Consider the following 115,343-nt stretch of genomic DNA (forward strand, 5'->3'; position numbering starts at 1 on the left):
TTTATGCAAAAAAACTTTCGAAACCTTGATATATAAAGATTTAAAAAGAAAAGTAGTGTAAAAAACTTTACACTAACTATATAACGAAGGGGGAAGATATATGAGTAACATTAAAGTAATTATTATGGATGTTGATGGTACATTAACTAACAGCAAAAAAGAAATTTCAAAAAAAACTAAAAACGCTTTAATTAAAGCCCAAGAGCTAGGAGCTATCCTAATATTAGCATCTGGAAGACCTACATCTGGATTAATGGATTTTGCAAAGGAATTAAAAATGAATGAAAATCATGGCCTTTTAGTTTCTTTTAATGGTTCAAAGGTAGTTGACTGTGAAACTAATAAAGTTTTATTTAATGAAACTATGACCATAGAACAAGGACAAGCTGTTCTTGAACACATGAAGAAATTTAAAGTGAAACCTATGATTGATAAAGATGACTACATGTATGTTAATAATGTTTTTGATAATGAAATCCAATTTAATGGAGCACCTTTTAATGTAATTAAATATGAGTCTCGTGGTGGTAAGTTTAAACTATGTGAAATTGATGATTTAGCTGCTTTTGCAGACTATCCACTAAATAAAATTTTAACTGCTGGTGATCCTGAATATTTACAAGAGCATTATAAAGAAATGATGGAGCCTTTTAAGGATACATTAAACTGTATGTTTACAGGAGCTTTCTATTTTGAATTTACTGCAAAAGGCATTGATAAAGCAAAAGCATTAGACACTGTGCTTATTCCTATGGGATATAAAAAAGATGAAATGATTGCTTTTGGAGATGGCCACAATGATGCTTCAATGGTTAAATATGCTGGTATTGGAGTTGCTATGGAGAATGCTGTAGATGATTTAAAAGCTATAGCTAATGAAATTACATTATCTAATGAAGAAGATGGTATTGCTTATACCCTAAGCAAATATATAAAAGGATTAGAAAGTTAAATAATATGTTGTATAATGTTCATGAGGTGATCTTCATGAACATTTTTAGTAAACTAGATAAATTAACAGATTTAACTCAAAATGAAAAAACATTGGTATGCTATATGCAGGATAATCCTGAAAACTTTATAAAAATGAGTGCTTCTGAAATTAGCAAAGCTTGTTTCATTTCAACATCAAGCATTTATAGGCTATGTAAAAAGGTAGGTTTAGCTGGCTTGGCTGAATTAAAAGTACAAATCTCCTTATCAATTAATGAGTATTTAAAGGAGCAAAATTCATTAAATTTCGATTATCCCTTTAAACAAAATGAAACACAAAATCAAGTTGTATTAAAAATGAAAGAACTATATGAGCAAACTATACAGTCTTCTTTGAATTTAATAGATTTAAATGTATTAAAATTGGTAGCAAGTATTCTAAAAAAAGCTAAATATATTGATTTTTATACTTCTGCTGGAAACATATATTTTGCAGAAAACTTTAAGTTTCAAATGCAAGAAATAGGCACTTTTATAAATGTTCCTATAGAAGAATATCATCAACTTTTAACTGTTTCTACTAGTGATGAAAAACATGTTGCAATAATTGTTTCTTTTGAAGGTAGAGGGCTAATAGCAGAAAACTTAGCTAATATTTAAAAAAAGAATAATACCCCAATTATTTTAATTTCCTCTACAAATGAGAATCCAATTACTAAATATGCTGACTATCATTTGTATTTAAGTTCAAATGAAAATCACTTTAATAAAATTTCATCCTTTTCAACAAGACTATCTTTATTATATCTTTTAGATTGTATCTATACTTGTTATTTTAAATTTGACTATGAAAAAAACGTTAACTATAAATTAAGCACATACAAAAAATTATCCAGTAAGGTATAAAAAAGGGTGGATATTCATTTTGCTGTTCACCCTCAAAACAAATATCCACCCACTTATACTAAATATAAAAAATATTTAATTTAATTCTCTTACATTCCACTTAACAAATGCAATAAGGCCAATATTAACTATAGCTGTTATTATCAATATAACTCCTATATGTATTCCCATATCTATTACTTGTCCAAACAACAACTGTCCAGGTGCAACACTTATAGTTGCTACTGCTGTAGAAAAGGCTGATACACGTCCTAGCATATCTGAAGGCACCTCTTGTTGAATGAAAGTTAATGTTAGCACATTTGATAAAGATAAGGATAGCATAATTGCCATACCACTAATTCCAAAGAGTCCAGCTAATACATAATTATTTAATCTAATAAATCCTAATGTAGCCATTAAAGTAACCCCTACTATCATAGGAATGTATGTATAATGTACTTTCTTCATAGAAAACATCTTTGGTTTTATACTTATCCAAAAACCACCTAAAATCATACCTAAAACACATATTCCTTCTACTACTCCATAAACTTGTGAAGGTAGTGCAAGTAGTATATTTATAAAGTATGGTGCTACTATTGATAATATAGGTACTAAGAATATATTACATAAAGCATATGAAGCTATAATTCCTAATATTATCTTCTTTTCTTTCTTTAAATATACAAAGCTATGCCCCATATCTATAAAGGATTTCTTTATAAAGTCTATAGATAACACCTTGCCATTATCTGTAGCCTCATCCGCCCTAGCTACATCTGGAATATCTAAGAATAACTCCATAATTGCTGATACTAAAAAGCTTATGGCATTTATTATTACTATTAATTTTATACCTACTAACCCATAAAGAACTCCTGCAAGTATTGGTCCAAGGAAGTTAACAACAGATCCTACTTGATTAATTATTCCATTTGCTGATGTTAGCTTATCTTCTTCAACTATTTGTGGAATTGAAGACACTACTGCTGGGCCATATAGTGTATAACATACAGATAACATAAACATTACTATGGCTACTATTAATTCACTATCTCTTCCTCTAAGCAATATAAGGGCATATACCCCTATTAAAATTGAACAGAATAAGTCTAAATAAACCATTACCTTTTTTCTATTTATCTTATCTGAAAGTCTTCCTGCAATTGGTGCAAATAGTATATAAGGTATTGTTGATATTGCTAATATATTGGCAAAGGCAGCTGTGCTACCTGTAAATTCTAATAAGTATAGGGACATACTAAATCTTTGAATAGCATTTCCAAACAGTGAAATAATCTGCCCTATAACTATTATTATAAAGTTTTTATTTCTCATGCACCCTCCCTAAAAAGCTCGTACTCTGTACATATTGGATATTCACCATTTTCACTTTCTTTAAGGTTGGCATCTATCCCGTAAATTTCTTTTAATGTTTCTTTATTAATTACATTCATAGGCTTTCCTTGGCATATTACTTTACCTTTTTTAAGTCCAATAATGTTATCTGCAAATCTACATGCATTATTAAGCTCATGTAAAACTATAACTACTGTAATATTCTTTTCTTTATTAAGCCTTTGAAGCACCTCTAACACTTCAAGTTGATAAGACATATCTAAATAAGTAGTAGGTTCATCAAGCATTATAATTTCTGTTTCTTGTGCTAAAGTCATAGCAATCCAAGCTCTCTGTCTTTGACCACCAGAAAGATTTTCAACTTCTCTGTCAGCAAATTCACTAAGACCTGTTTCTTTTATAGCCCAATCAATAACTTCCTTATCATGGCTATTAAGTCCTCCTATCATTTTTTGATGTGGAAATCTTCCAAAGGCTACAAGTTCTCTTACAGTAAGACCACTTGGACAAACTGGTCCTTGAGGAAGAAAGGCAACTTCCTTTGCTATATTCTTTTCCTTTATCTTCTTTATATTTTTATTATTTATAAAGATATCTCCTGCTTTAGGCTTATTAATTCTAGATATGGTCTTAAGCAAAGTTGATTTTCCACATCCATTTGCTCCAATTATTATACTTATTTTTCCCTTTGGGAAACTTAAATCCATATTTTCAATTATCGTATTATTTTCATATGATACTGATAAGTTCCTTACACTAATAGCTTCCATAATTATTTCTCCTTCATCATTAAATAAATAAAATATGGTACTCCAAATATAGACACTGTAATTCCCACTGGAATTTCTATTGGAGAAAATAGATTTCTTGAAACTGAATCCGCAAGAAGAACTATTATTACACTAATCATTGCTGATATTACAACGAAGTTCTTATGATATGGCCCAACTAACTTTTTAGCTATATGAGGAGATATAAGTCCTAAAAATCCAATATTTCCTGCAAAAGCTGTTGCTGTACCTGCTAATATAACTGCATAGCTTAAGAACTTCTTTCTTTCCCTTTCTAAATTTAGCCCTAAAGATAAGGCAAGTTCATCAGAAAGATTTAAAACATCTAGCTTCTTATGATTTAACATAACTAACCCAAACATAAGTGTAACTATTGGAATAATTACTTTAGCATAGCTCCATCCTGACCCCCAAAGGCTTCCTGAAGTCCATACTAATACTCTATTATAATCTCCAACTCCTCCTCTAAAAGTAAAGAAGGTTATAAATGCATTTAAGCCAGCGTTTAGCCCTATACCTATTAATAAAAGTCTTTTAGGTCTTATTCCATGTCTACTAGATAGCATGTATATTACAAAAGAAGTTAAGGCTGCACCTATAATAGCCATAAGTGGCAATACAAAAATTGAAAGTTGACCAAGCTCACTATAATAATTAGATGTTTGATATGTAATAAATAAAACTGCTGCTACTGCTGCACCAGCATTTATACCTATTATTCCTGTATCTGCTAAATCATTTTTAGTTATAGTTTGAAGAATTGCACCTGCTGTTGATAAGGCAATTGCTACAAAAGCACCAACTAAAAGTCTAGGTAATCTAATATTTAATATTGCTGTATTTTGAAGTCTTGTACCATTACCAAGTAAGGTATTTATGACTTCTCCTACAGAAACCTTATAAGTTCCCCAACATAAGGTAACTACAAAAGAGAGAACTAATAAGGCTAATAAAACTATTAAAGCAATTTTAAATCTTTTTTTCTTCATTATCCCCTCTCCTTTCTAGCTACTGATATAAAGAATGGTATTCCTATTAAGGCTGTAAACACACCAATTGGAGTTTCATAAGGAGCAAATAACATTCTTGCTGCAATATCTGCATAAGTTAAAAGAACTGCTCCTAGTAAAAAGGCACAAGGTATGTTTCTTCTATAATCTTCACCAAGTAATTTTCTAACTATTTGAGGAACTATAAGTCCAACAAAGGCTATATTTTTCCCTACTGCAACTGCTGCTGCACACATTGGTATCATAACCATAAGAGTTAAGAATCTTATCTTTTCAGGATTTTCACCAAGCCCTATAGCAACATCGTCTCCAAGATTTAAAATATTTATTTTTGGGGATAATAAAATTGCTATAATAAGTCCAATTGTTCCTACAATAAATACAAGTTTAAAGTCAGACCAGCTTGCATTTCTAAAGCCTCCTGATACCCAAAAACCTATCATTTGAGATTGATTTGATAATAATCCTATTACTGTTGTTAATGAAAGAAAAAATGTACTCATAGCTGTTCCTGCTAGAAGTATCTTTGCAATAGAATTATTATTTGCTTTCTTAGATATAAATCCTAAAACTATGATTCCTGTTATTAATGCTCCTATAAAAGAAGCTATCATTACATTTTGAGTATTGATAGCAATACCCATTGCATAAAAAATAGCTATTACTAAAGTTGCCCCTTGGCTTACACCTAATATAGATGGTTCAGCTATTGGATTTCTAGTAATGCCTTGAATCATGGCACCTGTTACTCCTAAAATACCTCCTGTTAACAATACAGAAAGTGCTCTTGGAATTCGTACATCCCTAATAAGCATAAGTTCTAATGTTTCACTATAATTAAAGATACTATTCCAAATGTCTGAAAAATTAATATGGACGGATCCTAGCCTTATAGCCAGAATCAGTCCTCCTATTAAAAGTAACAAACTACCAATTACAAAAATTGTTGTATGTTTCTTACTTTGTTTCATTTAACATTTCACCTATTTCATCTACTAATAATTGTCTACCTATTGAGCTATATCCTTGGTTAAAGTAAGGTGATGATTCTAATACTACAACCTTACCTTCTTTTAATGCAGGTAAGCTATTCCATATAGCATTACTTTCAAGTTGCTTTAAATCTTCTGGTGTTGAAATTAAGAAGATATAATCTGATTTAATTGAAGCTAACCCTTCATAAGTTACAACTGGTAAGCTAATATCGCTTTGTTCTGGCATTCCTTCAGGTTTAGCTAGACCCATATCTTCATATAATACGCTACCAAATCCTGCTCCATCAAATATAAAGAATTGTCCACCACTTGCTAAGAATGAAAGATAAGTTGTATTTTCACCATATTCTGCTTTAATCTTATCTCCAGCTTTCTTAGCCTTTGCTTCATAATCTGCTAACCACTTATTAGCAACATCTTCTTTATTAAATACCTTTGCAAAAGCTTTAACATCATCTTTCCAGTTTAATGCTTCTAATTGAATCATAACTGTTGGAGCAATTTCACTTAATTGATCATACATCTTTTCTTGAACTGTTGATATAACAATTAAATCTGGATTTAAGTTCATAACTGCTTCTACATCCATAGTATCTTGCATGCTATAGCCTAGAATTTCTGCTCCCTTTAAAGTTTCTTCTAAATATGTTGGGAACTTAGTGTAATCATAAGCATCACTATTTGCAGTTCCTACAACCTTATATCCTAAAATTGATAATATATCACTATTACCACTTAAATCTACTATTCTTTCAGGGTTTGCAGGTATTTCAACTTCCCCTCTTACATCAGTAACAGTAACCTTCTTTTCTGATGATTTATCGTTATTTGACCCACTATTAGTTCCACATCCTACTAACATCATAGCAGCTAAACATGAAACAACTAATGTCTTTAATATATTCTTCTTCATATCATACCTCCGTATTAATCTATAACTAAATTCTATCTTTATTTTACTGGTCTAATTGTATGTGAGATTGATTCTCATTTCAATCTCTTCACCTAATTTAATAATTTTATCATCTAATTTAATTATTTTCTGCTATAATAATCTAAGTTATTAACAATATTATAACCAAGAGCTAAATAAATATTTTAACAAAGGAATAAGCTATGATTTGCAAAACAACTAAAGAATTTCAAAATAGAGTTTTAGAATATATGACTTTTACTCCATATCCTATGGGACATTACACCATATACAAAAATAAGGAGAAACCTGAGCTTGGATTTTTTATTAAATATTCAAGGGAGGGATATTATGACTTTGGAATTGGAGATTATACAATCCCCTCTAACTTTTCACTTTCCTTTGAGCATAAGGAAGAACTTATACGTTTTGGAACAGTATATAAAGGTGAAACTAATTTTCAAATTGAAGACAGCCCCCTTTCCTCTTTTTCTCCATCTTCCTTCTTTGTGGCAGAGAGAGGTTTAAAGGGAAAACAGGCTTGGAAGAAAGGTCAGCACTTCCACGGAGCAGAAATAACCATATATAAAAAGTATTTTGATGAAATAATTAAGCCAAACTTTCCAAGTAGCATGAGTTTTGATAACTTTATCATAAACTATACTTATCACTATCTTCCTCTTGAAATAGCTACAATTATTCAAAACTTAAGAAACTTGGCAGAAATTAATGAACTTAGTCTACTATATTTAGAAAGTAAGATATTAGAATGTATCGCATTAATTAATAAAGAAATAGATTCCTCTTCTAAAAATGTTTTTACAAATCAATTAAATTATGGAGAGATAAAAATAGGAAAAGATAGATATGTAACCTTAACAGCTTCAGATGCAAGTGCAATACAAAAAGCTCATGAGATTTTAACTAAGGAGGCATGCAATCCCCCTACTATAAAAAGCTTAAGTAAGATGGTTTTTCTAAATGAACAAAAACTAAAGGCAGGTTTTTCTGCTAAATATCATATGTCCATTAGCCAATATACCACTTCTATAAGAATGACTATTGCAGAAAATCTACTATCTACTACTCAATTAAGTATAGATGAAATAGCCAAATTAGTTGGATATAACTATAGTGGAAACTTTATAAAAATGTTCAAAAAAGTTCACGGAAAGACCCCCTTAGAATTTAGAAAAATAAAAACTTAATATAATAATGCTGCTTAACTAACTTGTTAAGCAGAATTATTATGAAATGTTTATTGTATACTATAAATATCTGAAAATTCTATTCTACACTTATCTACTCTAGTAGAATCATCTAAAATATCCATTGCTTCATCTGTTTGATTATTTACTAACTGTTTAGGAATCGTAAATATAAACTTACTGCCTTTTCCTTCTTGGCTTTCAACCCATATTTCTCCACCATGCATTTCTACTAGATGCTTAGTAAGAGAAAGACCAATTCCACAACCTTCTCTTTTCTTAACAAGTGATGGGTCAACTTGTTCAAATCTATTAAACACTTTCTCAACCTTATCCTTTGGAATTCCTGTTCCTGTATCTTCTACTGATATTTCAACTACACTTTCTTTAGATGCTACATTCACAAATATTTTTCCATTTTCATTAGTATATTTTATAGCATTAGATAATAGGTTTAATACTATTCTTTCAATTTTATCTGGATCACAAGCCACTATTTCTTCTTCTGTTTCGGTATCAAATATAAACTGAATTTTTTTAGCTGCCATATAGGGTTCAACAGACTGACCTATATTTTCTACAACACTAACTATATTAGTATTTATAGGCTCTATCTCATAAAAACCTGCTCCCATTTTACTTATATCTAAGAAATTGCCTACTAATTTTAATAACCTATAGGAATTTTGCTTTGTTAAATTAATAGAATTCTTAAGCTTTTCATCTGTTATATTATGATTTTTATAGTTTAATTCCATCAACTGATTACTTCCAAGAATTATATTGATAGGAGTTTTAAGCTCATGTGATATATTTGTAAAGAAATCATTTTTCTTGCTTTCAAATTCTATAGCCTTTTTCATTTCTTCTAACTTGTTTTTAACGTCTACATCCTGAGTTATATCCTTTCCTGTAATAATATACTCTTTCTTACTTTGAACATATTTACTTTTTAAAATTAGATACTTATATGTATTATCTTTTGCCAAGTATCTATCAGTAAAATCTACTAAATCATCATTATTGCCCAGATTATTTTTATAAAAATGGTGCCTATTTATACTATCTTGATCAACTAAATCATAAAAACTCATCCCTAGCATTTCCTCAGCACTCCATCCTAAGATGTTAGTCCATTGATCGTTAACCTTTATAAATTTTCCATTACAGTCGAGAGTCGCTATTAAATCTGTTGATATTTCTACATAATCTTCTAATTCTTTTTCTTTATAAACTCTTTTTTCTGATTCATCTACTATACATCTTTGTATTTTGCATTTATTAACCATGAGAGCTATTTCTGAACAAATGGATTTTAAATAATCATGTTGGAAATTCATAAAACTATCGTTATCCTTAAACTTCACACATAAAATACCTATTAATTCTTCCTTTAATACAATTTTATATACAGCAACATTACCTTCAACTGCAATGATTCCTGCTTTTCTTTGTAAATTAAGTTTATCGCTCTTACTTAAAAGCCCCTCCTTTAAAGAGTACAATTCTTTATACTTTATATTTATATCATCATATTCAATGCTATCTATATCATAAACATTGCCACATTTTGCGAACCTTTCCATGAAATCGTTTTTATAGTTATGTAACCAGATACTCAATCCTTCACAATCTATGTAATTCTGGATTCTTGAGGCTATAAAATTAAGAGACCTCATTAAATCAGTCTTATTTGATAAATGCTTTGTATCTAGTTTATTATCATTAATCATTTTTACTATTTCTCGTCTAATATTTATCTCCACGGGCAATAATTGCAACATCCCTATAATGCCAATTATATTTTGTTCCTTATCTTTAATACTATTTTTAATAACACTCATTTGTATCTCTTTACCATCTTTAATTATGGTAATTTCACGCCTAATGTTTTCATCATAATGGACGACTCCAAAATCTTCTTTTTCTATTATCTCTTTATGTCTTTCTGCTTCCATATACAAATTGCTATCATTAAGTAATTCTTCTACAAATTTATTTAAATAAACCAATTCTCCATCCAACTTTTTTATATAAACACCACATGTTAAATTATCAAATATATTTTGTGAGTCTATTAATTCATTTATTGGTTCATTATTTATCATAAAATTTCTGTTATATTTCATTGTATTATTATTCATATCTGCCCCCTTCTCCCATACAATATTATACAGTTTATGTCTTATATTGTAAATATATATAATTTTTCCTTATATTGTATATAAATTCGCACTTTCTTAAAATATAAGTACGAATTTTCCCTATCCATTAGTTTTAAAGCACCTTTTTTACTTATATATCAACTTTGTAAGAATAATTCACATTCCCTATCTATTTTTTAAATTTATGTTAAATAAAACACGGGGGTTTAGGATGTATAGGTAACTTCATCACCAAAGATTATCTGATAATATTTAGATTTACCTTTCAAATATCATAGAATCCCTTTTATAGTATATATTTATTTCCGTTGGACCAAACAAAAAAGCATCCTTATAATAAATTATAACTTGATTATTTGTTTCACTAATAATTGATAACAACTAAGTAAAGCATTTCCTTGCTTTATTTTACTATATTAATATGATGACTTTAAAAAAACAGATACCTAAAATAAAGGTATCTGCTATTTCTTAATTACATATTTAATTATCATAGGAGTTATTACACTTGTTATTATTGATGCTAGTGCTATCTGAGACATTGCAACATCCATAAAAGGAGCATATACTTTACTCATTTCAGCAGCTAAAGAAGGTACTGAAATAGATAAACCTGCTACAGATGACATTGCAATAGCTGCATAGCCAGGGCGTTTACCAACTTTTCTATCTAATATTAATAGAGGAAATAAACATACTAAATAGAATATTGCTGTAAGAACTATTCCTGATACTCCTGATTTTAAAGCTACCATAATATTTATACTGCTACCAAAGCATATTCCCATAAAAGGTAGTAGTATTACTGTAGCAGGTGCATAAAGCTTCTTAAAATCATTATCTAAATTTCCTAAAATCATTCCAAATATAAATGGAAATAGGTTTGCTATTATTGTTTTTGCATCTATTCCTTGACCACTAGCTGAACTTAAAATCATTATTGGAACTGCAGGTACCACTATTAGATTTAAAAATCCAAAAGCTGCTGCATCTATCTCATCTCCATAATCATTAACTAAAGCTAGATATAGTCCTGGATTACAGCTTGTTATTGTAGCAATAATAGCAACTGCTGATATTCCAAACATCCCTTCTATTCCAAAGGCCTTAATTACTAATATTCCAATAAAATATGATATTATTAACTTTCCAATACATAACAATCCAGTTCTTTTTATAACATCCACTATATTTCTTATATTAAATTGCGTACCAGATGCAAATAGCATAAGACCTACTAAAACCATAGTACTTTTATTAGTAAAAAGTGCTGTAGTTGGATTCCCTATTTGAAAGATATTAGGAAAGAAAGTGTTAATTATTGCTGAAAGTATCATGGGAACTATAAGCAGTCCCCCTGGTACTTTCCTAATACTCTTTAGTATTTTCATCTACTATAGCTCTTCTCCATTTGTAGCTATAACATTTTTATACCAATAGAATGAATCCTTCTTGTAGCGCTTCATTGTTCCATTGCCATAGTCATCTTGGTCTACATATATAAATCCATAACGTTTTGACATTTCTGAAGTTCCTGATGAAATCATGTCAATTGGTCCCCACATTGTGTAACCAATAACTTCTACTCCATCTTCAATAGCAAGCTTTAATTGTTCAATATGCTTACGTAAGAAATCTACTCTATATGGGTCGTGAACCTTATTATCCTCTGTTAATTCATCAAAGAATCCAGAGCTATTTTCAAGTATAAAGACTGGTAATCCAAATCTATCATATACATGATTTAATGTATACCTTAATCCTATTGGGTCAATTTGCCATCCCCATTCATTTGCATCAAGGTGTGGATTCTTATAAACGCTGTGAACATTACCAGCAGTAAGTTCTAATTGATCTCCATCATTACTTGATATCATAGAATTGTAGTATGACATTCCTACAAAATCAGCTGTATGCTCCTTTATAACTTCTAAATCTCCCTCTTTAATATCTAGGTTAATGTTATGTTCTTTAAAATATGTCTTTGAATAATAAGGGTACTTACCACCATTTAGAATATCTAAATAGAATAGGTTTTTCATTTGGTCATCTTTTTGCATTGCTAAAGCATCTGCAGGCTTACATGTATAAGGGTAAGTAGTAAAGTAAGCCACCATGCTACCTATCTTATTTTCTTTATCTATTTCATGAGCAAGTTTTGTAGCCTTTGCAGCTGCAACAAATTGATGATGTAAAGCTTGGAATAACATCTCTTCATAGTTTTCTTGTCCTTCATCAATTACTCCCATTGTTTTAGGGCCAGCTTTAATACTCATGTTTATTTCATTAAATGTTACCCAATACTTAACTTTCCCTTTATATCTATTAAATATTACTTCACAATATCTTAGATATAAATCTATTAATTCTCTGTTATACCATCCACCAAATTTTTCAACAAGAACAATTGGGAAATCAAAATGTGATATTGTTATTAATGGTTCCATTCCATTTTTTAAGCATTCATCTATTACACTATCATAGAACTTTAATCCTAATTCATTTGGCTCTTTATCATCACCATTTGGGAATAAACGTGCCCAAGAAATTGAATATCTAAATACCTTAAATCCCATTTCTTTAAATAAGGCCATGTCTTCCTTATATGTATGATAAAAATCTATTCCTCTTCTCTTTGGATACTTAACTGTATCTGGATCATTTTTAGCTTCCTCTATCATTTCTCTTGTAATTTTAAGCTGTTTAGTTACTTTTCTGTCGTTCTTAGCGTTAAATTGCATTACTTCTGGAATAGTAAGTGTCTTACCATCTACATTGTAGGCACCTTCAGCTTGACAAGCTGATAAGGCACCTCCCCATAAAAAGTTTTCTGGAAATACTGTTTTCATATTAATCTACCTCTTTTACTACTTATATTAATTTTAATAAATCATCTTTATTTGTTACTTCACCATTCTTTACTGCCATAACATCCTTATAATTATCAGAGTTTGTAATTATAACTGGAGTTATAACATCATATCCTTCTTTCTTAATTGCATCTATATCAAATTCTACTAATAGGTCTCCTGCTTTTATAGTTTGACCTTTTTCTATATGACTCTTAAAATGTTTACCTTCTAAATTTACAGTATCTAATCCAATATGAATTAAAACTTCTGCACCATCATTAGATTTTAAACCAATAGCATGATTCGTTTTAAAAATAGCTTCTACTATTCCATCAAATGGAGCTACAACTTTACCAACCTTAGGTTCAATTGCAATTCCTTTTCCCATTAAACCTTCTGCAAATACATTATCATTAACTTCTGCTAAATCTTTAACTGTTCCTTCAACTGGGCTCTTTACAGTAATACCTTCATGAGAAACTACAGTTTCTTCTTTAGCTTCTACTTTCTTATCTTCACCCATTACAGAATCGTCAACCCCTGCAATAAGAGTAAATACACATCCTAGAACAAATGCTGCTACAACTCCAATTATGATGTAAATATATTTATCAGCATTATAAGTTGATAGTGATAAAATACCAGGAAGAGCAATAGCATTTGCATTTGCATTTACTAATCCAAAGAATCCACTTACTAAACCTGCTGCTAAACATCCAGCAAAGAAAGGTTTCTTAAATCTTAAAGTAACACCATAAATAGCTGGTTCTGTAATACCAAAAAGAGCTGTTAATGAACTTGAACCTGCTGCTGCCTTCATAGTCTTATTTCTAGTCTTTAAGAATACACCAAATGCTGCACCTGCTTGTGCAAGATTAGCTGCTAAAGCACTTGCAGTTAATACAGTAACTCCAGTTTCTGCAACTTGTTGAATTTGCATTGGCATAATTGAATAGTGCATACCAAACATAACAAGTATAGGTCTAAAGAATCCTAATAAAGCACCTGCAACAATTCCACTTTTTGCAAACAATATGTTTAATCCTTCGGCTATCCATGTACCTACATATGAACCAAAAGGTCCTATTGCTATTAATTGAACTGGAACCATAATTAATAAAGTTATCATTGGAACAAGTAATACCTTAAGTAAATCTGGAACTATCTTTTCAACAAACTTATAAACATAACTTAAAAGCCATACTGATAATATTATTGGGATTACTGTTGAAGTATACTTAACTAATAAAATAGGTAATCCTAAAAAGTCTATTTTATCAATACCAGTTTCAGCAATTTTACCTGCAGCATTTAAAATTGTTGGATGTAATAAACATCCTGCCAAAGCTATTGCTAAATATTCATTAGTTTTAAATTTTCTTGCTGCACTTACAGCTAAGAAGAATGGCATAAAATAGAACACACAGTCAGCTATCATATTAAATATTGTAATAAAACCAGTAGAAGGATCTACCATACCTGTTGATGTCATTAAAGACGATAAACACTTCATCATACCACATCCAACAAGTGCTGGAAGTATTGGAGTAAAAATTCCTGAAATAGTTTCAATAAAGGCATTGATTGGGTTTTTCTTTACCTTTGGCATATCTGATTCATTATCATTTGTAAAATTTCCAAGCTTAGTGAATTCATCATAAATCTTGTTAACCTTAGCTCCAATTACAACTTGTAATTGACCACCACTATGTTGTGCTTTTAAAACACCTTCTAAACTATCTATTGCTTTTAAATTTACTTCTGCTTCAGATTTCACTACAAGTCTTAATCTAGTAGCACAATGAGTAACATATGTAATATTTTTTTCTCCACCACTTAACTCAAGAATCTTTTGAGCTAATTCTTTATTATTCATGTATCTCTCCACCTTTGTTTAAAATATATATTTAAAACCTTTAAATCTTAGCTAGCATTGATTTATTAGTTATTAAACTAAAATAAAAATGACCAAAGACTAACATAATTGTAGTTATAGCTATACAATCACATTAATTTTTGGTCATGCCTGATCGAATCAGTAACAGTCCTAGTTATTTTGTTTTCTTATTCTTTGAATATGAAGCATCAAATATAATTTTTCATCATTTGTACACTTCCATCCATAGTTTTTATTTAAATGTTTCTCTATCATCTCAACACACTCTAACTCTTCAGTTAGCTTATCTTGCATAAGAGTCAACATATCACTATTTTCATTTTCTAATGGTTTATTATTTACCTGCCTCATTATAAAGTATCTTATATGAGTTACAAACCTTGTAAATTCAAATGAATCTTCATCAAACTCTATTTTGAATTTATACTTTATTAAATTAAGGATTTCTCCCATTATACTTGTTATCTTAGTTGTTTCAGTCATATCATGCTTACCCAATTGAGCATTTATAAAATGTAGTGCTATAAAAGCAGCTTCATTTTTATGAAGTCTAATACCTAATTCTTTTTCAATAATATCTAAAGAATTATTTCCTATACTATACTCTTTAGGATAAAGATGTTTTATTTCCCACTGAAGTGGATTTCTCATTTCTATCCCTTCATTATTTCTTTGAATAGCAAAATTAATATGATCTGATAAGGCTAATAAGATATCTGGACTAAATCCTATATTAAGTTCTTTATATCCATATCTCATAATCATTTCTGTTACTTTGATCACTTCATTAGGGATAGAATCTAATATATCAAAAGCCTTTGTGTTTTCAGGAATTACATACTTCTTTTCAATTAATGATAAATCCTCTAAAACGTATGGCGTCTTACGGAAACCCAATCCCTTTCCAACAACAATGATTTCTTCATCTTTATCATTTAAAGCTAACACAACATTATTATTTAACTTTTTAACTATCTTCATCTTTATTATCTCCATCCCTTGTTATATTTGAAAATAAAAAATGACCAAAGATTAATATAATCACCCATAGATAATCACATTAATTTTTGGTCATGCCTGATCGAATCAGTAACAGTCCTTACAATGTATACGATAACAAGTTTTTGATGGCTTGTCAATACTTTTATTAAAATATTTTTCAAACTCATACAATAGTCCTAAATTCAATTTACAGCACATATAAGATTATGATACCATTTGTGTGGAATATATTACACATTTAACATAGATTTATAAATAAATTATTTATTAACATCCTATGGATTATTTTATTGGAGGAGAAAATATGAGTACTATAACGGAATATAATTGTCCTAATTGTAATGCAGGATTAGAATTTAATCCTGAAACTCAAAAATGGAAATGTAATTACTGCTTTAGTGAATTTAATGAAGATGAAGTTGATGCTATGACTAAGGAAAATACCAGTCATACTGAAGAACATATAGGTGATTTAGATAGTTATACTTGTACAAATTGTGGTGCTGAATTAATAGCTGATGATACAACAGCAGCAACATTTTGTATTTATTGCAGAAGTCACTCTATAATTAAAACTAGGTTTTCTGGAAAATTCGCACCCAAAAGTGTTATTCCATTTAAAATAGGTAAAGAAAAGGCTCAAGAGATCTATAGAGATTGGATTAAGAAAAAGAAATTTGCTCCTAAAGGGTTTAAGGAAAAGAAAAGTATTGAAAAAATCACTGGTATATATGTGCCTTTTTGGTTATTTGATAATAACGTAAGAGGAGAACTTAGTGGTGAAGGTACAAAAGTTCACACTTGGTCAGATGGTGATTACAATTATACACAAACCAAGTACTACAGTATTATAAGGGAATGTACTTCTAAATATAACGGGATCCCTGTAGATGGATTAAAAAAATTAGATGATTCCTTAATGGAGGAAATAGAGCCATATAATTATGGTGAACTAACAGATTTCTCTATAAAATATATGTCTGGATTTATGGCTGAAAAATATAATGTAGATGCAACAGAAGCAAAAGATGTTGCAAGCAAGAGAGTTGAAAAATATCTAAGCTCTAGATTAGCTGAAACAGTATCTGGTTATAGCACTTTTAAACAAAACTCTAATAGAGTTACCATAACTAAAACTGATCATAGTTATGCTATGTTACCAATTTATTTACTAGTTAATGAGTACAAAGGTAAAAAATACGAATTTATTATAAATGGACAAACCGGGAAAGTTATAGGTGAAGCTCCTACTGATCATGGCAGTCAGATTAAATATGCATCTATTTTATTTATAATAACTTGGTTAATTATTGTGTTTGGAGGTGCTGCAATTGTCTAGAAAATTTAAATCACTTATTTGTTTATTTATATTTTTAATAACTTTATCACCCATTAATGTTAAGGCAGCTGAAACTAAAAATATAAAGGACTATTTAAATTATTTATCAGAACCTGAAGTTCAACAATTACAAAGTAGTATTGATGAAATTGCAAATAAATATAATTTAGATACAGTAATAGTTATCACTGATAATACAGAGGGTAAAACTTCAATGGAATATGCAGATGATTTTTATGATTATAATAATTATGGTTTTGATTCAGAAAAATCAGGTATTTTACTATTAGTAAATATGGATGCTAGAGAAATTTGGATTTCTACAACAGGAAAGGCAATTAATATATTTAGTGATACTAGAATAGATACTATGGTAAATGATATAACACCTTATTTATCAGATGGAGATTATGAAGGTGCTAGTAGAAAATTCCTAGAAAGAGTTGATTACTATGGTACTAAAGGAGTAGTTACTGATGATGAGGATTTAAGTACTGAAGAGGACTCTACTCCACCTCCTTTTTCTAGTAGATTAAAAGAGAAAGTTACATCTCCAGCTACTTATGTTATTGCTTTAATAATATCACTATTAGTTACATTAGTGGTTACATTAAGGTCTAAGAAAAATGTTACTGTTAACAATAGAACTTACGAAGATAAAGGATCTTTCTCCTTAACTAATAAGCAAGATATATTTGTTGGAGAAAATACTACTAGAAGAAAGATTCAAAAGCAATCTAATAATTCAAGTCATAGTACAACTCATACTAGTAGCAGTGGAAGTACTCATGGTGGAGGCGGCGGCAGCTTCTAATATTAATTTTCTAAATACTATATGGAAAGTAGATAGTTGTATAAACTTACTCTATCTACTTTCCTTTTTTATTTTTATAAATTTACAATTAATGGTGTATAATATAATCAAATAGTATTTTAGATTGGAGAATACATATGAAAATTATAGATATATTAAGAGAGCCTTATGAAGAATATAATAGGTTACCTAAAAAAGAAAAAAGCAAATGGACTGCTCTTTTACTTTGCCTATTCTTTGGTTTCTTAGGAGCACATAAATTTTATGAAGGCAAACCTGCCATAGCTGTTCTTTATGCTTGTACTGCTGGTTTGTTTGGATTCGGCTGGCTCAAAGATACTATAACTTATATTTTATTTACTCCATATGTATACACTCCTTAATTATAAAAAAGGTGTAGCGGATATTTATTTTGCTTGTTCTGTCGCAAGCTCCAAGTCACAGAAAAATAAATATCTATTCCATTTGTACTGAAAGTAAGAGGATAGCTAATTGCTATCCTCTATTTTTGTATCTTAATTTAAAATTTAAATTCTCTAACCATAACTCCTAATTTGATTTTTAAAAAATAAATTTTAAATAGTTAAATGAATTTTAGGACTCCTCTCAAAAAAGTCTTGCAAAGCCTCATTTTAACTATATATTTATATATTTATATATTTATATATTTATGTATTTATAACAATATATAAATATTTATTTAATTAACGATTTATTGAGCGTGCAATCATGGATACAGTATGACGAACACCACGAATAGCCTTGCTCATAGCAAAAATATTTTCATAAGGTGCAACTCCACCATAGCCTGCATCTCCAATATGTTGAATATCTACTCCACAAATCTTATTACGAATAGCAATTTGTTTAATAGTATCTTCATCAGAGCTTTCTTGGCTAGTTCCAATTGCACTTAATACAAGTGCACCTTTACTATGTGCTAATTTAACTACTTCTTTTAATTCACTTTCATCAAAACCAGGTACTGTTCCAACTGCTGGAACCAAAATAACATCTGCACCTGCCTCAATAAAGGACTCAATAGCTTTCATATCAGCAACTGGTTCATCAACACCAGCACCATGCATCTTACCTGCAATAATTAACCCAGAGAAATATTTTTTTGCCAACTTAATTGTCTTTTCAATCTCTGTATTTGTTACACCTGTACCGGGATTTCCAGTAAAGCAAACAAAATTCATTCCAAGTCTTTCAATCTCTTTAATTGTCTCAAGATTAGCTTGTCTACCCTTACTGATTGTTAAACGATCCTCAGCCATATTTGCCTCTAAATCTACTGGTTCTAAGTTTACTCCTATAGGACGTCCTACTAAATTTTGTAGTTCCTTTACAAAGGATTCTTCCTTAACTTCTAGCCCAAATATATATGGCTTTAAAACATCTACTCCATTAAGAAGAATTAAATCAGCTCCAAAAGCTCTAGCAATTTCTGAATTAGTAATATCTCCTATAAATGATTCCCTTGTTGCTACATTTTCTGAAAGAATAACCCTTCCTTCACTTGCTTTAATACTTTGTTTTAACTCTTCTGCGTTCATTCCTAATATTTCTGAAGCATTTGCACTAATTAATCTTTTACCCATAACTATTCCTCCAAAACTTTATCTATATCAACTGCATTTATTTTAACTTAATTTGTTTCAGCTGCTTCTAATTCTAAATTCTTCTTTTCAACACTTTGATAGAAGAACCAATAAATTGCTATATCAACAAGTATTAATACTATTTGTAAAATAGAACCACTTATATGCCCTCCAGTTGTAAGGAACCCACTAATGATTGGTGGCATTGTCCATGAAACAGCAATACCTGTGGTAGTAGCAACTAATCCCGAAGCCATTGCTGTATATGAAATTACTGCATTAGCTATTGGTGCTAAAACAAATGGTATTAATAAAGAGAAATTCATTACTATTGGTAATCCAAACATAGCTGGCTCATTAATATTGAAGATACCAGGTGTTAATGTTAAAGGTGCCATCATCTTACTAATTTGGCTCGCTCTCTTACGTCTTGCTACAATAGCAATAACTATTACTAATCCTAATGTAGCTCCCCCACCACCGATATATACAAAGTTATCCATAAATGGCTCTGTAATAATATTAGGTAATTTTGCAGTAGCATCAGCTTGGAATATTAGACGGTTTGCATCTGAATTCATAAGCCAAATTGGCTTAAGAATACTATTTACAATATTACCACCATGAATACCAACCATCCAGAATAAACTATTTAAGAATACTGCGATAATTGTTCCAAAAATATTGTTACCAAGTAATCCTAACGGACCTCCTAGAACCTTTAAAAGTAAATCATGTATATTTCCAATGCTAGCTTTATCCATAACTCCAAGAACAACTAACCATAATGTTATAATAACTGCACCTGGAATTAAGGCACTAAAACTTCTTGCAACTGCAGGTGGAACTGCATCTGGTAACTTTATTTGTATATCCTTTTTAATGAACCACTTAAAAATTAAAGATGAAATAATACCGACAATCATAGCTACAAATAAACCTTTACTTCCCATAAATCCTACTGGGATTCCTGCTCCTGCTTCACCACTTACAAAAGGTGTTACAACAACAAAAGAAGAAAGAGATATAATTCCTGCTGAAACACCATCAACATCATATTGACGTGCTAAACTATTAGCAATACCAAAACTTGCAACTAACCCCATTAATCCAAAACTACTATCAACGCCCTTCCATAAATAAGCATCAACACCTACAGCTGTTAACCAATCAGTCCAAGCCTTTACTGGAAAACTTGCTATAATCATAAATAAAGAACCAATGATAATTAAAGGCATGCTTAATGTAATACCATCACGTATTGAGATAAGCACTTTGTTTGAGCCTAATTTTGATGCTATAGGCATCAACTTTTCTTCTAAAAATTCACTAAAATTTTTCATATTAACCTCTCCCTCTTTTAATTAATTATAAAATATAATTTACTAATTATATTTAAACATTTTCATAAGGTGTATTAATAATAAATAATTATTTATTAACTAAATAATATATTATACGTTATAATTTGTCAACAATATTTTCAAGTTTATAGACATAGTTGTTTATAAATTATAATTAATATATACTTATATTAATAGAAATATTAATATTGAAAGGAAGTCAATTATGAAAATTACTAAAACACAAAGAAACATAAGATTTAAAATTTTAGATAAAATTTATTCTAAAGGACCTATATCTAGAATAGATATTTCAAAAGAAACTAACATAACTCCTGCAACTGTTAGCGAAATTACTGGAGAAATGATCAATCAAAAGCTTATTCACGAAATTGGAGAAGCTATTCCTGAACAGAGTAAATCTGGGAGAAAAAAAATACTACTAGACATTTCTCCTAATCATAGTTTTTATATAGGAAGTGAATTATCTCAAAAATATATATCTTTCTGTCTAACAGACAATACTGGTAAAATTATCAAAGAAAATTCCTTTGTATTAAGCCACTATGATTTAAACAACACTTTAAGCGAATATTTTTATATTAATAAACTACAAGAATTCATAGAATCTTGCACAGAATATAGCCCAAAAGGGATTGGAATAGCAATTCCAGGTCACTTCAACGATGAAAGTAAATCCATTATTACTAATAATCCATTTTGGAAAAACTTTAATATTAAAATCTTACTAGATAATATTCAACTACCAATATTTTTTGAAAACAACGTTAAATGCATGACTTTAGCAGAAAGATTACTATTCAATAATGGTAATGATGATAATTTTATATTTTTCCATGTAGGTAGAGGAATGTTTTGTTCATACATGTATAATGGTGAACTATATGCTAAAAATAATTATCTTGTTGGAGAAATCGGACATATAGTTGTTCATCCTGATGGAGAACTATGTGAATGTGGTAAGAGAGGCTGTCTTCAAACTTATGCAAGTGAAGCTTGGATAATAAAAAAAGCTCAGATTATTTTTGACAACTCAGAAAGTACATATCTGAGACAATTGGTTAGTGAAAAAGATAAGATAACAATAGACACTATATTAAAAGCTTATCTATTAGGTGATGAAGGTATAATACATATACTTCATTCTGCAATTAAATATCTTGCAATTACACTTAATAATTTATATATGATGATTGATTCAAATAAAATTATTATTCATGGAGAGTTATTTAAAGAACCTTTATTATCAAATTTATTAAAAGAATACTTAGATAAAGAATTAAATTTACTAGGATTACAGAATAATAAAGATGTTATACTTAAGAACTATTATAATTACACTGGTGCTTTAGCTGCTTCTGCTCTTTGTATAAATGAACTACTTGTTAAATAATTAGACCCACCCGTAAAACGGGTGGGCTTCTCTGTATTTATAAGACCACTTATAACTTATTAATTAGATACAGCTTCTTCTAAAATATTATCTGATATATCCATAAAATATAATCCTTGTTTAGTTCCTATAGGTGGTGAGAAATATTTATTTTCTCCATTAATGCTATACTTTAATATAGGTTTATAATAATAATTAACAAATTCTTTATCTAAAGGCTCAACACTTAATGCCCATATTGTACTTAAATCTTCTTCTGAAGAAGGCTTGACTTTTATTTTAGAAAAATTACTATTCATAGTAAAAAATTTATCATTAACAAATAATTCTTCTGCTATAATTTCATATTCTGATAAATTTACAATACCGTAGGTTGAATTATCGCCTTTTGATGTTACTATTGAATTTGGTAAATCTAATTCTTCCTTACCATCATTAAGGCTATTAAATTCAAGTGGTTCATTTACTAACTTCCCATAGTTAATTTCTAACTTATCACCATTGTTTAATTCAATTGTAACATTTTCCGATACTACGTTATCATCTATAAATTTTCCAACTATACTTATAGATGATAATATATAACTTTCAGTTTCAATACGATTCATAGTCTTGCAACTATCTACTTCTATTTTATTATTATCAAATACAACTTCATTATATTAACTTCATTAAAATTCCAAAGTCCTTCCCCTTCTACCCTCTTCCATTAAAAACATAATCACTTAATAAAATTAACTTTGTTCTACTTTTATGAATTAAACATTAACAGTGTCACAAAATATTCCACAGAAAATACCTTAGTATAAGAAGTAATTTTCTTTATAAAAGGAGTGCTTAATGATAAAAGAAAGAATGGACTGTATAGATTGTGGCACTGAATATTGCCCTTGTCATCTGGCAGAGTCAGGGGAATGTATTATGTGTTCACAACTTCAAGGCGAATGCTTTTGTGACTGTGTAAATTGGAAAGGTGTCTGTGTTTATCAAGAACTTTTTAATAATGGAATGAAGGCTAAAGAAGGAAGAAAAACATACAATTGTGAAGTGACATTTGCAGAAGAAATCGACGAAGGAGTAATTATGATTAAATTTATAGCACCTCATAAACTAGCAATAGATCTAGTTAAACCTGGTAGCTATATTTTTATTAGGACAGATGAGAACAACTTCTTCGATGTTCCAATATCCATTATGGAATCCAATGTAGAAACAGATATTATTACAATTGTAATTGAAGTCAGAGGAATTAAAACAAAGAAAATAAAAGAAACAAAAGTTGGACAAGAAATAGTAATTAGAGGACCTTATTGGAATGGAGTTTTTGGTTTAGATAATATTTTAAAACAGAAAGAACAAAATTGCTTAGTTTTAGCAAGGGGTATTGGAATGGCTCCAATGATGCCTGTCATAAGAAAGCTTGTAACCTCAAATAATGAAGTTGATGTCTTTATTGATAAAGCTCCTTTCAAGGATATTTTTGCTAGTGAATATTTAGATAAGTTTAATATCTTTCCTAAGGAAACCAACTTACTTAACAAAGGTAAATTATCAGATGAAGGTAAATTTATCATTTCTCAATCTATTCAAGATAAGAATATAAGTCATATTCACTTAGCTGGTGCAGATATTTTAACTTATTCAGTTATCGAATATTTAGATGAACTTGATAGAGCTGATATTACACTTTCATGCTGTAATAATTTTAAGATGTGTTGTGGTGAAGGAATCTGTGGTGCTTGTACTGCTAGATTTTCAGGACATAGAGTTAAGAGGTTCTGTAAATTACAATCAGATCCAAGAAATATTTTTGAGGGGAGAAGGTTTATATGAAGATTATCATTATTGGCGGTGGCTGGGCAGGATGTGCAGCTGCTATTAGTGCAAAAAAAGCAGGAGCAGAAGTTCATATATATGAAAAAACAGATTTATTACTTGGACTTGGAAATGTTGGCGGCATAATGAGAAACAACGGAAGGTATACTGCATCTGAAGAACTTATTGCTTTAGGTGGCGGAGATTTAATTAATATTACTGATGCAAACTCAAGACACAAGGGCATAGATTTTCCAGGGCATAAACATGCCAACCTTTATGACGTCAATAGAATTGAAGGTGCTGTAAGAGATCATATCAAATCTTTAGGAATAACAATTCACATGGAGAAAAGAGTTAGAGATGTTGAATTTGATGGACATAAGATAAAAGGTTTATACTTAGCTGATGATAGCTTTGTGGACGGGGATATTTTTATTGAAACAACAGGAACTACAGGCCCTATGGGAAACTGCTTAAGATACGGAAATGGATGTTCAATGTGTATTTTAAGATGCCCTTCATTTGGACCTAGAATTTCAATAAGTGAAAGATGTGGTGTTCCTGATATACAAGGAGAAAGAGCTGAAGATGCTTTAGGTGCTATGTCAGGTTCTTGTAAATTAGCAAAAGAAAGTCTTTCTGATGAAATTAACAAAGAATTAAATGAAAAAGGTGTTGTTGTTTTAAAGGTTCCTACTGAAGATGTTAACTATGGTAAATTAGATACAAAGGTTTGCCAACAATACGCCTTAAAAGAATTCGCTGAAAATGTAGTACTTTTAGATACTGGACATGCTAAATTAATGACAACCTATTATCCTTTAGAAAAATTAAGAAAGATACCAGGACTAGAACATGCTAAGTATGTTGATCCATATGCAGGAAGTAAAGGTAACTCAATGAGATATCTATCTGTTGCTCCTAGAACTAATGACATGAAGGTTCAAGGAGTGGATAATTTATTCTGCGCTGGAGAAAAAAGTGGCCTTTTTGTTGGACATACCGAAGCTCGTCATTCCAAATTGCGATGAATATTAATAATTTACTATACGATGACATGCCAATAGATACCTTATCAGATAGAATAAAAAAAGCTAAATTAGTAGCTGGAATAACTCAAAAAGAATTGGTTAAATTAACAGGATTAAGTCGATCAACTATTAATGAATTAGAAGCTGGATATAGAGATAATATTACTCGAGAAACTTTACTTAAACTTATATCTGTATTAGATAAAGATATTATATGTGATGATTATTTGTCATACATATTAAATCAAGAAAGAAATATAAATTTATTAATTAATACTTATGGAATTGAAAAACTCTCTGCTATATTAAAATGTCATCATTCCTCTATATATAGATGGAAAGTTTTTAAATATCAACTACCAAAAGATAAATATATATTAATAAAAAAATTAGACCATAAATAACTTTTGGTCTTTTGCTACAAATAAATAAAGTTAACAATTAAGCTTATGCGGCAAAATTTAAGACTAGGATTTAATTTATCCTAGTCTTTAACATAATTTATTATTTCCCCTTTTTAACGCTTCTGCTCTCTCTTCCATTAAAACTTTTAATTCTTCTATATCTTCTAATGTAGCTTTATTCCTTATAAAACATCTTGCACTAGTTCTATTCTTTAAGTAATTAGCGTGATCTCTATTTTTTTCTCTCCATCTTTTATCTGCATTCCTTTGTGCTTCACTTGTTTTCCTCATTTTAACCCTCCTACTTTACTAAAAAGATTAACTATTATTGTTACAAAAACTAAAAGCTTTGTTGCTTTTTTTAATTTTTTATAAAAATTATTATATGAATGTAAACCTTGGTCAATACTTTTTATATATTTTTAACATTTTTTTAATAAAAAAATACCTAGTAAGTAGAAATTAATCTACCTACTAGCTTTCTGGGACTCTACAAATTTAAAATTAATATAATTTCAGGAGGTACCCTAATTATTATATGTTATTCAAGAGCAATATATTTTGTTATATTCATTGTAAAATTCCCCCTATACAATCACTATTGATTTTGCATACTATTGATGAAATACATACTTCCCTAGTGGAGGAATTGTCTACATTTTTTTCATAAACAAAAATGGACTAGGTCAACCTTATGGTTAATCTAGTCTCTTTTTATTTAAGTATATATATTCCTTCTGAGAAAAAATTCAGTATCTTTGTTATATAGACTTTTTTCAACTTATCTTTTTCAAGCAACTCTTTTGTCAAGTTTTCTAACTTTTTTTCATTTTTACTTAAAATAATAGCATTACCATCACACGTTTTAATCAAATAAATATTATACCCGAAGAAACTTAACATTGGATTTATATAAAACATATTTCCTTTGCAATACAAATATCCTAATAGCAATTGAATTAATATTGATGTAATTAGGATTTTGTAATCACTATTGGTTAATTGTGCGAAATCTGTAGTTATAAATGAAACTATATATGCCAAAATATAATCCAATACCTTATCATTACAATTTTCAATACTTACTATATTAACAGGTTCAGTATATTTATTGGAAACACTAATCAAAAAAAACAATATTATATTAGATAAAAATATCAATAATATTAATATATATAATATTATATCATTTTTCCCGATTTCATTAATCTTAAAACTAATTATTTTACTAATAGATATTATTATATCATTAATTCTATAATTTAATGTGATGATAAAAATATAAAGAGGTGAATATGATGATAAAAACATAAATATTTTACTTATTATACTCATCATACCACCTCCAAATATTATAACTATTCACTCTATTATTTTAGCATTTTTTAATCTTAGTTTTTTTGTCAGTAACGTAGTCATCTCCTGATAAGTTAGATTTCAAATAATCATCTTGAATTAAATGTATTAGTTCAGAGGTATCATTTGAAATTATTTCCCCATTTTCAATCTTCATATCTAACCCAACACTACTTATTATATTTTGAATATCATTAAGTGAATTATTAACCTTATCTTTAAACCAGTTGATATCAGAATCCTTTATTTTTGCCAACTTCTTTTTAATTGTTACTTTCTCTGATTCTTTTTCTATATCTTCAATATTTTTTATTATATTTAGCTGCCTTATTTTATTAATATTTTCGTTACATTTTTTAGTATATTCATCCTGATAATTAAATATTTGTTCAAAATATAATTGAGTAAATATAGCCATATAATTTTCATACATAACACAATCAAATTTATCATCTATAGAAATTATATCCTCTTTTATTTGCTTTAATCGTCCTTCATTAAACAAAACTTTTAATTTACTTTTTAAATAAAGACTAGAAAATATTTTTTTAAAAAAGAAATATCTCTTATTATCATCTACATTAGTCATTATAATTACATATGCTCTACTATTTTCTATTTCTTTAAAATTGTTAACTAATTGTATACTGTCTATATTATCTAATGAACTTTTAATTTCTTTTAATTTCGGTACTTCTTCTATATCAATATTATCAATTAAATCATCTAACTTTACAATAGGATCATATTCAGTCATCTCTTTATTATTAGTTAAATATATAAATTTCTTTATAATATTTTCCTTCATTTCTTCTCTCAATGAATTTTCTATCAATACTTTTCTTAGACTAAAATCCTCCAAAATAAAAACACAACTTAAAGCAACTTGTGTATTTTTTTTGGCTTTTTCCAACTCTTCTCTTACTAATTTTAATTTAAACATATACTCCTCCTAATAAACTTTATATTCCAAAGAATATATGCTATAATAAAAATACATTCAATGAAATATATTATACTTTTAGAACTCGGTAGATTGGTAGTCGTTTCGAGTTCTTTTTTCTTTTATATTAATGCTTGTCTACATTTTCTTCAATACATTCGACAAAACATCTTATATTATTACAGGCAATACATAATAAAAAAGGCAGCAGATAAGGATAACTCCCTACCTACTGCCTTTATTAGTACTGTAATATTATTAATTATAGCCAATTAATTGAATTCCTTAAAATAAAATGGTAAAATTAAACAAAGTAATTAATAAAGATATCTTTCATATAATAGTAAAAATCACATAAATATTTATAGTGAAAAAAGATTTTTATTACGTGGCACAATAGAGGTGATTATTATGAATAAAATTTATAAACTCATTATTTATATTCTATTAGGATTGGCAATAAGTATAACGCTTTATTCTATATACTTAGTAAATATAGAATTTATATTAAGAGGTTTTATTCATATAATATTCTTAACTTCGTTGCTATTACTAGGCAAATTAGATGGTAAAAATAAAAAAATAGTAGAAATAACTTTTTGGATTTCTTCTATGATAATAATTATTTCAGATTTTTATAAAATATTTTTGTAAAATAAAAAAAGGTAGCAGATAAGGATTGATTCCTCAACTGCTACCTTTTTATAAGTATAGTACAATGCTATTAATAAGTATAACCAAGTATTCAAATAAATATAATTATTAAATTTTTATTATAAATTAAACAGTTTTATTGATTTTATTCCCTTGATATTATATATTACTGTTAAATCTCACCGTAGTATTAATAACTACAAAAAGAAAAAAGAGTGATTAGTCCCCCTTATTGATTGGTCGCTCTTTTTCTTCTTGAAACAATAACAATACTATTAGTGAGAGCTCCTAGATATACATTTCGTTATTTAAAACACAATAAAAAGGACTAGTTTAATCTTAGTGTTAATCTAGTCCTTTTTATTTATTTATATATTTATTACATTATTAAAAAGCTAGTAAATAAGTTCTATCTTACTTACTAGCTTTCTAGGATTCTATAAATTTAATATATAATTTTAAGAGGCATCCTACTTATTATACGTTATTCAAGATCACTATATTTTGTTATTTAATTCTAAAACAAAAGACTAGGATAATAATTATATCCTAGTCTAATCTATCACTTAATTTCATATTCAGCAAAGTTCCCATCTTTAGTCTTGTACGGCATTACTCTCAAATACTTTCCTTTGTTTATATCATTTCCTTCTATATATAGAATTGCATTTCCTTCATTATTTGTAACAACAACTGATAAATCAGAGTATTCTTTCCCTTCTTCATCAATTATTGATACAGATAAATGCTCTTTATTAGCATAAATAACATTTTCAATAGGACTTTCTGTTTTAACCTCAATGATATCTTCTTTTTTTGTTACTCCCTTTATATTTAAATTATCTCTCACTCCATATTGGTTTGTATACTTTTCATCAGCATTAACCATTCCCATCTCAGCTAAATTAGGTTCATATTTTTTTGAACCACCACATCCAACTAGTATCAATACCAAAAATCCACTTAATAACATACTTAATTTTCTCTTCATATATATCCCCCTTTCGATACATCTTATTTTTATTATATTTCACTGGATTTATTTGTCAACAATGTAAAATAGACCAATTATATGAAAGAGAGTTTTATTAAGATAGATTTGTCTATACAGCTATTAATTACTGCTATAGTTTTATTTTTAATACCAATTATATTATAAATAAAAAGCCAGCAAACAAGGTTTTATCCCTATCTACTGGCTTTTATCTATAAGTATAGTACAGAACTATTATATATTATAACCTATTATTTAGATAGATATAACACCCTATTTCGTCATAGTTAGAGTAAATTTATTGACTATCTTCCATTTTTATGCTATTTTGTAATTGATATAATAAACCAGTATTAGTTTTAATTAAATTAATACTCCTGAACCTATATATAAATATAAAGAGCGATTAATCCACCCCACAAGTAAGATTAATCGCTCTTTATTGTTTTCTTATTTTGTAAGTATAGCGTTTTTTATTATAACCAATTATTTAGTTAAAATACTAGTCCAAGTTGCTGGCCCGCAAGAACCATCTACAGATAATCCATTATCTCTTTGATATGCTTTAATAGCAGCTACACATCCATTACCACAATGACCATCTATTCCATTTACATTATAACCTAGCATTGTTAAGCTAGATTGAAGCATCCTAACGTGATTTCCTTCAATACCTAGTTTAACAACCTTATTCTTCATTACCTTTAACAATCTTGACTCCCCCTTATTTTCACATAGTTCATTTAGCTTGGCTGTTGTTGCAGGTCCACAATACCCATCTGGATTTAATCCATTATCTTTTTGGAACTTAAGTAAAGCATTATAACTATACTCACCCCATATACCATTAGCACCCCAGCTTCCTAGATCATACCCTAGACTTATAAGTTTAGCTTGTACATCTTTTGCTCTATTTCCTATAAAGTTTTTAGATTGTTCTATAGTTGCAACATAAATAGGTTTGTTATGATCTACCTCTATAGAAGTATCACCAGTATTAATCCACTGTATGAACTCTTTCCATAGATTGGGGTTTTGAATCATCTTTCTGGGGCATGTCTTATAAGTAGCATCATAATGCCTTTTTACTCTGTCCATTCCCCAGCCATATTTGTCTAATAAGTACCTATTTAATTCAGCTGCATTCTTTCTAGCTGTATTGTAATCTGAATCAGGATTAACACATATTTCTATGCTGATATTATTCCAATTTGTAATTACTCCGTAATTTGCATCTCCTACGGACCATGGACCATCACTTAACTCTAAACATTGATAGATTTCTTTATCATCTACATAAAAATGAACAGAAGCATTTCCTAAATTCCCATTAAATTGAGCTTTAGCATGATTTCTTGCTCCTGCTCCTTCACTATAGTTATCTGTTTCATGGTTAACTATATATTTAGGATTATTTTTTCCCTTATAGCACTTATAGGATTTTAAAAATTCTTTATTGATTGTAAGCATCTTTTTTCCTCCTTATAATAGGTAAAGTAAAAGAGTAGCCTATTTGACTACTCTACTTTACTAGATTGTTTTACTACTTGGTTTGTTAATACTGTGGCACCAACTACCAATATACCTTGAATAACAGATTCTGCACTAAGCCCCATTACTGCAACTGCTCCAGCTACACCTATAGGTAATAAGATTACTGGTATATACTTATCTACAACACTCTCTGTTTTCTTTAAAATGAACCCTATAACATATAGTGCAGGTATTAAGACTAAAGCATTCTCCATTATAAAGTTTGTAAATTCCATTTTACATCTCTCCTCTTAAATTTGATTTTATTTCTTCAACATCTTCTTTGATGTCTTCAACTACATTAAATTTTTCAGCTAGCTCTGAAATTACTTCTTGATTCTTATTGATAACCATCTGCAATTTTTCCTCTCTAACCTTACTCTCTTTTCTGGTGTCTATTAGTAGCCATACAAAAAGAACTGCCCATGCTCCTTGATTTAATATAACTTTAAACAAGTCATTTTCCATACATTATTACCACCTCTCTTCTAATTTTTTTGTATAAAAAAGAGACTAGAATTTCTTCTAATCTCTTTTAAATCTTTTATTCAATTACTTAATCACTTTTTATTAAAATTTGATTAAATACATTTTACTGAATCTTGCTTAATCTTTCCTCACGATCTATTAACTTCAATTTCAAACGCAACTCACTCATCTTACTGAGTATATCATTTATCTTCCTGGTCTCTGTTAGCTCACAGCTCTCTAATTCCTGCATAATTTCTTTAAGAGAATTTTCAATATTATTATACCCAACATTTTTTGTTATAGAATATTTATAAGATATTCTATGTATTAATCCATTTAAATAATTTGTTTTTGATACAATTTCCAATACCTTCACAATATCCCTCCGTATTTTTAATTACTTCTGTGAATTTAATGTTTCATTAGTACATATATATCTATTTAAATCTCTTAAATTGCAGCAATTATTTTTTATAATTTCACACTATATATTTTAAATCAAACAGAAAAAAATATCAAATTTTGCATATTAAACAACTTTTATTTTATTTGTTGGTATTTTTTATCTAAAAATAGTTATTCTTAGCAAATACTATATATACTTAAATTTAAGTATGCCTGAACTCAAGTTATTTTCCTCATAGACTCCATTCCTCCGTATTTACAAGGTTACAAATATATTTGATAGCTATAAATTTCAGTAATAATTCTTTTTTCTAATAGGTTATACTCCTGTCAGTTCCAACATTTCCAAACCTTTTTATGTCAAGCTTTCTATTAGCCCTATCTAAGCAAAATACATCAAATGTAGTTTTGGTTGGATCTATATTCTCCCTACCTAATCCTGTGTTATCTCCCATTGCTTGTGTTACTGTTATAACTTTAATATTGTTAAAGTTATTGATAGCATCCGAATGAGTATGACCACTTATCCATCCAACTATATCTACATCATATTCCTTTGAATAATCAACTTTAAACTCCCAAGAGAAGTCTGTATTTGAGTTAGTTTTAGTAAAAGTCTTTGATGTTTTATTTTTTCTTGCATTTATTAAATCTGCAATAGCTTGGCTATTTTGAGTTTGAGCTCTTAAAGGTACATGAGACATAAATATTATAGCCCACCCTTCATCTGGCGTTCTTAAAGCTTCACTCAACCATTTACCCTGTTCGTTTCCTACCACATGAATTGTTTCATCATCATTTCCATTTGGTACTCTAGGATATTTAGTTGTTCCATCTGATAACAATATGTAATTATCATCAGTGTTTAAGAATATTAGTCTAACCTTCTGTTGAGGAAAATCTTTATAGTAATACATAGTATTACTTACTGCTCTTCCAAGCAAAATATTAAGTTGCGCTGGAGATAATACTGCATCTTTTCCAGTTTTCTTATAGTTATATGCATCACCAAAGTCGTGGTTACCAGCTAAGAAATAGACAGGAGAATTAGCCCTTTGTGCCCTATTTGATACATCTTGAATAAGTGGCTTAAATATAGACATAGTAGTCCAATCATAACTCATATCTCCACCTATTACAGAGAAGTCTATAGGGAATTTATTACTTAACTCTATTAACCCTTGTAAATGATCTATATTGTTATTCTTAACATTCCCACTCCATTTTAAGTCATCTGTAGGAAAATGATGTATATCCGTAATAAAAGGGAATATTAGGTCATATCCATTCGTGTTAGCATTCAATTTGTTTACCATAGCAGTAGTAGTACTAGAATAAATTTCATCATAGAAACTTAAAACTAATCTGCTCTTTTCAGCTTCAGATAGTTCTCTGCCTGTATTATGTTTAAATAACAGAGCTTGATAACCAGGTTCAAAATGATGTGTAGGCCCACCAGCATATAATTTATCCCAAGAAGCCCCATTACCTGAAGCATCTGAACACTTAGCAGAACACCACTCATAACCAGGAAAATCAAAAGTTACATCCATAGCTTTGGTTATTTTAATTATAGGAGTCTTTACTCTTGTCTTATCACTAGCACCTACCTTTAAAACTCCATTATCTATCCAATATCCATCATATGAATTTTTACTTGGATCATTAACATTAGTTAATTTCAAACCGCCTTTATTTAGATAGGAGTTTAATATCCTTTGCTTTACAAGAAGGTCTTCAGTTTGTGTATGTGTTAGTTTGGAATTTATATCAGATAATTCATTATTAACTGAACTTCCTCTCTTATTAAAAACAACACTTGAATCAGTATGTGGATAATATATATCTCCGTTTTCATCTTGTATTTCTATTTTATTTACAGCCATATTCTCCACCACCTTAAACTATTTTAAAGAAAAGTTTCTTCTGTGTAGCATTACTTAAACTTGTTCCAACCTTTACTGTATCTCCTGGATCTCCTTTATCTCCCTTAGGTCCCTGAGAGCCTGTTGCCCCCTTAGGCCCTGTTGCTCCTTGTGGCCCAGCTGCACCAGTATCTCCTTTGGGACCTTGAGTACCTTGTGCTCCAGTTGCTCCTTTTTGTGCTATTAAAGTCCAGTAAGTTGTATTTGTAGGAGTTTGACCTGTATTAGAAGTTTTACAAGCATAAGTATTACCACTATATGTAACAATATCTATATACGCTGAATTATTTACATAAGCAGTAGAATTTGACCATTCACCTAATAATCTCATTGAAACACCTTTTGCTCCTGCTTCACCAGCTGCTCCAGTTGCACCTCTCTCTCCTGTTTCGCCTTTAGGACCTTGTATTCCTTGTGGCCCTTGAGCCCCAGTTGCTCCTTTAGGTCCTGTTAATTTACCTGCTGCTAACTTTTGTTCAAATGTTTCGCCATCAGCAAAAGTAACGCACTCTGCAGATGTTAAAACATTTACCTCTTCTTCAACAGCACCTGTACTTTCATTTAATAATTGAACTCTTACTTTTCTTAACCCAGCCACTTTTCATCTTCCTTTCTTAAACTATTTTTATCCCCATATTAGGTGATACTTTTATGTTCTGATTTCCACCAATTGCACTCTGCTTCTCAGTAACTTTAAAATAAAATGTATTTTCCTTCTTTACTGATGGAATCTCTTCACAAACAATTATGTTAGATTTTTCTCCTAAAGATATTTCAATATTATTTAGTCTTTCTGTATATTTTTCCTCAATTTTTCCGCTTTCTTCTTCAAAGTATTTCTCCCACTCTTGTACACTTTTCAATGCTAAAGTTAAAGCAGAAAATTCGTTTGTACTTTCTATAGCTGCATCATCTCTTAAAGATGCTATTACATCTATATCAAATTTAATAGTCGATAATATATCCGTAGCTTCATAGATTACTAACTCTAATTTAAGCCATCCACTTTTGGCTAACATCTGTGAAGTAAGTTGCAACTCTACCAAGCCACCTTGTGCGTTAACTATAGTTAGATTATTAAATACTTTTGTTCCATCTGGTTTAACTCCATATACCCTTACTGTTTTATTTTCCAATGAAAAAGGTACTCTATTATCTAATAAATTAAATAATAAGTACCTTGCTGTATCATTTTGTTTAACTTTTATAGGATCGTATAGATCTTTATTAATCTCTAAATTAATTTTTCTTAGAAACTTCATGATTACCTCCCTACATATTATATGTAATCTATAGTTTCAGGAATTACCTTAAGAACTGCTCTACCATCTTCAACCTTAAATAAATGTATATTATTAAATATATACTCATCCTTATCTATAACTAAATAATCATATATTATTTTAAAGTCGATTTTATCTTCTCCAAAGTAATCCATATCTTGTATGCCAGTTGCTACGCATTTTATCTCTTTACTCTGTTTACTATAAAATAAAGTCATTTTACTTCGCATCTCTTCTATATTAGGCATTAATACCCCTCCTATGCTATTACTGTATAACTTATTACTAAATTTTCATTTGCATATGCTATTTTATCTTCTAGAACAGAGACAAAATTTAAAGAACCTCTTACCACTATTTTATTATCTTTTCTTTGTTCACCTTGGCAGTAAAATTCTCTTACAGCCCAATTGCTATTTTCACCTTCATGATATAATCTAACTTCTCTAACATTAGTAGAAACGCTTACGGTTTTACCTTCAAATTCAGCTGGTAACTGAACTATAACTCCTGTTAAACCACCTGTATTAGGAGGTAACGCAGGCAAAGTAACATAACCACTATATTGTAAGTGATGGTATTGTCTTTTACTATCACCAAACTTATTATAAAAGCCTTCTTCTGGACTTATAACTATTTTACTACCATCAGGTAATTCACTTTCAAATGTACCAGTTTCCATCCATATTTTTGTCATTCCATTCTTAGAAGAAAATAATCTTCCGACAATCTTATCAGCTATTATACCCTCTGCTGTAAATGCACTTGTAAAATCCCAATCCTTTCCGTCTGGAGTCCTCTGTTGACTAATTTGTATTCCAGCACTTCCTCCAATCATACAGCCATATGTAGGTGAATTAGGATCTAAGTCTTCCCATATAAATGCTCTTACATCTTGTAATTGTCCTATCTCTTTTTGAGCTTTCAATTTAGCTTTTGTAGCATCTAAAAATCCTTGTATTTCATTTGCTTTTACGCTACCATCACCATTTAAAATACTTTCTACTTTACTTCTAACATCACTCTGCTTATTAAAAAAATTTTCTTTAAATGCTCCCACATCTACAGACTCATATTTCCTTGTTAGTATGTTCCAGGTATATCCTACACACCTTGATGCAAAATCAATGTCTAACTTCTCATGATATATTGATATTGTATCACCTAGTCCAATATTAACTAATCCTTTGACATACTTATATTTAGTAGTGTTCTCTAAAGGAGCAACTTTTGTAGTACCTGTTACAGTTGGCTTGTCAAGTCCACCATCATACAACTCTTTCATTCTAATTCTCATTGATTTATATAATTCTTCAACTGTATCAAATCCTTCACCATCACTAGAATCTTCTTTTAGCTTTAAATCGGACATTTCTACAAAATCCTCTTTAATTTCTCTGTACTTATTTATTAGTGGGCTATCTATGTATTTTTCCGGAAGCATTCTTCCATTAAAGGCTACAGGATAACCTCTTGTTATTACATTATCCTCATTATCTTCTAAACCTAGCTCTAGCATATTATTGCCATAGTTTATATAAGCCCCATAATCACCACCGATATGATCATTTACAGTTATATTATAATTGTCTAAGAATATCTCGCCACCCCACCTAGAAATAAGTGTATTATCAGCATTTCCATTAATAGCAGCAACTCTATTCATTTTTACAAAATATGCTGTTGCTAATTTTTTTATATTAGATTTACCACTAAATTTTGTTCCATTAAGTATTATATCTAATGCTTCTTGACATGTTTTATTCTCAGCTCTATTATCTAAAATAAGACTTTTATTTAAATCAAAGAATATATGCCTGGCCTTTATATTTAAGCCACCTACCATATTCTTTTTAATACTATAAACATGAAATAACTGACCAGTAGAATAAGGAGTTGGAGCTTTAATAATTCCATCATTTTTTATAAACTTCCATCTACCTTCTTTATCACATGGATGTGATAACTCTATTTCACAAATTCCATTTAGCTTAATTTTAAATAATGCTTTATTAGGACTTAATGTGACGTTACCATCAGATTCAAAGTCATTGTTCTCTGGACTATAAAACTCTATAGACATTACAAACACCTCCAGTTTGGAATAACTGTAATAGAAAAATTACCATTCCAATTAAATTTATTTTCCCCAGGCTTAAGATATAAATCTTCCCACTTACCAGTTTTTCTATTATTCTCAATAGATCCTTCTCTATAAATGAGTTCTAGATCTGTATCAATTATTATCTCTTGTCCTATATTTAATTTAATTAGATTATCATTAACATATAGATTAAGCATACCTTCACCTTTTATACGGTAAATAGGTTTAGATACGTCTCCATAATTACATAATGTTGGAGGTAAGGAAATTTCATGTACACCATCTATATCATAAGTGTATGGATCACATATAAAATTTATATTGGCTTCACCTAATCCATTAAATACAGTCTTAAAATTATTAGGTACTTCAACTTTTTTGACCTTATAAAAATAACCCAAGTCAGTAGAAAACATTAATTTATTATCCTCTATCTGATTGAGCCATCTTTTAATACTTCTATATCTGTTTTTTATTATTTTCTCATCTAGAATATCTAAATTTACCGGAATAACTATATCGTCATAACCACCTAAATCTTCATACAAATCACCATCAGCACCATCTATACTTATAGGATTCATACGTTTATTAGGGAAAGGAATTATAACTTCATTTAGTAACTTAATTTTAAAATCTTTATAACTATTCTTATTATTGAATACAATAAATTCCGCCATCTAATTTCCTCCCCTTGATACACTATAACTATTCTGATCCTCACTTATATTTTCTATAACCATTGGAGTTGTTACCTCTGCAATGACTTCACTATCTAATGGTACAGAAACTTTAGCTATAATATTAAAACTTGGATTATAATTTTTACTAGCACTATTAGTATTTTCTACATTAACATTATTCTCTGCGACTACTCTAGCTGTAGTTCTAGCAGTTTCATAATCTACTGTGCCTTTCATTTTAGCAAATAAATCCTTCATGTTTGCATCAATATCTTTTTCTAAATTAGGAGTCTCTATATCAATACCTACACCAATACCTTTTACTATGTTAGTACCTATCAAATCTCTCATTACACGAGAAGGTGAATGTATCCCAAAGAAATCTTTAATTCCTCCAATTATATTACTAGCAAAGCCTCCTATTTTATCCATTATCCAGCCACCCATATTAGAAATACCATTCCAGAGACCTTGTATAAGATTCTTACCTATACTAGCTGCGTTATCCCAACTAAGAATATTCTTTAATCCTTGAATTGCACTTATTGCAACATTTTTTGCAGCTTGTACCAAATTCCCTACTGAACTACTTATACCATTAGTAACCCAACTTATTAAGTTCCTACCAATACTTCCTCCTGAGGTAAATATCCCTTTTATTCCATTTACAACACTTTCAGCCGTAAACTTAGCAACTGTACCTATATTAGATACCATAGATTTAATTCCATTACCAATACCAGTTATTAAATTCTTACCAATACTAGCCCAATTCATTAAGGTAAATACATTTACTATAGCCATTATTATTTGTGGAATATTAGCAACTAGTGTTGGTATAGATTGAATCAATCCTTTAATAAGCATTCCTATAATTTGAACACCTGCCATAAGTATTTGAGGTAACGCATTGTATATAGCATTTGCAAAACTATTTATTATCCTAGGAACCTCTGCAATTAACGTAGGCAAAGCACTAACTAATCCTTGTACTAAAGCTAGTATAATATCTATTGCTACATCTAATATCAAAGGTAAATTTTCAATTATCATGTCACACATTGAAACCATTAAGTTAACTATAGTTGGTATTAAGGTAGGTAAATTCTTTGCTAAACCTTTCCCTAATGTTGTCAAGGCTTGTAACCCTATCTCTAAGAGCATTGGTAATGACTCAACAATACCATTTACAAGTGAAGAAGTTACATTAATTCCCGCTTGTACCATTCCAGGTAATATAGAACTTATTAATTCCGGTATTTTATTAATAATTGATGGAAGTAATTTATCAATTAATTTTCCAATACCATTTATAGCAATTTCTATTCTTGGCAATAAATTTTCCCCTAAAGTCCCCACACTATTAACTAAATTATCTACTAGCTTATCAAAATCAGCATTATCATCAGCCATACCAGTTAATAAATTATTCCAAGCTGATTTAGTCATGCTCAAACTACCTTCAATCGTAGAAGCAGCTTCTTTCGCTGTAGTTCCAGTTATACCCATTTCATTTTGTATAACATGAATGGCTTCTATTATGTCGCTAAAATTACTAATATCATACTTAATACCGCTAATTTTACTAGCTTCTTGGAGTAACCTCTGCATTTCTTCTTTAGTTCCTCCAAAACCTAGTTTAAGGTTATCTAACATGGTATAATTTTGCTTTGCAAATCCCTGATATGCATTTTGAATATTTTCAATTGCTGTCCCCATTTTATTAGCATTATCAGCCATGTCCTCAACAGCCATATTACCTATTTTAGCAGCTTTTTCAGTGTCTCCACCAAGTCCTTGTAATAATGAAGCTGCAAATCCTGTAATAGTATTCATATACTCGTTTGCAGACATTCCTGCTGCCTTATATGCATTATTTGCATACTCCATTACTTTATCGCTACTGTTCTTAAATAATGTTTCAACCCCACCAGTCAATTGTTCATATTCAGCATATTGTTTTACCGACAAACCGGCCAAAGTTGCTACTGCAGTTGTAGCAGCAGCAACCATCCCAGCTACTGCTGTTGCACTAGTTTTAGCCATACTACCAATTTTTCTACTAAGACTTTTTATATCTTTTTCTGCACCTGAATTATCAACCGTAGTATCAATAATTATTTTTCCATCAGCCAAGTTGTTCACCTACTTTCTTTATAAAATAAAAAAAGCAGGCATTGGCTCACTACTCTATGGTGTGGCTCTAAGCTCTGTCTTTTGGATCTTCTAATTTAATTATCTTTTTGCATCTAGGGCATTTAATTTCACCTTTAACAAAATCAGCTTTTAAGAGTAGCTGATTGCAATTTGCACATCTTATATCTTTAATTCTCATCACCTCGTTATCTATAAAAGCACTAATTTTAATTTAAGATAATTAGAATATTTACAACACTTTACTTAAATCCTCGCTGCTTAATAAAGCTATAGTTATATCATCAAGTTTATTCTGCTCATCCTTAGAAATTGGTATTTCATATAACTTCTGCATCCGCTTATAATAAGCCTTTTGTTCTTTATCCTTAACTTTAGATAAATCCATGCTTCTATATCCCATAATCTTAACTATCATATTATCATCTTTAAGGGACTTGAACATAGCTTTAAACTTCCACCAATGCAAATACTCTATATCTTGCAAATCTACTCCATATTGATCTAAGAAAGCACTATAAATATAATCATCATCATATTCAAAGCTGTAAATTTGAGTAACGCCCTTACTTTTACCATTTCCTTTTGATGAAGATACATCTTTACCACATCTATAAAACCACAGCATTTGTTCTATAGCTTCTTTAATATTTTCAGGTATATCTGGATAATAAAGTTGTAATGCCATAAGAATTTTATCATCTTCATCTATAATTCCATCTTGCATTAATAATTCAAATAAAATAGAAGTACGAAAATCACTATTAATCTCGTACTCCTTATTATCAATGTTAACTGTAGTTGGAACTAAGTCGACCAAAATATTCATTATTTCTTACTTCTTCTAGTAGCTCTATTAGGGGAGTATTTATTCATTAGCCTGTCAAGTTCTTTCTTTTGCTCATTCATTTTTAGAACAAATTCCTCTAAAGCCTTTATACAAACCATCAGATTAACTTTATTTCCAAAAACTTTTTTATCTGTTCCTTCTCCAAACATAGTATTAAATACTTCGAATATAGCTGTACATAATGTTCTTATACCTTCAACGTTATTCATCCCTTGAACTTCTTCTTTTACAAGTTGTAAATTATTCAACACTTCATCAAACTTTTCAGCAACTTCAAGATCATATACATCTAAATCCTCTAATTCAACTCCGTTAATTATCATTTAACGTTCCTCCATTTCTATTTTATAGTCCAACTACTTCCTAATGTAGCAGTCTTTAAAGCTCCATTATCTTTAAATGTGAATTTTTCCAAATCAAAAGGTACTCCTTTAAATTTATCTTCACTATCATTAAATGTTATTCCTGACACAGAAATTTCAGTTACAGAACCAGTATTAGAATACGCTACATCAACAACCTTCTTAGTAAATCCTTCTTCAAATGTCTTTGTAGAAGTATCAAAAGTCCCTTCAATTGGATCACTTTGTCCTAAAAAAGTACCTGAAATTCCTAATTCCCCATCATTATCATCAAAGCTATCTACAGCAATAGCAACTTTAAATTTTCTAGCTCTAAATTTATTTTCTTCAGATGCCTTCTTATCTAAATCAACTATTATATACTCTGTTTCTGTATCAGCACCAGTTAATAACATTTCTCCAATATTTCTTATATACTCAATTGCTTTATCAGAAGCTATTTGATCTGTATTAAATGATATTGACCACTCATAACCAGTAATACTTTGAGTAGCACTTACTTGATTTATATATCTCTTTGAAGTAGTTTGAGCACTTGGACTTTCATTAAGTTCAGTAAAACCAGTTCCTAAAAGTTCAAACATATCATTTACTTTTAAATAATTAGCTTGTATACTTCTCTTTCTAATTCCCATTCTATCTTCCTCCTTTTTGAAAATAAGTAATTCTCATTTGAATTTGATATCTAGCTTTATCAACATCTGTTTGAAATGCATAACCAGTAGTTAAACACTCTATTGTTCTACACTCTTTATCATTTAAATCAGGTAAATTGCCTTTTATATTTTCTTCTTCTATCCAATTTGCAAAATCTTCATAAAAACCACAATTACTTATATTTTGCAATACATCAGGTCCATATGACTCCCTACTACAAAATATAAACTCAAACTTTCTTATGCTAGATCCATCTACATATTTTTTTATTATTGGATCACATGGAGTTTCTTCAATACTGTACATAGTTGATTCCTCACCAAGATAATCAACATTTACTTTTACTGCTCCATTAAATTCCTGCAGATAAGGGCATGTTCTTATAAATTTTCTAATACTATCTATAATCACTTAGCTCTACCTCCTACAAAATCAGCTATTGTTTTAACTACACTATTCCCTTTATCGGCCCAAGCTCTTTTATCCCATCTCTTACCTCTTAAGCCTCCAAAGCTAGTACCTTGTTTACCATTTCCGGCATTCTTATAAAATTGTTCAGCTGCATATGGAGCGTTATACTCAATATTAGTAGGATTAACTTGAACCATCATATCCTTCAATCTACCAGTTAAGAAAGGTGTATAAGGATTCATAATTTTGTAGCATTCCTTAGTAAATCTAACTTGAGCTTTTCCATTCTTATTAAGATACCTCTTAAGTAATATTTTTTCTGTTTTATCCATTTCAATTCTTACAGTTGTAGCCATTACTTACACTCAACCTCCCAATGACCTGACCATTCCTGAACACCAAGAATATTAACAACATCATCAAAATTATTTTCCAAGTCAGTTATTGAGTTAGGTTTAAGTCCTGTAATTTCAAAATCAATTTCACCTTTAACAATTATGTCATTAACTCCAAAAGTAAAATAATTAGGTCTTTCTTCATTGGTTAACTTAGCAAATCTTTTAGGACTAATATATCCTGGTATTTTATCAATAAAAATAATAATGCTATCATCACGATTTAATCCTTTATCGCCAACAGTAGCATTCCTTTTACCTTGCCAATTAACTTCCCTTATAACAACTCTTTGATACCTATCAACATCATTTTCTTTATCATAATACTTATTATAAAGAGTGATATCAGCATTCTTAAATAATACCCCCATAATATCACCCCATTAACTTAACAAATGGAGCTGGTAATAAGTCTTTAATATCATCAGTTATGGTCCATTTTCCTTCATCAGAGAAAGTCATGCTTTGACCACCCTCACTAAATGATTTCACTCCTGGCATTACTTTATAACTTTCAGCTTTTTCAACTAAGAGTTGAACAGCTATTCCATAATTGGATAAAACATATTCTTTAGTCCACTTATGATTACCAGTAACATTTAAATAGCCTTTAATCTTTTCTATTGCAATATCCTCATTAGAGTACATTTAACCCCTCCTTAATAGAAAGTAAAAGAGAGTAACTAAGTACTCTCTCTCTATGCTTCATTCATAAATCCTTTTGCTTTTAGATCTGCAATTAAATTATTAAATGCTGTTACTACTACTGCAACTTCTGCCCCACCATCTAACGCATCTACTTTATTTAATTTATTAATTACTGCATCTGCTCCTTTGGGACCAGCTGGTCCCGGATCCCCTTTTTCGCCTTTTTGTCCAGCTGCTCCTGCAGGTCCGGTTTCTCCTCTTTCTCCTTTTGGTCCAATAGGTCCAGGAGTAAGTTCTATGTTTGCAATCCCTTCTTCTATATGATCTAATTTTGCTTTTGTTATTGTTTCACCATCAACCCATGTTTGCTTTTCATATGCTGCCATCCTTCATTACTCCTTTCCTACTTTTGCCTTACCAACTTTGGCTTTTCCTACCCTAGATGTCTCTAGGGCTTGATTAGGGTAAAGTGATAGTTCCTATTCCTAATTCTTCTCCATGAGGTAATGTTGGTAATGCAGTAGCAACAGCTTTAGTAAATTCTCCAACTGGATCTATAGATGTATAAGTTCCAACGAAAATCTTATTATCTAACATAGAAGCTTCTTCCATCTTTCCATCACCAATAAGTTTAACCTCTTCAGCTGTTAACCCATAAATAGTCTCCCCTAATGTTTCATCTCCAAACATAGATATTACATTTTCAGGGAAATATCTAGCAGTCGTATATCCTTTAGTACTTTCTTTCTTGTATTTTCCTTCATAAATTACTATTTGAGGTAAATCTATTTGTGCTAATAGTTCATTTAATGCAGCTAAAGTAACAATCTTGTCTGAATTAACTCCATAAATAGCTTTTCTTACACTTACACAATTGCAAATAGTTTTAACAACTTTTCTAGAAGTTAGTGCTCTTGTTGGTCTTGAACCACTTTCAGTTTCAACTGCATCAGCTAATGCTGCTAAATCATCTAATGGAGTATCACTTTCAGGTGCTTGCCATGTAAATACCTTTTTGTTTCCATTTGGAACTTTATAATCCATAGTTACTTTAATCTTGTTTTCATTAATAGCAATTTTACCTGTAGATAATAACTCCATTCTCATAGCTTCAACTCTAACCCTAACTGAATCTGTCATTTTTTCAGCATCATTGTAAAGTAAAGATAAGACAAAAGCTAATTCTGAGTCTGTTCTTGGATTATTTATCTTAATAATTTCTTTTTCTGCAATTTTAATCTTTCTCTTAATAAGAGCTAGGCTTGCAACACCTTTTTCAATTGCTTCTCTTGAAGCTAACTGAGTTTCTGTATCAAAAGCATGCACTTCTGCACTTACAGGAAGTCCCCCTGTTCCTAAGATCATGTCAAATTCAATGTCTTGAATTTTACGCTCTGGGAAAAGTGATTCCCCTAACATTGGAGTAACTTTTCTTTCTTTAAAATAATTAACTAATTCATTTGTATTAAAAACTTCTTCTAATCTTGGCATTTATTATTCACCTTCCTATCTAAATTTTATATTTGGTACTTTTGCTTTAGCAGCAGTTTTAGCACCTTCGTCAAAACCATCGAATACTCTATCTTCTCTCAAGTAACCTTCAACTATTATTGAAGCTGGCGCATCTCCGTTTGTTACATCTACTGTTTTATAAAGAATCCCTATAGGATTACCTTCGAAACTTGATCCACTTGGTTTTATAACTACACCTGTAACATCAATGAAAGAACCAGCTTTTACATACTTTCTCCCATTCTCATCAGCTTGAGTAACATTTGAAGCTAATACAGTTCCTGAAAAAGTAACTAAATTCTTTTCAGTAACTAAAATCTCCATATCATTTTCATAATTTGATCTTTTAAAATACATATTCTACTCCTCACTTTCACAATAAACTTTATCAATATTAAATTTTGATATACAAGGCCATAAGTGTTCAATTGTAACAATTACTTCACCATCGTTATTCTCATTAATTCCTTTTAAAACCCCTTTTATTTCACTTCCGTCGCTACCTCTAGCTATTACTTCTTTATTCATTTGAAATTCAGTAATATTCACTTTATCATCCTCCTTATTTATCACCCCAAGGATTACTTGGAGCACTTGATCTTGAATTGTTTTGAGCTGCAATAGAAGCCCCAATACTAATTGGTTTTCCATCTGATCCATTACCAGGTACATAACTAGACTGTTTCATTTTTTCAGTAACTATTGCCTCAAGTCCTTTTGACCAATCTTCAGCTATAGAGTCTATGACTTCCTTAGTCTTATCAAAATCTTCACCTAAGCATTTCTCAACTACACTAGCTGGCAGCTTCTTATCCTTTGCATATTTCATAGCTTCAGCTAAAAGATCTTTTCTTGCATTAGCTGCTTTTTCATCAGCTAGTTGCTTCTCTAAATCAGCTAATTTCTTAGCCATAGGATCAGTAACTATATCAGGATACTTTTCCTTAATAAAAGGCTCAAGCTCCTTCTCTAAATTATTCTCCTTCCAAGTCTTTAAAGCTTTATTGTGATATTTATCATTTTCACTCTCCATATAAGCTTTAAAGTCTTTATCATTTTTCATTTTTTCCTTAAAGGCCTCTAAGGTAAGTCCACTTTCTTTTAGTGACTTAGCTAAATCACTATCTTTTACTAATTCATCAATATCTTGATCATCAGTAGCTTTTTCAATTAGTTTTAATAAATCTTTCTTTAACATATATCCTCCTTATCCCACAAACCTCTTTATGAGCCTTGTGACACAAAATTATTTAACTTAGTTAGTATTTATATCCCCTTGTACAAGAAAGCTTCCACAAGACGATTACAGGCAAAATAAAAAGCCTTAGTTTCCTAAGACTTAAATACTTAACACACTACTACAAGCTAATGTCTGTCTTTGCATTTTGTTAATTGTATCAATTACAGCTTTAGCAGTTTCAATAACCTCTTTATTCGCTGGTTCATAAGTTTTCTCAAATATATCAGGCTTACATGGATACCTCTCTCCATTAACTCCTGTTATTATATAACTACCTTTGTGTATATAATGTTTTCCTTCTAATGTTCTAATATACGGATATTTCTTACCATAATCTGTATCAAAATATTCCAACTCATCTAAATTTAAATCTTGTCCTTCACTTTCAATAATTTCTATGGTATCAAATCCATCTTCTAATCCAGATTTAAAAACTTCAGCATCAATAACTATCGGTTTCTTTCTGTACTTAGCCATATTATTACCTCCATTTATTCATATTAAATTTTCTACACCTGCGCCTATGCCGATTAGTTGTTAAATAATCCATAGTCCAATTTGCGAATAATCTCTTTAACATTTTTCCTCCTTAATTTTAGGCATAATAAAAGCACCTACCATTTAACTTAGTAAGTACTTTTATAAAACCTTTTTTAATACTTCTTTATACAATTCTCTTAATGTCACATCTTTAAGCTCTAAATCTAATTCATCATCTTTATAATCTAAAAGTCCAACATCAGGTAAACATTCTTCTTTGTCTATGTTTTTATAAACCTTTTTTAAATCTAATATCTCAATACTAGCTAAATCATCAGTTTCTCCTACATAATGAAGAAGAACCTCATAATCTGGTGTTTCATATCCATCAGTAGTTATATTGTTACAATCATTTATAAAACAACATTTAGATATAATTTCATCATTTATTTCATTTAAGCTCAATGATTTTACTACTTTCGCCATAACAACACCTTCTTTTTTATATTATTATTTAAATACCTTTTATTAGGGTAATATGCTGTAATTATATCACTATTAACTATCACTATCAAATCTTTTCCTTTTATATTTTTAATATATACATTTTTACCAAATGATAGTCTTATCTCATCTGGATTTTTTAAACTTTCTACTATTTCATCTATATTAGATGGGTTTAAAAATTCCTTATGGTCCTCTAAGATATGCCAGTATTGATCTATACTTTTTCTACTTTTATTTATAACTTCTATAGGTGTTACTATTTCTTTTTTTATAGCTTTTTTCCAATACTTCATTCCATTTTTAGCTTCATTTTCATCCAAAATACCTGAATTAATTTGTGATCTTAATATCCCCCAATTACTTTTCTTAGCAAACAATTGTAAACTTATCACTAAATGTTTTTCATCATCTTCCTGGACATAAAAGCATTGACAATTTGGATGTCTAGGTAAACTCGGCCTATTAGAATCATAAACATTAAATACCTTATTATGATCATTCATGCATTTATCACAAGTATTACACAAACAAGCATTATACCTAACTTTTTTAATTCCATATTCCTTGAAATAATTTTCTGTAACTTTACTTTCTATTCTAGCTATCTCTGTGTCAACTAATCTTTTCACATTATACTTATTAACATCAAATTGTTTTTCAATATGAGACTTAATTTGATTTGCATTTATTTTACCATTGAGAAAATCCTTAATCTCCTTATGAAGCATTTTGGAAATATCATTACCATTATTCCAAACTCTATCTGAGAATTTTAACCCTCTATAGTGTTCATTAACTAACTTTTCAATAAACCTTTTATTATCCTTTAATCCATAATATTTAAGATTCTTCTCTGCTGCATCAATTAATATATTATTAATAGTTTCAGTAGAGTTCTTAATCTCAGCACCAAACATGCTTAAAATCAATTTCGATAGTTTATTGTAACAACTATCTTTTTCTTTTTTATTTAGACTCAACACATTATCAACAATAGTGTAAGTAAGCAAAATCATAGCTATCTCTTTTAAAATATTTTCCTTATTTTCTTCCTGCTCCCTGTATACTTCCTTTAAATCTTCTTCAGATGACTTATAAATATCTTCTAAAAATTTCTCTCTATCCATTATTCATCACCATGTTCTAAATCAGGAATACTTTTCATTTCTTCTTGATTTTCTTCATAAACCTTTTTTCCTTCAGCAACCTTATTATTTACAAAACTCAACAAGCCTCTTCCAGTATCTTTTGAAACAACTCCTTCTGGTAATTGAGCTAACATTTGAGCTGTTGCCAAATCATCACTAGGTATATTAGGAGTATATAAGAACTTAACATCTTTATAATCAAATTTCTTATTCTTTTTGATATCTAAATACTTAAATAGAAATCTAATTCTATTTTTAACCATGTTTTTATGTGCTTTTATTTCAAGTGAACACTTATTTTCCAATACGATTAATCTAGATCTTAAAGCTATACCACTCAAATTACTTTGCAATTTCTCATTATGATTAATATGACATGCGAGTTGATACATTACATCCTCATATCTATCTAACGTATTTTGAATAAATGTATCATTAACATTTTTAATCAACCATGCTGCATCACTATTTTTGTTTTTTAATTGAATTATTCCCAATTTCTTCATTTCAGGAATTTTTTCTGGCTCAACTGATGCATTTTTGAATAGTAAATAAGCATTTCTAAAGTCACTTATTTCATTACCAATATCAGAAAGATTAGTTTCAAAAGCATCTTGAAGTCCTTTTAAATCTTTATAAAGGCTATCATCAACACCTTCTTCTGTTAAATCTCCAATAGTAACTGGCACTTCTCCAAAAATATTTTCAGTAGGCTGTGATATTTCATTAAATTTACTATCAAAGTGATATATCTTATCAGATGTATAAACATCTATATAAGAAATTGTATTTTCAAAATCATTTTTAAAAGCATGAATAAAAAATAGAACTTTTCCTGATACACTATCAAAATAAGCATAGCCATCAGTTGGTTTTATAATCTTACTACAAAAATCCGCATTATCATCTATGTAATATATTTCATAAACCTTTGTGAAAATCAGTAAATATTTCATTAAATCAGAGTCATGTAATTCATTCCAATGAGCTGTATAGTATTCAATATTCTCAACAATTTCATCATTATCACTTCTAGACTCATAAGTAATATCATTTCCAACTGTATAGGCAACTTCTTCTCTTATAAACTTTTTAATATAATTGGTATTTATCTTAAGATTAGACCTTTCAGTAACAAATAAATACTTCCTTATAGCATCTGTATCCCCCCTATAATAGCGATACATCTTCAAGTAAATATTTCTAAAAACACGATATGATCCATACGCTTTCTTTACTAATTTAAGATGTTCTGGATTACTTAAATCTAATCCTATTTCTTTCTTAAATAACTTTTTTATTAATTCACTTATTTTCAACCTTCACACCTCCTACAAACCAAGTAATCTTCTATCCAATAATTGAATTTGTATACTTCCTTCAATAGTATCTATCTTCAACCAAAATTCAGCAGATACGTCAGCAGCATCATCATGTACTGTGAATTTTTGTCCAGCAAACTCCATAAGTTGATTTGTAAATTCTTCATCTTCTTCAGCAAAAATAAAAGTACCATTATTTACGTATGGTACTATCGTTGAAATCTTATCATCCTTATTTTTTCTTTGCATTTCATTAATTATAGTTATATCTCTAAACTTCAGAATTGGATGCTCCTTAATTGCTTTTTCTAACTGGTTTGCATCAGCACCATTAAAGGTGTTCTTTTCAATATTTACATGAGTAATATCTTCATACTCAAGCAAATAATCAACCATCTTCTGAATATATTTATCAAACTCTTTCCTAGCATTTATTTTTTCTAACTTCGCTTTTCTAGCATACTTATTACCATTACTAGATTCAGAACCAACTAAAAATGCACAATAGTCATTGTTTGCACCACCACTTGCAGCAGGATCCACACAAAGCATAGTTTTAATAAAGTCATGAGTTTCTATAGTTTCTCTCGGTTCAGTACTCAACCTCTTAAAGTATTTTTCACCTATGGAATCGACATCCCCTTGAACCTCTTGTTTAAAACTATTTGGATTTTCGTAGTAATCTAACGCAAGTTCTAAGCAATCCCAAAATTCACTCCATAGAGTTTTAAATTGCATTTCCTTTTCATGCTCATAATAAAACTCTTTAGCATCTTCAAGTCTATCTTCATTTTTAAAGTTAAAAAGTATATCTCTAAATTCTTTCCATAGTCCAGTTGAAAAATAATGATCCAATCCATTAACTTTTTCACCCTTTTCATTGATAAAATCATCTATAAATACACCTTTATATTTCTTAAATTTCCAAGTTGCCGATTTCAATAGCCTACTATAGAAACATTCTTTATGTTGCTGTGTTCCCCAAGCCATAAGAACGGTACCTTTTTTAACAATCTTACCATTTCTTTTAACTGGTCTTTGCTTTGCAAACTTAACGTCATCTGAGTATCTTTTCCACTTTTTTTGTCTAGCTTCTTCTGTTCTAACATCATCTTCAGATTGATAATCATCAAGGATGATTAAATCAGGTCTAGTATTTCTATATTTTCTACCTCTCATTGGAGAAGTAGAAGAAATTGCTTCAACAAATGTTCTATTAGTAAACTCTAATTGAGTTGCATTACACTTATAATCCTTATTTGCATCATCAAGCAACTTTCCAAATGCATCTTCAATGTATTTATTTTCTATGACATTATCTTTTATATCCTTAATGAACTTTTCAGCAGTAGATCCTATATCAGAACAAATCAAAACATAAGTTTTATGCTTATAGGCCATACTCCAAATACTAGGTCCCAAAGTACCAAATGCACTTTTTCCAGTACCTCTTGAAACTACTCTGCCTAATTGTTCTGGACCATCACCAATAATAGAATCCTGGATATCCCTCCAAAGTTCATGATGTACTTCAGCTAGTGGAGCTGCAGTATTATCTTCCTTTGGTAAATATATATCCTGTAAAAAATACAAACAAAAAAACTCTAGAGAAATCTGTCCTAATTGCCATGCAAGTCCATGGAACCCGAACAAATTCTTAGAGTTTTCAAGTATACGATTTTCTGTTAATTCCTCAGACTTAGCTTCTGGAATACCTATATCAGTATAGGATTTTTTCAAATAGTGATAAAGCAACCATTTGTTTCTTGCTTCATCACTTGGGAACTCAAATGGTATATTCAAGCTTTATCACTCCTTCTTTAGCTATTTTTAATTATTAGATTTATTTCTTGAAATATATTACTCATGTATACCTCAAAGAATACCAAGAATCTATTAGCATCATCTATTCCTACACAAACATTATTTATATCATCTACACTAACATATTTACTCACTAAGTTTACATCTTTCTCACTTAATTCCCCTCTATTATGAATGATAGCATTTCTTATTTTTCTTAATACATCTAATTCCTGAAAGTATTTCGAATTAGAGTTCTTAATATTTTTGCTATCTAATACTAATTTATAAGCCATAATATTACTACATCTCTCTTTTTTCAAGATATTATTTATTTCTCTTTCAGTAACTAGTAGCGTACAAATTTTATTTAAATATTCTTCTGCTATAGTATAAATATGAACACATAACATTTCAGCCATGTACCCTCCACACAAATTACTGTCTATCAATGTAAACATAAATAAATCAATTCTTTCTTCATGTGACATTTCAATCAACTTTTTATTATCACGTATTTCATTAGTCTTATCTATTTTTTGCTTGTAACTTACATAGTCATCTAATTTCAATTTAATAAATTCAATAACCATACCTATTAAATGTACATCGTATTTAAGTTCTTCAACTAAATCGTTATAATCACCAAGATATTTTATAATCATTTATATCATCCCCTCTCATAAAATACATTATTCTACAAGAGAGTTCATTTTCCTTCTTTATCCAGTTTTAATAATTGCACCGTGTGAATTTCTTTTATACTTCCTAGCTTTCATTGTTTCCCTAAGATCAGCAAACTCATCTTCTAGGATAAATTTCTTACATCCATAATGAGCACATGTAATATATCTATTATATAATAATAAGAACCCTCCATTATGAGAGTTCTTATTTGTTATCTCTTTTATCTATTGCGGCTTTTGCATTCTCAGGTAAAAAGTCAAATGCCTCTTCTATTTTCTTAGGCTGAATTATCATCCTATCAACTATAAAATTAAGCATTGAAAATAATCTCGAACATATATCATCATTATCATCAATATTCATTTCACCAGGATGAACTGAATTATTACCTGTAACTCTTACATAATCAAGTGCTTTCTGAACTTGGACTGGTAAACCCTTCTTTACTAAACTCGCTATATCATCATTTATATTTTTTCCCTTCTCACCTAAATGAATACACAGTTTTTGTAATGCTAGCCTAAGCAATGCTGCAGTCGCTTTTTTTGAATGTGGAAATACTTCCCTAGCCTCATTATACAAATCCTTTATATCTTTTGGCATATCCTCATAAGGTAACGGTATATTAGATGTACTTGGTACTAACATCTTATCGTTACACCAAATATGATAATTTTTGCATGCTTTACAAGTAGTAATACATACCTTTATATCTCCATCTATATTTCCGCTATATATATAACAGTCATCATAATACGTAAATGTTACAAGCTTCTGAACTTGTTGTGCTAATGTATTACAATATGGACATGTAAAAGCATCCACATCTAATGATGGTGCTACATATTTATACATAATATCATCTCCTCCCATAGAAATAATTCTACAGAATTTGGCATTTTCCTTTATTTAAATATATCAAATATGCTAAATGTAGTCTTTTTATAGACTTTATTATAAGCAGCCTTTTTAGGATCTTTCAACCATCCAGCACCTTTCTTACCATAACCAGGTATTAAAGCTTTCTTAACTGCTCTTTTTGCTTTACCAGTAGTCCTTGCTTTTATACTTTTCTTTAGTGAAGGTTTCCTCATACCTATTTTCATAACAAACACCCTCTTAAAATCTGCATTAGCCTTGTACAGCCTCTTTATTTTTAACTAATAACTTATTAGTCTATATAAATTCTAACACCTTCACAAGCCTAATACACTATTTATTTTCATATTGCTTAATTAACTTATAGAAAGATGTCTTTTTCATACTGGTTAATTCCATAGCTTTTACAGCTGTAATTTTTCCATCCTTCAATTTCGTATAAACCTCTTCCCAATTATCAGGATAAGATATTCTTGGCCTTCCAAATTTTTTACCTTTGGATTTAGCTGCTGCAATTCCCTCAGCTTGTCTTTGTTTTATCTTAAGTCTTTCTTTTTCAGCCATATAACTAAGTAACTCAAATACTATATTGGATATTAAAGTTTTTTCTAAATCAGATTTTCCAACAGTATTGAGTATTGGAGTATCTATAACAACTATGCTTATTCCTTTTCTCTCAAGAAACTGCCATTCTTCCTTAATCATAGTCATATCTCTACCAAGTCTATCGAGTTCTTTAATTATTAATGTATCACCAGAACGTAATAAACCATTCTTTAATGTTTGATAACCTTCTCTATTAAAGTCTTTACCAGATTGTTTATCAGTTATTATATCTCTTTCTTGAATTTCAATATTGTTATCTTCACAATATTTAAGAACACTTTCTCTTTGTCTATCAAGATTTTGGTCTTTAGTAGAAACTCGTAAATAAGCAAAAGTTTTATTCATCACAAACACCTCGGTTTTTCAAAAGTATTATAGAAAATGTGGAACTGGTCAACGGGGTAATCGAGGATATCCATTTTAGAAGGTACCCCTACAGCTCTTATCTATAAATACATTTTAAACCTATAGTTCGTAAAAGTAAATATATTTTAACGGACGTTTGTAAAATATTTTTAACACTTATTTGAACCAAAATATAATAATGTTATATTAGTTTGTAATACTCTACCATTACGAACTACTTAATAACCTTTAAATTCTTAATATCTTCAAGCTCCTTCTTTAATTGGTTACTATCTTTGTTCTTATCACTATTGCCAGAATCACTAATATCTTCCTTAGCAGCAGTAGGAACACCAAGAGATCTGTCTAACAGATACTTAGTAGCATTATATTTAACACGTTGATCACTACTCTTATAGGCTAAATCCAACATTACATCTACCAGGCTATTAGTTTCATTTACTATTCTGTTTGTAGCTTTATTTTTAAGGTGGTTTCTGCACTTGTCAAGCTCAGCCTTAAACTCTTCATCTTTCTCCCATCTATATAATGTTCTAGTACTAATACCGACTCTCTTAGCAATATCAGCTTTAGTCAAAGTTCCAGACAATAAATAGTCAATAGCTTGTATCTGATTTTCAGTTAACAAATAAAACACACCTCACTTTCAAAATGTCACATCAATAAAAATAGAGAGTGACTTAAATAATTAATCAAGAATAGTATTTAGAAACAATAAAAGCACCTAAGAATTAACTTAAGTGCTCAATGCTTTTATTTCTATGCTACTATTATAAGACCTTAATTAAGATTAAAACTATCAAGTTAGTATCAAAAAAGTTCGTTTTTATATCATATTAATATCATAACTGTAACAAAAAAACTAATCTATTTTTGTTACAGTTAAAAGCTAGTTATATCAATGGTTTGAGTTGTATTTTTTATCAAAGTAACAATGTAACAAAAATTTATTTCACATGTGCATATATATTATATACATACATTATTATTCTATATATAATATATATAATTATAATTATTACTATATTATTATATATATAAGGGGCTATAAGTGGCATGGCTATGCGATTTTTAAGCGTAACAAGATTTTTTTTAGTTTTGTTACGCTAATTTTAAAATTGTATTTAAATAGCTTGGTTGTACGATTTCTTGATTTTCTAAAGGTAACAAAAATACGCTTAAAGGTAACAAGAAATAAGTAAAAGTAACAAAAAAGAATTAAACTTATGGGTTCTTATTTATATAATTATTTTTTATTACGTATTAATACAGGCATTTCTTCACCACAATATATCATTTGATTTTTTTGTATTGAACTACTTGTTATAATTATTAATTCTTGATTAAAATTCTGTCCAACAATATTAAAGTAATCTAATATAATGTGTACATATATATCTCCTTCAAAGCCTAATAAATCCTTATCTATATCTAATGCCACCTTTACATTTCTCTCTTCTTTTTCTGCTACTAATGGACTATTGTAATTGTAATCTTTCTCACCTATTTTAATTTTACTATCTTCTCTTAACTTTGAATTAATAGCATATAAATCAATATTATCTCCTGGGTATAAACCTTGCAGATATTTTGAATTACTGTAAGCTACTATTTTGAATGAGTTTATTTTTACACTATGTAAAGATATATTTTTTAAAACAAAATTTATCATTAGTATGTTTTTTTCAATCTCAGTATCTCCCTTTCTTTCGGCTCTCTTAAATGGAACTATAGGAGCAACCATTTTAGATCTACCAACTACGAATATAGGCATATTGTTATATGCTGTATTGTTAAATTCAGACTCTTTATTGTCATCTTGTATTTTGTTAGTTTGGTAGGCTGTTAACATTACTGCTGCCATTGTTCCAATACATCCAATAATGCCTCCGACAATATTACTTCCTAATGGTACTATTTCATCCCAATTTAATATTTTACTATAATATAAAAATGCTAATAATAAAATACATAAAAAAATAACAATCATTACGCTATATATTGCTATTTTTAAATAGTTAACCTTATCATACTTTTTATTGCTATTCATATAACCACCTCTTAATTTTAAATTCTATATAGAGATATAAAATCCTTTTAAAAAAAGCACCTAACATTTCTGCTAGATGCTTTTTTTACCTATTTATTAACTTGTAAAGCTGATCTACAAGTTGATTTTTATCTCTTTGGCATTGAGGTTCTGATTTATTTAGCTGCTGAGCTATACTTATCCAAGACGTCTTAGGCTTTGTGAAATATCTTAATTCAATAATCTGCTTTTGATATTCATCCAAAGTCATAAGAAAGTTATCTACTATTCCAGCAATCATAATCCTTTTATTCTTTTCTAATTCTAATTTTTCTATTTCAGGAATTATAATCTTCTCTCTTCTTACAACCTCATTTTCTACATCTGAGTTGAACTTGTTGGTTGGGCCAGTCTTTTCTTCGTATCCTATAGCCCTTAGAGAAATATCATTCTTTAATGCCTTTATTTTTATATCGGTTATATTATTAAGAGCTTCTAAATTTTTATGATTATATAAGTAATATTCAGTTTCCTTAAAGGCTTTATCATTCACTATATCACCTCATTCTGCTTATCTTTTCCTCTAATGATTTCTTTTCTGCTTCAAGCTGAGCTTTATTTTTCCAATCCTTCTTGTTTATAGCTTGTCTAATATCTTTATTAATTTGATTTATCCTATCTCCGTAAACTTCTTTAAAATTAATACTCACTTTCCTACTACCTCCTTTATGAATGATTTAACATCACTTATTGCCTTTAGAACTGTTTCTATATCTTTCAACTCTGTTTTATTAATTTCTAACTCTAACAAGTGTCTATATGCAAACTCTAAATTAGTATGAAAGCTCATAGGTCTCCATTGCTCATTACCAGCATTCTTACCTTCCTTTGGAATATATTTCTCACAAATAATCATATTATTTTCATCTGATTTAATTTTATAGTTTTCATTTATCTTCATATAGATTCATACTTTCTTAGAATTGCGACATAAAAAAATACCGCATATTCACTTTTGAATAATGCGGTACTTTAATAATATTTTAATTTCCTTATATCTTAAATTCTCTAATAAACAAACTAGAATTTATTTAAAACAATCTAAATTATCCCAAATAAGTTTTTCTGAATTGGATTGTGTATTTCCAAAATAGTCTATAAAATCTTTATAATATTTTGCACCCATTTTTTCATACAATCCCTTTGCCTTATCATTTCCTTTTACAATACAAATACTCATATTTTCATAACCTTTAATATAAGCATAATTACCTACTGTATTTATAAGTTTTGTTCCTACACCTTTTTCTCTTGAAATTTCAGAAACATGCAATGAATCTAAATATAGACAATTCTTTAATTCTTCATCTTCCTTACATGCAGAAAAACCTAAAAAACTCTCGTTTTCATACGCAACAAAGATTCTATGTTTTTCTTTAGTCAGATATTCTTGCCATTTTTTAATTTCATCATTAACAGTCAATCCATTCAAAAAGTTATCAGGTAACAAATCTATATATGTTTTTTTCCAATTCATAACATATAAATTTGCAATTGGTTCCATATCTTCAGCGTTTGCTTCTCTAATATTCACTATATTCACCACCTAAAATCTAATTTATACAAATCGAATTTAATATTATTGTAAATGAATTATAGCATATTTTTTAATACCGCACTATTCAATTTTAAAAGATCATTTAGTTCGAAATATCTACAATAGTCTTAATTACTCATTATAAAATTTAACTACTGTCAATCTTTTTGAATTAGCTGGCCAATGCATATAAGAACCTCCATTTTCATCCATTAGCCTAGCCTCAATTTTATTATCATGTCCTAAAATTAAGCTTGTAACAATATGTTTATCAGTTTCTTCACCATCAAATATTACAACTGCACCTGGAATAATTCCTTTCTTAATTGCTTTATGCATCTGATTAATTACATTCTCTTTTACACTTTGCTCTAAGAAACTTAATTGCTCATCTATTTTAATCACCTTCTTCAGCCTTTCTTGCAATTACGACTTACCAATTACCGAACCATATGGTTATACAAGTCATAAGAGCATTACAAATATATAAAACTAAACATATAAGTATTAAAACTATAGATATTACTTCTATACCGACTATTAAATTCTTAACTTTGCTATTTTTTATAAGTATTAATGGTATAATGTTAACCATGGCTATGAATACCATTATTCCTAATAAAACCTCTATAGCATGCATTCTTGATACTCCTTTCTTCTAATATTAATATTTATCTCTTAACTCTTACCAAGTTAAGCTTGTACACTTAACTGAGATTCAAGGAGCTATAAAGCTCCTTTATTATCAAATATTCCTTCTATTAAATTTCCATCTGTTTCTACTGGTGTTAATTCTCTTTCAACTATTGAATCAATATTTAAGCTTCTCATAGCCTCTTTGCTGTATTCATCAAACCATACTGGTTTACCATCCACTCTTAATTGTTTCTTATTGGTCTTTATAATATATCCTGCCTTTGTAGCTTGCTTTTTAAAATCTTTTAATTTTAATGGATTAAACTCTACTGCTCCGACTGTCTTTGCAAAATTTATAATTTGGTTTACCATCTCAGAAGTTCTTATGAATAATCCTGTAGCTTCATCTCTAATAACGTTTTTATAATCAATAGCCCTACCATCTTCTATCATTTGATTGAACTCTATTATCATATTTTCAACTACTGAATTAACCTTTTCACCATTATTAAGAACTTCCTCTTTTATATTGCTGTATATATAATCCTCATAATTTTCTATAGCTTTAATATTATGTTGAGTAAGCAACTTATTAAACAATTCAATTCCAGTTGAAATATTAGCAGCAGTAACCAAAGGTCTATCTTTAAGCTTACCTTTAAATTTACCTTTTTGCCTCTGAAATAATTCCTTGTATTCATCTATACTTACTCCCAAAGCAAGTTTTATCATGCTATACCCTAACTTATTTAATAACTCTGTATTGGATTTTAACCACATTAAACTATTATGAGATTTCTCCGTTCTATCCCTACAAGCTAGATATACAATACAACTTCTTTCAATGGCTGCTTTTTCTGAGTTAGGATAACTTTCTTCTCCTACTAAGATTAAAGGCCTACTAAGTTGAAAATTAACCGTACTTAAATCTTTTTGTCCTTTCTCAACTGTTTGCCTATCATATAAGTTTCTTAATAGATCGCTTAATAAAGAATTTTTAGTAATATTCATATTAGATGGCTTGTACTCTTCATATATTGATGTGTAATTTCCTCTTGATAAGTTAGCTATTAAAGGAAACTCTTTTGCTAATCCAACTGAATTTTTAGCATTTGAAGGATAATTAAAAATTGGTAGTATCACATTATCTAGAATTGTACTTTTTCCTGCTCCTGATTCTCCAACTATAAGAAGATGATGTAATCTACCTTTTATATAATTGTTTTGAGCTACTAGTAAATTATTGAATATCGTACCTATAATACAGGTAGTCTTTTCAGGATTAGTAAATTTAAATAAGTTATTCTTTACTTCTCTTAATTCATCTGTATTTATATCTTCTAATCCTTCTAGATTTATAAGTTTATCTTGAGACTTTATTGAAAGTTTTATATTCCCTTCTTTGTCTAATGCTCCTTGATTACTTATAAATATAAATTCATCATTTCTTTTTATGAATGTATTTCCGTTATGAATTTCATCTATCTCTAAAGCCCAATATTTATTAATCCAAATCTTTAAATCTGTAAGGACATCTATCTTTCCTTTAAATGTTAAATCCATTGTTCCTAAAAACTTTCTAAAGGATTTTACATCATCAAATACAGTACTTACTCCTAGTCTTTCAATTATTTCACCTGTTGAACTTAAAAGCTTTAACCTTATTCCTTCTACATCTTCCTCAACATACTTTAACCTTGAGGCTTCTAAAATTCTAAAGTCAGTAATATATATCTTTTTATCTCCAGCTTCATCATCTGAATTTATTTTTGTTTTATAAATTCCTCTTGAATCTTGCTGAAGTTCAAATTTATTCTTTAGATCTAAACTTCTACTGAAAGCATTAAGTAAATCCTTTTTACTATGTCCTGACTCTAACCAATCAGTTACATCTTTATTGTCACCTAATGACTTAAGACCAGGTAAGTTAATTACTTTATACTCCATTGAATTTTTGAAAAACTCTTCTTTAATCTTATATTTGTATTTCTCTCCTGCTTCTCCAGTATCCCCTAGAACATAAACCTTCATATTCTCTGTATTAATAACACTTAAATCTTTACAACCCTTTATTGAGGTTGCTACAAAGTTTTTATTTTTAAAGGTATTATTTATCATATTTGCATCTTTTTCGCCTTCTACAAATACAATAACCTTATTCTCTTCTATCCCTCTTAATACGTTATATAAATTATACGGAACTTCATCTGTTCCTCGATTATTAATTACTTTATCACCTTCAATATGATAATAAGGTGTTTCCTTTTTACCATCAGGTTTTCTAAATTTAGCTTTCCAATAAATAGCTTTATTATTTATATCAACAAATTTAAATAACCCTAATAATTTACAACCTCTTTTATTATTTTGAAGTTGCCATTCAATATAATCTTTCACCTTATCTTCTAAGCTTTCATCATTGCTCTTAGTAACTTCTAATCCTAAGTATTCTCTTGCTTCAATATAAGACTTATTATTAAGTTTTGAAATAAAATCTATTGCATCTCCTTGCTCATTGCATCCCCAGCATTTAAACCTTTGCTTATTTGCATCTGGAAAGAACTTTACTGAAAGTGAAGGAGTTTTATCTGCATGGAACGGACAACATATATATCCATCCTTGTTAAATCTACTTCCTGTTTCAGATTCTATGAGCTCCTTTAAATCTATATCTTGCAATTCCACTATCTCACCTCCTATATCTCGAATCCTATGGAAGTTTCTCTATCTGTAAGTTTTCTTTCTAATACGGATTCTAATATTTTTTGAGTTTCACTTAACTTTTGAGTTATTAGATTAAATTGAGGTAAGTATTTTTCACTCTCCTCTAAAGCATGTGTATTAAAATAATGCTCTGCATTTATTCTTCTTATTAACCAATAATTAAATCTTCCTTTAAGGGTTAATAACATTAGCGTTTTTTTATCCAAATTACCTACCTCCTTTCAAATTAATCTTCATAACTATACTTACATCTTCCTATACTATTAATTCCTGTAAATTCAGGAATACACTTCTCTTCAAATTCTTTATAAATTTCACATTCCGAACAACTTTTAGTACAATTTCTGCAGTTGTAATGAAGTATTAATTCAACTAATTTGAAATAATCTTTATTATCCTCGTATGCTGCTTCAATTTCACTAGATACTCTTTTCTTGTAGGTATCTATTTCATACTTACTACTTACAAATATTTGAGTTTGTTTTATTGCTTTATTGAATGATTTTATAGCAGTTTTATTTAATCTTGGTAAAACTCCATTTAGTATAGGCTTAACTAGATAAGTAACGCTTCTCTTTAGGTCTCCTTTTTCCTTGGCAGTAAATAAATCACCTTGAACAAACTGTTCTGTCATTTCTGCAACCTTAAGGGCTGCTATTATATTTAACCTTTCAGTTGTACTTAAATAATCTTTCATTACCATACAAGCTCCTTTAATCTATTGAGTTTTTCTTGTTTGAACCTATTAACCTTATCTTCATTGACAAACTCCCTTAAATGAACACACATGATAATTGTTTCAGCTAATCTTTGCTCCACATTACTTTCTATGTCTCTTAATGACTTGCTTATAGACTTTTGAAGGTTACTAAGTACTTCTATTGCTGTATTAAGCAATTCTACTTCACATGTTATATTGGTGCTTATTTTATAGCAATCTATAACTTGTAAATCATACATGACGCTTAATTGACTACACATTATTTCAACATCAGCAATTTCTTCTTCTATGTTATTTTCTCTTTCAATCATCTTATTGTTAACTGCACTAATAAGTTCTGCGCATTCTTCCATAGCAACCACCTTTTGTATTGCCTGCCCAAATGTATTAACAGCCTTGTTACAAATTAATAATTCTTCATCTCTACTAATTACATTCAAACTTCTCATCCTCCCAAATGTTCTCTTCTTCTCTCCAATTTATCTCTGAACAGTATCCTCTAGTTTTAAGAGTTTCATAAATATACGCCTCACAAGTGTTATATATTTCACTCCCAATTACATCCTTGCTTATTGGTCTTATCAAAGTGTTATATCTAAGTTCAATTCCCTTCTTTATCCTGTTATAAAGTGATTTGGGATTATATTCACTTCTATAATTTCCTGTTCTAATATTTACATCATAGTTAGGATCTTCTACTAAAACAAAAAATTTAATTTTATGCATATTTAAATGTGCCATTTCAGTTTTTATCCTTACACCATCATCCTTAAAATTTGATGCAAGTTCATCTATACAGGCCTTTCTCTCTATTGCAATATCCATATCAAAGTAAATATCTCTATCTTGCCCTTTAAATGAGCCCTTAGGTAGCATGCAAGAATAATCACCAAATTCGAGTTTTTTAACTATATATTTAATCTTATGCTTATCAAACCAACTTAAAATGTGACTATTATTTTGCTCCCTGGTATCAACAATAATTGTTGTGTTCTTCTTTATATTGTCTATCTCTTTATCTGTAAATCTGTAATTCACCTTATCCCTCTTTTCTATAAAAGGGTAGGCAATAACCTACCCACTTATCAGTTTCCTTCTAAAATGGCATATCTTCATCATTTACTGGTATAAAGTCATCAAATCCACTTGAAGTTGTGCTATTATTACTTGAATTTAAAAGCTTATCCTTAGGTACTTCAACTCTACCTTCTTTTACATCCTCTACAGTTCTGAACCCTGTGCACTTAGTTGAAAACTTCTCTTCTCCATAACTGTTGTAATATTGTTCTCTTCCGAAAACTCCACCAACTAATTTCCCCTTAAAACAATTACAGAAATTATCCCCCCATTGAACTTTAAATCCTGGATTAGATTGCTCTACCATTTCTATAAAAGTTTTAAAACCTCTTGATGTATTCCCATCTTTATCTAATACAAGCTGCCTTACAGTTCCACCTATAGGCCATTTCTTAGGCTCCCTAGTATCATTCTTATAACTATCTGTATAATAATTAGGTTGTTTATCTGTTGAGTGAGTATCAATATAAATCACCAACATATCTTTGTTGGTTCCTCTTGTTTTTGTTTCTTCAACTTTCTTAACAACACATATGTGTCCTCCTAACTCTAATGGCACAAATGATCCAAAAGCTTGTACATTATCATATCCTTGTGGCTTTTGCATAATTAATTCTCCTCACTTTCATTTAATTCATAATATTCTCTAATAGCCATATCGACTAATTTAAGGTCATTATCTATTTCTCTCTCAAACATATCCATTGGACTTTTACAGGTTGTAAATCCATCACTTTGAGTTATAAATTTATGTGTATTTCCATCTGTTTCACATAGCAGCACTATGCTAAATAATCCTTCTAAAGTTAATTGACTATCTATCATCTTTCCTGATGTTTTAGCTTTAATTTTTCCATTATCACCAATTTCACAATGATGAAGAAAATAAACTATTACATCATCAGGTGTTCCAGTGATAATAAACTGTATTAGATTTCTAAAATTAAGAGCTATATCAGTAAATTTGTTATAACCAACCTCTTTAGCTCTATCAAACATTTCAAATGCCATTAGGTATTGACTGTCATCTATTACATATCTCTTTAACGTAGGCTTACTTAGAGCCTTTGTGATATGCTCATATTTTGCATTATTTATCTTGTTAAGTTTCTTTTTGAAAGGTAGTGGTTTACCTGCTACATTGAAAATTCCCACTTCATCTTTTTCAAAATTTCTAAGGCTTGTACTTTTACCGCTTCCACTTTCTCCAAGTATTAATACTGGTAATCCCATATATTCATCCTCCTATCTAAAATGATCCACAACTTCCGAGTAATTTATCTTTATGTTCCTGAAGATTTTCTTCATATGTTTCTATCTGCTCTTTAAGTTCCTTATTCTCATAGCTTAACCTTAAACATTCTTCTTCCCATTCATCTGTTGTTTTCTCTTTCATTTCCTTTAATAATCTATCTGGAAATGCCCATAAATCTTCTTTATTTAATTCAAGTTGTAAAATTAAATACTCACCTTGATAAAAAGCCAATATAATTGAGTCATTATGATGTGTTACTACTGGATCAGTCTTTCCATTAGTTAAGTTAAGTAAAACAGATACACCTGCCATCTCTAAACACCTACTCTACTTTCACTGTAATAGTTTCAGTTTCTTCTATAGTCACAAATGGAAGTACTTCTCCAGTTTCCTTATCTACTCCATTTTTAAAAACTTTCTTAAGCTCTGTTTTATTAACCTCTTCTTTAACTCTAACTAATTCGGGTTTATTGTCTTTAAGATACTTAACTAAAGCTTCCTCGTTTTCGTAATTCCATTTGCTGCTCTTTCTTGCTGTAACTTTTCCATATGGTGTAGATAGCTTAAACTTCTTATCCTTTGCTTTCTCATTCTTGTAGTACTCTTCTAATAAGAAACTAAAGTATTGCTTATCTGCTTCATATTGCTTTAACTCTGCATCTCTCCAAGATGTTATTCTAGCCATTTCTTCTTCTGATATAGCTTTTATATCAGCTTCCTTATTCTCTATTGCCCTAAGTTTTCTAAACGCCCAAGTTGCTCCTTCTAAATTTTCAATTTTGAATCCTTCTCTTTGATCAATAAGATCATTTTCTATTAATAAATTATTCATATACTTGCCTCCTAAATCTTTTTCTGTGTTATAATAACTGTGAGATTTTTAAACTGTTACCTAGGATACTTTGGTCGGTGCCTGGGTAACTTTCTTTTTATCTTGTCTTTTTTTATAAGCTCTAATTTTCATTCTGATACCACTTTCCGTAAAACCATACATCTTGCCTATTTCCTTCCATGAATAACATTCAGACCTTAGACTTAGTATCTCAAGGGCTAATCTATCCTTTTCTTCTTCAGGCATCTTCCTAGTACTTGAAGCCTTAGTTTGCTTTGGACATCTTATACCTATTTCAAATAGTGCCTCATCAACTTCTATAGGCTTAAGTATTGCTAAACAAAAAGCACACCAATTGCCATCCACTTTAACTAGCTCCTTTCTTCCCCCACCTGATAGCATTACTATTTAAAAGTAATAATTGTACTGTTTTTCTGCTAAATATTCTCCTCAAGCCTAACAACTCCTTAAATATACATTTAGATTCATATAGAATAATCTCATAAAGTCTTTTTTATTTGTTTTTACCCCAAAAGCTATTCTATTAATCTTGATATCATCTTCTGTCATTTTCATTACCTCTGAAATAGTAGCTTGTCCATGTTTTATTAATACTGCTTTTATTCCTGTGATTTCCTTATTTCCCATTGTTACTTCCTCCAGCATAATACCTATCCAACTCAACTTTAACTTTTTTATAAAGATTTTTTTCTGTTTTTAAATCTCTAGACAATATTCTTGAAGTGTCGATATCTCCAATAGAATCACATATATCAACTGTGTTTTGTTTTCTTTTTATGCTTGTCCCTAAAGCATGCTTTAGAGCATTTAACTCATACTTACTCAAACCATTAAACATTATTTATCTCTCCTAATATCATCAACCATCTGTCTATATTTATTAAATTCATCTATACACTTTGGACATAATTTTATTCCCAAAACCTCTGTTAAGTTATCTGTTTCATTACAACAATGACATCCTGGAGTATACTTTTTTAAAATTATGTTATCCCCATCTGTAAAGAATTCTACAGGATCACCTTCATTGATATTTAATACTTTTCTTGTTTCCTTTGGTAAAGTTACTCTTCCTAACTCATCAAGTTTTCTAATTATTCCAGTTGCTCTCATGATATTACCTCCTGAAAATTAACAAAATCCTACTTTTTAATCATTTGATATTTAACTATTTATCTATTTCTCTCGCCTTCTCAATCACCCCTTTCATAGTGTTAACACCATATTTTTTTATTAATCCATTTGCTAAGACTCTATGGAACTCTTTAATAGTTTCTTCATCTGGAGCTACTCCAACAACAAATTCGAAATCTTTCATACAAAATTCCTTTAAAAAATTAATCTGTAATATACTATTCAAATATAAGTTTGAGGTTACTAAACTCTAATCAAAATTAATCATCACTATCTATCTTTTTTGGGCCCTACTTAATCTTCTTCAAATAATTTAACGTCATTCATTCTTCTATGACTCCTTCCTTTAATCCCATATTCCGATTTGTTGAGGTCTATCAAGTTTTACTATCCTTATACTTTCGTCAATAACAGGTAATACTTTTTTATAACTGTCTAAGTCTAAATCTTCCCACTTACTAATGCCTAACAACAAAAATACTCTTGCCTTAACTTGCTCATATTCATCATCTGCTCTTAATATCCCTAATCTTTTCTTTATATAGCTTGATATATCTGATTTTGTCTTACTTTTAATCTTATAATATTCTTTTACCTCTGATAACTTGTCCTCAAATATGCTATTTACCAATGTTGTAAGTTGTCCTTTAAATTCATTGATTGAATTTTGATTGTTTTTATAAGAGCCTGTTTTTCTTATCTGTGGTAATACTTCATCAGTTACCCAATCTTGAAATCTTTCAGCTTCTTTCTTTTTAGATTTAAAAATTAACTTATATACTCCACTTTCTGTTAAAAAGTTTTCTCCTGCATTATTCAACTTTCGGATGTTGGAATTAACAACATCTGAATTCTTTAATTTAATTACTTGCTTATCATTCATCTTTCTTACTACATCTCTTATCGAACTTTCGGCAAGTTCTAAACATTCCCCACAATGATATGGATTAAATAATACTTGTCCATTCCATTCAAATACTTCTACATTGTGATTTTCAAATTTCATTAAGTTATTCACTTTTCTTTTCCTCCTTATCCCGTAATTTTAAAATCTTTAAAAATTTCATCTGTTGTACAGTTATATGCATTAGCTATTCTTACAACTAATTCTGCTGATGGAGTTCTGTGTCCCTGCTCCAATTTATAGAACATACTTTTGCTTATTTTAAGTTTCTCCAACGCTTCTTCTGTATCTAATCCTGCGTTAATTCTTCTTATTCTTATAGGTGTTATTTTCACTAGACTTTCCTCCCTTCTATATTATTTTTTAGAGCACCTTATGTGAATATAATATCTCATTTTGAGATAATGTTAAACTTTTATTTTATCTCATTTCGAGATGATTGGATAGATTATATTTATTTTTCTTTAATATTCTTTTAAAAGCTTTATATTTCTATTGTTTTTATCTCATTTTGTGATAAAATTATCTTAAGAGGTGATTAATATGCTAGGTGATAGAATTAAATATTTAAGAAATCTTTCTGGGTTAACACAAGAAGAATTGTGCAAGCACGTTGATATAGCTCAATCTACATTAGCAATGCTTGAAAGTAATAAAAGGAAGAGTGCTGGTAAAAAGACTCTTTTAAAGCTTTCAGAATTTTTTGGAGTATCTATAAATTATTTTTTAATTGAAGAATTCTGGAATATTCATGAAAGAGAGGAAATTAAGAAAAAAGCTAGAGAGATAATTGAAGGAGAATATCCTATTGACGAAAAAATCTCTGCTGCTATCAATATGTATAAGGCGTACTATTATAGAAGCTTAGAAGCATCTGATTTTAACAATAAACATGCTAAGTTGAACGATTTTATTGCAATGATGCTCAACCAAAAAAATACTAAGGGATATCTACCATCTGATGTCTATGAAGAACTAGTTAAAATATATGGAGTAAAAGAAGGTATTAAAAACGGAAGCAGTTACTTTAGTTGTAATAATATTGGCACAAGCATTAATGTTCCGACTGCAAAAGTTTATTCAGATGATGAAAGAAAACTTATTGATAATTACAATAAACTAAACAACTTAGGTAAAAAGAAATTACTTGAATACAGTAATGATTTAACTGAAACCCCTAAATACAAAAAAGAAGAAAATAACAAATTGGTTGAACTCCCTACCAAAAAGAAATTCATATGGGAAGAGCCAGGAAAAGAGCATTTAATGCCAATAGCTTCTCATGATAGAAACGGTGAATTTACAGAAGAAGATTATAAACATGATGAAGATCTTATGAAGGACGATGATTTTTGGAAATAGATGCATAAGGGTGATTGAGATTGACATATGATGAATTATTAATAGAAGCTGATAAGCTCGGAGTAATAGTTAAGGAAGCTACCTTAAGAACAGTTGATGGTAAGTGTTATGGCAATAGAATCGCAATAGATTCATCTTTATCTGAACGTGAAAAAGCCTGTGTACTTGCAGAAGAATTATCACATTACAAACTTTCTGTTGGTAATATAAGTGATCAAAGTAATTCTAATAACAGAAAACAAGAACTCTTGGCCCGTAAAGACTGCTATGAAAAACTTATTACTCCAGAGTGTATAATTAAAGCAATTCTATCTGGAACAGATAACATTTACGAATTATCAGAAATATTAAGTGTACCTGAAAGTTTTCTGCTTGATACTATAAAGCACTATAGAAAGAAATACGGTATTTACTATGTTGGTAAAACTCATCTACTAACATTCGAGCCGTTAAATGTTATAGACTTTCAACCAATACGACAAGCAAAATAAGTATTCAGCTACTTTGTAGCTGTTTATTTTATAGCTTAAAATAGCATCTATTTGCAAAGGAGATGATTTTATGGGATTTTTAGATTTTTTTAAAAGAAAAAAGAAAAGCACTTCAAATATAGATAATACTTTTAAATATAATAAAATAACGACTAATGATATATCTGATGAAGTCCAACATACTAATTATAAAAGATTACAATCTATTTCAGTATTTTTAAACTGGGCGCAAAAAGGATATCCTATAGGAAATCTTGATTCATATCCTATCTATATGAAATATGAATTAAACATAATTGATCCTTCACAGTTTCACATTGAAATGATTTCTGATGGTTATTTAGAGAAACCTAATTTTGATACATTATTTACTTATTTTAAAGTCCCAGAATTAAAACAAATTTTGAATGATAATAATTTACCTAAAAGCGGAAATAAAGCTACTCTAATTGAGCGTATTTTAAATAATGTTTCTAATGATTCATTAAAAAAAATCCAAAATAATTTTACTGGTTATGTTTTATCTGAAAAAGGTAAGGAATTTATTAATAGACATTATGATTTCATTGAAATGCATAAAAGCTCTAAATGGATGATATCTTTAGATGAATATATCTCCAAAAAGAACCAGTTGAAATTTAATGCAAGTTTCAATGATATAGCTTGGGGAATATTTAATGATAGAAATATTCAATATGTCTCAGAGAAACATTGGGGACTTGCTCGAAATAATATATTAAATATGTCTGAACTTTTAGTTAAGGAAAATAAACTTAAGGATGCCCTGTATTTTCTCTTAGCTGTACTTTATTATGACTTAAGTGGCTTAGGCAATAATAATATTCTTTATGAATTTAAAAATATAACTTATGCTCCAGGAATAATTGATAGAATTTTAAAATTAAAGGAATTCTATTCTGATGATTTAATAGACAGTTGTGCATTTTTAAATCAACTACCTTTTTCTTATTTTTCTATCGATACATTTAAACTTATAGTAAATGATTTAATAGAAAATGATGAGATAAATCTGAATGATTATAAAAAATATATTAATGAACCTAAATAAAACTCTCACGGAAATATTTTAGTCTAAGGAGATGATAAATTGAACACCATTGCTATTTATACTCGTAAATCTAAATTCACCGGAAAAGGTGAATCTATTGAAAACCAAATAGAAAAGTGTAAAAAATTCATCGAATTTAAATTTAATATCGATAGTGAAAATGTAAATATTTTTATTGATGAAGGTTTTAGTGGTAAAAATGAAAATAGGCCTCAATACCAATTAATGATGGAAAAGATTAAAAAGAAAGAAATAGACTCTATAGTTATATATCAACTTAATAGACTTGGTAGAAATGCTAGAGATATACATAATACTATGCAATTATGTGATGATCTTGGAGTCATAATTTATAGTGCTACTGAAGGTTTTGATAGTTCTACTAGCTTTGGTAGAGCCGTTATAGGTATACTTGCTTCATTAGCTCAACTAGAGCGTGAACAACTTGCTGAACGTGTAAAAGATAACATGTATACCCTAGCTAAAATGGGTAGATGGCTTGGAGGTCAATCACCTTTAGGTTTTGATGGTTCTAGAGAATACTATATTGATGAAACTGGTAAAGAACGTTCTATTACCAAATTAAAAAAGAATGAGGAAGAATTAAAGTTAGTTAAACTATTATATGATAAATATCTTGAAGAAAAATCTTTATCACAAGTTGGAAAATGGGCGCTTATTAATCATCTTACAGGAAAAAACGGAGGTAATTTAAATAAAAACGCAATCAATGTAATTCTCCAAAATCCTGTTTATGTAAAATCTTCAAAAGAAGTATTTGATTATCTAGCAAATGAAGGTTATGAGGTATGCGGCGAACCAAACGGAAATGGTCTTTTACGCTATGGTAAAGATGATGAACAAATAGTAGCAACTGCTAAACATAAAGGGGTAATACCTTCTGATAAATGGATAGAAGTTCAGAAGATATTAAAAGATAATGTATCTAAAGCCCCACGTATGGGAAAAACCAACACTGCTCTTCTTACTGGTTTATTACGTTGTAAATGCGGATCTACAATGAGAATCTCATATGGTCAAAAAAGAAAAGATGGAACTAAACCATTTTATTATATTTGTAATATGAAAATTAATAGCGGTGGTGCTAGATGTAATTTAAAAAATTTAAATGGTAATTTATTCGAAAAGAATTTCATTCAATTTCTAAAAAATTATAGTAAAGAAACATTATTTGCTGAATTGCAAAAACTACTAAATAATAGTAAAGATTTAGAGTCTACTATATCATCTAATAAAATTGATGTTGAAATTGAAAAATCTAATAAAGCTATAAAGCAAATATTAAACAAACTAAAATTAACTGATGATGATGAACTTTCAAAAATATTATTACAAGAAATTAAAGTTGAAAACAATAAGCTAAAAGCATTAAGTAAACAAAAGGAAGAATTACTAAATGATCAATCTGAGGTTGTTATCACTCAATCTGAAGTTCTTGCAATCTTAGATGATTTAGATAATTTTCAAAAAACTTTTGATGATTTAAATTTAGAAGATAAACAAAAAGCATTAAAATCACTGATAGAATCTATCACTCTAACTGATGATAAATTTATAGTCGATTTTAATATTAAAAAAAAACTAGATAATGCTATAAAAAAATTATCTAGTCTATTCGCAAAATATAAATCATCGCAATTAAGACATCCATGCAGAAGCTATATGTACAGGAACTCTAGCTGGTCACAATGCAGTAAGACTAGCACTTGGATTACCACTTCTTATTCTTCCAAGTTCAATTGCCATTGGAGATATAATTTCATATGAAAATGAACAATCTAAAACTAGAGATGGAAGAAAGGTAAGATATACTTTTGCAGGTGCTGGCTACTTTAAGAGAATGCAAGAATTAGGACTATATACACTTAATATAAAAGAAATCAAGAATAAAGTAACTAAACTTAATTTAGATAATATATTTAATACAAAACTTTGTTAAAAGCATAAGTAAAAGAGCTGTTTATTAAAACAGCTCTTTATTATTAATATCCTGTTACTTCTTCTTTGTTAATTATCTTTATAATTGAACTTGTTCCAAGTCTTGAAACACCAAGGTTAATAAAATCTTCTGCAGTAGCTAAGTCTCTTACTCCCCCAGCTGCCTTAATCTTTACATTTGGTCCAACATGCTTAACGAAAAGTTCTATGTCTTCTCTAGTTGCTCCACCTGTTCCAAATCCAGTTGAAGTTTTAATGAAGTCTGCACCTGCATTTGTTACAACCTTACACATATTTATCTTTTCTTCTTCAGTTAAGAAGCAAGTTTCTATTATAACCTTAAGTATTTTAGAACCACAAGCCTTCTTTATTTCGCTTATTTCTTCCTCAATTAGGTCATACTTCTTATCCTTTACATGGCCTAAGTTAATAACCATATCTATCTCATCTGCACCATTTGCAATGGCATCCATTGTTTCATAGATTTTTGTAGCTTTTGTCATATATCCATTAGGAAATCCTATTACTGTACAAAGAGCTAATTTATCTCCAACATAATTTTTCGCTTCTCTTATATAAGATGGTGGAATACAAATTGAAGCAACTTCATACTTCATTCCTTCATCACAAATTCTCTTAATATCTTCCCATGTAGCTGTTTGGGATAACAAAGTATGATCAACAGTGCTTAAAATTTTCTTTTTATCCATAACATTACTCCTTTAATTTTTATTCACTTTTAGATTATCAAAAAAAACTAATAATGGCAAACCAACTTTATCCTATTCTGTCATTACCACTTCTTTCATATTCTCACTTTGAAAAGCCATCTTTTCAGCAACATGCTTATAAATCTTATCAGTTTGATTCCATCTATCAGGACAATTTAAAACTACTATAATTATATCTCTCCCATCATGATTAACTGATGATACAAGACACTTTCCAGCTTGACCAGTATATCCAGTCTTAACCCCATTAGCTCCCGGGATTTTCCAAAGGATTTTATTTATATTATTGTAGTCTCTTGAAAAGCCATAAGTATCTTTTCTTATTTCCTTTGTTCCAACCACTTCTCTAAACATATCATACTCCATACCCTTAGCAGTTAAAACAGCTAAATCATATGCAGATGAATAGTGGCCACTTGAATCTAAGCCATGAGGAGATTCAAAATGGGAATCAAGTAAACCTAAACTCTTTGCATAATGATTCATAATTTCTGCAAAGCCTTCAACTGATCCACCAATTCCTTCAGCTAAGGTAATTGCTGCATCATTACCTGACCTATACATTAATCCAAATAATAATTCTTTTATAGCAATTTCCTCTCCTGCTTTATAACCAACCTTAGAGCCTCTTATAGAAGCTGCATTTTTACTTACAGTAAACTTTTCATCTAAGTTTCCTCTTTCTATGGTAATTAAAGCAGTTAATATTTTAGTTGTACTTGCCATTGGTACTAATTCATATCCATTTTGATTAAATAGGATTTGTTTACTTTCCCTGTCCATAGCAATTGCATTTCTTGCACTTACTCTAAAGTTGTCCTTTGTAGATGCAAATACATTCACTTGCATGAATAAAGAACTTAATAATACTGTACTTAATAATATTGATAATTTTCTCGCATAAAGTTTCATCAAAACCACCCTCTAATTCTCTTTTCTAAGTGTAGTTTGTCTAAATAACTAAAAAATAAACCTCTTACCATAAAAAAATAAGAAGTTTATTTTGGATTAATTAGGCAATAATATAAATGTTATATGTTTGGAGGAGTACTATGAAGATTTTCCTAATTATTATCCTTCTTATTTTATTGCTCCCTATTCCTATTAAACTTAGTATTTGCTACAGCAAAGAAAATTATTATATAAAGTTATATAAGTTTACAATTTTGAAAAAACGCACTAAAAATGGGGTAGAAAATAATAAGAAGAAAATCCATCAAAAAAAAGTATATGAAACTAAAAAGAAAAAGACTTCAAATTTCTTTTTCATAAGATCTTTTGATCCCAAGAAAATAATTAAGGCTTTAGATAGGAATAAATTTAAGCCAACTCTAAGACTTGAAGGCTCTCTTTCATACTCCTTAAATGATGCAGCTAAAACTGCCATATCATACGGAGCTATCTCTGCAACAATGCCTTTAATACTTAGAGTAATAAATGTGCTTTTTAAATCAAAAAAATTTAAATTTCCTATTACTCCTCAATTTAAAGATGATTTTATAGTAAATTTTGATATAAAAAGTATAATTTTCTTATCAGTAGCTCAAATTATATATATGTTATTTTTAATAGCAAGAGGGTCAGTGCCCAAAAAGGAGGTAAAAGACAATGAATAATGAACATCCAGTAGAAACTTTAATGAAAAGTACTATGGAAAACTTAAGAGATATGGTTGATGTAAATACCGTTATAGGTGATGTTGTAGAAACTAAGGATGGTAGCTGTATTATTCCAATTTCTAAAGTATCCTTTGGATTTGCATCTGGTGGTTCTGAATTTGGAGAAGCTAACACAAAAGTAAACTCTAACAGTGACTACCCATTTGGTGGTGGTTCAGGTGCTGGAGTATCAGTTAAACCTGTAGCTTTTCTAGTAGTAAAGGATAATGCTGTTAGATTAATGCCTGTAGAACAAGATAATACATATGATAGAATTGTTGATACTGTACCACAAATTATAGATATGGTTAAAGACTTATTTAAGAAGTCTGGAAGTTGCAATGAACAATCTTCTAGTAATACAACACCTGATGTAGACCTATATCCTGATGATTTTGAATCAACAGATAAATCAATTCATTTAGATAACCAATAATTCTCCTCTCAATATTAAAGGGATATTAGAATTACAATTAATAATTCTAATATCCCTAATTATTTATTCTTCACTATCTAAAACAATCTCTTCTTTAAGTTCTTCCTCTTCATCTACAGCATAAAGGTCAAGAGATGGAAGCTCTTTAAGATCATGTAGTCCAAATTGTCTTAAAAATTCTTCTGTTGTACCATAAAGAATTGGTCTACCTGGAACTTCTAATCTTCCAACCTCCTTTATTAAGTCCTTCTCTATAAGCTTTTGAAGGGCACTATCAGACTTAACTCCTCTTATTTCATCAATATCTATTCTTGTAATAGGTTGTTTATATGCAACTATTGCAAGACTTTCTAATGAAGCCTGTGAAAGAGACTGTCTTTTATTTTTCTTTAATAACTTTTGTATGTAATCGCTATGTTCTGCCTTAGTAACTAATTGATAAGCACCATTTATAGATATAAGCTTTATTCCTCTTGATATTTCATCATATTCCTTAATCATTTCCTCTAATAACTCTTCTACATATTTAGGAGTAGCTTCAAGGTTAATTGCTATATCTCTTAATGATAGAGGTTCTCCACTTACAAATAGCATTGCTTCAATTATTCCTTTTTGAGTATCTTTTCTTGATACTTCCTTAAACTCAAATTGTCCTATGTCAAATTTATTCAACCTCTTCTTCACTCCTTTCAATTAATATTTCTCCAAAACTTCCTGTTTGGTATACTTTTACCATTCTTTGTTTCATAAGTTCTAAAAGTGCTAAGAAGGTAACAACACATTCAAGTTTACATTCACATTCCATCATTAGGTCTGAAAACTCTGTAATCTTTTTTTCTTTTAACTTTTCAAAAAGATAATCCAATTTATCTTCTATCTTATATTTATCAACATATATTTTCTTCTGTATTACATTTCCTTTGTTTTGCTTATTTAAATATATCTCCAGAAGATTATTATAAATATTATATAAATCAAGTAAGGTTACATTTCTTAATAATTCATCATTATCTACTGGTCCTTTAATCTCCTCTATTACTTCTGGCTTCTTGGTATAAATATTACCAGAGCTTGTATACTTTCCTTTAAAGAACTCAGTTGCCTCTTTAATCTTTTTATAGATAATAAGCTTTTCTAATAACTTCTTTTCTATATCTTCTTCATCTTCCTCTTCAACCTTATGCTTAGGGAGAAGTGTCTTGGATTTTATCTCTATTAAAGTTGCAGCAACCACTATAAATTCAGAAGTTATCTCAAGATCCATTTCCTTCATCTCATCTAAATATCTTAGATATTGATTAGTAACCTTATATATCTCAACATTATAGATATTCATTTTATTCTTTTTTATTAAATGCAGCAATAAGTCAAAGGGCCCTTCAAAGTCAGCCACTTTAATCTTAGGTAATTCCATTAAAATTCCACCTTACTCTTCTATTTCATACATTTAGTCATACCATATTATAATACCAATTTTGAGCTAATTAGACAAGCTAAAAAGGTGATAGAAGTACACTTCTATCACCTTTAAATTACTTAAATATATTCTTTATATTATACTTGATAGAATCAAAGATTCCACCCTTCTTAACATCTCTATCACAATAAATTTTAACTTCTCCTACCTTTTCTTCACCAAGGTATACTTCACATTTACCTACTATATCTCCTGCTTTGTATTCATCCTTAGCTTCATCCATGACGACCTTCTTAACTAATTCGCCGCTATTTCCCTTTGGTACTACAACTTCTAGATCATCCTTAGCCTTAGCCATAAAGAATCTATCAGTTTGTTTACCCATTTGTACCTTATCTACATCTTCATCCTTAGATACAAGCTTCTTCCCTTCATATTTAGAGAATCCATAATTCATTAATATTCCTGCATCTCTATTTCTGATTTTATATGTAGGTGCTCCCATAATTACAGCTAACATTCTTACTCCACTTCTTTTTGCAGTAGCAGAAATACAATACTTAGCTTCATTAGTAAATCCAGTTTTTAATCCATCACAACCTTCAAAAAATCTTACAAGCTTATTATGGTTAACTAATTCAATTGGAGATTTTCTTCCTTCTGAGATTGTTTCCATATAAGTTCCTGAATATTTTAATATAGTTGGATGCTTTAATAATTCACGAGACATTAATGCTATATCTCTTGCTGTTGAAAGATGCCCTTCACATGGAAGTCCATTACAATTTTTAAATGTAGTGTTTTTCATACCTAACTCTTGGCATCTTTTGTTCATCATATTTACGAAATCTTCTTCAGTGCCACCTAGGTATTCAGCTAAAGCTACAGCAGCATCATTACCAGATGCTATTGCTACACCTTTTAATAATTCTTCTACTGTTCTAACTTCTCCTGTATCTAGTAACATTGTGCTTCCGCCCATTTTCTTTGCATTTTCACTACATGTTACCTTGTCATCTAATTTAATTTTGCCACTATCTACAGCCTCCATAGTTAAAAGCATAGTCATAATTTTTGTTACAGAAGCTGGAGCAAACTTTTCATCTACGTTGTTTTCATACAGGATTTTCCCTGAAATAGGCTCCATAAGTAAATATGATTTTGCTTCTATACTATTTACTCCTCCACCTTTTGACTCTTCTTCCTTAGCACTTGTTAATATTCCTGCAGGTAATAATAAAATAGACAGTATAATCATTAATGATAAAGATATTTGTTTAATTATTTTCTTATTCATTTATCTTCCTCCCTTCAAGAATATTGTTTCCAAGTAATAAAAAAATATCACACTTTGTCGAATTATATAAATTCAAACAAAATAAAAACTGTCTACGCAGATGTTTTTAATCATCTACGAGACAGTTGTTTACTAAATTAACGTATTATATCATATATTAATGGAATCTTTTCTTCATATTCATCAGAAATTTGGATATCATTAAGTATCTTATCAACAGCTTTATGACCTTTGTTTTCATCGTTAGCGTATACTCTAGCTAAGATATCTCCTTCAGATACCTTTTCTCCTCTTTTCTTGCATAAAACAATTCCTACAGCTAAATCTATAACACTTTCCTTCGTTGCCCTTCCTGCACCTAACTCCATTGCAGTTAAGCCCATTTCTTCAGCATGAATTTTTGAAATTGTTCCAGACTTATTAGCTTTAACTTCTATAATATACTTAGCCTTAGGTAAAAGATCTGTATTATCAACATAAGCTGGGTCCCCACCTTGTGCCTTAACAAATTCTTTTAGCTTTTCTAAAGCTTTACCATTTTTAATATTTTCTAAAAGAAGCTTCTTTCCTTCTTCAAAGCTTTCAACTTTATTAGCTAAAATAAGCATATTACTTCCTAAAGTTAATGCTAGTTCAAGCAAGTCTTTAGGACCATTTCCATTTAAAGTATCAATAGCTTCCTTTATTTCTAATGCATTACCAATAGCGTATCCTAATGGTTGATCCATATCTGAAATTACTGCTATTGTATTTCTTCCTACATTTTTACCTATAGAAACCATCTCTTCTGCCAAGGCCTTTGCATCCTCTGGAGTTTTCATAAATGCTCCATCTCCAACCTTAACATCAAGAACTATTCCATCTGCACCTGAAGCTATTTTCTTACTCATTATACTTGATGCTATAAGAGGCATGTTATCAACTGTAGCAGTTACATCTCTTAAGGCATATAGTTTCTTGTCAGCAGGTGCTAAATTAGCTGTTTGGCCAATTACTGCTATTCCTATATCATTTACATTTTCCATGAACTTTTCTTCTGAAAGCTCTACTGAAAATCCTTTAAATGATTCAAGTTTATCAATTGTTCCACCTGTATGACCAAGTCCTCTACCACTCATTTTTGCAACTGGCACTCCACATGAAGCTACCATAGGTGCTAAAAGTATAGTAGTAGTATCACCAACTCCACCTGTTGAATGCTTATCAACTTTAATTCCTTGGATTTTATCTAGGTTTAAAGTTTCTCCAGAGTGAACCATAGACATTGTAAAGTCTGCTGTTTCTCTCTTATTCATACTATTAAAGAAAATAGACATAAGTAAGGCAGATGCTTGATAATCAGGTATTTCTCCCCTTGTAAATCCTTGAATGAAAAAATCTATCTCTTCCTTAGATAGTTCTTCTCCTCTTCTTTTTTTCAATATGACATCATACATTCTCATATGCCACAGTCCTCCTATCTTTAGATAATCTCATTTATAAAGGATTTACCTTCTAAATTATTATCTATTCCTAAGTAATCCAAAATACTTTTTCCTATATCAGTAAAGGAATCTCTTATTCCTAATTCAGTTCCACCCTTAACTTGCTTACCATATACAAGTATTGGTATGTACTCTCTAGAATGATCCGTACTTTCTGTTGTAGGGTCACACCCATGGTCAGCTGTAATAATTAAAATATCTTCATCTCTTAGCTTTGAATATATTTCATTAAGTCTGCCATCAAAATCCTCTATTGCTTTTCCATATCCTTTTGGATCATTTCTGTGACCATAAAGCATATCAAAATCCACTAAATTTGTGAATATTAACCCATTATCAATCTTATCCATATATTCTAGAGTCTTATCAACTCCATCCATGTTATTCTTTATGTGAACAGCCTCCGTAACACCTTTTCCATTATATATATCTTCTATTTTTCCAACAGCAGCTACACTCATCCCATTTTCTTTTATATATTCTAAAGCTGTCTTACCAAATGGATCTAAAGCATAATCTCTTCTGTTTGAAGTTCTTTTAAATGATCCAACTTCTCCAACAAAAGGTCTAGCAATTACTCTACCAACAACATCTTCTCCAACTAACATTTCTCTTGCTATTTCACACATTTTATAAAGGTTATCTAAACCAACAACCTCTTCATGTGCAGCTATTTGGAATACACTATCAGCTGATGTATAAATTATTGGATATCCTGTCTTTACATGCTCTTCTCCTAGCTCTTCAATAATTGCAGTTCCAGAGGCAACTTTATTACCTAAAATCCCATCTATCTTTGCTTTTTCCTTAAACTCATTTATTATTTTATCTGAGAAACCATCAGGATAGGTATTTAGAGGTTTATCAAGAATTACGCCCCCAATTTCCCAATGTCCTGTTACAGTATCTTTACCAATTGATTTCTCACTACCCTTTCCAAAGGCACCAATAACACTTTCTTCCTTTCCTAATGCCTTAACACCCTCAATATTACCAAGACCTAACTTCTTTAAGTTTGGTATATTAAGTCCGTTGCAAGCTTCAAAAGTATGGTCTAAAGTATGACTTCCTTTATCTCCATACATTTGTGCATCAGGCATCTCTCCTACTCCAACACTATCTAAAACTATAAGCACTACTCTTTTCATAAGTAAAACTCCTTTCTCTTCTATACTTATCTTTTGTAAAATTGATAAAATTATTATGCTCTAGGATGAGTATTACGATAGATTAAATTAATTTTATCACTATTTATTATTTCATAATAGGTATCCATGTAAGTTAACACTTGATTTCCAAGTAACTTTTGCACTGCCCTAACATTAGCTCCATTTTGAAGTAAGTGTACTGCAAAAGAATGTCTAAATGTATTTAGATTAACATCCTTATCAATTCCTGCTCTATGGGAATACTCTTTTACTATTCTCCATATACCTTGTCTTGTTAACTTTTGGCCATTAAGATTTACAAAAAGGTTTGTTACTCCTGCATCTGCAACTTGATCCCTTATTGCAAGATATTCTTCAATTGCCCTACAAGCACTTCTTCCTATAGGAATAAGCCTTTCAAAATGCTTATTATCTATACATTTTACAAATGATAAATCTAAATTTACATCTTCAACATTTACAGATATCAATTCTGATACCTTCATTCCTGTTGCATACATTAACTCTAAAAGCGCATTATCTCTAATTCCTTTTGGACCATCTTTATCAACAGACCTTATTATTTTATCTACTTCATCAACAGTTAAAATTTGTGGTAATTTCTTTGTGGTTCTGCTACTCTTATAACTTATCTTTGGAATATCATTAACTAATGACCTACTTTTTAAATAGCCATAAAAGCTTCTCAAACTTATAACTATTCTATTAATAGAACGCTCAGATTTACCTTGGTTTAAGAGATGTTGTATATAACCCATTATTGCTACATTATCTGAGGTATACAAATTCATTTCTTTCTTTTCTAGGTACTTAGAATAAAGATTTACATCAGTTACATAGGCATATACAGTGTTCTCACTTTTATCATTTTGTAACAAATAATCTTTATAATTATTTATAATTTCTATCATTGCTCTCTCCTACACCATTATTTATATTATATATTCGACAAATTAATCTTTTTCCCTTCATTTCTCTTCCTATGTTTCTTTCTTTTTATAAATAGAATTTAGTAACCACAAATTTAACTATGCTTGGACACACATAAGTTTCAAGTATAACTCCTAAAACAAATAATCCTAATAAAACAATAAGATAGCTTCCTATACCATTTAGATTAATATTTACAGGAATAGACTTCTTTGAAAACTTTTCTTTTAATTTTTCTGTAGACATTGATAATGCAAATACACTTAAAGCAACATAACATGGAATGTAAATTAAATTTTGTGGAATTGTAGAAACTAAGGCTAGTCCGATTCCTTTTCCTTCAAAAGTTGTAAGTAGAAAACTAAAAGTGTATCCTAAGGTGAATCCTTTTATTAAATCTAATATTAATATTATAGGTGTTCCAAAGAATGTAAAACCTAGAACTATTATTGGGATTATTAATATAAAGTTCTTTTTAACTATATCCAATAATAATGCTCCATAGTCTACAGGCCTCTCACCTATACCATTAACAAAGACAGTAAAGTAACTTGCTAAATCATTTTTATCTCCTTCGTTCATATACCTTACTAAATAAACTCCTATTACAATTCCTACACAAAAGAACAATAAGACTAATAAATAGTAAATCTTGTTTTCCCTAAAAGTTTCATTAATTTTTTCTATAGCACCCTTCATCTCTTACTCCTCCTAAAGTATGTATACCCTATAATATGATTAAAAAAGTAAATTTATGCATAAGACCTAATCATAAATATGTAAATAAAATAATTGTTATAAAAACTTTTTATGGTAAAATTTTGTTATAAAGCCTTAAGGAGGTAACTTATGAATATTAATTTTTTAGAAATTATGGTACTCTTAATAATCTACTTAATAATAAGAAGCATTATGCTTGTTGTTAACAGAAAGAAAGGTAAAAAAATTATATTGGAAAAGAAATTATGAATGCTCTCCTATTTATATACATAGTAATTCTTATAAGTTCAACAATAATCCCTACTTTTGTTCATGTAAAAGAAAGGTCTTTAACAGAAGAATTTAACAATATTGTATGGATACCACTTTCAGATTACATCTCTACAATTATAAATGGTGAAATTCCAAGCATTAAGTTTTTTCTTCGCGCTATAATAGGCAATATATTTTTACTTACACCCCTAATAGCTTACCTATGTTGCTATAATAAAAAGTTAAGAAGTATACAAAAAGTTTTATTAATATCCTTCTTAATTTCTCTATCAATTGAAAGTATTCAATTTGTTGAAAATATTTATCTTGGTACACTAAGAACAGTTAACTCATCAGATTTGTTATTAAATACTATAGGTGGATTAATTGGATATGGATTATTTAAAGTTATTTATAAAACAAAACTTAGAAAAATAATTAGAGCAAAATAAAAGACAGGTTAGTGTAAAATAATAGCTTTACACTAACCTGCTTACTATTCACATTGAAGCATATATTGACATAAACAATTAATAGATTTTGTATCTATTATTTCCCCTTTTTTAACCATTTCTTTCATTTCTTCAATTGAGACCTTAATGATTTCTGTAAACTCATCTTCATCTCCACCCTTAACTCCTTCATATATTCCAGTTGCAAGGTATAGATGAATTATTTCATCACAAAAGCCTGGTACCGTACATATCTTTCCTAAGTATTTAAATTCCTTTGCTTTATATCCTGTCTCTTCTTCTAATTCTCTTTTTGCACATACAATAGGTTCTTCACCTTTTTCTAGCTTTCCTGCTGGCACTTCAATAATTACTTTATTTAATGCTGTTCTAAACTGTTTAACTAGAATTATTTCACCTTCATCAGTTAAAGGTAAAATTGCAGATGCTCCTGGATGTCTAATAACATCTCTACTAGCTAGGTTTCCATCAGGTAACTCAACATCTATATTAGCTACTTTTAAAAAGTTTCCTGTATATCTTTCTTCTTCTTTTAAAATCTTTTCTGAAATATCCATTTTATCTTCCTCTTTTCTAATATAATTTCTTATTTCCATTATACTTAATTATATGTTAGCTATCCACTTTTCTAAAGAATAAAGAGTAGCCATAATTACTATGACTACTCTTTTACATTAAGCTTTTCTCTTTTTGAAATTATATATTAAGATAACTCCACCTGAAAGTACTAATAAAGCAATAAAAATATTTCTTAATAAATTATCACTTGTTTCTACTTCATTAGATGATGCATCTTCTTTATTATTAGAATCATCATTTGAATCACCATTTTCTAAAGATTCATTAGACTCTTCATTACTATCAGTAGAGTTTTCCTCTTTATCCTGATTATAATCATTTTCTGGCTTTTCTTCACCTTGGCCTAAATTATTATCATTACCTGGCTTTTCTCCGTCTTGTCCTGAATTACTATCATTACCTGGTTTTTCTTCATCTTGCCCTAAATTATTATCATTATCTGGTACATTAGATGCCTTAATAAATTTAAACTCTTCATTACTGTTTGATGGTAAATTATTCATTTCACCATCTTTATTTTTATCAGAATAGATAAATTTAAATTTGCCCTTACCATTTATATTATAGTTAGCATTCATTTCACCTTTAACTTTAATAGATGCCACCTTAAGATTACTGTATTCAACTAAGTTTTTGCTTGACGTAACATAGATATCCACTACGTTTTCTACACTATCATACTTATAATTTTTAACTACGCTTTTATCACTTAAAGTATCACTCCATGTTAAAGAATCAAGAGTTACATCTCCTTCTATCTTTAAACTAATGCTAAAGGATTTAACTTCATAATTTATTTTATCAACGGATATTTCTACAGTGTTTGCTTTTTCTTCTACTCTTTTTATATTTGTTTCCACTGATGCAGAAGTTATTTTATATGGCATAACTATCATCATAGCAGACAACATAAAAAGCCCAACTACTTTTTTTATGTTTTTCATAGTATCCTCCTATATAAAGCTTTATTTATCTCATGTTTTCTGGAATTATTCCACCTTCAAATTTTATTTCAGGTAATACCTCAGGTATATTTACATATAAAGTATCACTTACTAATCTTTGACCTTCTAGAGTTTCAGCATCATTTACTCTATATAATTCAGCTCTTATTTCCTTTGGTAATGTATTTAGCTTGTCTGGAGTTAAGTAGAATATCCATGTTCCACTACTTATTTCTCCAAGGTGTCCATTTTCAGGTACTTCTGCAAGAAGAATTTGTTCACCTTCAATTACATTATCCTTCTTATCTCTTAAAAGAACTGCATTAAATGCTGGGTTTCCTCTGTATTCTCCTGTAAATACAATTGATCCCTTTGGAATAACATCTCCTTCATTCTTTCCATAAATAAAGTCTTCAGAAAGGGTACCTACACCAGATTCCTTTAAATCAACATTATCTCCAGGAGGTGCAATAATATCAAGTTCTGCTATTGATATTCCACTAGCCTTTGGAGCAACAATTTTTACATATGATGCTTCATATGACCATAATTGTTTACCACCTGTAGAATCTTCTTCATTAAAGTATATAGTTTCTGAATTCTTATCTACACTTAAATCAAATTTACCACTATTAGCTAAAGTCCAATTTTCTTTGTCCTTACTTACAAATACTTGATAATCTGAAATTGTATTATTTGATAAATCTCCATCTTCAATACCAGCTGTATATCTTAATCCAACAATATTTTGAACTTCATTTAAATTCACAATTACATATGGATCTTGATTATTAGTTCTATCACCCTTAAAGATTGTATTATTTTTATTATCTTTAATCTTATTTATAGCTGGGTTATCTACTGGTCCTGTTGTGTTATTTTCGTCATTAACATCTTCACTTGATGATGTATTAGTTTCAACTTCCCATAAGTTTTTAGTTAAACTTCCATCATGTGATACCTTTATTGGATCAAGAGTTAATTTTTCTGTTTTATTTAAATGATAATCATAAGCTACTACTTCATATGTAAATACTCTATTATTAGCTGAAACATAATCAGTAAAGTTAGAATCAGTAGTAAAGCCTATTACTTTTCCATTTCTATAAATTTCATATCCTAATATTTTATCTGAGTCCTTATTAGTTCCAAGTGTTAATTCTACACTCTTTGACTTAGTGCTATCATCATATGATAATGAAGCTTCTACACTTGTATCCTTTGACATTGATTGAACTCCTGCAAGGATTTGTCTTCTTCCATTGTCATTAAGATATTGAATCTTTCTACCTTCTTTTTCATATCCCTTTTCAGCCATGTAAGCTATATTTTCTTCTGAAGGAACTATTCCCCATGACTTAAAGAAATCAGTTAAGTCTTTTTGAACTACATCTGATGCATATCTTACAATCTTTTGTTCATAAGATAACTTTGAATCCTCTGCAGAAGCTTCTCTAGCTCTTTTAGATAATCTTGCATAGAAGGAATCATTAGTTAAATCATTATCTCTATCAGTTATAAGCATTACTGATGTTGGATTTTCATCATAAGCTAAATGTAACTGCCAGAACATTCCTAGTTGAGTAAATACATTTCCAGGTAAGCCTATTGTTTCAGATGTTACCTTTTCATATATTTCTGTATACTTATCTGAATTTTCTAATCTTGAAGGTGCTTTATCATCTAATGTTTGAGCAAGTAATGCAATAACGTTATTAGTTACCTCTGCTTTACCTAGTCCATTCATTTCAGTTACGTGTCCTATTTCATGGGCAATTCCCCATCCAAATAATGATCCTGACTCTTTAACAGTTCCATCTTCATTAAATGTATATGGCTTTCCATTAACTAATCCACTTGCTGAACCATATTCAATTCCAACATGGTGACCAGATGCATACATAAATGCTCCTGCAAACATTCTTTGATATTTAATATTAACTCTACTTCTTGGTTGTAAATGCTTCTTCTCTGATGCATCTAAAGTTCCATCATTATTAAAATCAGGGTTTTCACTTACACCTCTTTGAGCATACATTAACTCCATTATTTGTTCTAGAGCTTGAAGGCTATCATATAGTCTATCAACTTGTTCATCTTCTGTAGCAAGACCTGATGTTATACCATTTAAAATAGCTGAAGCAGGTAAATTTAAAGTAGCCTTAGTTGTTTCTATATCAGTAGTATTTACAATGCTTGTCTTTTCATCATATTTGTAATTATTATTTGACTTATTTGCAAAGAACTTTGGATACTCATCCTTCATAGTATCAACATAATCCTTTAAGCTTCTTATATATTCTCTGATACTTTCCTTAACTTCTCCTTCTTTGCTGCTATCATTTATGTCTCCATAAACATTTAAGTGAGGAATTTCCTTAGCTCCACTTACTCTTATTTTTATTTCTTTATTAGAAGGGTTTCCATTTGGGTATCTAACGTATATACTTCCTCCCTTTTCTACATCTAAATTATGTATCTCAGGCACTTGTAGTACATTCTTACCCTTTTGAAGTTTTACTGTCTTAATAAACTTTCCACTTTCTCCATAATGTTGAGTAAATGCAAGTTCAGGTAATACATTTCCTTCTGTACCAACATAAACAACAATTTCTTCCCCAGCTTTTGCTGTGTATCCTAAAGCTTGATAGTCATTTGAAAGCCCTAAATTATTACCACTATTGCTTATATTTTGATTTACTGTAAATGTATTTTTACTTATATTTTTATCATTAAGTATATCTTCTGCAAGTTTAAGCTCATCTAATATAATAGATTGATTTGGATGATACTCACCACTTACTACATCACTAGTGTTAGCTCTTTCTCTTAGTTCATTAATCTTATCATGAGTTACATTATCATTTAATTCTATTAATAAATCATCCTTAAATAAATTTCTTACATCATCCTCAATAGAATCATAATGATAGAATTTCATTTCTGAAACTGTTAGTATTCCTCCACCATATACGCTTAAGTTTAATTGAACCTTCTTTGCCTTAATAGCTTCTGGTAATTTCACTACATAATATGGCTTTCCATTACTAACCTTTTTATTTACCCTTATATCTTCATTTTCTATTTGATGAACATTTCCTTCATTATCCCAATATCTAAGTACATAATTGTAAAACTCTCTAGTATGCTTATCAAATCTTGGAGAAAACATTATAGTATCCATTGCATATGTATCATCAAATTCAACTATTGGAGCTGATTTACTATACATTGAACTATCCCAGTCATTATGTACCCATGCAGATGTAAAGTCTCCATCTACTATTGCAAACTTATTTTCATCAGTTACTTCATTACCATCTATTCCACCTCTAGGATATGTTACATCTACAATGTGATTAGTAACCTCTCCTACTTCATTAACTGTATTTAAAAGCTTATAGTTTGGTATCTCTGGAGCTATTAAAGAAAGTGTAGTTCCTGTATACATTTTTGATTTACTACTTTCACCAAAGCTATTATATGAAGTTAAGTAAACCTCATAAGTAACATTATCTTCAAGACCAGTTAATACAGTAGAAACACCAGTTATGTTAGAAACCTTATTAAAGTTCTCTTCTCCCTTAGCTCTATAGAACAGATTATATCCTTCTGCCCCCTTCATCTTCTTCCAAGATATGCTAAGTTGTCTGTATTCACCAACAATATTTATATTTTCTGGAGCATCTGGAGCTTTTTTAGGCGCTGGAGTGGCTTTTACTGTTTCTGACCATTCACCTTTCCATGTCTCACCACTGTAGCTTCTTACTCTTATTTCATACTCTTCAAAGTTTTCAAGTTCTGATAATTCTATTGAATTTCCTCCAACCTTAGTTAACTTTTCTGATGTATCTTTACCAGTATTAGTTTTATAAGAAACTTCATATCCATCGATATTTACTTGTTCTGACCATTTTAATTTAACTGTTTCATCATCAGTTTCCACTTCTAAAATTGTAGGTGCTGTACTTTCTGCCTTTGGAACTTCTTGATATACATCATTTAAAAATTCAACCTTACCTATTTGAGCAAGATTATTATTAGTTGGATCTGTAGCATTAACCTTAATAGTAATCTTTTTAACTGCAACTTGCTTTTCTAAATTAATTACTACCTTATCTGATACTGGATTTTCAGCTGTTCTAGCAAGTCTTGCGTTATTATTAATCTTTTGCTTAATAACTCTACCATCTTCAGTTTCAACTAATATAGTACCTTCTGTAATTCCTTTAACATCAACAACTACTTCTTCTGCCTTTATTTTAGGAACCTCAATAGAGAATTTTCCAACTACTTTTTCACCATCTTCATCTACTTCTGGAGTACTACTTGGCTCAATTGTAATTCCTTCCTCAGAATCCTCAAAAAGATCCTTTACTTCACCATGAACTACACCAACCTTTTCCTCTTCAAGGATTACAACCTCTGATGGATCAATTATTGCAGAAGTATCGTATATACTTTCCTTCTTATCTTCATTGTTCTTATTTATAGCTTCATGAACAATGGCTAAATCTGCAATATCAACTACTCCGTCTCTGTTTAAATCATATAATAGGTTGCTTGTCCCTATATTCTCTAAAATTGATTTATAATCTTTCTCTGTAGTAACCTTATCTCCATCTACATCCACTACTAAAGAAACATCTCTATCGTTTCCTATATAAATTCTCTTTGAATAATCATTTATTTCAACTTTTTCTTTTAATACTATTGGAGCAAAACCTTCCCCATTAATTTCTAAAGTATATTTTCCCTTTGGAAGATTGTTAATAATAGCATTGTAATAATACACATCACTATCATTAGTTTCCTCTAAATAATAATCTAATGCTGATGTTTTATAGCTTATATTTCCAGCATACTGTTCTTCAGCATTATTTCCAACAGGAACCTTAAGTACCTCTTTATCCCCTAATTTTAAACTTAAATTTAATTTAGTTTCTTCTGTTTTTCTAAGTTTTAATGGCACATCAAACTTTAATCTTACTTCTAATGTCCCTTGTAAACTGCTATTTATGCTTACATTGCTACTTTTTGTTGTTGCGTAAACAGATACTGCTTGAGTTGATATAATTTCAGTTGCCATTACAGTAGCAATTAAAATAGCTAAAGCCTTTCTTTTCACCAAATTTTCCTCCAATCGTTATAATGTAGAATAAAAAAACTACCCACTAAAGGATAGCTGCCATAGAATTTCATATTTTATTAAATACTACTTATTATGAAATCAAAGAATATACTTCTTTAGCAACTGGCTAGCATAGTTATTAAACCTTAGCTCCTTTAGCTTTGCGTCTTTAGATTTCTCTAAATTTGCCAATATATATAGTTTTCACGTATATTCTACTATAATTTTCTACAATTAGAAATAGTTTTTTTAAATTTTATTAACAAATACTTCTTATTATCTAAAAAGCATTCACTATTCTCATACTAAAATGTAATAAACTACAAAAAGGGCTTAGATTTTATTCTAGGCCCCTTTCTTAAATTCTTATTCAGATACTATTTTACTTCCTACATACTCTTCTTTATAAAGTGTGCATCCATTCTTTTTAACCTTAATATCTCTATACTTTACTTTTCCACATTCATCTACATAATCAGTAATAAAAATATCATTATTGTTTACATAGTATCTATTGTGATAATGATTAACCCTTATATTTTTCTTTTCCCCTTGAATATCTATATAGAAATCCTCTTTTACATCCTCTTTCTTTAATTCTTCATACTCCATAGAAATTTCCTTTCTTATATAAATTAAGCTCAAATTAATTCAAAGAATTAAATTGAGCATATGCCTATAGTTATTTAATTTTCATAGAAGAGGAGAAGATATTCTCCTCTACAAAATAATCCTTCTGTTTAGCACCAACAGTCATAATCCTTTTCGTTCTTCTCTTCTTTGCAATCACACCAGTAGCTATGACCACAATCTTCATCTTTCTTTTCCCATTCAGATACATCAATATATTTCTTAGATTCTTTCTTACATTCGTTCTTGCATTCTTTTTTGCATTCTTTTTTGCATTCTTTCTTGCATTCCTCACACTTTGGTTCGTGACACTTAGGTTCATGGCACTTAGGTTCTTTCCATTCACATTTCTTTTCTTCAATAGTAGAGCATCCTAAATACTTAGTTCCTAAATCTATTGTTTCTACCTTGTGATGAACTCTGTTACAGTCCTCAACATAATTCTTAACAAAGTGACAATCAGTTACCATAATATCATTGAATCTTGTAAAGTGGTTGTTATGGTAATGCTTGTTTACGATAGCTTCTTTTTTTCCACACACTTCATATTCTTTATCATAGCACTTTGTAGTACCCTCTTTTACCTTAACTTCACACTTTTCTTCACATTTATCTTCAGGTTTATTGTTATATTCATAATCTTCTTTGTACATTCTTATATCCTCCAAAAACAAATTTTAATTATAGTTTATATTATGTATAATTCACATAATATGTGATATATTTCTACTAAGTTTTTATTTTATCTTTGAAGTTATTATGTATCCCCCTTTATTATCCTTAGATATCTCTATGTTTTTGTACTCTTTTGGAATATCTAAAGAATTATTATGAGAGGATTGATATGAAATTATATATTCACCACATTTATATGACTTATCTTTTTCATAAAGATGGTAATATTCTTCTAGGGTTAGTCTATTATTATAAATAATATTAGAATGAGGCAATCCAACATATCTTATATGCCAAGGTTCATAATTAAAGCCTGTCTTGCTCTTTCCTAAAAAAGGATACCTTATTATAAAACCATATTTGTGTGCATTACTATTAACCCACTTACCTACTTGTGATTTTATAAAGTTCTTCTGTGCTAGTGTATGTACGTATAAATCTAAAGCCAGTCCAGTCTCATGCTCACTATACCCAACCTTTGCTGCAAGAGAACTATCCTCCTTATATAAATCTTCTTGTTCGTTTTTATCTCTATATGTAGACATAATTAAGAGCTTGTCCTCAGTATACTCTTTTGAAGCCTTAAGTAAGGATTCTAATGGCTCTACCACTTCTCTATTTATTAAAAAACCTGTATCTCTAAATTCTACCAAGTTCAAATTATTATTATAATCTAGCTTATTATCATTATTTACAAGCCACATATTATTTGTATATTTTATATTATTATATTTTCCTTCTTCTATATCTGATAAATCTACCTTCTGTGTTCCAATATCAACTTCTTCTAATGTAATACTTTCTCTTTTATCAAATAAAGTCATAATTCCATATTTAATATCAGGTCTTTTTATAGCTATATAAACTCCTATAATAAGTATTATTGCTAGTGTTATCGATATTATATATTTAATTTTTTTCATATAAACCTCCCATAAATTAACTACTATTTAACTTTATCAATAAGTTCTTATTATTAATTTATGGAAACTTATATTAATCTTAGCAATATCTTAGGATTTTCTTAAAATTTTTAGTTAAAAAAGACGGAGTGGATATTTATTTTTCGCGTTCCGTGGCAAGCTCTAAGTCACATAAAAATAAATATCTATTCCCTTAGCACTTAAGATAAGGAAATTATAAAATTATTATCATTGATTATATCTTTTAATATAAAAATGTAATAACCCCCTTAATTTATAACTAATTAGATTTTTATATTTTCTAGACAATAAAAAAAGACACCTCTAATCAGTTTTTAACAACCAATTAGTTGATGTCTTTATTAATCATATAAATTTATATTTATTGCTATGACATTATAAAGGTTATATTCCTTTAAAACTTGTCATAGAGCTATTAGCTTACTTTATTTTTAAGTCTTAACTTGTCAGCTATTATAGCGATAAATTCTGAATTGGTAGGTTTTCCCTTTTCATTATGAACAGTGTAACCAAATAACTTATTTATAGCATCAACTTGTCCTCTACCCCAAGCTACTTCAATAGCATGTCTTATAGCTCTTTCAACTCTTGAAGCAGTTGTATTATACTTCTTAGCTATTGATGGGTATAATTCCTTAGTAACAGCTGATAATAATTCCATATCGTTAACAACCATAGTGATTGCTTCTCTTAAATACATATATCCTTTAATGTGTGCTGGTACACCTATTTCATGAATTATGCTTGTAATTTCAGTTTCAAGATCAATAGGTCCTCTGCTAGTTGCAGCAGCTTCTCTTTCAACAACTTGAGTTGAAACAGATCTTCTCTTAGTTTCAACATCTTGTGTGTTAAACATCTCTCTTATTCTCTTTGTAAATATATCCATATCAAATGGCTTTACAACATAATAATCAGCACCTAAAGTTATTGCTTGTTGAGTAATCTTATCTTGTCCAACTGCAGATAATACGATTACTCTTGGCATTTTATCTAAATCCATTCCATTTAATTTTTCTAAAACTCCTAATCCATCAAGGTGTGGCATTATAATATCTAAAACTACTAAATCAGGTTGCTTTTGTTGAATTAACTCCAACGCTTCCCTACCATCTTTCGCTATGCCTGTTACCACTATATCCTTTTGGTTTAATAAATAATCATTAAGTATGCTGCAGAATTCTTTGTTATCGTCAGCGATTAATACTGATATTTTTGAATCTTCCATGCTTTTCTCCCCTTTATCCATTTTTTACCAATGTAATTATTATTTCGCCATTTATTTATTAATTCCTTCTTTCAACAAGAAAGTTTTCACTAAGACTTTATAATTGCATTATCTATAATATAAATTCGACATTGCTTAAAAAATTCCTTTTTAACTATAAAATGTATTATCTAAATTATAAGATTTTTTAATCTTAGTATATATGGTTTATTAATATTACTTTAGTATATAATATTCTTCTTTGTTTTTAAATATTATAATTATATCTTCCACTATTTGTAAATTATACACCATATTTGCATCTTCGTAAATACTTTTATCTAAAATAAATAATTCATTTTTACAATTATTGGTAATTATTTCTGTTCTTTACTTCCTATTTACACTTTATTAACAGGATTTCGTCAAAAAACTAAGGATATCTAATAATTTATATATCCTTAGTATTTTACTTCAAAATCCCTGCATCTTCAAGCATCCAATCGATGTAAATTCCATAACCTACATCTGGTTTATTTATTAATACATGGGTAACAGCTCCAACTAACTTACCATTTTGTATTATTGGACTTCCACTCATACCTTGAACAATGCCTCCAGTTTTACTTAATAAAGTTTCATCAGTAACCTTTATTAGCATACTTTTAGGGCCAGGTGAATCTTGTTGAAGCAACTTTACTATTTCTATTTCATATTCTTTAGGTCCCTCTTCATCTATAGTGGTTATTATTGTAGCTTTTCCAAGTTTTATTTCATCTCTGAAAGCCACCTTCATAGGTGATGACCTCATAGGATTACATTCTGCTTTTTTACCTTCTCCAAAAATACCACATTGAGTATTTTTCACTATGCTACCTATTGGTTTGTCATCATTCACAAAAATACCTTTAAGTTCTCCAGGTGCACCCTTTTCACCTTTTCTTACACTTATTATTGATGATTGTAAAAGATCACCTTTCTTTATTGTGAATGGTTTATTTGTATCACCATCAGTTACAGGATGGCCTAGTGCAGCAAACTTTCCTGTTTTTTCATCATAGAAAGTCATTGTACCTACACCTGCTGTTGAATCCCTTACCCAAAGACCTAATTTATATCCACTATTACCTTCCTTAACAAGAGTTACTTCCTTGTTTAAATTTTTGCCATCTCTTAATAGTTCAATATTAATTTTTTCTTTATTAATTGAACTAACCTTTTTTATTAAGTCATGTGATGTTTCTATAGCCTCTCCATCAATTTTTAAAATTACATCTCCTACCTCTATGCCGGCTTCACCTGCAGGGCTAATTTTTCTATCATTAGCTATTGCTATTTCTGAAAACCCTACTACTAAGACTCCTTGAGATGAAAGTCTTACACCAATACAATTACCACCAGGTATAACTTCAATATTTTTTACTTTATGTACTGAAACCTGTTTGATTGGAATTAGTCCAAGTAAATTAACCTTTAACTTTTCTTCTTTATATTCTACTTTATTAAAAGGTCCCACATTTGGAAGTGCCGACATTACTTCCACTTCACTACTTGTATAAAGATGATCTGGTACATCTTTTAGCATAATGCATGTGGACAGAGCCAAAATCAAGATTGGAGTAATTATTACGCTTACTATTTTTAATAGTTTCTTATTCATGTCTATCTCCTCCTTCTCCTCCTTTGCGTCTGTTTTTAAGTTACCCATTGGACATGCATTATATTCTATAGTAACTTTTCTATTATAGACAAAAATTAAATATATAATTTTTAAATATCTCTTTTTGAAAAAAATTGATACCTAGTTACAAGGTTTCGTAAAATTATATTTCTTTTTATGGAAAACAAAAAAAATAAAACCACAAACTCTTGTGATTTTATTTTTACCAATATGTTATAACTTATGTATATTAAAGATTTTTAATTTCATCTTTTTTAGACTCTGCAAACTTTAGCATCTCTTTTACATTTTGTATGGTAGCTTCTGTTACTCCGTTACCACCCATCATTGATGCCACTTGATTTATTTTATCTTCTATAGATAACATTCTAATCCTTGTAAAAGTTTTATCATTTACTACTTCTTTTGAAACAAAATAGTGATGATCTGAAAGTATAGCTATTTGAGGAAGATGTGTTATACATAAAACTTGATGTCCCAAGGATACTTGATACATCTTTTCTCCAACACGTTGTCCAACTGCTCCACTAATTCCAGTATCTATTTCGTCAAAAATTAAAGTTGAAATTTCATCCTTATCAGCAAATACACACTTAAGTGCAAGCATTATTCTTGATAATTCTCCACCTGATAAAACTCTTTCAAGAGGTTTTAAAGGTTCTCCTGGATTTGTAGATATCATAAAGCTAACATCATCAAATCCTCTTTCATTATAACTATCCTCTAAAGTTATTTCTATCTTCATTCTTGATTTATCTAATCCAACATAAGATAGTTCTCTAAGGATCTTTTCTTCTAATGAAGGACTATATTTTTCTCTTATTTCATGTAGCTTTTCACCTACATTTTTCATATCCTTTAAAATGTAGCTTTCTTTTTCTATTAATTCATTTAGTATTTCTTCAGCATTTATTAATTCATCATATTTTTCTTTTAATTTTTCATGATAAGCTAATACTTCTTCTACTGAACCACCATATTTCTTCTTATATGTGTTAATTTCATAGATTCTCTCGTTGATTTTACCAAGTCTAATATCATCATAGACTATTTCATCACCAAGGTCTCTAATATCTCTTGTCGCCTCTTCTAAGCTAAAATAAGCACCTTCTAATAGTTCTCTCTTTTCTTTTAAAGCTTCAAGATGATTTTCTACTGAAGAAACTTCACTTATTACCTTTGAAAGAGATTCTAAAATTGAATTTCCATCTTCTCTTTGGCTTAAAAGTCCATAACTTATTCTAAGAGCATTATTTATTTTTTCTGCATTATTCAAAACATTATACTCTTCTTTTAGTTCTTCCTCTTCACCAATTTTTAATTTACCTTTTTCTATATCTTCAATTTGGAATTTAGTATAGTCAATTAGCTTATCTCTGTCCTCAGCACCTTTAATTTTATTAATTTTTTCTTTAATTTTTGATAGTTCTTCTTTTAAATTTAAAAATTTATTTAAAGGCTCTTCTATATCTTCTCCAATATAATTATCTAAGTATAAAATATGACTACTTCTTTGTAGTAAACTTTGATTTTGATGCTGTCCATGAATATCTAATATCTTTTCTCTTATTCTTTTAAGCTGAGTTATAATTAAACTTCTTCCATTTACTTTTATTATGCTCTTACCAGATAATAAAGTTTCTCTAGATATTATTAGCATATCATCATACTCGATACCTAACTCATCTAGTACATGGTTAACATTTTCATTGTCTATTGAAAAAATTGCTTCAACGAAGGTTCTCTCTTCTCCTGTTCTTATTAGGTCCTTTGAGAACTTTCCACCTAAAACATAATCAATAGCATCAATAAGAATAGATTTACCTGCACCAGTTTCTCCTGATAGTATGTTGAATCCTTCACTAAATTCAACAGTTATTTCTTCAATTAGAGCAAAATTTTTAATGTTTAATCTAATTAACATTCTACCCCACCTTTTTAACCCTTAAGATATTAAATTTCTTATTTTAACTACTAGCTCTTCTGCGCCTTCAGTAGTTCTAAGCATTATAAATATTGTATTTTCACCTGCAATTGTTCCAGCAATCTCATCAAATCCAAAACTATCAATAGCTTCTGCAACTGGAGCTGCACCTGCAGATACAGTCTTTACAACTACCATTTTATCTATGTTTTCAACTGAAGTAGTTAAATTAGCTAAAACACTAGTTAATTTATCTGACATATTATTTTCATGTGTCTTTGGAACAGCATATTTATACTTTCCTGAAGGTCCTTGCATTTTTATAAGCTTTAGGTTTTTGATATCTCTAGATACTGTAGCTTGAGTTACATCAAAACCTTCAGATTTTAACGCTTCTGCTAAATCTTCTTGTGTCTCAATATCTCTTTCAGCTATTATTTCCAAAATCTTTAAATGTCTTTTTGATTTCAAATTTTCTCACCATCTCATTCCTTAGAATTATTCAAGATTTTTGTCCTTAATACTTTAAAATAATCATAATCTTTAAACAAAAGAACTTGAACACTTTTTTCTGCTCTTTCAACCTTTATCTTAGTTCTTTGTTCAACCTTAGTAGCTTTTTGCCCATCTACTGTTAAATAAATTTCTTCTTCCCCATTTTCAGGAATAATCTCAATTTTACTTTCTCCACTTAAAACCATTGTGGGCATACTTTTTGTATGAGGACAAATTGGAGTTAAGGTTATTAAATCAAGATTTGGATAAATAAATGGCCCCCCTGCAGAAAATGAATATGCTGTTGATCCAGTTGGAGTTGCAACAATTAATCCATCACCCTTAAAAGTTGAATAAAGCTTTCCATCTACAAAGACTTGAAACTTTACCATTCTTGAAAGTGTTCCTCTTGCTACAACTACATCATTTAATGCATGTTCTTCAATAACTTCCCCATCTTTTATGGTTTCATACTTAAGAAGCATTCTATCATCAAGATTATATTCATCTTTTTTTAATTTTTCTATTGCTCTATCTATATCTGAAATTTCTGTACTAGATAGAAAACCTAGGTTTCCAATATTAATACCGAACATAGGTAATGAAGTTTTTTTACTAATTTCTCTTGCTACATTTAGGAGTGTGCCATCTCCCCCTAAGACAACAAGCAAATCTAAAGGGGTTTTAAATTCTTCATCTTTAAGCTTAAATGAATTGAAAATTCTTATCTCATCTAAATCGAAATTCATTTCAAACTTCTTTTTAACCATATTTAATATCTCATCATTTTTATCTTTAGTAGGATTTATGGCTATCCCTATTCTTTTCATACTTTCCCCCAAGAAAATTATATTTCAGTATGAGATGCTTCTACAACCTTATCCACATCTTCTCTAACAAAAGTACTTTCTCTTCCCATATCCTTAGTAAAATAAACTAAATATTCTATGTTTCCTTCAGGTCCCTTTATAGGAGAATAACTAACTCCTAATACATTTAGATTATGTTCAAGTAAGTAATCAATAATTCCAAATACTACTTCTTTATGTACTTCAATGTCTCTTACAACACCTTTTTTTCCTACTTTTTCTTTACCTGCTTCAAATTGTGGTTTAATTAAAGCTACAACTTCACCATTATCTTTTAAAAGTTCTACAGTTGCAGGCATTATCTTTTTTAAGGATATAAATGATACGTCTATAGAAGCAAAATCTACAAGTTCCCCTAAGTCTTCAGGTTTAACGTATCTTATGTTTGTTCTTTCCATGCAAACAACTCTTTCATCAGTTCTAAGCTTCCATGCAAACTGACCATATCCAACATCTATAGAAAAGACCTTACTTGCACCATTTTGTAGCATACAATCTGTAAATCCACCTGTTGATGCACCAATATCCATACACACTTTACCTTCTAGTGTAATAGGGAAGTTTTTCATTGCCTTTTCAAGCTTTAGTCCTCCTCTACTTACATAAGGTAATTTTTCACCCTTGTATTCAATATTAGCTGTTACTGGAACCTTTTCTCCCGCTTTATCAACTCTTCTTCCATCTACAAAAACCTTACCAGCCATTATTGATGTTTTAGCTCTCTCTCTAGATGTAATTATTCCTCTATCAACTAATAGAATATCTAGTCTTTCTTTTTTATCTGCCATAATCTACTCCTTATATTATATAAGTTTAAGCACAGTATCTGCTATTCCTTTTCCATCTAAACCATTATCCTCATATAGAAGATTTACATTACCTTGATTTATAAATTTATCATCGTATCCTAAATTTATAAATTTACCTTTATGTCCACAGTTAGTTAACTCTTTTAATACTAGAGTACCTAAGCCGCCGTTTTTCATATTATCTTCTACCGTTACTATATGGTAGCCTTCTTTAGATAGCTCTCTTATTAACTCTGTATCTATTGGCTTAATAAAGGTAGCATTAATTATACTTGGGTTAACATTTTTTTCTTCTAATATTTTCTTAGCTTTTAAAGCATGTTGAACCATTTTTCCAGTAGCTATTATTGCTACATTTTCACCTTTATTTAATGTTTCCCACTTACCTAGTTCTACTTTATTTATAGGAACCAAGCCATCTATTTCATCTCCACCTCTAGGATATCTTATAGCAACTGGTGTTCCTTTATTTAAGGCCCATCTAAGTAACACATCAACTTCTTCTAGACACTTTGGTGCCATAATAGTCATGTTAGGAATCATTGATAAAAATGATATATCCATAATTCCTTGATGAGTTTCACCATCATCTCCAACGATACCTGCTCTATCTATGCAAAAAACAACAGGTAGGTTTTGTATACACACATCATGTATAACTTGGTCAAAAGCTCTTTGCAGGAAAGTTGAGTATACTGCAAATACAGGCTTTAAGCCACTGCAAGCCATTCCTGCAGCTAAAGTAACTGCATGCTGTTCTGCTATTCCTACATCAAATAATCTATCAGGGAATTCCTTGCAGAAGCATCTAAGACCTGTACCATCTGGCATTGCTGCTGTTATTGCTACAACGTCCTTATCCTCTTTTGCAATTCCTATTAAAGATTTCCCAAAGGCTTTTGAGTAGCTATTTGATGGAGATATATTAGGTTCTCCACTTTCTAAATCAAAAGGAGACACACCATGGTATTTCCATGGACTTTTTTCTGCAAAATCATATCCTTTACCTTTTTTAGTTATGGTATGTATAATTACAGGTCCATTTATCTCTTTTGCTTTATTAAACATTTCAACCATCGTTGGTATATCGTGACCATCTATAGGCCCTATATATTTTATTCCCATATCTTCAAACAACATTGAAGGGACAACTAATTGTTTAACACTATCTTTTAATTTTGATAATGAATGAATAACTGCTTTTCCTACAGAACTACTGCCTAAGCTTGAATTAATGTCCATCTTAAGTTTATTATATCCTGGTTCCATTCTTAATTTATTAAGATATGATGATATACCTCCTACATTTGGAGATATAGACATTTGATTATCATTTAAAACTATAATCATATCTGTTTTATTAAAGCCAACATCATTTAATGCTTCAATGGCCATTCCACCAGTTAAAGCTCCATCGCCTATTACTGCAACTACTTTATAATCTTCTCTTTTTAGATCTCTAGCTCTTGCCATACCTAAGGCTGCAGATACTGATGTACTACTATGTCCAGTATCAAATGCATCATATTTACTTTCATTCCTCTTAGGAAATCCACTCATTCCATCTTTCTTTCTAAGAACCTTAAAACCTTCTTTTCTTCCAGTTAAGATTTTATGAACATAGCTTTGGTGTCCAACATCCCATATTATTTTGTCTTTTTCTAAATTAAAACTCTTGAAAAGACTAAGCGTTAGTTCAACTACACCTAAGTTAGATGCTAAGTGCCCTCCAGTTTTAGATACACTATTTATAAGAAACTCTCTTATTTCTTCCCCTAAAGATTCTAATTCATTATTATTTAGAATTTTAATATCTTCAGGAAACTTCATATTATCTAAAAACTTTGTCATATTATCATTTCCTTTGTACTAATATTCTCTATCTAAAAGATTATAAGTTAGCTCCTTTAGATATTTAGCATCTACTGTCAAATCATTTAGTATAGAAATACATTCTTCTGTTAACTGTTTACAAAGATCTTCACATCTGTCTATACCATACATTGTAACAAAGTTGCTCTTATTTTTGTCCTCATCCTTATTAGTGTTTTTGCCCAATTTATCTACTGAACCTAAAACATCTAATAAATCATCTTTAATTTGAAAAGCTAACCCTAGTTTTTGACCAAAAATATCAAGCTTTTCAATATCACTTTCTTTAGCCTCACCTAATATTGCACCTGCAACAATAGAACTTCTTATAAGTTCTCCTGTTTTCTTTAAATGCATATATTTTAACTCTTCTTCTGATAGTGTTTCCTTTTCTTCACTTAATATATCTACAACTTGACCACCAATCATTCCATCAGCACCAGCTGCATTAGCTATTTCTTTTGAAGCTCTTAATACATTCTCTCCTGATTTTAGTGAATAATCCATCATTAAAATCATAGCTTCATTTAATAATGCATCCCCAGCTAATATTGCTATGGCCTCTCCAAAAACCTTATGGTTTGTTGGTTTACCCCTTCTTAAATCATCATTATCCATTGCTGGAAGATCATCATGAATTAAAGAATAAGTATGAATCATCTCTATTGCAGCTGCCATAGGTAATACTTCTTTATAAGATTCTTTATATAAACTATGAGTTAATAGAAGTAATATTGGTCTTATTCTTTTTCCACCAATATTTAAACTATAACTTGCTGCATCATAAATTTTCTTATTATAACTTCCTTTTTGCAAAAAATAATTACTTAAATATTCTTCTATATCCCTTTTACACTGGTCAATCTTAATTACCATCTTCAAACTCCACTTCTTTTTCTTCTTTTATAATAGAAATTTTGCCTTCTAGTGTATTTAAAGTTTTATATAATTTATTAACTATTTTTACTCCCTCTTCATAGGATTTCATAGATTCCTCTAGAGAAAGTTCCCCATTTTCTAGTTCTCCTAAAACTCCTTGAAGTTTTTGAAGCATTTCTTCATAACTCTCTTTTTTCGCCATAAATCCTCCTACTTATCAGGACTAAATTTACCTTTCACTACGCCATCAGCTAAGAAAACATTTATTTCTTTTTCCTCTGACATCCTTTTTACGGTATTTATAACACCACTTTCATCCTCTATTATAGCATAACCTTTATTAAGTAGGTTACATGGATTTTGTGCCATTAAAAGATTATTTAGTCCCGATAACTTTTCCTTTTCAATATTAATCTTGTTAACTATGTTAGAATTGAGCCTTTCTTTAAGCTTTTCTATTATCATATAGTTGTTAACAATTCTACTCATAGGTGAATTTAATTTAAGTATTCTACTTAATGAATCCACCTTATTTTTTTCTAATTGAAGCTTGTTAGCTATAATACTTCCCATTCTATTATTTATATATTCTATTGTTTCTTCTATATCTGATTGCAAAGGCACAGCTATTTCAGCCCCTTGTGATGGAGTAGCTGCTCTTACATCACTTACAAAGTCAGAAATAGTAAAATCCACTTCATGTCCAACAGCTGATATTATAGGTATTTTAGATTTAAATATAGCCTTTGCTAATTCTTCTTCATTAAAGTTCCATAGTTCTTCTATAGAACCTCCACCTCTACCTATTATTATTACATCTACTGATTTAGTTCTATTAAAGTATTTTATACCCTCAATAACTTCCATGTAAGCTCCAATTCCTTGAACCTTAGCTGGATAAAGTACTAAATCTACTAAGCTATTTCTTCTTTTAGAAACATTTATAATATCTCTAATTGCAGCACCAGTTGGAGAGGTAACTATTCCTACTCTACTAGGAAGTTTAGGTATTTCCTTTTTTAATTCTTCATCAAAGTATCCCTCTTTACTAAGTTTTTCTTTTAATCTTTCAAACTTTATGTAAAGTTCCCCTCTACCTTCCTGTTCAATAGTATCGCAATAAAGCTGTATACTACCGTTTTGAGGGTAAATAGAAGCTCTTCCTCCAATTACTACTCCCATTCCTTCTTCTAAAGTAAGCTTAAGCATAATAGCCTTACTTCTAAACATAACACAGTTTATTTTTCCACCTTCATCTTTAAGAGAAAAATAAATATGTCCACTAGAATGGTATTTTAAATTAGAAATCTCTCCTTTTACAGAGAGATTATTAAGTATAAAATCATTATCTATTATTCGTTTTAAATAATTATTAACCTCACTAACAGTTAAAGTCTTAATCTTCATACTCTTCTGCCGCCTTGCAAGCATTTTTTATTAAAAGTGTTGTAGTTAATGCTCCTACTCCTCCTGGTACTGGAGTTAAATGTGAAGCCTTATCTATAACTTTGTCAAAATCTACATCTCCTGTTATTTTACCTTCAAAAGATGAAGTTCCAACATCTATAACTACTGCACCTTCTTTTACATAAGTTTCATCTAAGAATTTAGGTTTACCTATTGCTACAACTAAAATATCTGCTCTTTTGCAAACTTCTTTTAAATCCTTAGTTCTTGAATGACATATAGTTACTGTAGCATTCTCCTTTAATAACAGCTGTGCTACAGGCTTTCCTACTATATTACTTCTACCAATAACAACTGCTTCTTTTCCGCTCAAATTAATACCTAAACTTTTAATTAGGGTTACAACTGAATTCGGGGTACAAGGTAAGAAACCATCTTCTCCCATATATAACTTACCTTGTGATTCAAAAGTTAAGCAGTCAATATCTTTTTTAGGAGATATTCTAGCTACTACTTCCTTTTCATCAATACCTTTTGGTAGAGGAAGTTGAATTATAATACCATGAACCTTATTATCTTCATTTAATTTATCAATAGTATTTAATAATTCTTCTTTAGATGTATCTTCTGGAAGTTCAACTCTCTTAAAAAGAACTCCTAAAGATGTAGCAACTTTCTCTTGACTATTCATGTAATAAATAGAACCACCATCATTTCCTACAAGAATTGATGCTATTTGAGGAATATCTTTTCCTTCTTTTGTTCTTTTATCTACATAGCTTTTTATTTCTTCCTTTATATTAGTTGCAATTTCTCTACCATTTATAATTTGCCCCATTTTATTTCCCCCTATATGTTTTTTAGAACTTTATCTAAGACTCCGTTAACAAATGAAACTGACTTTTCATCTGAATATCTCTTTGTTAATTCTAATGCTTCATTTAAAGCAACCTTTTCTGGAACATCTTCTACATAAAGCATTTCGTATATTCCCATTTCTAGAATGCAAAGATTAATTTTAGAAATTCTGTCAAGCTTCCAGTTTTGTAGATTCTTTTCTATTATTGAATCTAACTCAGCTCTCTTTTCATTAATTCCTTCTAATATATTATTTATGTAAACAAAGTCTATACCTTCTAGACTTTCTTCACTGTTCTCTTTGAACATTTCTATAACTTCTTGTGGTGTATCTTTACTTAATGTCATTCCAAATACTAATTCTAATGCTTTTTCTCTTGAATCTTTTCTACTCATTATTTCCTCCAAATTTACATCTATATAAATATTTATTACCTTTATTATAGACTTTATAAAAATATAATAAACGACTTTTATTATTTTATCACAAGGGAACTAAGCTTTCCACAAAAAATCACCCATTATTAACTATTTTATCATCTCTAAACCATATAGTTATATTTATTACAAATTATTCTTTAAGCTTTAAGGAATATAACAGCTCTCCATTTATAATTTCTCCTGTATTTTTAAACCCAACATTTTCATAAAGATTTTTGGCTTTTATATTTTCTGGATAGAATGATAAAAATATTTCCTTGCACCCTTCAAGCTTTTTCATTTCTTCTATTATTATTTTAATTGCTTCTTTGCCATAACCTCTTCCTTGATATGCATGATGGATCATTAATCTACATAACTCATAGAAATTATCCTCATAGCAATATCCATACATGGTAAATCCAATGATTTTATCTTTATCATATATTCCTTTTGTAATCCATCCATTTTCTATTTTAGATTGAGCTAGGGATAAAGTATTGGATGGAATAAATTCTTCAAATACAAAATGCTGATCGCTTTTATCTGTTGTCAAACCTATACACTGCAACCAATTCTCTTCATTAATATCTCTTAAATTAATTTTCATATTACAATCCCCCTTAGCTTCTTCCAATACAATCAATTATAAATCACTTATCCAATTCTTTACAACATAAGTTCTATTCAACATATTTATATAAATACATAAATATGTAAATATATCTTTATAACTTCTTATATTTATATAAATACATAAACATATATTTATATCTTTATAATCTAAAGTTTATTTTAAAAAAGAAACTACATCTCTGTAGTTTCTCCACCAATTTTATTTTGCTACCATAACTTTTAGTTCATTAAATTTATTCCATGTTTCTTCATCTTCAAACATCTTATCCATATACTGTCCCAATACTGATTCTATATATGCTCTTGAATAATTATAACTTTTTTTATCTATGTCCCCTACTTTAAAAGATATATTATCAAGGTCATCTATTAATGTAAATAAAATTGCACTATTCTTTTGAAGAACGTTTTGTGGATTCTCCCAAAAGCTAGCATACTCATCCTTATCATTAGCTCTAATAGCATATTCAACTTCTATATCATTTGAATCCTTTACCCTTTGCACTTTATCTATATAAAGCTCACCTGGTAGCTTCTTTAATATATCATATGCTTTATTATCTGCTAATTTAGAATTCTCATATTTCTTTAACGATTCAATTTTTACTTCTGAAGTTGATAACACATTATCTTTCTTAGTACCACACCCTGTAACAGTAATCATAAGCAAACACAGTAATATAATTATAGAAATCTTTTTTCTCATTTAATATACCTCCCACATATAATCCCATTATTATATTACCATATATTTCCTATTGTTGTATCTTTTTATTTATCTTTAGCAAAATTCCACTCTAGAAAGAATTCATTCAAATAATTTTCCATAAACTTATGTCTTTCTTCTGCTATTCTCTTCCCTTCAGTTGTGTTCATCTTATCCTTAAGCTTTAATAGTTTTTCATAAAAATGATTTATTGTTGTACTTTTTTTATTTTTCACTTCTTCTAGGGAATTATAATTATTAATACTTATATTTGGATCATAGATAGGATTATTTTTATATCCTCCATAAGTAAAGGTTCTTGCTATACCAATAGCTCCAATTGCATCTAATCTATCAGCATCTTGAACAATTTCCCCTTCTATGCACTCTTGAGAAGAGTCAACAATGCCACCTTTAAAGGAAATCTTCTTTATTATATTAATAATCTTATCCCTATCACTTTTCTCAACTTGAAGACTTTCTAATAAATCTTCTATTTCATTAGTTTCTGTTTTATTATCATTTGAAAACTTCCAGTCTCCAACATCATGAAGTAGAGCACACATTTCAATAATAAATATGTCTCCCCCTTCTTTTTCATAAATAGCTTTTGAGGTATTATATACCCTCTCTATATGGAACCAATCATGTCCACTGCCTTCATTTATAAGTTTATCCTTTACATATTTCTTCCTTTGTTTTAAAATTTCTTTCTTATCCATAGTTCTCCTAACTTAAACTATATAGTCTGCAACAATTCTTGAATTAGTAACCTTTTTAACATAAGAAGCCACCTCTACATGCTTAGGATTTATTTGATAACTATCTAAATCTTCCTTACAGTTAAATTCTGAATATAAAACTATATCATAGGCTTGTTCAGATTTATTAAAATCTATACCAACCTCAATTTTTACTATTTCCTTAATTTTATCCTTTAATTCTTCTAACATATTCTTTATTAATTTAGCATTTTCTTCTTTAGAGTTTCCCTCTGCTTCTTCTTTTAATTTCCACATAACTATATGCTTTATCATTTCTCCACCTCCATTTTTTATAAAACCGAAAAAAAGGAATTATACTATAAAGCATAACTCCTTTTATAAACTATTCTTCTACTTTTTCTTCTTCCTTTGGTAAGTAAATATTTTGTACATAAACATTTACACCACTAACAGTTAAACCTGTCATAGCTTCTACTGTTTTCTTAACGTTCTCTTGAACTTGGCCTACGACATCCATAATTCTCACACCATATTCAACTGAAACTTCAAGTTCAATAGTAGCTCTATCTTCTTCTAAAGTAACCTTTACAGCTTTACCTACTGCCTTTTTACCTTTGAAAATTTGAGTTATATTATTAGAAACTCCAGTATGTTGGAATCCTACAACTCCTTGTATCTCTTCAGCTGCTATACCAGCTATTACACTTACAACTTCGTCGGATATTTTTACAACCCCAACATTTTCTTCATTGTTGAAATCTTGCATTTTGTTCGCCCTCCTAAGCTTTGTAAAACAAAACTAAATTATCTTACGTTAATTATATCAAAATAGAAAATATATTACAATGTATTATTTTTTCACAGAAATATTAACATCACTAATTCCACAAGCACTTTGAACTATCTCTTGGATTATAGCGCCTTCTTTTTCAGTAAGTTGGTTATCTGACTTAACAATTATATCAGCTTTCTTACTATCATCAGAAATTTCACAAATAGCATCGCTATAACCTTTATTCTTTATATTTGTTTCTATTGTTTTTTGTTGACTTTGTCTTAATGTTATTTTTGTAATCTGTGCAGTTGCAGCATCCTTTTGCTCTTGTGAAGTTTTATCATTTTCAACTACATCTTTTAATCCTTGGATAGCTGATGCATCATTATTTTCTCTTGTGCTTCTTGCATCTATAAAGAAATCTGTTTGACTGATTGTCTCCTTATCCTTGTCTTCATCTTTCTCCCCTTCAACTAATGCCCCTGCTAAATCGCTAGCATCATTTAAACCACCATTATTTAATTTTGCTCCTAAAATAGCAGTACACACTATTAATGCTAATAAAGTAAATATAATCCCAACTTGTTTTTTTGTCATTTTTTATTCCTCCCATCAACTTTCTATTGAATTATATGCTAAATCCCCATAGGATATACATTAACCTTTTCAACTGATATCCCATATAAACTAGATACAGCTTTTTCTATGTCATACCTAACCTTGCTACTTTCTGCACCCTCTGCAGTAATAACAACACCTATTACCTTAGGCTTATATGTTTTTAAAATAACTGGTGAATTTCCACCAGACTCACTACTCATTACAACCTTAGTTGTGTCATTTTGCTGATCGCTAACTCTCTTTCCACCATTTGTATCTGTTTCTTCTGTTTTTGTTGTTTGATTTGTGCTATCATATGCTGCTACCTTCTCTTCTCCACTCTCAAAGTTAATCATTACATCAACTTCTCCAACTCCATCTATTTTTCTTAGAATGTTTGTAAGTTCAATCTTTTGTTTATCTTCATAAGTAGAGACTGTAGTGTTTACTTTTGTATTATTTTCTTCAGTAAGAACTTCATTCTTACCACTTAAAAGTCCTGGCGCTAAAATGGTAATGGCAATTAATATAAAGCCAATAACTAAAAGCACCGCAAGAATATTGCCCATATACTTGTTTTTAAACAACTTACTAACCTCATTCTTTAGCTTCTTAAAATCCATTGATACCCCTCCTTTTTTACAAATAATACACTACTATCTTATCCTTACTTATTTCTAATTCATCTGAAAGAAAATCCTTCACCTCTTTTTGAGTGCTATCTTCTTCCTTAACCTCTTTTTCTTCTTCCCCAATCTTAACTTCCTTTACTTTCTTAACCCCTTTTTCGCTTATTCCTATACGTAATTCATTAATTTGACAAGTCATATTATCAAAATCTACTGTGCAATCAAGATCACTTTCAAAAGTCATATCTTTAAATTCTTTTGATAACTTATTAATGCAGTTTTTATTAAAATTATCCTTAAAACTATCCTCTCTAAGCTCCTGTGTTGCTATAGTAGTATCATCTTTACTTATGCCTTCCTCTATCTCTTTGTCATACTGATCAATAATAGATGTTAGGGCTGTTTCTCCTTGAGAAAAAAACTTTACAATAGGGTTTAATAGTACAGCTACTAGTATTAACCCCATTACAAACTTCAAATACTTTTTCATGCTATTATCTGGTCCAACAAGCTCTATGGCTGTAATAAATATTAATGTAGTAACAAGTGTTGTTACAAAACCTTTAATTAATTCCATATCCTATCCCCCTACAATAAACTTTCCAGCAGAGGCCATAATTGCTAACAAAACAAAGAACATTAAACTTACGCTTAAAACACATGATAACAACAATACTAATGAATCCCCTGTTGCTGCAATTGTACTTGTTATTCTTTTATCACTTATTGGCTCTACAAGTGCTGCTGACATTTTATATATAAATGCCATAAGAATCATTTTTATTATTGGATATAAAATAATAAGTATTATAACCATAAGTCCAATTCCACTTATTGCATTTTTGATAATTAAAGAATATCCAGCAACTGATGCAATTGCATCTGAAAAAGCTTTACCTACTATAGGTATAAAATTATCTACTGCAAACTTTGTTGTCTTTAAGGCAACAGCATCTATTGTTGTACTAGTTATACCTCTTATTGTTAAAAGAGCTATAAAAGATGTAATTATTATTCCTTGGAGCCATACTGTCCACTGCTTTAATAATTTACACAGGTTATCTATTTTATGCTCTTCTGAAAGATTATTAGCAAATTGTAGAACAAAACCTACCATAATTAATGGAATTATTACAGTTACATATATCCTTGGTATTATTACAACAGCTGCCATTACAATTGGATCTATGGTTGCTGCTTGAGTAACACCTCCTGCTAAGGCTATCATTGTAACTAGAACAGGTAAAATTGCTGCCATAAAATCTGCTACCCCATTAATAACATCTTTTGCTACAGATATTGATATCAAAAAGCTTTTTGAAAGAAGCATAACCATAACTGCATAACATGCATAAAAAGCTATCTGAGATATACTTTTTGTACTAAAGGCATCCTGTAGATTTTTTAATAAGGTACATAATATAGCTATTACTATCATTGAAATAGCAAGCTTTAATACACTACCAACTTCTTTAAATAGAAGAGAAACTACAGCCTTACCTAACTGTGAAAAGGATAGATTACCCTTTCCATTAGTTATATAGCTTTTTACATATTCAACTGGGTCAAGATCATTCATAAGCTCAACATCTACCTTCATCTTATTGATATAATCATAAAGTCCCATTAAATCTTTATTTGTTTCAGGATCTATCATTCCCTCATCTACTATTGTTTCAATAGCTGATTTATTTTGTTCTTCTTCTGCATTAACTATAGCTGTTGGAGATATGATAGAAAAAATACATATGTTTATCACTAATAAAATCATAAGTCTCTTAAATTTCTTCATATTTACACCTACAAAATTTGTAATATAGAGTCTAATACAGCCATTAATATTGGAATTGCTAAAACTAATATGAACATCTTCCCTGAAAACTCTACCTTAGATGCTAAACTTCCAGCCCCTGCATCCTTGCATATTTCACTTGCAAAACTAGCCAGATAAGCTATAGCCAATATTTTAAGTACTATTTGTATATAAACTGTATCTATACCTGCTTTATCAGCTATGGTCTTCAGGAAATTAACTACTTCACTAACTTGTGAAATACAATATATAAAAATTACTACACCAGCAGCTAAAAGAATTAAGGCTGCTAGGTCTCCTCTTTTATCTTTAAAAAGTAAATATAAAAATAGGGCAACAAGCGCAAAGGAAATAACCTTTAAAATCATCATCTTACTATCACCTAGAACATAAACATGGTCTTTACTGTATTAAACAAATTGCTAATTAATGAAACTATCATTATTAATATAATTACTATTCCTGCTATATTAGTGATAGCTGCTATTTCACTTTTTCCACTGCTAGTTAAAACCTTGTCCAATATCACTAAAATAATTCCTGCCCCGCCTATTTTAAAAAGTATACTAAAATCCAGCATAATCTTCCTCCTAATCTACAATAAAAATATGGATATCATTGCCCCAAAACACATTCCCAAATACCTATAAAGCTTTGTATTCTTTTTAGATTCCTCTCCAGCTTCTTTTATATTTATCTTTAAGTTTTCTAATGCTAGATTGAAAATTTTCTCTTGCCCATAAACCCCAGAGTAACCTAAGGATTTTAGAAAATCTCCTAAGATATCCTTATCTTCTTTATTTAAATAAACCTCTTCTTTTACATCTTCATAATTTCTTTTAAAGGCTATATAAACATCTCCTATTTTCCCATTTTCTAAGTCACTTGAAACATTTGATATTAGTTTGTTAAATGGTTCCTTGCTTTTTTTTGATATTTCATACAAGGCTTCTGGTAATGGTGTGGTATTAAATACAACTTCATTTTGTAAAAGTAATACTCCCTTATAGCATTCGTTAAGATTTAATAACCGTTTTCTAAAACTCTCACCATAAATATAACCTGCAAAAGTAAACATAGAGAAAATACTAATTATTAATATAATCTTGACCACTTTTTCTCTCCTCCTTTGCTTAATGAGTAAACATTCTCTACTGTCCCAACTCCTTCTCTATTACTAAGCAAAATAACTCTTTCTACAACGTTATTTTCCAATAGCTCTTTAAAAACACTTCTGTTAGTTAAATCATTAAGACTTTCCCCATGTAAGGTTACAACAATGTTTACTCCTGAATTAAAAGCCATAATAAGTGCTTCAATATCCTTTAATGTTCCTATTTCATCACATATAATAATTTCTGGTGATAAACTTCTTATGGCCATAATTAACCCTTCGCTTTTTAAACAATTATCTAGAACATCAGTCCTTATTCCAACTTTCATTTGAGGTACTCCAAGATAACTAGCTGCAATTTCACTTCTTTCATCTATAATTGATATCTTTTTGCCCCCATCAGATAGGTTCCTTGCAATATCTCTTAGAATAGTTGTTTTACCACACTTAGGTGGTGAAATAATCAAGGTATTTAATACCTTTTTATCTTCCACTATATATTTCATAACCTTTTTTGAGCACCCAAGTATTTCTCTACAAATTCTTATATTTAATGAAGAAATATTTCTTATAGTCTTTACTTTCCCATTATCCATAACACACTCACCTGCTAGTCCAACTCTGTGTCCTCCTCGTATTGTTATGAATCCTTGCCTTATTTCTTCTTCATAGGCATATAATGAATAGTTAGAAATTCTTTGAAGTATGTACTTTATGTCTTCTCTTCCCAATATATAGCTAAGTACCACCTCACCTTTAGATGATGTAATTATTATTGGTTTTTCTATTTTTAACCTTATCTCTTGTAAAGCATTATCTTTCAAATATTCTCCTAAAGCCTCTACAACTCTAGGTGGAAATAATTTTACTATTCCCTCATCCAAAATATCCATCACTTCCTCCTCCCTAGTTTGATTCCTATATAATTTCTATTTACGTAATTTAAAAATTATAACCTTATTTTATAAAAATATGTGAACTAATTATTTTGAAAATAAAAAAAGAATCCTAAACAGGATTCTTAAAAATTATTTCACTATATTTTCTCCACAATATGGACATGGTATATTATCTTCTTCTAATGCAGAGGCTTCAATGAAGATAGGTTTTCCACATTTATTGCAGCTAACTTCTGTATACTCTGATTCAAATTCATCTAGTTCTTCTAATGATACTTCCTCAAACAATTCTTCTTGAATTTCTGATATATCATCATCCATATACTTTAAGTTTTCAGAAAGTACAGCTTCATTTACCATAACTTCTTCAATTTTATTACTTAACCCTTCTAAAATTGAAGAAATATTGTTAAAAATGCTTTTATACTCTGATTTATCTATAGTTGAAATTTCTTCTTTTAATTTTTCTATATTATTTCTTATTTCCTTCATACAAACACTTCCTTGTATGTATTTCATAGATAGCAAAAAGTTGCTAAGCAAATTGAACTTAGCAACTTTCTTAATATTAAACTCTTTCCATGTAATCGCCAGTTCTTGTATCTACTCTTATAGTATCTCCTTCATTAACGAACATTGGAACATTAACTACTGCACCTGTTTCAACTGTAGCAGGCTTTAATGCATTTGTAGCAGTATTACCCTTTACACCTGGTTCACAGTGAGTGATTTGTAATTCTACGAAGTTTGGAGCTTCTACTGAGAAAGCTTCTCCCTTATAGAACTTAATTATTGCAAACATATTTTCCTTTAAGAACTTTATAGCATCTTCTACTTTTTCATAGTTTAGTGGAATTTGCTCATATGTTTCTTGATCCATGAAGTAGTATAATTCTCCATCGCTATAAAGGTATTGCATTTCTTTTCTTTCAATAACTGCTTCTTGGAACTTTGCAGTTGGGTTGAAAGTTGTATCTGTAACACCACCAGATATAACGTTTCTTAACTTTGTTCTAACGAAAGCTGCTCCCTTACCTGGTTTAACGTGTAAGAAGTCTACAACTGTGTAAACTTGTCCTTCATGTTCAAAAGTCGTACCTTTTCTTAAATCTCCTGCTGATATCATTTAAATATCCCTCCAAAATGTATAAGTTTCAAATATAAATACCTAAAATATACGATACTCTTATTGCATCTAACAATTTCCGTATACACAACAAATTTATTTTATCAGAAGAAAACTAGAATTGCAATTATTTTAGCCACTTCTACCTAAAATTCTCCTATTATGAATATTTAAATGTAAAATTTCCATATATAGTATCTGAATACAATTCTAATGAATAATCTAAAATACTTAGCTTATCTAAAGAATTTATTTTCTCCAAAAATTCCCCATTTTCTCCGCTTATTACGCCATTAATAATATAATCTTCTCCTGATTTATAAATATTTTTCACTTCTATTGCATTATCATTTAAGTATTCTAAAACTTCTGTAAGCGAGTATTTTTTTACTATAACTTTTTCTGTAACTACTGGTTTTACCTCTTCTTTTTTAGAATAAAATATAAAGTAGGACTCAATACCTATAAAAACAAACAAAACTATAGCAAATATTTTATTTTTCATACTACTACCTCTTTGTTAGTTCTATTTTATATTTATCATCGCCAAGATAATATATATTATTTATAGATACCTTATCATCTTCACTTAATTTCTCTAAAGTTTCCTTGTTGCTTATTTCTAGAGAGGCATTATTTTTAGCTATATTTCCTTTTATGCCATTCTTATTTAAACTAAGCCAAAATATAACTTCATCCTTTTTTATGCAATTTGTACTCGCAGATTCTACATTTTCTATTTTAACCTCTTCTTTAGTATTTATACTACTTAACGATAATGGTAATAAGATAAGTGCAGTGATTATTAAAATATATAACCCTCGCTTTTCATCCTTTGAATCTTTTATTACCTTATCATTTATATATTCTGTTGGTAGAAAATTTTTATTTATAAACTTTTTTTGCATTTAATACCTCTCCAAACTCCTTTATGATGAAAGAGTTATAACCTTCTGGAAACTCTTTTGAAATGCCCTCTTCAATATATGTTTTTAGATTTTCTTCTCTTTCCACTTCTAGGTATTTTTCAACAAACCTTGTAAGGCTAGTATCTACAAAACTTCTAGCTATAAAATTATTATCACATAAAATATAATAGTAGCTATCCTTATAACTAAATAAAGTTTCCCACTTCTTTTCCCTTACCTTCTTTTTAAACTTATTAAAAAAACACATCTGAATAGGCTCTACCTTAATAGATGCCGCTCCTTGGCATAATTCACGTATTTTCATTCCACCTTTAACAGCATATATTATAAGTTCACCTTTTCTTCTAGAAAATTCGTAATGAAACAAGAAATCTTCACTACTGCCAAAGGCTCTTTCTATTACATTCTGAATTTCTTCTTCTTTAACTTTAACTTTTCTATTTAACTTTATCTTTTTTGTATATAAATCTTCACCTAAAATTACTACTTTTCTCTTTTTACCCAATTTAATTTTCCTTAGATTGTCTAAGGAAAACTTGTATATATTATTTTTATAAAAAATTTTTTCATTACATATTTCTATTAAATTATTTTCCACTAAACCTCCTCCATATCAATACCTATAACTATAAGGTATTAAGCTTTTTCCACTACTATCTTCTTTTAAAATTGTATAGTTTTCATCATTACCAAAAAGAAAAACCCTTTTATTTATGTCATATTTCAAAAAAATATTTTCCCTTATACATACCTTGTCACCACTATTATTTTTCAAATAATTTATAGCAGTATTATTCACTAGTAAATAATTATCTAACTCTTCTATTTCACATTCTAAATTATAACTTTTACTATCTTTGCTATAATACTGATCAATTTTTTCTCTCTTTACACCATTTATTATCATTGTTACTAATACTGTAGAAAAGAAGGATATTAACATTAATATATAAATGAGATTAATTAATACATAACCTTTTTCTCTTCTTAAATGCATTTAATATACCTCTCTCCCCCTTTAGTTATTTCTGCATATACTAGATTTCCTTTTTTATAAACCTTAAAATCCTCTATGTTTTCCACTATTGGATTATTGCTTACCTCTTGAATATTAGTTTCATTGTAGTGAACAATACTTAAATTATTTCCTCTTTTTAAAACCCTTTTTATCTTATAATTTTCATTTCCTAAGCTTTCATAAATTTCAACTGTATCTCCACTTTTATCTACTTTAAACACATCCTCTTTAGATGAAAAGTAATCAATTGTACTAAAAGCATTATAGACTTGATTCATTTCTCTACTTTTAATAATTAAGTTTCTGGTGTAGTTATAAGCTTCTATAGCGGTACTTACTGCAATGGAAATTATTATTAAGGATATACTCAAATAAATTGTTGTTTCTAGTAAAGTGAATCCTTTATTAGAATTAGTATTTACAAGTTTCCCCTTACCTTTTGTTCTAATACTTTTTCACCACCCTCTAACCTTATAACAAACTCTTTTCTTTCATCACTGAATTCTATCAGCA

Annotated in this window: 137 protein-coding genes, 4 pseudogenes and 1 riboswitch (1 of these 142 running past the window's edge); of the genes and pseudogenes, 19 read left to right on the forward strand and 122 right to left on the reverse strand. The window is 29.4% G+C overall.

What is annotated here, in order from left to right; genetic code table 11:
* Positions 1–100: 100 nt before the first annotated feature.
* From I4V16_RS00005 to I4V16_RS17625, 3 genes and pseudogenes are all read left to right on the forward strand, one after another.
* Entirely contained in the window at positions 101–952 is an 852-nt protein-coding gene (locus I4V16_RS00005; RefSeq protein WP_049179869.1) for a Cof-type HAD-IIB family hydrolase, read from the forward strand.
* A gap of 35 nt (positions 953–987) precedes the next feature.
* On the forward strand, positions 988–1,593 hold the full coding sequence (locus I4V16_RS00010; protein WP_243278415.1) for a MurR/RpiR family transcriptional regulator: 606 nt from the start codon (positions 988–990) through the stop codon (positions 1,591–1,593).
* Positions 1,594–1,605: 12 nt separating this feature from the next.
* Positions 1,606–1,839, forward strand: a pseudogene (locus I4V16_RS17625) (MurR/RpiR family transcriptional regulator); the annotation flags it as partial.
* Positions 1,840–1,914: 75 nt separating this feature from the next.
* On the opposite strand, the gene I4V16_RS00015 reads toward I4V16_RS17625, so the two are convergent.
* Genes I4V16_RS00015 through I4V16_RS00035 form a run of 5 tightly spaced genes read right to left on the reverse strand, consistent with a single transcriptional unit; the run spans position 1,915 to position 6,889 of the window.
* A complete protein-coding gene (locus I4V16_RS00015; protein ID WP_049179872.1) occupies positions 1,915–3,159 on the reverse strand; it encodes an MFS transporter in 1,245 nt (414 codons plus the stop codon).
* On the reverse strand, positions 3,156–3,950 hold the full coding sequence (locus I4V16_RS00020) for an ABC transporter ATP-binding protein (protein WP_099330157.1): 795 nt from the start codon (positions 3,948–3,950) through the stop codon (positions 3,156–3,158). The genes I4V16_RS00015 and I4V16_RS00020 overlap by 4 nt, the downstream gene beginning before the upstream one ends.
* A 2-nt stretch (positions 3,951–3,952) precedes the next feature.
* Positions 3,953–4,960 carry an iron ABC transporter permease gene (locus tag I4V16_RS00025; protein ID WP_195966343.1) on the reverse strand — a complete coding sequence of 336 codons (1,008 nt, stop codon included), beginning with the start codon at positions 4,958–4,960 and terminating at the stop codon, positions 3,953–3,955.
* Positions 4,960–5,952, reverse strand: a complete 993-nt coding sequence (locus tag I4V16_RS00030) for an iron ABC transporter permease (RefSeq protein ID WP_049179877.1) — start codon at positions 5,950–5,952, stop codon at positions 4,960–4,962. The genes I4V16_RS00025 and I4V16_RS00030 overlap by 1 nt, the downstream gene beginning before the upstream one ends.
* Positions 5,939–6,889 (reverse strand): iron-hydroxamate ABC transporter substrate-binding protein, encoded by a 951-nt coding sequence (locus I4V16_RS00035; protein ID WP_195966344.1) that lies wholly within the window; start codon positions 6,887–6,889, stop codon positions 5,939–5,941. The genes I4V16_RS00030 and I4V16_RS00035 overlap by 14 nt, the downstream gene beginning before the upstream one ends.
* A 203-nt stretch (positions 6,890–7,092) precedes the next feature.
* Between I4V16_RS00035 and I4V16_RS00040 the strand changes: the two genes are divergently transcribed.
* Positions 7,093–8,097: a helix-turn-helix domain-containing protein gene (locus I4V16_RS00040; RefSeq protein WP_111937209.1), complete on the forward strand. Its 1,005-nt coding sequence runs from the start codon at positions 7,093–7,095 to the stop codon at positions 8,095–8,097.
* Between the two features lie 50 nt (positions 8,098–8,147).
* Here I4V16_RS00040 and I4V16_RS00045 read toward each other — a convergent pair whose 3' ends face one another.
* The 5 genes from I4V16_RS00045 to I4V16_RS00065 form a co-directional block, all read right to left on the reverse strand.
* Positions 8,148–10,241, reverse strand: a complete 2,094-nt coding sequence (locus I4V16_RS00045) for an ATP-binding protein (RefSeq protein WP_195541770.1) — start codon at positions 10,239–10,241, stop codon at positions 8,148–8,150.
* Between the two features lie 485 nt (positions 10,242–10,726).
* Positions 10,727–11,653 (reverse strand): 2-keto-3-deoxygluconate permease, encoded by a 927-nt coding sequence (locus I4V16_RS00050; RefSeq protein WP_049179210.1) that lies wholly within the window; start codon positions 11,651–11,653, stop codon positions 10,727–10,729.
* Between the two features lie 3 nt (positions 11,654–11,656).
* Entirely contained in the window at positions 11,657–13,111 is a 1,455-nt protein-coding gene (locus tag I4V16_RS00055; protein ID WP_099330159.1) for a glycoside hydrolase family 1 protein, read from the reverse strand.
* 22 nt (positions 13,112–13,133) lie between these two features.
* A complete protein-coding gene (locus tag I4V16_RS00060) occupies positions 13,134–14,990 on the reverse strand; it encodes a beta-glucoside-specific PTS transporter subunit IIABC (RefSeq protein ID WP_049179208.1) in 1,857 nt (618 codons plus the stop codon).
* Between the two features lie 171 nt (positions 14,991–15,161).
* Entirely contained in the window at positions 15,162–15,992 is an 831-nt protein-coding gene (locus I4V16_RS00065) for a PRD domain-containing protein (protein ID WP_195966345.1), read from the reverse strand.
* A 325-nt stretch (positions 15,993–16,317) separates the two neighbouring features.
* Between I4V16_RS00065 and I4V16_RS00070 the strand changes: the two genes are divergently transcribed.
* The 3 genes from I4V16_RS00070 to I4V16_RS00080 all read left to right on the forward strand — a co-directional run bounded on the left by I4V16_RS00070 (position 16,318) and on the right by I4V16_RS00080 (position 18,549).
* The gene (locus I4V16_RS00070; protein ID WP_049179206.1) at positions 16,318–17,352 is read left to right on the forward strand and encodes a hypothetical protein; all 1,035 of its coding nucleotides are present in this window, start codon (positions 16,318–16,320) and stop codon (positions 17,350–17,352) included.
* Positions 17,345–18,166 (forward strand): TPM domain-containing protein, encoded by an 822-nt coding sequence (locus I4V16_RS00075; RefSeq protein ID WP_049179205.1) that lies wholly within the window; start codon positions 17,345–17,347, stop codon positions 18,164–18,166. The genes I4V16_RS00070 and I4V16_RS00075 overlap by 8 nt, the downstream gene beginning before the upstream one ends.
* Positions 18,167–18,303: 137 nt before the next feature.
* Entirely contained in the window at positions 18,304–18,549 is a 246-nt protein-coding gene (locus I4V16_RS00080; RefSeq protein WP_049179204.1) for a TM2 domain-containing protein, read from the forward strand.
* Positions 18,550–18,870: 321 nt separating this feature from the next.
* Here the strand turns inward: I4V16_RS00080 and I4V16_RS00085 are convergent, their stop codons facing one another.
* Positions 18,871–19,770, reverse strand: a complete 900-nt coding sequence (locus tag I4V16_RS00085; protein ID WP_049179203.1) for a PEP phosphonomutase — start codon at positions 19,768–19,770, stop codon at positions 18,871–18,873.
* A gap of 47 nt (positions 19,771–19,817) precedes the next feature.
* Positions 19,818–21,113 (reverse strand): PTS sugar transporter subunit IIC, encoded by a 1,296-nt coding sequence (locus tag I4V16_RS00090; RefSeq protein WP_049179202.1) that lies wholly within the window; start codon positions 21,111–21,113, stop codon positions 19,818–19,820.
* A gap of 226 nt (positions 21,114–21,339) precedes the next feature.
* On the opposite strand from I4V16_RS00090, the gene I4V16_RS00095 reads away from it, so the two are divergent.
* Positions 21,340–22,527 (forward strand): ROK family transcriptional regulator, encoded by a 1,188-nt coding sequence (locus tag I4V16_RS00095; protein ID WP_195618524.1) that lies wholly within the window; start codon positions 21,340–21,342, stop codon positions 22,525–22,527.
* Between the two features lie 59 nt (positions 22,528–22,586).
* On the opposite strand, the gene I4V16_RS00100 is transcribed toward I4V16_RS00095, so the two are convergent.
* Complete coding sequence (locus tag I4V16_RS00100; protein WP_195631421.1) at positions 22,587–23,135, reverse strand: hypothetical protein; 549 nt, start codon at positions 23,133–23,135, stop codon at positions 22,587–22,589.
* Between the two features lie 232 nt (positions 23,136–23,367).
* Here I4V16_RS00100 and I4V16_RS00105 point away from each other — a divergent pair, with 232 nt between their 5' ends.
* The 3 genes and pseudogenes from I4V16_RS00105 (at position 23,368) to I4V16_RS00115 (ending at position 25,780) form a co-directional block, all read left to right on the forward strand.
* The gene (locus I4V16_RS00105) at positions 23,368–24,360 is read left to right on the forward strand and encodes a sulfide/dihydroorotate dehydrogenase-like FAD/NAD-binding protein (protein WP_111937212.1); all 993 of its coding nucleotides are present in this window, start codon (positions 23,368–23,370) and stop codon (positions 24,358–24,360) included.
* Positions 24,357–25,355 (forward strand): annotated as a pseudogene (locus I4V16_RS17560) (FAD-dependent oxidoreductase); the annotation flags it as partial. The gene I4V16_RS00105 and the pseudogene I4V16_RS17560, both read left to right, overlap by 4 nt.
* A 17-nt stretch (positions 25,356–25,372) precedes the next feature.
* Entirely contained in the window at positions 25,373–25,780 is a 408-nt protein-coding gene (locus I4V16_RS00115) for a helix-turn-helix domain-containing protein (RefSeq protein WP_195572462.1), read from the forward strand.
* 87 nt (positions 25,781–25,867) lie between these two features.
* Here I4V16_RS00115 and I4V16_RS00120 read toward each other — a convergent pair whose 3' ends face one another.
* The 61 genes and pseudogenes from I4V16_RS00120 to I4V16_RS00420 form a co-directional block, all read right to left on the reverse strand.
* Positions 25,868–26,071 (reverse strand): hypothetical protein, encoded by a 204-nt coding sequence (locus I4V16_RS00120; RefSeq protein ID WP_195572460.1) that lies wholly within the window; start codon positions 26,069–26,071, stop codon positions 25,868–25,870.
* A 423-nt stretch (positions 26,072–26,494) separates the two neighbouring features.
* Positions 26,495–27,115, reverse strand: a complete 621-nt coding sequence (locus I4V16_RS00125) for a hypothetical protein (RefSeq protein WP_195572458.1) — start codon at positions 27,113–27,115, stop codon at positions 26,495–26,497.
* A gap of 40 nt (positions 27,116–27,155) precedes the next feature.
* The gene (locus I4V16_RS00130; protein ID WP_195572456.1) at positions 27,156–28,079 is read right to left on the reverse strand and encodes a Kiwa anti-phage protein KwaB-like domain-containing protein; all 924 of its coding nucleotides are present in this window, start codon (positions 28,077–28,079) and stop codon (positions 27,156–27,158) included.
* A gap of 1,216 nt (positions 28,080–29,295) precedes the next feature.
* Entirely contained in the window at positions 29,296–29,724 is a 429-nt protein-coding gene (locus tag I4V16_RS00135; protein ID WP_055183904.1) for a hypothetical protein, read from the reverse strand.
* Positions 29,725–30,213: 489 nt separating this feature from the next.
* The gene (locus tag I4V16_RS00140) at positions 30,214–31,197 is read right to left on the reverse strand and encodes an N-acetylmuramoyl-L-alanine amidase (protein ID WP_195572454.1); all 984 of its coding nucleotides are present in this window, start codon (positions 31,195–31,197) and stop codon (positions 30,214–30,216) included.
* 47 nt (positions 31,198–31,244) lie between these two features.
* Entirely contained in the window at positions 31,245–31,496 is a 252-nt protein-coding gene (locus I4V16_RS00145) for a phage holin family protein (RefSeq protein ID WP_055253826.1), read from the reverse strand.
* Position 31,497: 1 nt separating this feature from the next.
* Positions 31,498–31,728 (reverse strand): BhlA/UviB family holin-like peptide, encoded by a 231-nt coding sequence (locus I4V16_RS00150; RefSeq protein WP_195572452.1) that lies wholly within the window; start codon positions 31,726–31,728, stop codon positions 31,498–31,500.
* 124 nt (positions 31,729–31,852) lie between these two features.
* Positions 31,853–32,107 (reverse strand): hypothetical protein, encoded by a 255-nt coding sequence (locus I4V16_RS00155; RefSeq protein ID WP_195572450.1) that lies wholly within the window; start codon positions 32,105–32,107, stop codon positions 31,853–31,855.
* Between the two features lie 340 nt (positions 32,108–32,447).
* Positions 32,448–34,022: a metallophosphoesterase gene (locus I4V16_RS00160; protein ID WP_195572448.1), complete on the reverse strand. Its 1,575-nt coding sequence runs from the start codon at positions 34,020–34,022 to the stop codon at positions 32,448–32,450.
* Positions 34,023–34,035: 13 nt separating this feature from the next.
* Positions 34,036–34,659 carry a collagen-like protein gene (locus I4V16_RS00165; RefSeq protein ID WP_195572446.1) on the reverse strand — a complete coding sequence of 208 codons (624 nt, stop codon included), beginning with the start codon at positions 34,657–34,659 and terminating at the stop codon, positions 34,036–34,038.
* A gap of 16 nt (positions 34,660–34,675) precedes the next feature.
* The gene (locus I4V16_RS00170; RefSeq protein WP_195572444.1) at positions 34,676–35,323 is read right to left on the reverse strand and encodes a BppU family phage baseplate upper protein; all 648 of its coding nucleotides are present in this window, start codon (positions 35,321–35,323) and stop codon (positions 34,676–34,678) included.
* A 17-nt stretch (positions 35,324–35,340) separates the two neighbouring features.
* Entirely contained in the window at positions 35,341–35,592 is a 252-nt protein-coding gene (locus tag I4V16_RS00175; RefSeq protein WP_195572442.1) for a hypothetical protein, read from the reverse strand.
* 11 nt (positions 35,593–35,603) lie between these two features.
* Entirely contained in the window at positions 35,604–37,427 is a 1,824-nt protein-coding gene (locus I4V16_RS00180) for a phage tail spike protein (protein WP_195572439.1), read from the reverse strand.
* On the reverse strand, positions 37,427–38,128 hold the full coding sequence (locus I4V16_RS00185; protein ID WP_195572437.1) for a distal tail protein Dit: 702 nt from the start codon (positions 38,126–38,128) through the stop codon (positions 37,427–37,429). The genes I4V16_RS00180 and I4V16_RS00185 overlap by 1 nt, the downstream gene beginning before the upstream one ends.
* Entirely contained in the window at positions 38,129–40,267 is a 2,139-nt protein-coding gene (locus I4V16_RS00190) for a phage tail protein (RefSeq protein ID WP_195572436.1), read from the reverse strand. It lies immediately after the preceding gene.
* Positions 40,268–40,334: 67 nt separating this feature from the next.
* Positions 40,335–40,466, reverse strand: coding sequence for a Com family DNA-binding transcriptional regulator (locus I4V16_RS00195; protein WP_082422344.1), 132 nt, complete (start codon positions 40,464–40,466; stop codon positions 40,335–40,337).
* A 51-nt stretch (positions 40,467–40,517) separates the two neighbouring features.
* On the reverse strand, positions 40,518–41,114 hold the full coding sequence (locus I4V16_RS00200; protein WP_195572434.1) for a bacteriophage Gp15 family protein: 597 nt from the start codon (positions 41,112–41,114) through the stop codon (positions 40,518–40,520).
* Positions 41,114–41,458 (reverse strand): DUF6673 family protein, encoded by a 345-nt coding sequence (locus I4V16_RS00205; RefSeq protein ID WP_195572432.1) that lies wholly within the window; start codon positions 41,456–41,458, stop codon positions 41,114–41,116. Before I4V16_RS00205 ends, I4V16_RS00200 begins: the two co-directional genes overlap by 1 nt.
* A gap of 197 nt (positions 41,459–41,655) precedes the next feature.
* Positions 41,656–42,132: pseudogene (locus I4V16_RS00210) on the reverse strand (hypothetical protein); the annotation flags it as partial.
* A 1-nt stretch (position 42,133) separates the two neighbouring features.
* Positions 42,134–42,565 (reverse strand): chloramphenicol resistance protein, encoded by a 432-nt coding sequence (locus I4V16_RS00215; protein WP_195572430.1) that lies wholly within the window; start codon positions 42,563–42,565, stop codon positions 42,134–42,136.
* Positions 42,562–42,921 (reverse strand): minor capsid protein, encoded by a 360-nt coding sequence (locus I4V16_RS00220; protein ID WP_027640110.1) that lies wholly within the window; start codon positions 42,919–42,921, stop codon positions 42,562–42,564. The genes I4V16_RS00215 and I4V16_RS00220 overlap by 4 nt, the downstream gene beginning before the upstream one ends.
* On the reverse strand, positions 42,921–43,331 hold the full coding sequence (locus I4V16_RS00225; protein WP_195572428.1) for a DUF6751 family protein: 411 nt from the start codon (positions 43,329–43,331) through the stop codon (positions 42,921–42,923). The genes I4V16_RS00220 and I4V16_RS00225 overlap by 1 nt, the downstream gene beginning before the upstream one ends.
* A 4-nt stretch (positions 43,332–43,335) precedes the next feature.
* Complete coding sequence (locus I4V16_RS00230; RefSeq protein ID WP_195572426.1) at positions 43,336–43,608, reverse strand: hypothetical protein; 273 nt, start codon at positions 43,606–43,608, stop codon at positions 43,336–43,338.
* A gap of 50 nt (positions 43,609–43,658) precedes the next feature.
* Positions 43,659–43,994: a collagen-like protein gene (locus I4V16_RS17565; protein WP_195572424.1), complete on the reverse strand. Its 336-nt coding sequence runs from the start codon at positions 43,992–43,994 to the stop codon at positions 43,659–43,661.
* A gap of 73 nt (positions 43,995–44,067) precedes the next feature.
* Positions 44,068–45,099: a major capsid protein gene (locus I4V16_RS00240; RefSeq protein ID WP_195572422.1), complete on the reverse strand. Its 1,032-nt coding sequence runs from the start codon at positions 45,097–45,099 to the stop codon at positions 44,068–44,070.
* 15 nt (positions 45,100–45,114) lie between these two features.
* Positions 45,115–45,477 (reverse strand): hypothetical protein, encoded by a 363-nt coding sequence (locus I4V16_RS00245; protein WP_195572420.1) that lies wholly within the window; start codon positions 45,475–45,477, stop codon positions 45,115–45,117.
* A 3-nt stretch (positions 45,478–45,480) separates the two neighbouring features.
* Positions 45,481–45,669 carry a hypothetical protein gene (locus tag I4V16_RS00250; protein WP_111919295.1) on the reverse strand — a complete coding sequence of 63 codons (189 nt, stop codon included), beginning with the start codon at positions 45,667–45,669 and terminating at the stop codon, positions 45,481–45,483.
* A gap of 13 nt (positions 45,670–45,682) precedes the next feature.
* Positions 45,683–46,318 carry a DUF4355 domain-containing protein gene (locus I4V16_RS00255; protein WP_195572418.1) on the reverse strand — a complete coding sequence of 212 codons (636 nt, stop codon included), beginning with the start codon at positions 46,316–46,318 and terminating at the stop codon, positions 45,683–45,685.
* A gap of 141 nt (positions 46,319–46,459) precedes the next feature.
* Positions 46,460–46,837, reverse strand: a complete 378-nt coding sequence (locus tag I4V16_RS00260; RefSeq protein ID WP_243275730.1) for a PGDYG domain-containing protein — start codon at positions 46,835–46,837, stop codon at positions 46,460–46,462.
* 162 nt (positions 46,838–46,999) lie between these two features.
* Positions 47,000–47,326 carry a hypothetical protein gene (locus I4V16_RS00265; protein ID WP_195572416.1) on the reverse strand — a complete coding sequence of 109 codons (327 nt, stop codon included), beginning with the start codon at positions 47,324–47,326 and terminating at the stop codon, positions 47,000–47,002.
* Positions 47,314–48,474: a minor capsid protein gene (locus I4V16_RS00270; protein ID WP_195572414.1), complete on the reverse strand. Its 1,161-nt coding sequence runs from the start codon at positions 48,472–48,474 to the stop codon at positions 47,314–47,316. The genes I4V16_RS00265 and I4V16_RS00270 overlap by 13 nt, the downstream gene beginning before the upstream one ends.
* Positions 48,474–49,814 carry a phage portal protein gene (locus I4V16_RS00275; RefSeq protein WP_243275729.1) on the reverse strand — a complete coding sequence of 447 codons (1,341 nt, stop codon included), beginning with the start codon at positions 49,812–49,814 and terminating at the stop codon, positions 48,474–48,476. Before I4V16_RS00275 ends, I4V16_RS00270 begins: the two co-directional genes overlap by 1 nt.
* A gap of 12 nt (positions 49,815–49,826) precedes the next feature.
* On the reverse strand, positions 49,827–51,620 hold the full coding sequence (locus I4V16_RS00280) for a hypothetical protein (protein ID WP_195963563.1): 1,794 nt from the start codon (positions 51,618–51,620) through the stop codon (positions 49,827–49,829).
* Between the two features lie 17 nt (positions 51,621–51,637).
* Positions 51,638–52,285 (reverse strand): hypothetical protein, encoded by a 648-nt coding sequence (locus tag I4V16_RS00285; protein WP_195572411.1) that lies wholly within the window; start codon positions 52,283–52,285, stop codon positions 51,638–51,640.
* 226 nt (positions 52,286–52,511) lie between these two features.
* A complete protein-coding gene (locus tag I4V16_RS00290) occupies positions 52,512–53,162 on the reverse strand; it encodes a DUF4145 domain-containing protein (protein ID WP_195572409.1) in 651 nt (216 codons plus the stop codon).
* Between the two features lie 50 nt (positions 53,163–53,212).
* Positions 53,213–53,413: a hypothetical protein gene (locus I4V16_RS00295; protein ID WP_195572407.1), complete on the reverse strand. Its 201-nt coding sequence runs from the start codon at positions 53,411–53,413 to the stop codon at positions 53,213–53,215.
* A gap of 106 nt (positions 53,414–53,519) precedes the next feature.
* Positions 53,520–54,137, reverse strand: a complete 618-nt coding sequence (locus tag I4V16_RS00300) for a recombinase family protein (protein ID WP_195572405.1) — start codon at positions 54,135–54,137, stop codon at positions 53,520–53,522.
* A 235-nt stretch (positions 54,138–54,372) separates the two neighbouring features.
* The gene (locus I4V16_RS00305) at positions 54,373–54,786 is read right to left on the reverse strand and encodes a phBC6A51 family helix-turn-helix protein (RefSeq protein ID WP_195572403.1); all 414 of its coding nucleotides are present in this window, start codon (positions 54,784–54,786) and stop codon (positions 54,373–54,375) included.
* A 618-nt stretch (positions 54,787–55,404) separates the two neighbouring features.
* Positions 55,405–56,208, reverse strand: a complete 804-nt coding sequence (locus tag I4V16_RS00310) for a hypothetical protein (RefSeq protein ID WP_195572401.1) — start codon at positions 56,206–56,208, stop codon at positions 55,405–55,407.
* 85 nt (positions 56,209–56,293) lie between these two features.
* Positions 56,294–56,740, reverse strand: coding sequence for a DUF722 domain-containing protein (locus tag I4V16_RS17630; RefSeq protein WP_195963250.1), 447 nt, complete (start codon positions 56,738–56,740; stop codon positions 56,294–56,296).
* A gap of 4 nt (positions 56,741–56,744) precedes the next feature.
* Positions 56,745–56,897 (reverse strand): hypothetical protein, encoded by a 153-nt coding sequence (locus tag I4V16_RS00320; RefSeq protein ID WP_195572397.1) that lies wholly within the window; start codon positions 56,895–56,897, stop codon positions 56,745–56,747.
* A complete protein-coding gene (locus I4V16_RS00325) occupies positions 56,894–57,148 on the reverse strand; it encodes a hypothetical protein (RefSeq protein WP_195572395.1) in 255 nt (84 codons plus the stop codon). Before I4V16_RS00325 ends, I4V16_RS00320 begins: the two co-directional genes overlap by 4 nt.
* Positions 57,149–57,274: 126 nt before the next feature.
* Entirely contained in the window at positions 57,275–57,781 is a 507-nt protein-coding gene (locus I4V16_RS00330; protein ID WP_271821521.1) for a GNAT family N-acetyltransferase, read from the reverse strand.
* A 135-nt stretch (positions 57,782–57,916) separates the two neighbouring features.
* A complete protein-coding gene (locus I4V16_RS00335) occupies positions 57,917–58,189 on the reverse strand; it encodes a hypothetical protein (protein ID WP_195572393.1) in 273 nt (90 codons plus the stop codon).
* 28 nt (positions 58,190–58,217) lie between these two features.
* Positions 58,218–58,424, reverse strand: coding sequence for a hypothetical protein (locus tag I4V16_RS00340; protein ID WP_195572391.1), 207 nt, complete (start codon positions 58,422–58,424; stop codon positions 58,218–58,220).
* Between the two features lie 86 nt (positions 58,425–58,510).
* Positions 58,511–61,105: a CHC2 zinc finger domain-containing protein gene (locus I4V16_RS00345; RefSeq protein WP_195963249.1), complete on the reverse strand. Its 2,595-nt coding sequence runs from the start codon at positions 61,103–61,105 to the stop codon at positions 58,511–58,513.
* Between the two features lie 11 nt (positions 61,106–61,116).
* Positions 61,117–61,350 (reverse strand): hypothetical protein, encoded by a 234-nt coding sequence (locus tag I4V16_RS00350; RefSeq protein WP_195572387.1) that lies wholly within the window; start codon positions 61,348–61,350, stop codon positions 61,117–61,119.
* Between the two features lie 20 nt (positions 61,351–61,370).
* A complete protein-coding gene (locus tag I4V16_RS00355; RefSeq protein WP_195572386.1) occupies positions 61,371–61,841 on the reverse strand; it encodes a DUF5651 domain-containing protein in 471 nt (156 codons plus the stop codon).
* Positions 61,841–62,305 (reverse strand): hypothetical protein, encoded by a 465-nt coding sequence (locus tag I4V16_RS00360; RefSeq protein WP_195963248.1) that lies wholly within the window; start codon positions 62,303–62,305, stop codon positions 61,841–61,843. Before I4V16_RS00360 ends, I4V16_RS00355 begins: the two co-directional genes overlap by 1 nt.
* Positions 62,292–62,903 carry an ERCC4 domain-containing protein gene (locus I4V16_RS00365; protein WP_195572383.1) on the reverse strand — a complete coding sequence of 204 codons (612 nt, stop codon included), beginning with the start codon at positions 62,901–62,903 and terminating at the stop codon, positions 62,292–62,294. Before I4V16_RS00365 ends, I4V16_RS00360 begins: the two co-directional genes overlap by 14 nt.
* A 58-nt stretch (positions 62,904–62,961) precedes the next feature.
* Positions 62,962–63,549 carry a hypothetical protein gene (locus I4V16_RS00370; protein ID WP_195572381.1) on the reverse strand — a complete coding sequence of 196 codons (588 nt, stop codon included), beginning with the start codon at positions 63,547–63,549 and terminating at the stop codon, positions 62,962–62,964.
* 2 nt (positions 63,550–63,551) lie between these two features.
* Positions 63,552–64,175 (reverse strand): ATP-binding protein, encoded by a 624-nt coding sequence (locus I4V16_RS00375; RefSeq protein WP_195572379.1) that lies wholly within the window; start codon positions 64,173–64,175, stop codon positions 63,552–63,554.
* Positions 64,176–64,191: 16 nt separating this feature from the next.
* The gene (locus I4V16_RS00380) at positions 64,192–64,509 is read right to left on the reverse strand and encodes a hypothetical protein (protein ID WP_195963247.1); all 318 of its coding nucleotides are present in this window, start codon (positions 64,507–64,509) and stop codon (positions 64,192–64,194) included.
* A gap of 10 nt (positions 64,510–64,519) precedes the next feature.
* Complete coding sequence (locus I4V16_RS00385; RefSeq protein ID WP_195572374.1) at positions 64,520–65,029, reverse strand: host-nuclease inhibitor Gam family protein; 510 nt, start codon at positions 65,027–65,029, stop codon at positions 64,520–64,522.
* A 60-nt stretch (positions 65,030–65,089) separates the two neighbouring features.
* Positions 65,090–65,395 carry a hypothetical protein gene (locus I4V16_RS00390; protein WP_195963246.1) on the reverse strand — a complete coding sequence of 102 codons (306 nt, stop codon included), beginning with the start codon at positions 65,393–65,395 and terminating at the stop codon, positions 65,090–65,092.
* Positions 65,396–65,485: 90 nt separating this feature from the next.
* Positions 65,486–65,677, reverse strand: coding sequence for a hypothetical protein (locus I4V16_RS00395; RefSeq protein ID WP_195572370.1), 192 nt, complete (start codon positions 65,675–65,677; stop codon positions 65,486–65,488).
* Positions 65,667–65,888 (reverse strand): hypothetical protein, encoded by a 222-nt coding sequence (locus tag I4V16_RS00400; RefSeq protein WP_195963245.1) that lies wholly within the window; start codon positions 65,886–65,888, stop codon positions 65,667–65,669. Before I4V16_RS00400 ends, I4V16_RS00395 begins: the two co-directional genes overlap by 11 nt.
* Entirely contained in the window at positions 65,888–66,163 is a 276-nt protein-coding gene (locus I4V16_RS00405) for an AbrB/MazE/SpoVT family DNA-binding domain-containing protein (RefSeq protein WP_055254704.1), read from the reverse strand. The genes I4V16_RS00400 and I4V16_RS00405 overlap by 1 nt, the downstream gene beginning before the upstream one ends.
* A 55-nt stretch (positions 66,164–66,218) precedes the next feature.
* The gene (locus I4V16_RS00410; RefSeq protein ID WP_195572366.1) at positions 66,219–66,368 is read right to left on the reverse strand and encodes a hypothetical protein; all 150 of its coding nucleotides are present in this window, start codon (positions 66,366–66,368) and stop codon (positions 66,219–66,221) included.
* A gap of 162 nt (positions 66,369–66,530) precedes the next feature.
* Positions 66,531–67,202, reverse strand: coding sequence for a BRO family protein (locus I4V16_RS00415; protein WP_347707990.1), 672 nt, complete (start codon positions 67,200–67,202; stop codon positions 66,531–66,533).
* Positions 67,203–67,216: 14 nt separating this feature from the next.
* The gene (locus I4V16_RS00420) at positions 67,217–67,423 is read right to left on the reverse strand and encodes a helix-turn-helix transcriptional regulator (RefSeq protein WP_195572364.1); all 207 of its coding nucleotides are present in this window, start codon (positions 67,421–67,423) and stop codon (positions 67,217–67,219) included.
* Between the two features lie 208 nt (positions 67,424–67,631).
* Between I4V16_RS00420 and I4V16_RS00425 the strand changes: the two genes are divergently transcribed.
* From I4V16_RS00425 to I4V16_RS17375, 5 genes and pseudogenes are all read left to right on the forward strand, one after another.
* Positions 67,632–68,450, forward strand: a complete 819-nt coding sequence (locus tag I4V16_RS00425; protein ID WP_195963244.1) for a helix-turn-helix transcriptional regulator — start codon at positions 67,632–67,634, stop codon at positions 68,448–68,450.
* Between the two features lie 20 nt (positions 68,451–68,470).
* The gene (locus tag I4V16_RS00430) at positions 68,471–68,941 is read left to right on the forward strand and encodes an ImmA/IrrE family metallo-endopeptidase (RefSeq protein WP_195572360.1); all 471 of its coding nucleotides are present in this window, start codon (positions 68,471–68,473) and stop codon (positions 68,939–68,941) included.
* 70 nt (positions 68,942–69,011) lie between these two features.
* Positions 69,012–70,010 (forward strand): SAP domain-containing protein, encoded by a 999-nt coding sequence (locus I4V16_RS00435; protein ID WP_195572351.1) that lies wholly within the window; start codon positions 69,012–69,014, stop codon positions 70,008–70,010.
* Positions 70,011–70,049: 39 nt separating this feature from the next.
* Entirely contained in the window at positions 70,050–71,798 is a 1,749-nt protein-coding gene (locus I4V16_RS00440) for a recombinase family protein (RefSeq protein ID WP_243282776.1), read from the forward strand.
* Positions 71,680–71,970: pseudogene (locus tag I4V16_RS17375) on the forward strand (FAD-dependent oxidoreductase); the annotation flags it as partial. The gene I4V16_RS00440 and the pseudogene I4V16_RS17375, both read left to right, overlap by 119 nt.
* Before the next feature lie 43 nt (positions 71,971–72,013).
* On the opposite strand, the gene deoC reads toward I4V16_RS17375, so the two are convergent.
* Positions 72,014–72,679 (reverse strand): deoxyribose-phosphate aldolase, encoded by a 666-nt coding sequence (gene deoC, locus I4V16_RS00445; protein ID WP_049179082.1) that lies wholly within the window; start codon positions 72,677–72,679, stop codon positions 72,014–72,016.
* Between the two features lie 72 nt (positions 72,680–72,751).
* Positions 72,752–73,612 (reverse strand): D-alanyl-D-alanine carboxypeptidase family protein, encoded by an 861-nt coding sequence (locus tag I4V16_RS00450; RefSeq protein ID WP_049179083.1) that lies wholly within the window; start codon positions 73,610–73,612, stop codon positions 72,752–72,754.
* Positions 73,613–73,866: 254 nt separating this feature from the next.
* Here I4V16_RS00450 and I4V16_RS00455 point away from each other — a divergent pair, with 254 nt between their 5' ends.
* Together I4V16_RS00455 and ytfJ are read left to right on the forward strand one after the other, a co-directional pair.
* The gene (locus tag I4V16_RS00455; RefSeq protein ID WP_161954370.1) at positions 73,867–74,316 is read left to right on the forward strand and encodes a DUF2953 domain-containing protein; all 450 of its coding nucleotides are present in this window, start codon (positions 73,867–73,869) and stop codon (positions 74,314–74,316) included.
* Positions 74,309–74,794: a GerW family sporulation protein gene (gene ytfJ, locus I4V16_RS00460; RefSeq protein ID WP_049179085.1), complete on the forward strand. Its 486-nt coding sequence runs from the start codon at positions 74,309–74,311 to the stop codon at positions 74,792–74,794. Before I4V16_RS00455 ends, ytfJ begins: the two co-directional genes overlap by 8 nt.
* Before the next feature lie 63 nt (positions 74,795–74,857).
* On the opposite strand, the gene scpB is transcribed toward ytfJ, so the two are convergent.
* From scpB to spoIIM, 7 genes are all read right to left on the reverse strand, one after another.
* Positions 74,858–75,466 (reverse strand): SMC-Scp complex subunit ScpB, encoded by a 609-nt coding sequence (gene scpB, locus I4V16_RS00465; protein ID WP_180269557.1) that lies wholly within the window; start codon positions 75,464–75,466, stop codon positions 74,858–74,860.
* Positions 75,459–76,208: a segregation/condensation protein A gene (locus I4V16_RS00470; protein ID WP_049179087.1), complete on the reverse strand. Its 750-nt coding sequence runs from the start codon at positions 76,206–76,208 to the stop codon at positions 75,459–75,461. Before I4V16_RS00470 ends, scpB begins: the two co-directional genes overlap by 8 nt.
* A gap of 118 nt (positions 76,209–76,326) precedes the next feature.
* A complete protein-coding gene (locus I4V16_RS00475; protein ID WP_099329936.1) occupies positions 76,327–77,508 on the reverse strand; it encodes a D-alanyl-D-alanine carboxypeptidase family protein in 1,182 nt (393 codons plus the stop codon).
* 137 nt (positions 77,509–77,645) lie between these two features.
* Positions 77,646–78,950, reverse strand: coding sequence for a pyrimidine-nucleoside phosphorylase (locus I4V16_RS00480; RefSeq protein ID WP_099329935.1), 1,305 nt, complete (start codon positions 78,948–78,950; stop codon positions 77,646–77,648).
* A gap of 20 nt (positions 78,951–78,970) precedes the next feature.
* Positions 78,971–80,140 carry a phosphopentomutase gene (locus I4V16_RS00485; RefSeq protein WP_099329934.1) on the reverse strand — a complete coding sequence of 390 codons (1,170 nt, stop codon included), beginning with the start codon at positions 80,138–80,140 and terminating at the stop codon, positions 78,971–78,973.
* A 53-nt stretch (positions 80,141–80,193) separates the two neighbouring features.
* Positions 80,194–81,072, reverse strand: coding sequence for a tyrosine-type recombinase/integrase (locus I4V16_RS00490; RefSeq protein ID WP_049179091.1), 879 nt, complete (start codon positions 81,070–81,072; stop codon positions 80,194–80,196).
* A gap of 85 nt (positions 81,073–81,157) precedes the next feature.
* Positions 81,158–81,790, reverse strand: coding sequence for a stage II sporulation protein M (gene spoIIM / locus I4V16_RS00495; RefSeq protein ID WP_099329933.1), 633 nt, complete (start codon positions 81,788–81,790; stop codon positions 81,158–81,160).
* A 266-nt stretch (positions 81,791–82,056) separates the two neighbouring features.
* Here spoIIM and I4V16_RS00500 point away from each other — a divergent pair, with 266 nt between their 5' ends.
* On the forward strand, positions 82,057–82,515 hold the full coding sequence (locus tag I4V16_RS00500) for a VanZ family protein (RefSeq protein ID WP_099329932.1): 459 nt from the start codon (positions 82,057–82,059) through the stop codon (positions 82,513–82,515).
* A gap of 44 nt (positions 82,516–82,559) precedes the next feature.
* Here the strand turns inward: I4V16_RS00500 and I4V16_RS00505 are convergent, their stop codons facing one another.
* The 39 genes from I4V16_RS00505 to I4V16_RS00695 all read right to left on the reverse strand — a co-directional run.
* Positions 82,560–83,093 carry an NUDIX hydrolase gene (locus I4V16_RS00505; protein ID WP_099329944.1) on the reverse strand — a complete coding sequence of 178 codons (534 nt, stop codon included), beginning with the start codon at positions 83,091–83,093 and terminating at the stop codon, positions 82,560–82,562.
* A 117-nt stretch (positions 83,094–83,210) separates the two neighbouring features.
* Positions 83,211–84,059: a hypothetical protein gene (locus I4V16_RS00510; protein WP_049179094.1), complete on the reverse strand. Its 849-nt coding sequence runs from the start codon at positions 84,057–84,059 to the stop codon at positions 83,211–83,213.
* A 25-nt stretch (positions 84,060–84,084) separates the two neighbouring features.
* A complete protein-coding gene (locus I4V16_RS00515; protein ID WP_099329931.1) occupies positions 84,085–89,187 on the reverse strand; it encodes a M60 family metallopeptidase in 5,103 nt (1,700 codons plus the stop codon).
* Positions 89,188–89,305: 118 nt separating this feature from the next.
* A riboswitch (cyclic di-GMP riboswitch) is annotated at positions 89,306–89,390 on the reverse strand.
* A 166-nt stretch (positions 89,391–89,556) separates the two neighbouring features.
* Positions 89,557–89,802, reverse strand: coding sequence for a hypothetical protein (locus I4V16_RS00520; protein WP_049179095.1), 246 nt, complete (start codon positions 89,800–89,802; stop codon positions 89,557–89,559).
* Between the two features lie 128 nt (positions 89,803–89,930).
* Positions 89,931–90,473, reverse strand: a complete 543-nt coding sequence (locus tag I4V16_RS00525; protein WP_049179096.1) for a hypothetical protein — start codon at positions 90,471–90,473, stop codon at positions 89,931–89,933.
* An 84-nt stretch (positions 90,474–90,557) separates the two neighbouring features.
* Positions 90,558–91,418 carry a M15 family metallopeptidase gene (locus tag I4V16_RS00530; RefSeq protein ID WP_049179097.1) on the reverse strand — a complete coding sequence of 287 codons (861 nt, stop codon included), beginning with the start codon at positions 91,416–91,418 and terminating at the stop codon, positions 90,558–90,560.
* Positions 91,419–91,854: 436 nt separating this feature from the next.
* Positions 91,855–92,667: a sporulation transcription factor Spo0A gene (gene spo0A, locus I4V16_RS00535; protein ID WP_049179126.1), complete on the reverse strand. Its 813-nt coding sequence runs from the start codon at positions 92,665–92,667 to the stop codon at positions 91,855–91,857.
* A gap of 448 nt (positions 92,668–93,115) precedes the next feature.
* A complete protein-coding gene (spoIVB, locus tag I4V16_RS00540; protein ID WP_049179127.1) occupies positions 93,116–94,306 on the reverse strand; it encodes a SpoIVB peptidase in 1,191 nt (396 codons plus the stop codon).
* Between the two features lie 250 nt (positions 94,307–94,556).
* On the reverse strand, positions 94,557–96,251 hold the full coding sequence (gene recN / locus I4V16_RS00545) for a DNA repair protein RecN (RefSeq protein ID WP_049179128.1): 1,695 nt from the start codon (positions 96,249–96,251) through the stop codon (positions 94,557–94,559).
* A 21-nt stretch (positions 96,252–96,272) separates the two neighbouring features.
* Entirely contained in the window at positions 96,273–96,722 is a 450-nt protein-coding gene (locus I4V16_RS00550; RefSeq protein ID WP_049179129.1) for an arginine repressor, read from the reverse strand.
* Between the two features lie 14 nt (positions 96,723–96,736).
* Positions 96,737–97,576 carry an NAD(+)/NADH kinase gene (locus I4V16_RS00555; protein ID WP_049179130.1) on the reverse strand — a complete coding sequence of 280 codons (840 nt, stop codon included), beginning with the start codon at positions 97,574–97,576 and terminating at the stop codon, positions 96,737–96,739.
* Positions 97,577–97,593: 17 nt separating this feature from the next.
* Positions 97,594–98,403 carry a TlyA family RNA methyltransferase gene (locus I4V16_RS00560; protein WP_049179131.1) on the reverse strand — a complete coding sequence of 270 codons (810 nt, stop codon included), beginning with the start codon at positions 98,401–98,403 and terminating at the stop codon, positions 97,594–97,596.
* A 15-nt stretch (positions 98,404–98,418) separates the two neighbouring features.
* On the reverse strand, positions 98,419–100,275 hold the full coding sequence (gene dxs, locus I4V16_RS00565) for a 1-deoxy-D-xylulose-5-phosphate synthase (RefSeq protein ID WP_049179132.1): 1,857 nt from the start codon (positions 100,273–100,275) through the stop codon (positions 98,419–98,421).
* Positions 100,276–100,293: 18 nt separating this feature from the next.
* A complete protein-coding gene (locus I4V16_RS00570) occupies positions 100,294–101,166 on the reverse strand; it encodes a polyprenyl synthetase family protein (protein WP_180269520.1) in 873 nt (290 codons plus the stop codon).
* Positions 101,162–101,377, reverse strand: a complete 216-nt coding sequence (locus I4V16_RS00575; RefSeq protein WP_027097696.1) for an exodeoxyribonuclease VII small subunit — start codon at positions 101,375–101,377, stop codon at positions 101,162–101,164. Before I4V16_RS00575 ends, I4V16_RS00570 begins: the two co-directional genes overlap by 5 nt.
* A gap of 8 nt (positions 101,378–101,385) precedes the next feature.
* Positions 101,386–102,582, reverse strand: a complete 1,197-nt coding sequence (gene xseA / locus I4V16_RS00580; protein WP_111937258.1) for an exodeoxyribonuclease VII large subunit — start codon at positions 102,580–102,582, stop codon at positions 101,386–101,388.
* Positions 102,572–103,420 (reverse strand): bifunctional methylenetetrahydrofolate dehydrogenase/methenyltetrahydrofolate cyclohydrolase, encoded by an 849-nt coding sequence (locus I4V16_RS00585; RefSeq protein WP_099329435.1) that lies wholly within the window; start codon positions 103,418–103,420, stop codon positions 102,572–102,574. Before I4V16_RS00585 ends, xseA begins: the two co-directional genes overlap by 11 nt.
* A gap of 11 nt (positions 103,421–103,431) precedes the next feature.
* A complete protein-coding gene (gene nusB / locus I4V16_RS00590) occupies positions 103,432–103,836 on the reverse strand; it encodes a transcription antitermination factor NusB (protein ID WP_049179136.1) in 405 nt (134 codons plus the stop codon).
* Positions 103,837–104,011: 175 nt separating this feature from the next.
* A complete protein-coding gene (locus tag I4V16_RS00595) occupies positions 104,012–104,470 on the reverse strand; it encodes a GNAT family N-acetyltransferase (RefSeq protein ID WP_049179137.1) in 459 nt (152 codons plus the stop codon).
* Positions 104,471–104,695: 225 nt separating this feature from the next.
* A complete protein-coding gene (locus I4V16_RS00600) occupies positions 104,696–105,202 on the reverse strand; it encodes a DUF4825 domain-containing protein (RefSeq protein WP_111937259.1) in 507 nt (168 codons plus the stop codon).
* Between the two features lie 65 nt (positions 105,203–105,267).
* Positions 105,268–105,924, reverse strand: coding sequence for an HD domain-containing protein (locus tag I4V16_RS00605; protein WP_111937260.1), 657 nt, complete (start codon positions 105,922–105,924; stop codon positions 105,268–105,270).
* A gap of 12 nt (positions 105,925–105,936) precedes the next feature.
* Positions 105,937–106,239, reverse strand: a complete 303-nt coding sequence (locus tag I4V16_RS00610; RefSeq protein ID WP_111937261.1) for a Dabb family protein — start codon at positions 106,237–106,239, stop codon at positions 105,937–105,939.
* A 70-nt stretch (positions 106,240–106,309) separates the two neighbouring features.
* Positions 106,310–106,693, reverse strand: coding sequence for an Asp23/Gls24 family envelope stress response protein (locus tag I4V16_RS00615; protein ID WP_027097688.1), 384 nt, complete (start codon positions 106,691–106,693; stop codon positions 106,310–106,312).
* Between the two features lie 84 nt (positions 106,694–106,777).
* Positions 106,778–107,299: a SpoIIIAH-like family protein gene (locus tag I4V16_RS00620; protein WP_049179141.1), complete on the reverse strand. Its 522-nt coding sequence runs from the start codon at positions 107,297–107,299 to the stop codon at positions 106,778–106,780.
* Between the two features lie 38 nt (positions 107,300–107,337).
* Entirely contained in the window at positions 107,338–107,925 is a 588-nt protein-coding gene (locus I4V16_RS00625) for a stage III sporulation protein AG (protein ID WP_049179142.1), read from the reverse strand.
* 16 nt (positions 107,926–107,941) lie between these two features.
* Positions 107,942–108,508: a stage III sporulation protein AF gene (spoIIIAF, locus tag I4V16_RS00630; protein WP_099329438.1), complete on the reverse strand. Its 567-nt coding sequence runs from the start codon at positions 108,506–108,508 to the stop codon at positions 107,942–107,944.
* Positions 108,509–108,511: 3 nt separating this feature from the next.
* Positions 108,512–109,723 (reverse strand): stage III sporulation protein AE, encoded by a 1,212-nt coding sequence (gene spoIIIAE / locus I4V16_RS00635; protein ID WP_049179144.1) that lies wholly within the window; start codon positions 109,721–109,723, stop codon positions 108,512–108,514.
* Positions 109,724–109,731: 8 nt separating this feature from the next.
* The gene (spoIIIAD, locus tag I4V16_RS00640) at positions 109,732–110,115 is read right to left on the reverse strand and encodes a stage III sporulation protein AD (RefSeq protein WP_049179145.1); all 384 of its coding nucleotides are present in this window, start codon (positions 110,113–110,115) and stop codon (positions 109,732–109,734) included.
* Positions 110,116–110,126: 11 nt separating this feature from the next.
* Positions 110,127–110,324 (reverse strand): stage III sporulation protein AC, encoded by a 198-nt coding sequence (gene spoIIIAC, locus I4V16_RS00645; protein WP_049179146.1) that lies wholly within the window; start codon positions 110,322–110,324, stop codon positions 110,127–110,129.
* A 15-nt stretch (positions 110,325–110,339) separates the two neighbouring features.
* A complete protein-coding gene (gene spoIIIAB / locus I4V16_RS00650) occupies positions 110,340–110,858 on the reverse strand; it encodes a stage III sporulation protein SpoIIIAB (RefSeq protein ID WP_111937263.1) in 519 nt (172 codons plus the stop codon).
* Entirely contained in the window at positions 110,840–111,751 is a 912-nt protein-coding gene (gene spoIIIAA / locus I4V16_RS00655) for a stage III sporulation protein AA (RefSeq protein ID WP_049179148.1), read from the reverse strand. Before spoIIIAA ends, spoIIIAB begins: the two co-directional genes overlap by 19 nt.
* A 135-nt stretch (positions 111,752–111,886) precedes the next feature.
* A complete protein-coding gene (locus I4V16_RS00660) occupies positions 111,887–112,249 on the reverse strand; it encodes a CD1247 N-terminal domain-containing protein (RefSeq protein ID WP_049179149.1) in 363 nt (120 codons plus the stop codon).
* 76 nt (positions 112,250–112,325) lie between these two features.
* Positions 112,326–112,883, reverse strand: a complete 558-nt coding sequence (gene efp / locus I4V16_RS00665) for an elongation factor P (RefSeq protein ID WP_027097678.1) — start codon at positions 112,881–112,883, stop codon at positions 112,326–112,328.
* Between the two features lie 160 nt (positions 112,884–113,043).
* The gene (locus I4V16_RS00670; RefSeq protein ID WP_049179150.1) at positions 113,044–113,388 is read right to left on the reverse strand and encodes a hypothetical protein; all 345 of its coding nucleotides are present in this window, start codon (positions 113,386–113,388) and stop codon (positions 113,044–113,046) included.
* 4 nt (positions 113,389–113,392) lie between these two features.
* Entirely contained in the window at positions 113,393–113,791 is a 399-nt protein-coding gene (locus tag I4V16_RS00675; protein ID WP_049179151.1) for a hypothetical protein, read from the reverse strand.
* Complete coding sequence (locus I4V16_RS00680) at positions 113,769–114,410, reverse strand: hypothetical protein (RefSeq protein WP_049179152.1); 642 nt, start codon at positions 114,408–114,410, stop codon at positions 113,769–113,771. The genes I4V16_RS00675 and I4V16_RS00680 overlap by 23 nt, the downstream gene beginning before the upstream one ends.
* 15 nt (positions 114,411–114,425) lie before the next feature.
* A complete protein-coding gene (locus I4V16_RS00685) occupies positions 114,426–114,809 on the reverse strand; it encodes a hypothetical protein (protein WP_049179153.1) in 384 nt (127 codons plus the stop codon).
* A complete protein-coding gene (locus tag I4V16_RS00690) occupies positions 114,800–115,279 on the reverse strand; it encodes a prepilin-type N-terminal cleavage/methylation domain-containing protein (protein WP_195616946.1) in 480 nt (159 codons plus the stop codon). Before I4V16_RS00690 ends, I4V16_RS00685 begins: the two co-directional genes overlap by 10 nt.
* Positions 115,249–115,343, reverse strand: partial view of a hypothetical protein gene (locus I4V16_RS00695; RefSeq protein WP_195963242.1) — the 3' end only. The gene runs 313 nt beyond the window's last position; only the last 95 of its 408 coding nucleotides appear in the window; its start codon lies beyond the right edge, outside the window; the stop codon is at positions 115,249–115,251. Before I4V16_RS00695 ends, I4V16_RS00690 begins: the two co-directional genes overlap by 31 nt.

The organism is Clostridium sp. 1001283B150210_160208_E6 (genome assembly GCF_015669365.1).
Taxonomy (GTDB): Bacteria; Bacillota; Clostridia; order Clostridiales; family Clostridiaceae; genus Clostridium; species Clostridium paraputrificum.

Coding starts and splice junctions, on each gene's coding strand:
- I4V16_RS00670 (WP_049179150.1), bottom strand. CDS start 113,388: ATGAAAAATAAAATATTTGCTATAGTTTTGTTTGTTTTTATAGGTATT.
- I4V16_RS00100 (WP_195631421.1), bottom strand. CDS start 23,135: ATGAATCGTATTGAAACTGAAAGTTATATATTATCATCTATAAGTATA.
- I4V16_RS00395 (WP_195572370.1), bottom strand. CDS start 65,677: ATGGGAAATAAGGAAATCACAGGAATAAAAGCAGTATTAATAAAACAT.
- I4V16_RS00525 (WP_049179096.1), bottom strand. CDS start 90,473: ATGTACAAAGAAGATTATGAATATAACAATAAACCTGAAGATAAATGT.
- I4V16_RS00480 (WP_099329935.1), bottom strand. CDS start 78,950: ATGAGAATGTATGATGTCATATTGAAAAAAAGAAGAGGAGAAGAACTA.
- xseA (WP_111937258.1), bottom strand. CDS start 102,582: ATGAAGATTAAGACTTTAACTGTTAGTGAGGTTAATAATTATTTAAAA.
- I4V16_RS00065 (WP_195966345.1), bottom strand. CDS start 15,992: ATGAAGATAGTTAAAAAGTTAAATAATAATGTTGTGTTAGCTTTAAAT.
- I4V16_RS00620 (WP_049179141.1), bottom strand. CDS start 107,299: ATGACAAAAAAACAAGTTGGGATTATATTTACTTTATTAGCATTAATA.
- I4V16_RS00170 (WP_195572444.1), bottom strand. CDS start 35,323: ATGAAGTTTCTAAGAAAAATTAATTTAGAGATTAATAAAGATCTATAC.
- I4V16_RS00600 (WP_111937259.1), bottom strand. CDS start 105,202: ATGAGAAAAAAGATTTCTATAATTATATTACTGTGTTTGCTTATGATT.
- I4V16_RS00520 (WP_049179095.1), bottom strand. CDS start 89,802: ATGGAGTATGAAGAATTAAAGAAAGAGGATGTAAAAGAGGATTTCTAT.
- ytfJ (WP_049179085.1), top strand. CDS start 74,309: ATGAATAATGAACATCCAGTAGAAACTTTAATGAAAAGTACTATGGAA.
- I4V16_RS00080 (WP_049179204.1), top strand. CDS start 18,304: ATGAAAATTATAGATATATTAAGAGAGCCTTATGAAGAATATAATAGG.
- I4V16_RS00205 (WP_195572432.1), bottom strand. CDS start 41,458: ATGATAATTAACGGAGTTGAATTAGAGGATTTAGATGTATATGATCTT.
- I4V16_RS00375 (WP_195572379.1), bottom strand. CDS start 64,175: ATGGGATTACCAGTATTAATACTTGGAGAAAGTGGAAGCGGTAAAAGT.
- I4V16_RS00560 (WP_049179131.1), bottom strand. CDS start 98,403: ATGGCAGATAAAAAAGAAAGACTAGATATTCTATTAGTTGATAGAGGA.
- I4V16_RS00230 (WP_195572426.1), bottom strand. CDS start 43,608: ATGTACTCTAATGAGGATATTGCAATAGAAAAGATTAAAGGCTATTTA.
- I4V16_RS00125 (WP_195572458.1), bottom strand. CDS start 27,115: ATGAGTATAATAAGTAAAATATTTATGTTTTTATCATCATATTCACCT.
- spoIVB (WP_049179127.1), bottom strand. CDS start 94,306: ATGAATAAGAAACTATTAAAAATAGTAAGCGTAATAATTACTCCAATC.
- I4V16_RS00035 (WP_195966344.1), bottom strand. CDS start 6,889: ATGAAGAAGAATATATTAAAGACATTAGTTGTTTCATGTTTAGCTGCT.
- I4V16_RS00050 (WP_049179210.1), bottom strand. CDS start 11,653: ATGAAAATACTAAAGAGTATTAGGAAAGTACCAGGGGGACTGCTTATA.
- I4V16_RS00115 (WP_195572462.1), top strand. CDS start 25,373: ATGAATATTAATAATTTACTATACGATGACATGCCAATAGATACCTTA.
- I4V16_RS00510 (WP_049179094.1), bottom strand. CDS start 84,059: ATGAAAAACATAAAAAAAGTAGTTGGGCTTTTTATGTTGTCTGCTATG.
- I4V16_RS00370 (WP_195572381.1), bottom strand. CDS start 63,549: ATGCAAAAGCCACAAGGATATGATAATGTACAAGCTTTTGGATCATTT.
- I4V16_RS00285 (WP_195572411.1), bottom strand. CDS start 52,285: ATGATTATAAAATATCTTGGTGATTATAACGATTTAGTTGAAGAACTT.
- I4V16_RS00030 (WP_049179877.1), bottom strand. CDS start 5,952: ATGAAACAAAGTAAGAAACATACAACAATTTTTGTAATTGGTAGTTTG.
- I4V16_RS00150 (WP_195572452.1), bottom strand. CDS start 31,728: ATGGAAAATGACTTGTTTAAAGTTATATTAAATCAAGGAGCATGGGCA.
- I4V16_RS00105 (WP_111937212.1), top strand. CDS start 23,368: ATGATAAAAGAAAGAATGGACTGTATAGATTGTGGCACTGAATATTGC.
- I4V16_RS00530 (WP_049179097.1), bottom strand. CDS start 91,418: ATGAAAAAAATTAAATATATAATATCGATAACACTAGCAATAATACTT.
- I4V16_RS00270 (WP_195572414.1), bottom strand. CDS start 48,474: ATGGATAGAGAGAAATTTTTAGAAGATATTTATAAGTCATCTGAAGAA.
- I4V16_RS00400 (WP_195963245.1), bottom strand. CDS start 65,888: ATGTTTAATGGTTTGAGTAAGTATGAGTTAAATGCTCTAAAGCATGCT.
- I4V16_RS00485 (WP_099329934.1), bottom strand. CDS start 80,140: ATGAAAAGAGTAGTGCTTATAGTTTTAGATAGTGTTGGAGTAGGAGAG.
- I4V16_RS00005 (WP_049179869.1), top strand. CDS start 101: ATGAGTAACATTAAAGTAATTATTATGGATGTTGATGGTACATTAACT.
- I4V16_RS00605 (WP_111937260.1), bottom strand. CDS start 105,924: ATGGATAAGAAAGAAATTTTAAAACAAAGGAAGAAATATGTAAAGGAT.
- I4V16_RS00055 (WP_099330159.1), bottom strand. CDS start 13,111: ATGAAAACAGTATTTCCAGAAAACTTTTTATGGGGAGGTGCCTTATCA.
- I4V16_RS00500 (WP_099329932.1), top strand. CDS start 82,057: ATGAATGCTCTCCTATTTATATACATAGTAATTCTTATAAGTTCAACA.
- I4V16_RS00355 (WP_195572386.1), bottom strand. CDS start 61,841: ATGAAAGATTATTTAAGTACAACTGAAAGGTTAAATATAATAGCAGCC.
- I4V16_RS00290 (WP_195572409.1), bottom strand. CDS start 53,162: ATGTATAAATATGTAGCACCATCATTAGATGTGGATGCTTTTACATGT.
- I4V16_RS00225 (WP_195572428.1), bottom strand. CDS start 43,331: ATGGGGGTATTATTTAAGAATGCTGATATCACTCTTTATAATAAGTAT.
- I4V16_RS00015 (WP_049179872.1), bottom strand. CDS start 3,159: ATGAGAAATAAAAACTTTATAATAATAGTTATAGGGCAGATTATTTCA.
- I4V16_RS00685 (WP_049179153.1), bottom strand. CDS start 114,809: ATGCATTTAAGAAGAGAAAAAGGTTATGTATTAATTAATCTCATTTAT.
- I4V16_RS00140 (WP_195572454.1), bottom strand. CDS start 31,197: ATGCTTACAATCAATAAAGAATTTTTAAAATCCTATAAGTGCTATAAG.
- I4V16_RS00265 (WP_195572416.1), bottom strand. CDS start 47,326: ATGGCGAAAGTAGTAAAATCATTGAGCTTAAATGAAATAAATGATGAA.
- I4V16_RS00675 (WP_049179151.1), bottom strand. CDS start 113,791: ATGCAAAAAAAGTTTATAAATAAAAATTTTCTACCAACAGAATATATA.
- I4V16_RS17565 (WP_195572424.1), bottom strand. CDS start 43,994: ATGGCAGCATATGAAAAGCAAACATGGGTTGATGGTGAAACAATAACA.
- I4V16_RS00145 (WP_055253826.1), bottom strand. CDS start 31,496: ATGGAATTTACAAACTTTATAATGGAGAATGCTTTAGTCTTAATACCT.
- I4V16_RS00310 (WP_195572401.1), bottom strand. CDS start 56,208: ATGAATAGCAATAAAAAGTATGATAAGGTTAACTATTTAAAAATAGCA.
- I4V16_RS00260 (WP_243275730.1), bottom strand. CDS start 46,837: ATGGCTAAGTACAGAAAGAAACCGATAGTTATTGATGCTGAAGTTTTT.
- I4V16_RS00425 (WP_195963244.1), top strand. CDS start 67,632: ATGCTAGGTGATAGAATTAAATATTTAAGAAATCTTTCTGGGTTAACA.
- I4V16_RS00220 (WP_027640110.1), bottom strand. CDS start 42,921: ATGGCTACAACTGTAAGAATTGAAATGGATAAAACAGAAAAAATATTA.
- I4V16_RS00025 (WP_195966343.1), bottom strand. CDS start 4,960: ATGAAGAAAAAAAGATTTAAAATTGCTTTAATAGTTTTATTAGCCTTA.
- I4V16_RS00255 (WP_195572418.1), bottom strand. CDS start 46,318: ATGTTAAAGAAAGATTTATTAAAACTAATTGAAAAAGCTACTGATGAT.
- I4V16_RS00120 (WP_195572460.1), bottom strand. CDS start 26,071: ATGAGGAAAACAAGTGAAGCACAAAGGAATGCAGATAAAAGATGGAGA.
- I4V16_RS00585 (WP_099329435.1), bottom strand. CDS start 103,420: ATGGGGCAAATTATAAATGGTAGAGAAATTGCAACTAATATAAAGGAA.
- I4V16_RS00095 (WP_195618524.1), top strand. CDS start 21,340: ATGAAAATTACTAAAACACAAAGAAACATAAGATTTAAAATTTTAGAT.
- I4V16_RS00380 (WP_195963247.1), bottom strand. CDS start 64,509: ATGGCAGGTGTATCTGTTTTACTTAACTTAACTAATGGAAAGACTGAT.
- I4V16_RS00295 (WP_195572407.1), bottom strand. CDS start 53,413: ATGAAAATAGGTATGAGGAAACCTTCACTAAAGAAAAGTATAAAAGCA.
- spoIIIAE (WP_049179144.1), bottom strand. CDS start 109,723: ATGAAGAAATTTAAGAGACTTATGATTTTATTAGTGATAAACATATGT.
- dxs (WP_049179132.1), bottom strand. CDS start 100,275: ATGACAAAGTTTTTAGATAATATGAAGTTTCCTGAAGATATTAAAATT.
- nusB (WP_049179136.1), bottom strand. CDS start 103,836: ATGAGTAGAAAAGATTCAAGAGAAAAAGCATTAGAATTAGTATTTGGA.
- I4V16_RS00610 (WP_111937261.1), bottom strand. CDS start 106,239: ATGATAAAGCATATAGTTATGTGGAAATTAAAAGAAGAAGCAGAGGGA.
- I4V16_RS00555 (WP_049179130.1), bottom strand. CDS start 97,576: ATGAAAAGAATAGGGATAGCCATAAATCCTACTAAAGATAAAAATGAT.
- I4V16_RS00660 (WP_049179149.1), bottom strand. CDS start 112,249: ATGAAGGAAATAAGAAATAATATAGAAAAATTAAAAGAAGAAATTTCA.
- I4V16_RS00505 (WP_099329944.1), bottom strand. CDS start 83,093: ATGGATATTTCAGAAAAGATTTTAAAAGAAGAAGAAAGATATACAGGA.
- I4V16_RS00575 (WP_027097696.1), bottom strand. CDS start 101,377: ATGGCGAAAAAAGAGAGTTATGAAGAAATGCTTCAAAAACTTCAAGGA.
- I4V16_RS00470 (WP_049179087.1), bottom strand. CDS start 76,208: ATGGAATTACCTAAGATTAAAGTGGCTGACTTTGAAGGGCCCTTTGAC.
- I4V16_RS00185 (WP_195572437.1), bottom strand. CDS start 38,128: ATGGCGGAATTTATTGTATTCAATAATAAGAATAGTTATAAAGATTTT.
- I4V16_RS00435 (WP_195572351.1), top strand. CDS start 69,012: ATGGGATTTTTAGATTTTTTTAAAAGAAAAAAGAAAAGCACTTCAAAT.
- I4V16_RS00135 (WP_055183904.1), bottom strand. CDS start 29,724: ATGAAGAGAAAATTAAGTATGTTATTAAGTGGATTTTTGGTATTGATA.
- deoC (WP_049179082.1), bottom strand. CDS start 72,679: ATGGATAAAAAGAAAATTTTAAGCACTGTTGATCATACTTTGTTATCC.
- I4V16_RS00490 (WP_049179091.1), bottom strand. CDS start 81,072: ATGATAGAAATTATAAATAATTATAAAGATTATTTGTTACAAAATGAT.
- I4V16_RS00060 (WP_049179208.1), bottom strand. CDS start 14,990: ATGAATAATAAAGAATTAGCTCAAAAGATTCTTGAGTTAAGTGGTGGA.
- I4V16_RS00175 (WP_195572442.1), bottom strand. CDS start 35,592: ATGCCTAATATAGAAGAGATGCGAAGTAAAATGACTTTATTTTATAGT.
- I4V16_RS00615 (WP_027097688.1), bottom strand. CDS start 106,693: ATGCAAGATTTCAACAATGAAGAAAATGTTGGGGTTGTAAAAATATCC.
- spoIIM (WP_099329933.1), bottom strand. CDS start 81,790: ATGAAGGGTGCTATAGAAAAAATTAATGAAACTTTTAGGGAAAACAAG.
- spoIIIAC (WP_049179146.1), bottom strand. CDS start 110,324: ATGCTGGATTTTAGTATACTTTTTAAAATAGGCGGGGCAGGAATTATT.
- I4V16_RS00160 (WP_195572448.1), bottom strand. CDS start 34,022: ATGGCTGTAAATAAAATAGAAATACAAGATGAAAACGGAGATATATAT.
- I4V16_RS00180 (WP_195572439.1), bottom strand. CDS start 37,427: ATGTCTATAGAGTTTTATAGTCCAGAGAACAATGACTTTGAATCTGAT.
- I4V16_RS00020 (WP_099330157.1), bottom strand. CDS start 3,950: ATGGAAGCTATTAGTGTAAGGAACTTATCAGTATCATATGAAAATAAT.
- I4V16_RS00340 (WP_195572391.1), bottom strand. CDS start 58,424: ATGCATGCTATAGAGGTTTTATTAGGAATAATGGTATTCATAGCCATG.
- spoIIIAF (WP_099329438.1), bottom strand. CDS start 108,508: ATGGAATTAATTAAAGGTTTTGTAACAACACTTGTTACTACATTAATA.
- I4V16_RS00625 (WP_049179142.1), bottom strand. CDS start 107,925: ATGGATTTTAAGAAGCTAAAGAATGAGGTTAGTAAGTTGTTTAAAAAC.
- spoIIIAA (WP_049179148.1), bottom strand. CDS start 111,751: ATGGATATTTTGGATGAGGGAATAGTAAAATTATTTCCACCTAGAGTT.
- efp (WP_027097678.1), bottom strand. CDS start 112,883: ATGATATCAGCAGGAGATTTAAGAAAAGGTACGACTTTTGAACATGAA.
- I4V16_RS00040 (WP_111937209.1), top strand. CDS start 7,093: ATGATTTGCAAAACAACTAAAGAATTTCAAAATAGAGTTTTAGAATAT.
- I4V16_RS00130 (WP_195572456.1), bottom strand. CDS start 28,079: ATGTTTAAATTAAAATTAGTAAGAGAAGAGTTGGAAAAAGCCAAAAAA.
- I4V16_RS00300 (WP_195572405.1), bottom strand. CDS start 54,137: ATGAATAAAACTTTTGCTTATTTACGAGTTTCTACTAAAGACCAAAAT.
- I4V16_RS00405 (WP_055254704.1), bottom strand. CDS start 66,163: ATGAGAGCAACTGGAATAATTAGAAAACTTGATGAGTTAGGAAGAGTA.
- I4V16_RS00595 (WP_049179137.1), bottom strand. CDS start 104,470: ATGAAAATTAATTTAAGAGATATTAATGAAGAGAATTGGTTGCAGTGT.
- I4V16_RS00240 (WP_195572422.1), bottom strand. CDS start 45,099: ATGCCAAGATTAGAAGAAGTTTTTAATACAAATGAATTAGTTAATTAT.
- I4V16_RS00070 (WP_049179206.1), top strand. CDS start 16,318: ATGAGTACTATAACGGAATATAATTGTCCTAATTGTAATGCAGGATTA.
- I4V16_RS00325 (WP_195572395.1), bottom strand. CDS start 57,148: ATGAAGATAAATGAAAACTATAAAATTAAATCAGATGAAAATAATATG.
- I4V16_RS00200 (WP_195572434.1), bottom strand. CDS start 41,114: ATGAATATTTTGGTCGACTTAGTTCCAACTACAGTTAACATTGATAAT.
- I4V16_RS00385 (WP_195572374.1), bottom strand. CDS start 65,029: ATGAATAATTTATTAATAGAAAATGATCTTATTGATCAAAGAGAAGGA.
- I4V16_RS00045 (WP_195541770.1), bottom strand. CDS start 10,241: ATGAATAATAATACAATGAAATATAACAGAAATTTTATGATAAATAAT.
- spoIIIAD (WP_049179145.1), bottom strand. CDS start 110,115: ATGATGATTTTAAAGGTTATTTCCTTTGCGCTTGTTGCCCTATTTTTA.
- I4V16_RS00090 (WP_049179202.1), bottom strand. CDS start 21,113: ATGAAAAATTTTAGTGAATTTTTAGAAGAAAAGTTGATGCCTATAGCA.
- I4V16_RS00085 (WP_049179203.1), bottom strand. CDS start 19,770: ATGGGTAAAAGATTAATTAGTGCAAATGCTTCAGAAATATTAGGAATG.
- spo0A (WP_049179126.1), bottom strand. CDS start 92,667: ATGGAAGATTCAAAAATATCAGTATTAATCGCTGACGATAACAAAGAA.
- I4V16_RS00410 (WP_195572366.1), bottom strand. CDS start 66,368: ATGAAAGATTTCGAATTTGTTGTTGGAGTAGCTCCAGATGAAGAAACT.
- I4V16_RS00475 (WP_099329936.1), bottom strand. CDS start 77,508: ATGAATAAGAAAATAATTAAACAAATATCTTTATCATTAATGATTATA.
- recN (WP_049179128.1), bottom strand. CDS start 96,251: ATGTTAATTAGATTAAACATTAAAAATTTTGCTCTAATTGAAGAAATA.
- I4V16_RS00195 (WP_082422344.1), bottom strand. CDS start 40,466: ATGAGAATTAAAGATATAAGATGTGCAAATTGCAATCAGCTACTCTTA.
- I4V16_RS00245 (WP_195572420.1), bottom strand. CDS start 45,477: ATGTATTTTAAAAGATCAAATTATGAAAATGATATGGAGATTTTAGTT.
- I4V16_RS00010 (WP_243278415.1), top strand. CDS start 988: ATGAACATTTTTAGTAAACTAGATAAATTAACAGATTTAACTCAAAAT.
- I4V16_RS00450 (WP_049179083.1), bottom strand. CDS start 73,612: ATGAAACTTTATGCGAGAAAATTATCAATATTATTAAGTACAGTATTA.